This is a genomic window from Sinomonas gamaensis (assembly GCF_005876955.1).
GTDB classification, from domain to species: Bacteria; Actinomycetota; Actinomycetes; order Actinomycetales; family Micrococcaceae; genus Sinomonas; species Sinomonas gamaensis.
Map to the genome: position 1 here is coordinate 111,146 of NZ_SSCL01000006.1, position 112,355 is coordinate 223,500.

The window sequence follows — 112,355 nt, forward strand, 5'->3', positions numbered from 1 at the left end:
GCCCGAACCTGACCTGCGCCGCACCGCCGACCTGGTCTTCACCCGAGCCCGCATCGCCGTCTTCATCGACGGCTGCTACTGGCACGGGTGTCCTGAGCACTACATCGAGCCCAAGCGCAATGTGGACTATTGGCGCCCGAAGATTGCGCGGAACCGTGAGCGCGACGAGGAGACGACGGCGGCGCTCACCGCACGCGGGTGGCGCGTCCTGCGCTTCTGGAGCCACGAGGATCCGCTCGCGGTCGCCGAAGCCATCAGCACGGCGGTCAACGGATCGACGGCCGCCACCGAACGGTGATTGGCGCAGCCGAGGCGGGGTACTGAACGAGCAGTACGCAACCGAGGAGGGGCGCTGCCATGGATGCTGGCCAGATCACGTGGCTGATCATTGCGATCGTCGTGTTCGTTCTGCTGATCGTGCTTGTGCTGTCGCTGGTTCGACGGCGCAGCGAGGGGCGCAGGGAGCACCTGCGCGAGCGGGCCGCCGAGCTCCGCTCCGAGGCGAAGCAGGACGAACTGGAAGTCCGAGAAAGGGAGGCGCGCAGCCTCGAGGCGAAGGCCAAGGCCGAGAGGGCCGAGGTCGAAGCCGCCAAGTTGCGGCGCGAAGCCGAAGAGGCTTCGAGCGTCGCCCGGGAGGGGCGCCAGCGGGTCGACGAGCAGTTGCGCAAGGCTGACGAGCTCGACCCGGACAAGCACGGCTCGGCCCGAGCGGACGACGACAGGCGAGCGGGCGACGACAGGCATGATGACGGATCACCCGCGCGGGAACGCGGGCGTCACAGCAGCGAGGTGGGAACTGAAGATCCCGACGTCGAGGCTGGCCTCGACGACCGGCGCCGCGACCGGCGCGAGCGGGAGCCTGTCAACCAGCCCATCTCGCAGCAGCACGGAAACCGCAGCACCACGGAAACCGCAGCACCACGGAAACCGGAGTGAAGGAAGGCCATGACTGATACCGTCAACCCGATCCAGATCCAGAAGTTCCTGCAGGGCGTCGACTATCCCGCTGACAAGGCCGCCTTGGTCTCGGCAGCGAAGGACAACGGCGCTGACAGCAACGTGGTGCGCGCCGTCGAGGGCATTCCGGAGCGCACGTACGAGAAGCCGACCGAGGTGAGCGAGGCGATCGTCGAGGCGGGCCGGCATCCGGAGAGCCACGGCAAGATCCAGAACAACCACGGCAACAATGTCGAGCCGGACGGCGTCCCCGGAGGCGACACGGACGACGAGGGGGACGGCGAGCGTTTCGACGCGGGGTGAGGGTACCCCAGCACGTCAGGCGACCCGGTACGGCTCCGCATCCGCGCTGCGGAAGGTGAGGCCGTTGCCGGGTCGTTCTGCGCTCGGGACCACGGCGCCACCGTCGGGCTCCAAGGTGCCGTCGAACAGCATGCGTTCGAGGCGGACGTGGTCGTGGAACCACTCAAGGTGGCGTAGGGCTGGTGCAGCGGCCGCGGGGGCGGCGGAGATCGCGGGCGCACAGTGCCCGGAGAAGCCGACGCCGTGGGATGCGGCAACAGTTGCCGCGCGCAGCCAGCCGGTGACGCCGCCGCAGCGCGTGACGTCGGCCTGGAGGCAGTCGACGGCCCCTGAAGCGCACAACCGCTCGAAGTCCACGAGCCGCGTGCCGTACTCGCCTGCAGCGACATCGGCGGCGACGGATTCCCGAACGAAGCGGAGCCCCGTCAGGTTCTCGCTGGAAACCGGCTCCTCGAACCAGGTGAACCCCGCCTCGCGGGCCGCCTGCGCGACCCGCACGGCCTGCTTGGGCGTGTAGGCGCCGTTGGCGTCGACGAACAGCTCGGCGTCCGGGCCGATGGCCTCGCGCGCGATGAGCATACGTTCGATGTCGCGCTCCTCGTCCGTGCCGCGGTCCTGGCCGATCTTGATCTTGGCCCGAGGGATGTGCTCGCCCAGGACCCAGCCCGTGAGCTGCTCGGTGAGCCGCTCGTAGGTGTACGTGGTGAACCCGCCGCTTCCGTAGACCGGCACCTCGTCCCGCGCGGCACCGAGGAGCTGATGGAGCGGGAGGTCCACGAGCCGAGCGGTCAGGTCCCAGAGAGCGCAGTCGACGGCGGACGCGGCGTACGCCCCAGCTCCCGCCTGACCAACGTTCCGGAGGGCCCGCGCCATCGCCTCGGCGCAGGCGGGCACCGCGAACGCGTCCCGACCGCCCACCGTGGGGGCCAGCAGGTCCGAGATGAGCCCGACCAGTGCGCTGGGGCCGTAGGTGTATCCGAGACCGGTGGTCCCCGCGGCTTCGGCCTGCACGACGACGATGGTCGTCGAGTCCCAGGCGAAGGTGCCGTCTCCCTCGGGTTCATCGGTCGGGATGGTGTACGCGGAGGCAGTGACCGACGCGATGGGTGCAATGGGGGCAGGCTCGCTCACTTCCGGTGCCCCGGGAGGAGCTCCTGGGCCTTCGTCTTGAGGCCCTCCTTGATGAAGTCCCACGCGTTGGGGTCGCCGCGGAGAGCGCTCTTGGCAGCGTTCATCGCCTGCTCCAGCGTCGCGTGCGGGGGAATCGGCGGGACGTTGGGATCCGTGCGGACGTCCAGGACAAACGGTCGGGTGGCAGTGAGCGCTTCGTCCCACGCGGATCCCAGGGCGTCGGGGCGGTCGACCGATACGGCGCCGAGCCCCAAGCCGGCGGCGAACGAGGCGTAGTCCACCTCCGGCAGCTCCTGGGTCATCGGGACGGTCGGCGAGCCGCTGAACGCCCGGAGCTCCCACGTGACCTGGTTGAGGTCGTTGTTGTGGAGCACCACGACGACCAGCCGGGGGTCTTCCCACTCCTGCCAGTAGCGCGCAACGGTGATGAGTTCGGCGAGGCCGTTCATCTGCATCGCCCCGTCGCCCTCAAAGGCGATGACCGGCCGGTCAGGATGCCCGAACTTGGCCCCGATCGCGTACGGGACGCCCGGCCCCATCGTGGCGAGATTGCCGGAGAGACTGCCGCGCACCCCCGAAGGGAACCGGAGCTGCCGCGCGTACCAGTTGGCGGCGCTGCCGGAATCCGCGGCGATGATGGCGCTCGCGGGCAGCCGGTCCGAGCACTCGGCGAAGACCCGCAGCGGGTTCACCGGATCGGCCTCGACCATTGCTTCGGCCCGCATCGTCCCCCACCATCGGGACACCTTGCCCTCGATGTCCTCCCGCCAGCTCCGATCTTCCTTGCGCTCGAGGAGCGGGATGAGCGCACGGAGCGCCGCACCGCCGTCGGCCACGATGTTGACCTCGTAGGGGTAGCGCAGGCCGATCATGGTGGGATCGACGTCGATCTGCACTCCACGCGCCTTGCCGGGCTCCGGGAAGTAGTTCGCGTAGGGGAAGCTCGAGCCGACGGTGAGGAGCGTGTCGCAGTCCCGCATCATCTCGTAGCTGGGGCGCGTGCCGAGCAGCCCGATTGACCCGGTAACGAACGGGAGCGTGTCGGGGAGCGCGTCCTTGCCGAGGAGGGCCTTCGCGACACCGGCGCCGAGCAGCTCCGCGACCTCCTGCACCTCGGCCGGCGCGTGGCGGGCGCCCTGCCCAATCAGCATCGCGACTTTCTTGCCGCTGTTGAGCACGTCGGCCGCGCGCCGAATGGCATCCATGTCCGGCTGCACCTCGGGCCATGCCGCCCCGAGGCTCGAGGGCACCATCTTCATGGCGTGGGTGGGCGCCGAGTATTCGAGCTCCTGGACGTCGGAGGGGATGATGACGGCGGTCGGGGCCCGCCGAGCGTGCGCGATCCGGATGGCGCGATCGAGCACGTTGGGCAGCTGTTCGGGAACCGTGACGAGCTGCACGTAGTCCGAGGCGACGTCCTTGAACAGGGCGGGGAGATCGACTTCCTGCTGGAAGGAGCCCCCGATCGAGGTCCGTGCTGCCTGGCCCACGATGGCGACCACGGGCACGTGATCGAGCTTGGCGTCGTACAGCCCGTTGAGGAGGTGAATCGCGCCGGGCCCTGAGGTCGCCAGACACACACCGACCTGCCCGGTGAACTTCGCGTACCCGACGGCCTCGAAGGCGGCCATCTCCTCGTGCCGGGCCTGCACGAACCGCGGCCCGCCGCCCTTGCCCAGAGCGGTGACGATGCCGTTGATGCCGTCGCCCGGGTAGCCGAACACTGTCTTGACCTCCCACGCCTTGAGGCGCTCGAGGAGGAATTCTGCGACGTTCTGTCCGGCCATGTCAGCTCTCCTTGAGGTTTGAAGGGGTCATTGCTCGCGCCTCAGAACGGAGGCGAGAAGGCCCATCCCGCCCACGAGGGTCACGAGCAGCGGGGCAAAGAGGGGCGGGCCCATCTCGGCGTTGTAGCGGAACTCCTTGAAGCCGCCGGGGCGCTGCGCGATTCCCCGCACGTGCAGATACGTTCCTTGGAGTCCATTCGCGATGATCGCGAGGCTCGCGAGCGGCAACGCAGTGTGCGCCATGCGGGCGCTCGCGACGCCGGCAATCCCCGCCGCTGCCCCGACCGGGCCAAGCGCGACGGGCACCCACATCCAAGGGTTCCCGAAGCTGGCCCGGTCGTGCTCGAGGTAGATCTCCGCGGCAGTGACGAGCGCCCCCGCTGCGGTGAGCCCGGACAGCGTCCGCTCGAACCGCCCCGTCTCCACGTCGCGCACAAGCCGCTGGATGCCCCGCGGGACGGGTGCCTGCTCGGCTGCCTTGCTCAGAGGGCTGCGCAAGGACTTCATGTCTCTCCTCCCAAGGTCAGAAGGGCTTGCCTCCCGTCACCGGGACGACCGCGCCCGAGATGTAGGACCCCTCATCGGATGCGAGCAGAACGTAGGCGGGAGCGAGCTCGGCCGGTTGGGCGGCGCGCCCGAACGGGCTGTCCTTGCCGAACTCGGGGACGTGGTCCGGCCACCCCGTGGACGGAATGAGCGGCGTCCACACGGGCCCGGGGGCCACAGCGTTGATCCGAATGCCCTTCTCACCGAGATCTGGGGCGAGCGCCTTCACGAGAGCGACCTGGGCAGCCTTCGTCATCGCATAGTCGAAGAGGCCCGCCGAGGGCTGGGCCGCCTGGATCGAGCTCGTGATGATGATCGACGCTCCCGGCTTGAGATGCGGGACGGCGGCCCTCAGGATCCAGAACTGGCTGTAGAGATTCGTCTTGAGGACCCGATCGAACTCTTCGGTCGGTACAGAGTCGATGCCGTCGCGCGCCTGCTGGTACGCGGCATTGAGCACGAGGACATCCAGCCGGCCGAACTTGTCGATCACCTGCTGGGGGAGGGAAGCGGCGTAGTCCTCGTCGCGGAGGTCGCCGTTGACCGCCAGGACGTTCCTCCCGGCCTCGCGAAGCACCGCTTCGGTGGCCTCGGCGTCCTCTTGCTCGCGCTCTGTGTAGGTGAAGGCGACATCCGCGCCCTCTCGTGCGAACGCGATCGCCACCGCGCGGCCAATCCCGGAATCCCCGCCCGTGATGAGCGCGGCCCGCCCTTGCAGCCGGTTGTGGCCCTCGTAGGTCTCCTCGCCGTGATCCGGCGTCGGTTCTGTCTCCGTCGTCGTGCCCGGAGCGCCCTGATCCTGCGCCGGCGGCTCCATGCTGGAATGGGCGGTCTGGGGGTTGTCGGGTTCGTTCGTCGGCATGTGCGGCCTCCACAGAAACGGGAGTCGGGATGGGGACCTCGGCTCGATCCACGGCTCACGATACGCGGGCTCGCCGGGCCGCGGAAGGCGTTGCGGGGGGTCCGCGGAAAGTGGTTGAACGGCTCAAAACCGGGGTAATTCCGGCCTCGTGGCGCGCACTCACCGATCTCTCCGCAGCGGCTGGACGCGCCGACGCGCGGGCCGCGGCTTCACGTACCTGAACGAGAACGGGGAGCGTCTGCATCAGCCCGAAGAGCTTGAGCGGATCAAGTCACTGGCGATCCCGCCCGCTTGGCGGAATGTCAAAATTGCCGCCTCCCCGAAGGCGAAGCTTCAGGCAAAAGGCGTCGACGCGGCGGGCCGCCCGCAGTACCTCTACAACCCCGCTTGGCGGGCGCGGCAGGAAGCCCGCAAATTCGACCGGGCCCTCGCCCTCGCCGAGCGGCTCCCCGCCATCCGCCGCGCGGTCACCCGCGATCTCCGCGGCCAGCGGGGGCCGCGGATCCAGGCGCTCGCCGCGGCGATCCGGCTCGTCGACCGATCCGCGGTGCGGGTGGGGAGCCGTCGCTATGCGCGGGAGAACGGCACGTTCGGCGTCACGACGATCCAGCGCCGCCACGTGAAGGTGCTCGACGAGAACCGGGTCTCTTTCGACTTCCCTGGGAAGTCGGGCAGCCAGTGGCGCTTCGAGGTGCGTGACCGGGATCTTGTTCAGTATCTCGAGTCCCTTCCGCGGGGCCGCGCGAGCCGTCACGCGCTGGGGTACGACGACGATGGCACCTTCCAGCCCATCGGCGCCTCCGCGGTGAACGGCTATTTGAAGGACATCGCGGGGATGGAGGCGAGCGCCAAGGATCTGCGCACGTGGCGGGGGACCGCCGTCGCCGCCGCTTCCCTCGCCGCGAGCCAGGCCAAGGGATTGAAGGCGGACGCGGCGTGGAAGCAGGCCATCGAAGACGCCTCGAACTGGCTCAACAACACCCCGGCGGTCGCCCGGAGCTCCTACGTCGACCCGCTGCTGCTCGAGGCCTACCGCGTGGGCAGGACGGCCACGACGGATGCCGCCGTGGTGGAGCTCCTCACCGAAATGCGACAGCGGAGCTCGACGATCGCGCAGCGCGCTTAGGCATACGCGCTTGCGCCTGACCGTCGCTCGGCTTCATAACCGTTGGCGGTGCGGGGCGGTTATGAAGCCAGGGGACGGTCGAAGGCGAGGCGCGGGGCGCGAGCGCACGAAAAGGCGGCGGGACGGAGCCCCAGCCTCCGCCCGCCGCCAGTCTTCGTGCAGGAATGCTCCGGCGAATGCCGGCTAGCTCCTACTGATGGTCGGGAAAGTCATCCGTGGTGCCCTGCCCGGGATCGTCGTCCCGCGGCTCCAGATACCTTTCCCCGTCTTCGGTGGTCACCACCTCGTATTCCTCGGCGACCGCTTCCATGGCCGCCTGGTCTATGGGGCCCGGTTCCCGGACTGGGCCGGGATGGGGCGTCCTTTCGGCATCGCCCCAGACCGCTCCAATACCCTGAGATGAAGGGGTCACTTCGTCGCGGCCGGGCACCTCGTCACCCGCGTTCCGCGGGACGGGCTTGCCGGGTTCCTCCGGCTCAAGCACGTCCTCGCCGCGTTCTTCGGGCTCGGGGATTCTGTCGCGATCGACCACGTTAGGCCCTCCGACGTCCCATGATGGCGCCGTAGATGAGGAGGACGATCACCGATCCGACGATCGCAACAATCCACGTCTGCAGGCTCCAGAAGTTCTGGAGTCCAATTCCGAAGAGGACGCTTCCGAGCCAGCCGCCGAGGATTGCGCCGACGACTCCGAGAAGGAGCGTCACGAGCCATCCGCCGCCCTGCCGGCCAGGAATGATTGCCTTCGCAATGGCACCTGCGATCAAGCCGAGAATAAGAAATGCCAGAATTCCCATTGACCTCACCTTTCCATTGGGGGACCGGACTGGGTTCCGGCCCTGCTGCGGGTTTGTTACCCGAGGGGTGGGGGCCAAAACGCACTCTTCCGGCTCGACCCCGGCATGACAGGCGGACTGCTGGGGGCGGATTGACTGGGGCAGGGTTGGGTAACAGCCATGCGACCGCCACGTGGAGGAGCACTTAATCGCGGCTTGCAAATGATTGAATTGATTGTTCTGTGTTGAGCAGACGACCCTGACCACAGCCTTTTGGCTGCTGACTGACGGAGTTCGTTCGATGTCTGTTGCTGCGCGGCTCGAAGGCCAGCGCGTACTTGTCACGGGGGAGGACCGGGATCTCGGCGAACGGATCGCGAGAGTCCTCCGCCGCAATGGTGCGGTCGTGGATATCGACAGCGCTCCGGACGACGACGGCACGGGAGTCGCACGCAGGGCAGCACGGAAGCTGGGCGGACTCGACGTCCTCATCAACACCGGCCCCACGGCGATCCCGGAGATCGGGGCAAACCTGCGGGCGATCCGCCGGGGGGTGGAGCGAGCTCTCCAACGCTCGATGGCCCTTCTCGTGACCACCACCGAGGCTGCGCTCGATGCGATGCCCAAGGGCGCGAGCATCATCAACACCGTGACCCTCTCGGCGCCCGGCCTCGAGCTGACGCGTGCCCAGGAGGCCCTCGCGACCGCCGTGCTCGAGACCACTCAAGGGTGGGCGCAGACCCTCGCGCCCCGCGGGGTGCGGGTGAACGCCGTCGTCGGCGGTCCCCGCTGGGACCCAGCTCTTGAGGGTCCGACGCTCGAAGCAGTGGACCCGAACCAGGACCTCGGCAAGGGCCTGAGCGACGAGGAAGCGAACGACCTCGAGGAGCTCGACGCCTTCGTCTACCTCGCTTCGGGCGAGTCCCGCCACATCTCGGGCTCGGTCATCGCCGTGGCCCGTCCGCTGCGGCCAGAGGAAGTGGGTTCCCCGGCCGTCCTCTGAGTGCGGAGCGCGTCTGCGACCGCCGCTGCCGTCGCGGCCCAGGTGGGCAGGGCAGGCCGTGCGGCCCGTGCGGCAGCCCGCAGCGTGGCCTGTTCCTCGGGGTCGGTGAGCCAGGCGCGCAGCATTCCCGCGAGCACGCCCGGATCGCGGAGCCTCCCGGCCGCGCCGGCCACCCCGGCTCCGCCCGCGAGGGACAGCCCGAGCGCCTCCTCCGCCCCAGTCCCCGCAGGTACGAACGCGGGGACGCCGTGGGCCAGCGACTCGGCGACGGCCATCCCGAAAGTCTCGTGGGCGCTCGGCAGCACGCTCAGGTCCGCCGCCTCCCAAGCGGAAAGCAGCTCGCCCCCGCTCAGCTCGCCTGTGAGGCGCACTCGATCGGCGAGCCGTGGCGAGGAGCAGGCCTGTCGCACCGCCCGGGCGTACGAGCGGTCGGCCTGGTCCGATCCGACGAGGGCAGCCGTCCAGGGGAGATCGGCGAGGGCGTCGAGCGCCTCGAGGAGCACGAGCTGGCCCTTCGCGGGGAGCAGTGCGGCGACGCACACGAGATGCGGTGGCCTCGATCCCTTGGCTTGAGGCGCGGGGTCGATCCCGGGATGGGCGACGACGGCCTCGACGCCATAGCGTTCGACGAGCGTCCGCGCTGCGAACCGGCTCGGGGCGATGGCGCCCGAACAGGCCTCGAGCGCCGCGCGCTCGAGGCCCGCGAGCCGAGCCGCCTCGGACGCCGGGACGGAGTGGGTGCCGAGGGCGAGGTCGGCGAGGGAGACGTGGACCAGGAGCCAGACCGCGACCCCCGCCCGTCGAGCCTGCGCGATCTCGTCGGGGCATCCGAGGCCCACGAGGCCGTCCACGATGACCGCACGGATCCCGTCGCTCGCGAGGCCGAGCAGGAGGCTCGCTAGCCGCTCGCGGTCCGCGGCGCTGCCCTCCGGCCAGTCGCCGGCGAGGCTGTGCGCGCGGACCGAGACGCCCTTCTGACGGAGGGCCTCGGCGAGCCGTTCGTTGTAGACGCTGCCGCCCGATCGCCACCCGAGAGGAGCGGCCGCAATCAGATCGATCCGTTCCCCAGCGTCAATCCGTTCCCCAGAGGCGGACGCAGTCACGGCAGATCCAGGCTGTATCCCGCCCACGCGTCCGGGTTCTCCCGCAGCACCACGGAGAGCCCCACGAGGCGTTCGTCCTCGGACTGCGACAATCGCGCCGCCACGTCCTCCGCGATGTGACGGGCGAGCGCCTCCGTCGTCGTGAGCCTGCCCTCGAAGGCGGGGTGCTCGTCGAGGTTGCGGTAGCGGAGCTCCTCGAGCGCGCCGCCGAGGACCCCCGAGAGGGCGCCGATGTCCATGACGGTCGCGTTCTCGTCGAGCTCCAGGGCCCGGATGGAGAGCTCGACCACGAACGTGGCCCCGTGCAGACCCTGCGCCGGCCCGAAGGCGGGCCGCGGAAGGCTGTGGGCGATCATGATGTTGTCACGGACGGTCAGCGTGTACATGGGCTCCCTCGGCTGGGCTGATCATCGGGCGGTCACGCGGCGGGAAAGTCCTCGGCACCCGGATACCGGATCACGTGGCATAGGCCTCCCGCCCCTGACGAGGCTAGCGCCTCGACGGCGGCGGGCAGCTGCTCGAAGTCGGTCGGGCCTCCGAGGAACGCGTCGAACGCGGGATCCTCGAGCAGGTCGAGCGCGAGGCGGAGGCGGTCCGTCGTCGTGCGCCGGTGCCTGCGGGCCAAAGCCACCTCGCCCACCTGGCTTGCCCTGATCGAGAGGCGGCGCGCGTGGAAGTCCGCGCCCAGCGGTACGCTCACGGCCTGCTCGCCGTACCAGGACATCTCGATGATCTCGCCGTCGTCGCCGACGAGCTCGAGGCAGCGCGCGAGGCCTTCCGCGGTCGCGGAACAGTGGATCACGACGTCGCAGTCGCCGTGTGCGGCGTCTGGCGTCACAAAGGTGATCCCGAGTGCGTCAGAGAGTCCCGTCCTGCCCGGGTCGCTGTCCACGGCCTCGAGCCGTGACAGCGGGAAGCGCCGCAGGAGCGCGAGCACGGCGCCGCCCACGAGGCCGCAGCCGACGACGGCGACCCGGTCGCCGATCCGGGGCGCGGCGTCCCAGAGGGCGTTGACCGCGGTCTCGACCGCTCCGGCGAGCACGGCGCGCGCCGGCGGAACGGAATCGGGCACCACGACCAGCTCGTCCGCACGGACCACGTAGCGATCCTGGTGCGGGAAGAGGCAGAACACGGTGCGCCCGAGCAGCTCGGCCGGGCCGTCCTCCACGACTCCGACCGACAGGTACCCATATTTCACGGGGCACGGGAAGGAGCCCTGCTGATGGGGGGCCTGCATGAGCGCGGCGACGCGCTCGGGAACGCGGTTGGCGTAGACAAGGCGCTCGGTTCCGCGGCTGAAGCCCGTGTAGAGCGTGCGGACCAGGGCCTCGCCCTCGCCCGGTGCGGTGAGGGCTTCCTGGCGCAGTTCGCCTTGCCGCGGCCCGACCGTCCAGTACGCGGTCGCGGTGATGCTGTTGATGGTCACTGCCTTCCCTCGGTCCCCGCTCAGAAGATCGTCGCCTGCTCGGACGCCGACGACTGCCCTCCCACTTCGAGCCTAGCGACCGCGTCCAGCACATGTCCCGGCCAGACCGCGAGCATCGCCGGATCGGGGGTCGAGGCGAAGGGGTCGCCCCGGCGGACGCTCGCTTCGGTGAGCACGGCGTGCGGGCCGTCGGCCGGCGGTCCCCACTGCTCCGGGGTGGCCGGCCCGAAGATCACGACTGAGGGAGTTCCGTACGCAGTCGCGAGGTGCCCGGCGGACGTGTCCACCGTGACGACGAGCCGCGCCGCCGCGATGCCCGCCGCGAACTCGGCGAGGTTCCAGCGGCCGGCCACGACGGCGGCTTCTGAGAGCCCGGCCGCGCGCGCGACGTCTGCCGCGCGCTCGAAGTCCTCGGGACCCCCCGTCACCAGGATGTCGTGTCCCTGCCGGCTGAGCTCGCGGGCGACGGCGGCAAACCGCTCGGTGGGCCAGCGGCGGCTGCCGTAGGCGGCACCGACGTGGACGAGCGTCGCGCCCTCTGCGGGGGCAGCGACCTCCGGCGGGAGGAGCCGGAAGTCGTCCCGCCGGCCAGGGAGGCCGTGCCAGTTCAGGAGCCGGACCCAGCGCTCCCGTTCGTGGAGTGTGTCATCCCACTCGGGGCCGGGCCACCCGGGGGCGCTATGGCCGATCCGGTGATCGGGCAGAAGCTCCTCGAGCCGGAGCCTGCTCTCGGGCCCCTTGCCATGGAAGTTGACGGCGACGTTGACGTGTCCGTCGAAGGGGATCGGATCGTCCAGCCCCGGCGTCGGCAGGTGCCGGTTGATCCCTCCAATGAGCGGAATGATCGGGGAGAGCCACTTCGGCGCCGCAAGCACCATCTCGTGGTCAGGGAATCCCGAGCGCAGGCCCCGGAGACCGGGGACGGCGACCAGCAGGTCGCCCAGCTTGAGCGCTCGCAGGACCAGCAGGACAGGACGGTCAGAGCCCGCGTTCACGTACAGCCTCCATTTAGTACTGAAGATCCGATGAGTGCTGGAGAGACTCGATCCCCAGAGGAGTGACGGTGCCCATGGCTTGAGCATGGCGGCTTCTCGGCCCTGAGAAGAAGGAGGAGGAGAAGCTGCAGGAAAACAGAAAGTTTATTGTAGCTTCTCGGCGGGCAGTTCCCGGGCATGGAACCCGACCGTCTGGACCAGCAACGGCACGCACCGCCCGCGGCTGTGCTCTTCGACCGCGACGGAACGCTCGTGCATGACGTCCCCTATAACCGCGACCCGCACAAGGTCCGGCCCGTGGACGGCGCGCGCGAAGCGCTCGACAGCCTGCGCGCGGCCGGGGTGCGGATCGGCGTGGTCACGAACCAGTCGGGCGTAGGCCGGGGAACGATGGGCTCGGTGGACGTCTACCGCGTCAACCGCCGCGTCGAAGAGCTCTTGGGACCGTTCGACGTGTGGCGGGTCTGCCCGCACCATCCCGATCAGGGTTGCCGCTGCCGCAAGCCCAAGCCCGGACTCATCCTCTCCGCGTGCCGGGCCCTGGGCGTGCCGCCCTCGAGCGTCGTCGTCATCGGCGACATCGGCTCGGACATGGAGGCGGCCCAGCGCGCTGGCGCCCGCGGCATCCTCGTGCCCACCGAAGTGACGCTGCCGGAGGAGGTCGAGGCGGCGCCCGCCGTCGCGCGCGACCTGCGCTCCGCCGTCGCCCTCGCCCTCGGCGAGCTTGCGCCTGAGGATCTGCCGGCCGTCGCGGGGAGCAGGACGTGAGGCGAGTCCTCGTCGCCCGGCTGGACAGCCTCGGCGACGTCGTCTTGGCTGGGCCCGCCATCAGGGCGGTCGCGGCGCACGCCGAAGTCGTCCTGCTGACGGGGCCGCGCGGCGCCGGGGTCGCCGGGATGCTCCCGGGCGTCACCGACCGGATGGTGTGGGACGCGCCGTGGATCGCGAACCCCGCCCCCGAGGCCACCCCGCGCCACGTCCGACGCCTCGAGCGGCTCCTGGACCATGCCGCCGTGGACGAGGCGGTCATCCTGACGTCCTTCCATCAGTCGTCGCTTCCGCTCGCCGTCGAGCTCCGCCTGTGCGGGGTCTCCCGCATTACCGCGCTCTCCGAGGACTACCCTGGGAGCCTCCTCGACGTCCGGCTCACGAGCCGCGACCTCCCGTGGGAGCTGCACGAGGTCGAGCGGGCGCTCGGCATCGTGGCCGCCGCCGGCTTCGCGCTTCCTGCGGACGACGACGGACTGCCGGCCCTCCTGCCGCAGGCGCGGTCGTCGCTGCGCCCGGCTGGCGAGTACGTGGTGGTCCACCCGGGTGCCGACGCTCCGGCCCGCATGTGGCCGGCCGAGCATTCGGCGCGGCTCGTGACCATGCTCGCCTCGGCGGGCTTCGGTGTGCTCGTGACGGGCACCGCCGCCGAGCGGGAGCTCACCGCGGCCGTCGCGGGGGACCGCGGGATCGACCTCGGCGGAGCGACCGACCTGCGCGGACTGGTGGACCTGCTCTCGGGGGCGAGCGCCGTCGTCGCCGGCAACACAGGACCCGCGCACATAACCGCTGCGGTCCGGACCCCGGTGGTGAGCCTTTTCTCGCCCGTCGTCTCGCCCGGGACCTGGGCGCCGCGGGGTGCACCCGTCGTCGTCCTCGGGGACCAGGCCGCAGCGTGCGCCGGCAGCCGCGCCCGGACGTGTCCGGTGCCGGGGCACCCATGCCTCGCGCAGGTCACGCCCGAGGCGGCGTTCCACGCCGTGGAACAGCTGCTCGGCGTCCACCCGAAGGCGGTGGCCTGATGCGCGTCCTCCTCTGGCACGTCCACGGCGGCTGGACCGATGCGTTCGTCCGCGGCAATCACGAATACCTCCTGCCCGTGGACGAGGGCCGCACCGGATGGGGCCTCGGCACGGGCGGGCGCGACTGGCCGTCCGCCGTCGAAGTCCCCGTCGAGGAGCTCGCGGGGCTAGCGGGGACCATCGACGCCGTCGTGCTCCAGCGCACCGACGAGGTGGACCGGGTCGCCGAGCTCACCGGGCTGAGGCCCGGACAGGACGTTCCCGCAGTATTCGTGGAGCACAACACGCCCAAGGGCAGCGTCCCCGACACGCGGCACCCGCTCGCGGACCAGACCCAGATCCCGATCGTCCATGTGACGCACTTCAACGCCCTCATGTGGGACAGCGGCCAGGCCCCCGTTCACATCGTGGAGCACGGGGTCCGGGACCCGGGGCTCTGCTACACGGGCGAGCTCGAGCGGTTCGCCGTGGTGGTCAACGAGCCGGTGCGCCGGGGGAGGACTGCGGGGACGGATCTCCTCCCGCGGTTCGCCGACGTGGCGCCGCTCGACGTGTTCGGCATGGGCGGCAGCGGTCTGCACGAGGCCACCGGAATCGGGCCGGACCGGCTCGAGTGGGTGGGCGACATCCCCACCGCCCGGCTCCACGCCGAGCTCGCCCGCCGTCGCGCCTATCTGCACCCCTTCCGGTGGACCTCGCTGGGTCTTGCGCTCATCGAGGCAATGCACGCGGGGCTCCCGGTGCTGGCGCTCGGCTCAACCGAGGCCTGGCGAGCGGTCCCGCAGGACGCCGGATGCGTGAGCACGAACCTCGACGATCTCATCGCGGCCGCCCGGCGGTTCGCCCGGAGCCCCGAGGCGGCCCGCGAGGCCGGGCTTGCCGCCCGCGAGGCGGCCTTGGCCCGCTACAGCCTGGGGCGCTTCCTCAGGGATTGGGACGACGTCCTGTCCGACGTCCGCGGGGGAGTGGTCTCCGCGGAGGTCTCCGGACACACATGACACCCAGCCGCTAGCCCGCCCGACTCGACCTGAGGCTCCGACCTTCCGTGAGGAGAAAGAACGCAATGAAGATCTCGATGGTGTCCGAACACGCGAGTCCGCTCGCCGCGGTCGGCGGAGTGGACGCAGGCGGGCAGAACGTCCACGTTGCCGAGCTCTCCGCCGCGCTCGTGCGCCGCGGCCACGACGTCACGGTGTTCACGCGGCGCGACAGCGAGCGCCTCCATTGGGAGCAAGAGCTCCCCACCGGTGTCCGGCTCGTCAACGTCGACGCAGGCCCCGCCCATGCCGTGCCCAAGGACAAGCTCCTGCCCTACATGCCAGCCTTCGCCGAGCAGCTCGCAGGCTACTGGCGGGAGGAGCCGCCGCAGGTGGTGCACGGGCACTTCTGGATGTCCGGCATCGCCTGCATCGAGGCCGTCGGGAAGCTCCAGAAGGAGCTCCTGCCGCCTCCCGTCGTCGCCCAGACGTTCCACGCCCTCGGCGTCGTGAAGCGGCGCCACCAGGGGACCGACGATACGAGCCCGTCGGAGCGCGAGTTCCTCGAGCCGTGGGTGGCCCGCAGCGTGGACCGCGTGATCGCGACGTGCCCGGACGAGGCCTTCGAGCTCCGCCAGCTGGGCGTGAACCGCCGCCGCATCTCGATCGCTCCGTGCGGCGTGGACGTCGAAAAGTTCACCCCTGACGGCCCCGCTCGCCCACGCGGGCAGCGCCTGCGGCTCGCGGTGATCGGGCGGCTTGTTCCGCGCAAGGGAGTGGACGTCGTCGTCTCCGCGCTCGCGCTCCTCGCCGCCGCCGGCCACCGCGACATCGAACTGCTCGTCGCGGGCGGCACCACGGGCAAGGACCGCATTGCCGCCGACCCCGAGGTCCGCCGCCTCCGCGACCTCGCCGACTCCCTCGGCGTGGGCGGGCAGGTGATCTTCACCGGCCAGGTGCCGCGTGCCGAGATGCCGGAGCTGTTCCGGAGCGTCGACGTGGTGGTCTGCACTCCCTGGTACGAGCCGTTCGGGATCGTTCCGCTCGAGGCCATGGCATGCGGGGTGCCCGTGATCGTTTCGGCCGTGGGCGGCCTCCAGGAGTCGGTCGTCGACGGCGTCACGGGGCTCCACGTTCCGCCCAAGCATCCCGCCGCGCTCGCCGACGCGATTGCGGCGTTGGCCGACGACCCTGCGCTGCGGGAGAAGTTCGGCGCCGCAGGCGTCGAACGGACCCGCACCCGCTACACCTGGGACCGGGTGGCGGCCGAGACCGAACGCATCTACCGGGCCATGAGGGACCACTGGGAACAGCCCGAGGCGGACGTGGCGGCATCCCGGAGCCGTCTTCGCCGCGTCGGAGAGGGGGCACGATGAATGCTCTGAACACCACGAAGACTTCCCGCCCTTTCCGGGAAACGGCAGCCCAGGCTGCCGTACCCGACGGAGGACTCGCCACTATCCGCTCCGGAGGACCCCTCGCCCCAAGCGGGGTCCGCATGCTCCCGGACGATCTGCTCTCGCACGAGATATCCGCCCACATTGACGCGGCAGCGCAAGCCCTCGACTCGCTGCGCCGGCAGGCGGTCGTCCTCGCCCGCTGGGGGCGTGACCTGGCCCAGCACCTCGCCGCAGGCGGTCGCCTCCTGGCGGCGGGCAACGGCGGCTCCGCGGCCGAGGCGCAGCACCTCACCGCCGAGCTCGTGGGCCGGTACGACGGCGAACGCCGCCCGTTCTCGGCCATCGCCCTGCATGGCGATACCTCCGCGCTGACCGCGATCGGCAACGACTACGGCTACGACGAGGTGTACGCGCGGCAGGTCCGCGCCCACGCCAGGCACGGCGACATCGTGCTGCTCCTCTCGACGAGCGGCAAGAGCCCCAATCTGGTGGCCGCGGCCCAGGCCGCCCACGAGGTGGGCGCGATCAGCTGGGCTCTGACCGGCCCCGGCCCGAATCCGCTCGCCGCCGCCGTCGATGACGCCGTGACGCTCGACGCGCGCAGCTGCCACGTCCAAGAGGCGCAGCTGATCGCCATCCACGCCCTGTGCGAGTGCTTCGACGCGTGCGTGAAGAACGACGAATCCATGCAGGGGGAGGACTGAGTTGAAGATTGCCGTGGTCGGGGACACCCTCCTCGACATCGACCTCACGGGCCACGCCGACAGGCTGTGCCCGGACGCCCCCGCGCCGGTCCTCGAGGTGGACCGCCGGCTTGAGCGGGCCGGGGGGGCCGGCCTCGTCGCGACGCTCCTCGCCGACGACGGGCATGAGGTGGAGCTCATCACCGCCCTCTCGGACGACGACGCCTCCGCCCGCCTCCGCGCGCTCCTCGGGCCGGTCCGCGTGCACGCCGCAGAGCTCGGCGGCCCCACGCCGGTCAAGATGCGCCTCACCGCGAGCGGCCAGCGGATCGCGCGCGTAGACGAGGGCTGCGCCATGCCGCCCTTCCCCGTAGTCGAGCCAGGGCTCCTGGCCGCGCTCGAATCGGCGGACGCCATCGTTGTCGCTGATTACGGCCGGCGCTTCACGAGCGTCGCGACCGTCCGCGCGGCCCTCGAGAGGGCTGCCAAGCGGGTGCCGGTCGTGTGGGACCCCCACCCCCGCGGCACCCGGCCGACCGCGGGGGCGGCCGCAGTGACCCCGAATCTTTCCGAGCTGCTCACGTTCTCCGGCCGCGAGGTCGACGAGCCCGGAGCCGTGGCCGTCGCGGGAGATCGGCTCCGCCAGCGCTGGGGTGCCCAGGCCGTCGTCGTCACCCTCGGCGAACGCGGCGCTCTCGTGTGCGGCCCCGACGGGGACACCCATGTTGCCGTGCCGTCCGCTGGGCTCCGGATCGAGGACCCCTGCGGCGCCGGCGATCGCTTTGCGTCCTCGCTCGCCGTCGCGCTCGCGCAGGGCGAACCGCTGCGCTCGGCGACCGAGGCCGCCGTCGCGACCTCTGCGGCGTTCCTGGCAGCGGGCGGGGTCTCGGCGCTGCGTGTGGGCGGCGGGGCTGGCTTCGGGACTGCCGCCGACGCGGCCAGCTCCGACTCGCCGGCTGTCGCACTCGCCCGTCGGATCCGCGCGACGGGCGGGACAGTGGTCGCAGCCGGGGGATGCTTCGACCTGCTCCACGCCGGTCACCTGCACCTCCTCGAGGCGGCGCGGGCCCTCGGCGATTGCCTCATTGTGTGCCTCAACTCCGATGACTCCATCCGACGCCTCAAAGGGCCGCAGCGTCCCGTCATGAACGAGCACGACCGCGCTGAGCTGCTCATGGGCCTCAGCTGCGTGGACGCCGTGGAGATCTTCACCGAGGACACACCGGAGGAAGTGCTCAAGGCGCTGCGGCCCCACGTGTGGGTCAAGGGCGCAGACTACCGGCCCGACGAGCTCCCCGAGACCAAGCACTTGCGGTCCTGGGGCGGCGAAGTGGTCACCGTGCCGCTGCAGCCCGGGCGCTCGACGACGGGACTCGCCGCGGCGATAGCAAGCCTGGGCTGACAGAACCACGCTTGGGCAGAGAGAACCAGACAGCCCACAAACCACCAGAAACAACGGGAGGACTACCGAATGACGCAGAGCATCGACACGCGAGAGAACGTCGAGCAGAGGCTCGGACAGGACGCGAGCCACCCCCTCAAAGGGGCCCGAGTCCTGGTGACCGGAGGGGCTTCCGGTCTCGGCGCTGCCGTCGTCGAGGCCCTGACCGCTGAGGGCGCGCTGCCGATCGTCCTGGACCGCCAGTCCGTCGAGGCCCCGGCTCGGGGCTGGGTCGTGGACCTCTCGGAGCGCGAGGCGGCGGAGGCCGCCATCGCCCAGGCCGCAGAGGAGGCGGGCGGGATCGACGCGATCGTGTGCGCGGCGGGCATCGACCGCTGCGGCGAGCTCGACGAGGTCCCCGCCGAGGAATGGGAGAAGGTCATCGCGGTGAACCTCATCGGCACCGCGGCCGTGGTGCGCGCGGCGCTCCCGCACCTCCTGCGGAGCCACGGCCGAGTGGTGACGGTCGCCTCGACGCTGGGCCTCCGCGGCGCTGGCGGGGCCACCGCCTACTGCGCCTCCAAGTTCGGCGTCATCGGCTTCAGCCGGGCGCTGGCCGCTGAGCTCAAGGGGCGCGTCGGCGTCACAACCCTCATCCCGGGCGGGATGGACACCGCCTTCTTCGACGACCGCCCCGAGCAGTACAAGCCGCACGACCGCACGAATCTCAACCGGCCCTCCGACACCGCGCGCTCCGTCATCTTCGCGCTCTCCCAGCCGCGCGGCTGCGAGGTCCGCGAGCTGCTCGTGATGGGCTCGATGGAGGACTCCTGGCCGTAACCAAGCCCATCCACTGCTCCGTAACTGTCGTTTTGGGCCCCCAAAACGACAGTTACGGAGCAATCGATGCTTAAGGGAGGGGTGTCAGTGACCCGCCAGGAGGTCGCGCGCGTCCGCGAGGACTGCCTCCGCGGGCACGGAGTCGACCCACGAGACCGAGTGGTCGCAGTGGCGCCCGAAGGGATTCGTGCCGTCCGCGCCGCACACGGGGCAGTCGGGTCGCCACGCGATCTGCACGCGATGCAGACGGCGCCCTTGCGGGCCCGCGTTGATGAGGTTGCCCACCCAGTACACGGATGCCGTCGGGGTGCCGAGGGCCTGCGCGAGGTGACGCGGACCGCTGTCGTTGGCGACGACGAGGTTCGCGGCGGCGAGCAGCCCCACGAGCCCGTTCACGCTGGTCCGGCCCGCTGCCGAGCTGATGAGCGCCTCAGGGTTCCCGGGGAGATTTCCCGCGAGCTGCACCGCCTTCTCGGCGATACCGTCCCCGAGTTCGCGCTCGCTCGGGTCGCCGACCACGAGGACCTGCCAGCCGTCCGCCGCGAGCTCGGCGGCGACGGCGGCGAAACGCTCGGCCGGCCAGCGGCGCCTGGGGTCCGTGGCACCGGCGTGGACGACGACGAGCCCGCGGGCCCCGTCCAGGATCCACGGCCGCGCCGCCTCGGCGTCCGCGGCGATGGTCTCGACGCGCGGTTCAGTGACGACCGCGGGCGCGCCCGCCAGCTCGACAACCTCGAGCCAGCGGCTCGCCTCGCGCTGATAGTAGAGGTGGGGGAGCATGCGCTCGAGCGGCTCGGCGTCCGGTGTCGCGCAGCCCACCGTATGCCTCGCCTCGAGGGCGTTGACGAAACGATTCGAGTTCCGGCCCCCGCCGTGGAGCTGGAGGCCGAGGTCCACGCCGTCGGCCCGGAGCTTCTCGATGACCTCCATCGTCTCCTCGTGCTCGCGCCAGCCGCGCCCGTCGGGAGCCTTCGCGTCCGGGAACACCGGGACCACCACGAGCCGGTCCACCGGGCCGGGACGGCCCTCGAGCAGCGAGGCGAGCAGCGGCGTCGTCATCAGGACCTGCTCGGCGTCCGGGTAGGCGGCATCGAGTGCCTCGAGGGCGGGAAGGATGGACAGCAGGTCGCCGATGCCTCCTCCCCGCAGCACGGCGATCCGCCGGATGTCCTCGAATCTGTGGTTCGGCCTGCCGGCATCGGTCACCGTGAAACCCCCTCCGGGTCGAAGCGCTCGTCAGGGAAGCGCTACCCCTCGCGCGACGGCGCGAAACCCCGCGCGAGCCCATGGTTGGCGCGGGTGCGCGTGGGTAACCCCACCTCGAACCCCGGGTCCCAGCGAGAACTGCCGGAACGTCGTCCAGAACTTCTAAAGCAAGGAGACACTGAGTATGGCAGCGGAGTCACGCCTGATCGATGCGCTGCGCCGTGAGCGCCCGACCGTCCTCGTGGTGGGAGACGTGCTGCTCGACCGGCGCTGGGAGGGGCGTGCTGAGCGGCTGTGCCGCGAAGGCCCGGTCCCGGTCCTCGATGTCAACCGAACCCTCGACGCCCCCGGTGGCGGGGGCAATACTGCCATGAACCTCGCGGCGCTCGGGGCGCGCGTGAGGCTCATCGGCGTTGCGGGCGATGACGAGCCGGGCGAAGCGCTCGCGCACCGCCTGACCGAGTACGGGATCGACACCCAAGGCCTCGTCCGCCTCCCGGATCGCACTACCCCGGTCAAGGCGCGCCTCGTCGCCGATGGGCAGCTCCTCCTCCGCTCGGACTTCTGCAGGGCCGCCGACGACGACGAAGCCCGCCTCGTCGCGGACCGCACCATGGCTGCGCTTGAGGAGGCGGACGCCGTCGTCCTCTGCGACTACGGCCTCGGCGCGCTCGCCGCCCTCGACCACCTCGCCGTTCGGGAAGGGGCCCGCGCCCTCGTCGTCGACGCCCGCCGACCGGGCGCGTGGGCGGACATTCACGCCGACGTCGTGACGCCCAATGCGAGCGAGGCCGCCGAGCTCCTCGGCTCCCCGGCGCCGCACGGGGACAGGTTCGAGTGGGCGGCCGAGCACGCCGAGGAGCTCACCCGCGCCACGGGCGCCCGCCACACCCTGGTGACCCTGGACAGGGACGGCACCATCCTTCTGGACCACGGCCGTGCGCGGCACATGACGCACGCGCGTCCTGCGCCCGAGCAGAATGCCGTCGGCGCCGGGGACACGTTCGTGGCGGGACTCACGCTCGGCCTCGCCGCCGGGCTGGCGATGGACGACGCGGCGGACGTCGCGCAGGCGGCCGCGGACGTCGTCGTCGAATCGCCCGGCACTTCGGTCTGCACCGCCGAGCAGCTCGTGGGCGAGCTCCGCGGAGAGCGCTCGGGGGCGGGCAGCGCCGTGAGCTCGTGGGAGGCGGCGCGGCAGGCGGTCGCATCGGCGCGGCGCGCGGGCCGCGCGATCGTGCTCACGAACGGCGTCTTCGACGAGCTGCACCGCGGCCACACCGCGTTCCTGGAAGAGGCCGCGCGGCTCGGTGGCCTGCTCGTCGTCGGCGTCAATTCCGACGAATCGGTGCGGCGCCTGCGGGGGTCGTCGCCGGTGATCGCCGAGGAGGATCGCGCCGCCGTCGTCGCGGCGCTCGCGTCGGTGGACTGCGCCGTCGTCTTCGACTCCGAAACCGCCGTCCCGCTCATCCGGGAGCTCCGCCCGGACGTGTACGTCAAGGGCGGCGACTACCTGCCGGGGATGCTCGCCGAGCAGTCGGCGGTCCACGAGGTCGGGGGGCGCCTCGAGATGCTGGGCTACGTCCAGCGGCGCGGGGGCGTCCAGATTGGCGCGCGCACCGAGGAGCCCATCGCGGACGAGTCGGAGCGGCTCTCATGACCCTCCGCGGGCCCGAAGCCTGGGGTGCGCCTCCCAGCCTGCCCGGCTCGAAGCACGACGGCGGTGCACCGCCTCTCGACGTCCTCGTCCCCACGCGGAACAGGCCTGCCGAGCTCGCGGCGACACTCGCGGGGCTCGCGGCTCAGGACGCGGAGGACTTCGGTGTCATCGTGAGCGACCAGAGCGATGGCAGGCCGGGTTGGAAGGACCCCGCCGCGGCGGCGATGCTGCGGGTGCTCGAGGCGCAAGGTCGGCGCGTTGCGCTCCATCAGCACCTGCCGCGACGCGGGCTGGCCGAGCACCGGCAGTTCCTCCTCGAGCAGTCGTCGGCGGACCGCGTGCTCTACCTCGACGACGACGTGTGGCTCGCGCCGCAGGCGGTGCGGACTCTCCAGGAGGCCCTCGACGCGTTGGGCTGCGGCTTCGTGGGCATGGCCGTTCAGGGACTCTCCTTCCTCGATGACCGCCGGCCGCACGAGCTCGAGCCCTTCGAGGCCTGGGACGGGCCGGTCGAACCCGAACGCCTCGACCGGGGCTCGCCGGGCTTCCGCCGCTGGATGCTGCACAACGCCGCCAATCCCACCCATCTGGCGGCCGACCTCGTCCGGGACGGCGGGCTCGCGCCGGGGGAGTGGCTCGCGTACCGCGTCGCGTGGGTGGGCGGGTGCGCCCTGTACCGTCGAGAGGCCCTCGTCGAGTGCGGCGGCTTCGAGTTCTGGCGGCATCTGCCGGCCGCCCACGCGGGCGAGGACGTGGTGGCCCAGTGGCGGGTCATGGAGCGTTACGGCGGGGCGGGCATCCTCCCTTCGCAGGCCGTCCATTTGGAGAGCCCGACGACGGTCGTCGACCGCGAAGCGGAGGCCGCCGAGGTGCTGCGGGGTGTAACTGCGGGGTAAGCGGGCAACAAGAGTGCATCCAGTTCTGCCCGGCGTTCGTAAGGAGGACCGATGTCTGAGCGACTGAATGCTGAAACCGAGACGACGCTGCCTCCCGAGGAGCGGCCAGAGCCGTCGCCCGATCCTGTCCCCGGTCTGCCCCCGGAGCAGCCGGACCCCGGCCGCGGTCCCGACACCCCGCCCCGGGACCCGGATCCGGACAAGCAGTATCCGGACCCGACCAGTCCTCCGGAACCGTGGGGGATCGATGTCGCATGAGATCAACGGGGAGCGTGCCTACGCTGAGCCGAGCGACGACGAACGCCAGAACGGCCATCGTGGGGAGGCGCCCCGCGCCGTGCTCTACCACCGCCGCGAAACGTACGCGGAGAAGCTCGACCGGAACTGGGCCGAGATCCTGCAGGAGCTCCGCATCCTGCAGACCGGTCTTCAGCTGATCGCGGGCTTCCTGCTGACACTTCCGTTCCAGAACCGCTTCTCGTCGCTCGACGAATACCAGAGGGTGCTCTACCTGGTCATGGTGATCACGGCCTCGACCGCGCTTTCGGTGGTGCTCATGCCGCTGAGCGTGCATCGGCGGCTGTTCCGCCGGCAGGTCAAGAACAGGCTCGTCGCGAGCGGCGCATGGGCTGCCAAGGCAGGGTTGGGTCTGGCTGCCCTGCTCATCGTGGGCACCGCGTCCCTCATCTTCGACGTGGTCCTCGGCCGTTGGGAGGGCTGGGTGGTCGGCGGATGCCTTGCCGTCCTGTGCTCCGTGATGTTCCTTGTGGTCCCCGCGATCGTGGTGCGGACCCCGGAACCCGCGCTCCTTCCCGAGCCGGAATCCGTGCGGCGCGGACCGGACCAGCCGGAGGACGGCGTCGTCATCGAGGCGGGCACGAGCCCGCAGGACGACTGACCGGGCCGGGAGAACGGGATGGACCAGCGCGAGGCGCCGCTTCTCTCGGCCCTCGACGAGGACAAGGCGGGGGGCCGCTACGGCTTCACTCAGCCGGGCCACCGCTCGGGCCGCGGCATTGACGCCGAGACCCTCCGGATTGTCGGGGCCGAGGCGTTCCGCTCTGACGTGCTGGTGACCGGTGGCCTGGACGATCGCAAGTCCTCGCGTGGGCTCCTGTCGCGGGCGGAAGCGCTCATGGCCGAGGCAGTCGGCGCGGAGCAGGCCTTCTTTTCAACGGGTGGGAGCTCTCTCTCGGTCAAGGCCGCCATGCTGGCCGTCGCGGGAGGCAAGGGGCAGCTCCTGGTGAGCCGCGACGTCCACAAGTCGGTCGTTGCTGGGCTTGTCTTCGCCGGGCTCATGCCGAGGTGGGTGACGCCAATCTGGGACCCGAAGCGCCATCTGGCCCACCCGCCGTCGTCCGACGCCGTCGACGAGGCCTTCGCGCACTATCCTCGCGCGGCGGGCTGCCTCATCACGAGCCCGACTCCCTACGGGACGTGCGCGGACGTGGCCGCCATCGCGGAGGTGTGCCACCGCCACGGGAAGCCGTTGATCGTCGACGAGGCGTGGGGTGCCCACCTGCCGTTCCACGATGCCTTGCCCGGGAGTGCAATGCAGGCCGGGGCGGACGTCGCTGTGGTCAGCATCCACAAGATGGGCGCCGGCTTCGAGCAGGGCTCGGTGCTCCACCTGCAGGGTCAGCTCGTGGACAGACACCGGCTCGCAGCGTGCGCCGGCCTCCTGGGAACCACGAGCGTCAACGCGCTCATCCTCACGGCCATCGACGGGTGGCGGCGCACCATGGCCCTCGAGGGCAGACGCATCCTCGGAGGGGCCATTGATCTGGCCCGGAGGGTGCGCGAATCCATCGATGCGCTGGATGGCTTCGACGTCGTGGAGGACGAACTGCTGACGGTCGAGTCGTCCTCTGGGCTGGACCCACTGCAAGTCCTCGTGGACATCAGCGAGCTCGGCGTGAGCGGCTACGACGCGGGGGCTTGGCTGCGGGCCCATGAGGGCGTCGACCTGAACCTCTATGATCACCGCCACCTTCAGGCGAGCCTGTCCCCCGCGGACGACGACTCGACCACCGAGCGGCTCATCCGCTCGCTTGAGCGGCTCCGCGCGGCAGCCCCTCAGCTCCCTCGGCCCACGCCGATTCTGTTCCCCACCCCCGAGGAGCTCGAGCCGGAGCCGGCCATGCCGCCGCGGGAGGCATTCTTCTCCGAGGCGGAGGTCGTGGAGGCGAAGAATGCGGTGGGCCGAATCGCGGCCGAGCCCCTCACGCCCTGGCCGCCCGGGATGCCGATCGTGGTCCCCGGCGAGAACATCAATGAGGCAGTCGTGGACTACCTGCGCAGCGGCGTCGCCGCCGGGATGGTGGTCCCCGGCGCTGCCGACCACACCCTTGAACACATCCGTGTTGTTGCTCACACTCGCCTGCCGTGGGCCGATCAGAGGGCTCCGAGGATCTAAACCCGTGCTTCATAAGCGGCTTTTCCGGGTACCTCATAGATATGCAGGAGATCACGAGCCGCACCAGCCGCGGAGAGTCCGGGGCAGAGGCTCGGAGCGAGGCAGTGCCGAAGCTCGCCGAACTGTATCGCCTGCTCCTCGACCACCGATCGCTCGACGACGTGGCCCACGGCCTCGTCCGCTGGGCCTCGGACTTCCTCGCCGAGCATGAGCTCTCCTGCGGGATCGCGGTCCAGCGGCCGCGCCGGCCGATCCTGACGGCGGCCAGCGACGGCGCGACCGAGCAGCTCATGTCCGCTTGGCTTTCGCGCGAGGGGAGCCCCCTCCGGTCCGTCCTGTCCGAGTCCGTCTCGGTGATCGGGCCCGACGGCGATGGGCATCACTCGGGCGATGGGCACCACTCGGGCGATGGGCACCGCGAGACAGGGAGTCCCGGCGAACTTCTGATGGCTTTGCCGATTCGACTGGAGGACGAGGGCTCGGCGGCCCTCGTCCTTCTCGGCCAGGCCCCAGGCCCGGACACGCATTCCATCCTCGGCGCGGTGGGGGAGTGCCGGCGGGGCGTGGCATGGACGCTCCGCCTTGCCGCTCGCTACGCGCATCAGGCTGAGCTCGCCGAACACCGGGCGGCGGCGATGGAGAACCGGACCATCATCGACCTCGCCATCGGCGTGGTCATGGGACAGAACCGCTGCTCGCCCGAAGAGGCCTTCGAGATCCTCAAGCGCGCCTCCAACGCGCGGAACCGCAAACTCTCGGAAGTGGCCAAAGGCGTCGTCTCCAGCGTGACCTCCTCTGAGGTCGAGACCAAGTTCGACGTCTAACCCCTCCTCCGTTTCGGGTACACCAACTGACCTTCACCACCGTTTCGGGTGCACCAACTGACCCCCCCACCACCGTTTCGGGTACACCAACTGACCCCCACCCCCGTTTCGGGTACACCAACTGACACGCGCAGTGCAGGGAAGGGCGCCACGAGGCGTTAGGGTGCGCCGTTCGCGTACCCGAGACGGCCGGGGACGGCGGTTGGCGTACCCGAGACGGAGGGGGAAGCAGGGGGAATTCTGTGCCGATTCCGTGACTTTATGTGCCCTTTACAGCATGCGTTCTGCGGCGTCTACTGGAAGAGGCCAGCGGCTTCGGGCGCTCGGCGCGGAAGCACCGACCACCACCACTGACCGGCTCCCCCGGGAGTCCGGGGGCGGATAGATGGGAGGGAGTAACCCAATATGAAGAAGTGGATGCGCTGGGAAGACTACGTCGCAGGCATCTGCGGTCTCTACGCCGCACTGTCGGTCTTCTGGACCCGTCAGTCGTCTGCGTCGATGACTCTCATGCTCGTCTTCGGCATCCTGTTGATCGTCAGTGGCGTGCTGAATCTCGCGATGCCCGGTACTCCGTGGCTCGAGTATGTGCAGTGCGCACTGGGTGTCCTGCTGTTCATCTCGCCGTGGATCGGTGCCTACACCGACCATACGGGCGCAGCCTGGACCTCCTGGATCACAGGAATCATCGCCGCGGGTGTTACTGCTGCGGCCATCAAGCCGGCTATGGATGCGCATCACAGGATGATGCCTTCGCACTGACCGGTAGCGAATCCTCTCATCGGCCGCGGCGCCTCGGGTGCCGCGGCCGTTTCATGTCCAAGGCCCCAATTGTGACCGCGGTTTAAAGGCTCAATGGAGGGAAACGAGCTCAGCCCTTCCGTCGGTGAAGAACTCGTCTCCGCTGCCGTTGTGGCCCATCTGCGGTCCGGTGAGGGCAACGAAGTCATCGGGGTACCCAAGCGAGTTGATGATGAAAGCGCGTTCGGCATCGATATTGGGATCGATGTGATGGGTGGGCAGTTTCGCGGTTCCGGCGAGTTCGATGCCGTCATCGAAGCTGGCAGTGGCTTCCCAGATGGGTCGCCCGTCAAGGGCGGAATAGTCTGAGCGCCAAATCCGGATGTGTGCACTACGGCGGCGACAGCCACCACGAGAATCAGGATCTGGGCGTTCGCGAGCACGGTCACAGACGAGAAGAAGGAGGTTTCGCCGGCCGTGCGGACCGTTGGCATGAGGTTCGCGATGCGCCGGTCTACCTCGGTCAGCGGTCCGTGGGCGGCCACATTGATGGCGAGGCTGATGAAGTTCACGAGGGGAATGGCCGCAACAACCACCGTCCCGGTCAACCAGAGCCCGTCCGGGATGTCGGTTCGCAGGCGGTTCCTGAGCCATCGCACCCAGGGCGAGTCGCTGGTCCTGAATCGGACGACATACTCGTTCGACTCGAGGCCTGTCCACGCCGAGACGCCCAACGAGCGGAGCATCACCGACGGCTTCGACAGAGCGCGCGCGACGGCGTAGACGAACACCGCGAGGAACACGACTTCGAGGAAGATCGCGGCGAGGAACAGCATGGGTGAAACGAACAGCGAGAGCGTCTTGACCGCGTAGAAGCAGGCCACGATGAGCACGAGGGCCACCACCGCGAGCAGCAGATGCGCGCCCGCCCCCCGCCCTCGGGGGCGCGAGTTCTGGGGGTGCTGGCTGCCTCTCAGCCGCGGTACTTCGTCCGCAGCCACACGAACTCCTGCGGACCCAGCGTGAGCCCGTCGGCGAGTTCCACCGGGCGCTCGCTGAGGAGGTCGACGGCGTCACCTGCCAACCCGCTCAACGTCGCCGAGGCGACGTGCTGGGGAGCGTCGGAGAAGTTCGCGAGAACGAGGACGAGGCCGCCGTCGTCGTCCGGGTCACCCAGTCGCTGGTAGCCGAGCACGTGCGCGTTGTTCGTGTGGAAGCCGACGAGCCGGTTGCCCTCGAATTCGGGCGTCTGGGCGCGCGCGGAGAGCAGTCGCCGCAGGCCCTCGTAGATCTGCCCCTCCGGCGTTTCGGGGTCGTGCCGCCTCGCGTAGCGTTCCGCGGGGTAGTGCGGGCGGTGCACCCATCGGCTGTCAGCCTCGTGGCCGGGCTCGTCTGCGTAGCCGTAGTCGTTGAGCTGCCCGACTTCGTCCCCGAGATAGATGAGCGGAATGCCTCCCGTGCTGATGGCTATCGAGTGCACCAGCAGGATGCGCCGAATCGCCTCGGGGGAGCCATCCTCGAGGCCGCACAGGGACGCCGTCGTGCCGGAGATCCGGCAGTCGCCGGTGCGGGGGTTGTCCTGGAAGGCGACTCCGCGCGCGAAGCTCCCTGGGAAGCGGTTCACGTAGAACGAGTTGAGGAATCGGCGGTGGTCAAAGCCGTTGATGCCGAATTCGGCGGCGTCCTCGTCGGCGAACGTCCACCCGATGTCGTCGTGGCTGCGGACGTAATTGACCCATGCGGTCCCCGGCGGGAGGTTGTGGCGACGCTCGAGGGCCTGCGAGAGCAGGCGTGCGTCGCGCGTAGCGAGCGCCTCCCATGTGAGCGCCATCTCGAGCGGGTTGTAGGAGAGCTGGCATTCGGCCGGATTGATGTACTGCACCACCTCGTCGGGGTGCACGATCGCCTCGGACTTGAACAGGAGCGACGGCGCCGCGATGCGGCAGACCGCATTGAAGGCGCGCAGGAGCTCGTGGGCTTGGGGGAGGCTCTCACAGGACGTGCCCAATTGCTTCCAAATGAAGGCGACGGCGTCCATGCGGAGGATCTCGACGCCTTGGTTCGCGAGGAACAGCATTTCGCGGGCCATCGCCCGGAAGACCGCGGGGTTCGAATAGTTGAGGTCCCATTGGAAGGTATGGAACGTGGCCCATACCCAGCGCCCGTCGGGGATTTGCACAAATGAGCCCGGGTGGTCCTCAGGGAAGATCTCGCGGACCGTCTTCTCGTAGGCATCCGGCATGGTCCGGTCGGGGAAGATCCAGTAGTAGTCCGAGAATTCGGGGTCACCGGCGGCGGCCTTCTGGGCCCATTCGTGTTCGTTCGACGTGTGATTGAAGATGAAGTCGACCACAAGGCTGATTCCGCGCTCGCGGAGCTCTGACGCGACCTCCCGCAGCTGCTCCATGGTGCCGAGCCGCGGATTGACTTCCCGATAGCTTGACACCGCATAGCCCCCGTCCGAATTGGGCTCGGGCGCGAGGAAAAGCGGCATGAGGTGCAGGTAGGTCAGGCCGAGTTCCTCGAAGGAGGGGAATCGCTCGCGCAGGCCTTCGAGATCGCCGGCGTACCGATCCACGTAGCAGACTCCGCCCAGCATGGTGCCGGCTTGGAACCAGTCGGGGTCGGCAAGCCGTCGCGCATCCAGGGCCTTGAGTTCCGCTGGCCGATCCTGCCACGAGCGCGCGCATTCCACGACGAGCGCGCCGAGCTGGTCGAGCCAATCCTCGCGGTCGCGGTAGAGCGAGTGGAAGAGCCGCGCAAGATCGGGGAAATGCAGGTCGAAACGCAGCCCGAAGTCTTCCCACGCTGTTCCCTCGCGATCAAGCCCCGCCTCGGCATCAAGCGCCGCGAGGACGTGTCGCCGAGCTGCTTCCTCGGGGCTGGCCTTATCCTGCACGTGACTCCCCTCATCTGGACTGTCGCCCCCACGGTAGTGGGCTTCCGACGCGGAAGGGAGATGTTAACTCAGAACGTCGTGTTCAATAACGATTTCCCTTCAGGTCTTTCTTCTGGTTGTCAAGAAGCCGGTAACATTGACGGAGACTGTGTCAACTTCGAGAGGACCTGGATATGCGGAAGTCGTCATCTGGGAGTGCCGTGCGACGAGCGCGCGGGGGTGTCATTTCCGTGCTCGCCGCCGCGGTAGTCGCCGCCGCTCCGACGACGACGGCGATCGCCGCTCCCGCAAGCGTCACCGCTCCCGCCGTGGTCCAGCCGGCGATGGGGCTGGGCCAGCGGACCGCGCAGATCGGGGTCACCCTGGTGACCGTCAAGACGACCGATCAGCCGAACGCGACGTACGATGTGACGGGCCTTCAGAACAACCTCCAGTCGGCGAACAGCTATTGGCAGACTGTCTCCGCCAATCACATTTCGCTCGCCTTGGACCGCACGGTGGACGGGATGTCGATCAACCTGTCCTCGACTGCAGATTTCTCGTCGATCGTGAATGCGGTCGCGACGAACCTGAAGTGGGTCGACCAGGCCAACAAGGTGCTGATGGTCGTCATCCCGAATGCGAACGTCTCGGTGAGCGGCTTTTCTGGGGCGCTGGGGGTTACTTGGATGCTGGGCAGCGAGAACGGGCGGATCGTTCTGGCTCAGCCGTCCAATTTCACCGGTCCCGTGATGACGCACGAACTCGGCCACGTCCAAGGCCTCGGCCACGCCAACACCCTCCAATGCACGGACGGGGCGATGGATTCCCAAATCGTGGGGAGCGGATTCGCCGACGGCGCGTGCTCGTCCCGCGAATACGGCGACAACAACAGCATCATGGGCATTTCCCAGTGGAATCAGCCCTATCTCGACGCGTATCAGTTCGACTACGGCGGATACGGCAACCTGAACGAGATCCGCAATGTGGGCGCCGCGGGAGGGGCCGCGACGTACACGCTCTCTCCCTGGGCGGGCAGCGGAGCCAGCCGCGCGGTGAAATTCACCGATCCCTCGACTGGCGAGGTCTATTACCTCCAGCTCAAGTCCCCGGTCGGCTATGACGCCCCGACAGCCGTCAACGGCAATCTGGGAGTCCAGATCATCAAGAGCGACATCAATGTGTCGGAGTCGCTTCTGATCCCGCCGAGCACTGTCCCCTATTCGGGCTATTACTCATCGAATCTCTCCTGGCAGGCAGGCCAGACGTTTACGACCGATGGCGGCACCCAGATCAAGGTCAATTCCGTCTCGTCGTCCTCTGCGAGTGTGACGGTGACCGCTATTTCAGCGGTGATCGGCCCGCAGATGGACTCGAAGGCCCAGCAGTGGGGTCTGGGCTCGGCAACGAGCGCGATTACCGCGATCCGCAACGGCGGCTACTACCGGAATTACCAGGGCGGCGCGGTGATCTGGACCCCGGCGAACGGCGCCATGGTCTCGCGCGGTGCGATCCGCTCCCGCTGGGCGACGCTCGGATTCGAGAACGGCGTGCTCGGTTATCCGACGACCGACGAGGTCGGAGGCCTTCGCAACGGCGGCGTCTACCAGAACTACGAGGGCGGGGCCATCATCTGGTCGCCGGACACGGGGGCGCATTCCTCCACCGGAGCGATCAGGCAGCGCTGGCAGCAGCTCGGCTTCGAGGCCGGCGTCCTCGGCTACCCGACGACCGAGACCATCGGCGGCCTCCGCAACGGGGGCTCGTACCAGAACTACGAGAACGGGGCGATCATCTCCTCGCCCACAGCCGGGACGCACGAGTCCTACGGGGCGATGCGCGCGCGTTGGCAGCAGCTCGGCTTTGAGACGGGTGTCCTCGGCTACCCGACCACCAACGTGGTGAGTGGCATCAAGAACGGCGGTTCGTACCAGAACTACGAGGGCGGGGCGATCGTTTCGTCGCCGACGGCGGGCACGTTCGAATCGTACGGCGCGATCCGGCAGGAGTGGCAGCTGCTCGGCTTCGAAGCAGGGGTGCTGGGCTACCCGACGTCGCCCATCGTGGGCGGCATCAAGAACGGCGGCTCGTACCAGAACTACGAGAACGGTGCGATCGTCTCCTCGCCCACCGCAGGCACCCACGAATCCTTCGGTCCGATGCGGCAGGTCTGGAAGTCGATGGGCTTCGAGACCGGGGTTCTTGGCTACCCGACCACGGACATCGTCACCGGCATCAAGAACGGCGGCAGCTACCAGAATTACGAGGGCGGAGCCATCATCTGGTCCTCGGCGACTGGCGCGCATTCCTCCTACGGTCCGATCCGTCAGGCGTGGCAGTCCACGGGTTTCGAGTCCGGCAGGCTCGGCTACCCGACGAGCGAGGTGTACACGGTCCCGAATGGCACCGCGCAGGATTTCCAGGGCGGCAAGATCGTCTACAGCAATGGCACGGCCACGATCACTTACTCCTCCTGATTCCTCCCTTTCCAAACGGGGTCCCGGCCAGAAGGCCGGGGCCCCGTTTTCTTGCTGGCATGACGCTTTCTTGTTGACTTGACAAATTCCTTCCTCATAGGATCGGCATAATGTTTCTGGTCGGAAACAGCATGGGGGACGGCGCGCGGAGGCTCGCGTCAGGAAGGCTTCGACTTGACACATAATGTGAAGCGGCGTGCTCGAATGGCCGCACTATGGGGGGTATTTGCTTCGCTGGTCCTGGCCGGGTCCATGAGTCCCGCCGTGGCCGCATTTACGGCGTCGATTACGAACTCGGCGAACACCGCCGGATCGGGCACCATCTCATTGCGGGAGTCCTCGGGGAGTTCGGTCTGCAGTTCCACGGATGGCGGCGGCATTTCGACAAACAGCGCCACGTGTTCCACGATCAACAAATACGGCGGCGACCTTGCAATGCTGCCGGGAGACTCCACCTCCACTACGGTGACGCTCACGAACACGGGATCCGCATTGATCTCAGCGTTCACGCTGACTCCCGGAACCTGCACTCAATCCGCGAATGGCTCAGTGAGCGGGTCGGCGACCGATTTCTGCTCGAAACTTCAACTGCAGATTGTCTCGGGCGCCACGACGGTCTTTTCGGGAACCGCTGATTCCTTCTCGTCGGCATCAGCGATTTCGCTCGTGCCGCTGAACGCGGGCGATTCCCAGAGCTACACCTTCACGGTGACCCTGAATTCCACCGCGGACAACACCTATCAGGGCCTTAAAGCGTCACAGCCCATCACTTGGTCGGCCTCAAGCTGATTCGTCTGCTGAGCGCCGCCGCGGCCTTTCTTCTCCTGAGCGGCGCTGTCCTGTTCTCCTTTTCGGGCGGCCGGTGGTTCGATATCCGCACGCCCTCCATGGGGGAGGCGGCACCCGTCGGATCGCTGGTCCTGACGAGCCGCGTCCAGAGTCTCGACGACGTCCGCGCGGGAGACATCATCGCGTACGACGACGGCGGCACCGGACGGGTCGTGACCCACCGGGTCGTCGCCGTCGGCTCAGGCTCCGTCACCACGCGGGGCGACATCAACGGAGCAGACGACCCGCACCCGGTGGCGCCTGAGCAGATCCTCGGGAAGGCGACCGCCGTCGTCGTCGGCGCCGGGTGGCTCCTGCGCGCCGCTCCGCTCCTCGCCTGCGCCAGCATTGGGCTCGCGCTCTTGGCCGCCCGCGTGAAGGACTGGCTCCACCGGCGCGCGGTGTGGGTCGTCGGCGAGAGCCTCGCGGCGGCCGTCGTCATCCTCGTGCTGCGGCCGCTTGTGGGTGTCCAGGAGGTGACCCGGAGCCCGGGTGCGGGCGGCGTCACCATGACCTTCGTGTCCACCGGGTTGCTGCCCGTCCGCATCTCGGCGGACTCGGGGGCCCACGCCGACCTCGTCGCGGGGCAGCTCGGCACCGTGGAGTCGACGGCGGCGCGTTCCGACGGGCGTTTCTGGTTTGTGCCTGCGCTCCACCTGGACTGGGGCGGGTGGACCCTGATACTGCTCGCGGCCTCGATGCCCACGCTCCTCCTGCTGTGGTGGGGCCGGGCCTACGCGGCGAGGGCTGCGGACGCGGGTCCGCGGAGCAACTCCCGCACGCTGCTCGGCGCGCTGGTCGTCGTGCTCGTGGCGGTCGGCACGGGGATGGGGCTCGGTTCCGGGGCTTCCTTCGCCGCGCAGGTGACGACGACGGCGAACACCGCCGGGGCGCGCACCTTCTTCAGCTGCCGGGCGGCAGAAAGCGGTACGGCCGGGGTGTTCGTTGCCTACGCGATGGGCACCTCGAGTTCCAGCGAAGCCGACCTCTCCGGCCATGGGTTCACGGGCTCCTACTCCCTCGCTCCCACGACGTCGGCGAGCAAGGGCTGCCTGCGGGACCAGCCACCGGCGTCGGTTCGCTTCGACGGGCTCACCACCTGCCTCAACACCCCGGACGCCGCCCTCCAGACCAGCCCCAACGTGTTCACCCTCGAAGCCTGGTTCGCCACCACCTCCGCAGGGAACGGGAAGATCATCGGCTTCTCGAACGCCCACGGCGTGCTCGGCCTGTCCTACGATCGCCACCTCTACCTCGATCCAGCGGGTCGGATAGTCTTCGGCGTCAATGCCGGCGGCCCGAAGATCGCGGCGTCACCCGCCGGCACGTCGTTCGCCGACGGCGCCTGGCACCACGCCGTCGCGACGCTCTCGCCCAACGGAATGCGGCTCTATGCCGACGGCGTGCTCGTCGCCTCGAACCCGGCCGTCACTGCGGGGCAGAGCTACTCCGGCTACTGGCAGATGGGGTGCGGCGCCCTCGGAGGTTGGGTGACGGGATCGGGCTCGCCCTACCTGTTGCCGCCGAGCTTCTTCAACGGCCTGATCCAGTACGCCGCGGTCTACTCCACGGCACTCACACCGGCGCAGGTGGCTGAGCACTATCTGGCCGGAGCCCCCTGAGTGGGGCGGGCTAGTGCGGGAGCGGGCGCGGCGGCCTACGGCGCCGGGCGGGCGGGCGGACCGCGGGCTCCTCGGTGGCCGTCGCCACCGGCTCCCGTTCGCGCCGTTCCTTTTCGCGCTGGCGTGCCTGCCGGGCGCGCCGAACAGCAGCGGCAAGGAGAGCGACGAGTGCGTAGGGAATCGACAGCACACCGCCGGTGAGGAAGACGGCCGCGATGACGACAAGGCCGACCGCCAGCAACCCAAGAATCAAGGTCCCGAACAGGACCCCCGCGTCGATGATCTCCGACGCTGACATGGCTGCCTCCGTGCTCCCCGCACACGCTCAAATTGTCCGACGACCACCGCGAACGGGGCCGTCGCCTCCATGATGCCCCGGCAGAGGGGCGTTGGGGAGAGGTGACGCGCCGATCGATGTCGCCTTGTTATCGAGCGCGTGCTCGTTGCGCCGTCACCTTTGCAAGGTGCGGGCGACGGCGGGCGGCTGGAACCCGGCGGACGTGACGGCGCAAACGGGGGGGGCCGACCGCTCAGCCGGACGAGGACGCCGTCCCCCCGAGCCTTTGCGTCACCTCGGCCGCGGCCTCCGCACAGGATTTGCCGAGGAACGCGACGTCCTCCGTGGAGACGCGGAAGCGGGGCGCCGAGATGAGCACGGCGGCGACGACGTCGCCCCTGTGGTCGTGCACGGGCGCCGCCACCCCGACTTCCTCGGGCGACGTCTCGCCGTAGTTCACGGCGTATCCGCGTTCGCGCGCCTCGGCGAGTCGGCCCGCGTAAGCCGCGGTTCCGCCGTCGACCTTTGAACCGTCCGGAGCGGCTGCGAGCACTTCGCGCAGGCGCTCGGATTCCTCGGACGCGAGGAAAACCTGCACGGACGCGGACAGCGCCGTCCCGTATCGGGTCCCGAGCGTCGAGGTGTGCTTGACCTGGTGGCGGCTCGGGATCTGTTCGACGGAAACGGCCTCGCTCCCGTTCCACACGAGGAGCGCGCTGGTTTCCCCGGTGCGCTCGGCGAGGTCGCGCAGCACGGGGTAGGCGACGCGTCGAACGTCGAGTTCCGCGAGCAGCGGGCCGGCGATCCCGATGATGCCGAGACCGAGCCGGAACCGCCGCGTCGGCTCGTCCCGCTCCACCAAGCCCTCGGTCTCGAGGATCGCGAGGATCCTCGAGACCGAGCTCTTGTGCAGGCCCACGCGGGCGGCGATGTCCGTGACGCCGAGCAGCGGCTCGTCCACGCTGAAGCAGCGCAGGACTGCTACGGCGTTCGAGATCGGAGAAGGGGCGCTCATGGACTCCACCCTAGAGGGCTAGCGGTATGACCCGGGGCGATCAGGCCTCGATGATGTTGTGCTCCGGGCCGAAGCCGAACTTCGTGATGTTCTCGGCACCGTCCTCGCCGACCACGAGGATGTCGTGCTCGCGGTAGCCGCCCGCGCCCGGCTGACCCTCGGCCACCGTGATCATCGGCTCCATGGAGACGACCATGCCCGGCTCGAGCACCGTCTCGATGTCCTCGCGCAGCTCGAGGCCGGCTTCGCGCCCGTAGTAGTGCGAGAGGACGCCGAACGAGTGGCCGTAACCGAAGGTGCGGTTCGGAAGCAGGCCGTAGCCGACGTAGATCTCGTTGAGCTCGGCCGCGATGTCCTTGCAGACCGCACCGGGCTTGATGAGCTCGAGCCCGCGGCGGTGCACCTCCACGTTGATCTCCCAGAGCTCGAGCGAGCGGGCGTCGGGCTGGCCCAGGAACATCGTGCGCTCGAGGGCGGTGTAGTAGCCCGAGGTCATGGGGAAGCAGTTGAGCGAGAGGATGTCGCCCTTCTGCAGTTTCCGGGTCGTGGCCCAGTTGTGCGCGCCGTCGGTGTTGATGCCGGACTGGAACCAGACCCACGTGTCGCGGATCTCGGAGTCGGGGAACGTGCGGGCGATCTCGTGGACCATCGCCTCAGTGCCGATGAGCGCGACCTCGTACTCGGAGATGCCCTCGCGGATCGCCGCCTTGATGGCCTCGCCGCCGAGGTCGCCGATGCGCGCACCGTGCTTGATGACCTCGATTTCCTCCGCCGACTTGATCATGCGCTGGCGCATGGCCGCCTGCGAGACGTCGATGAGGGCGGCACCCGGGAACGCCGCGGCGATCCGCTCGCGCTGGAGCTGTGGGACGGTGTCGTCCTCGATGCCGAGGCGCTTAGCGGTGATGCCACGCTGGCGCAGCGCTTCCTGCAGCCCGAAGAAGAAGTTGTCCCGCCGCCAGTCCGTGTAGACGATGTTCTCGCCGTAGCTGCGGCGCCAGGGCATGCCGGCGTCGATGTTCGCCGTGATCGTGACCTGGTCGTCGGGAGTGACGACGAGGGCGTACGAGCGGCCGAAGTACGTGAAGAGGAAGTCGGAGTAGTACTTGATGCTCTGGTATGAGGTGAGGACGACGGCGTCCAGTTCCTTCTCCACCATGATCTGGCGGAGCCCCGCGAGGCGTCGCTCGAACTCGGCGTCCGAGAATGTGAGCGGCTGCTTCTCGCCGTTGTGCAGGACCTTGAGGCGCTCGAGCTCGGCGACGGATGTCACGGCGGGGGTGATGTCGATGGACATGGTTCTCCTTAATAAGGGGGTTGTGATTGCGTGAGGGAAAGCTAGATGGCCAGGGGCTTTATTTGGCCAGGGGCTCTATTTGGCCAGAGGTGTCCGATACGTCTCCTTCGCGCACAGCACCGCGATGAGGGAGACGATCGACGCGGCCACGAGGTACCAAGCAGGAGCGAGCTTCGTGTGCAGGACCCCGATGAGCAGCGTGGCCACGAACGGGGCGGTGCCGCCGAAGATCGCGTTCGCGAGGTTGAAGCTCACCGCGAACCCCGAGTAGCGGATCCGCGTGGGGAAGAGCTCGGCCAGGAAGCTCGGCAGCGTCCCGTCGTTGAGGGTCAGCATTCCGCCGAGGAAGATCTCGACGAGCAGGATCACGGCGAAGTTGCCGGTGTCGAGGAGCATGAACGCCGGGACGGTGAGCGCGATGAACAGCACCGAGGCGGTGATGAGCACGCGCTTGCGGCCGAAGCGGTCTGAGGCAAGGCCCGTGAGGAAGATGAACCCGATGTACGTCACGAGCGCGATCGTCGTGGCGATGAACGATTCGGTGGCGCCGAACCCGAGCTCGGTGGAGAGGTACGTGGGCATGTACGAGAGGATCACGTAGAACCCGACGGCGTTCAGCAGCACCGCGCCGACGGCAAGCACGAGCGAGCGCCAGTGCCGCGCGAACATGTCCTTGACCGGTGCGTGGTCCACCTTGTCTTCCTTGGCGAGTTCCCGGAACGCGGGCGTGTCCTCGAGCCTGGTCCGGATGTACCGGCCGATGAGTCCCATCGGTGCCGCGAGCAGGAACGGGAGGCGCCAGCCCCAGTCGGCCATCTGCTGGTCGTTGAGGACCAGCGACAGCACCGCCGCGAGCAGCGACCCGAGGAGGAGCCCCGCCGCCGTCGACGCGGGGACGACGGCGGCATACATGCCGCGGCGATTCGCCGGCGCGTATTCGACGAGGAACGCCGAGGCGCCGGCGTATTCGCCTGCGGCCGAGAAGCCCTGGATGACGCGGATGACGAGCAGGATGATCGGAGCCCCGACGCCGATGAGGCTGTACGACGGGATGAGCGCGATGCAGAACGTCGCGCCGCTCATGATCAGGATCGACAGGGAGAGGGCCGTTCGCCGCCCCAGCCGATCGCCGATGTGCCCCCAGACGAAGCCGCCGAGCGGGCGGACGAAGAACGAGATCGCGAAGACCGCGAACGTCGCGAGCAGCGCCGTCTGCTTGTCGGACTCGGGGAAGAAGGCCGCCGCGATCGTCGAGGCGAGGTACCCGTAGACGGCGTAGTCGAACCACTCGACGAAGTTTCCGATGAAGCTGCCCCACAGCACGCGGCGGCGGGCGTCCTTGCCGAGGCCGCTGGGGGTGCTGGAGGAGGAGTCGGGTGTCACGGGGGCCAGAGAAGAGTTGTCAGTGCTCATGGGAACCACCAGGGGAATTTGGGGTTGCAGTTACCGCAACGCTGTTGCACCAGAATAGGAGTGGGCTGGGTCACGGTCAAGAACTTGTCGCGATCAATGCAACATTGTTGCGTTCAAGTGCAAAGGCCTCCTCCACCGCTTGGGCAAGGGCCGCCGTCGTCCGCTCCATCAGGAGCTGCCCAGCGCCCTCGGAAGCTCGCGCTGCCGAGGAGAGGCAGCCCGAAGCGGGAGTGAGCTCGGACCGGACGGGCAGGAGGTCGTAACGCGGCAGGTCGGCCGGCGGGAGGTCCATGACGCGGGAGAGATCCACGAGTTCCGGGTGGAGGTGGAGCATGAGCGACGTCTCGAGGACCCCGCCGTGCTCCACGTCCCAGCCCGGGAACGAGCCCTCGTAGATCTCGTCGATCGTCCCCTGATCCACGAAGTCCCAATACGAGAGCAGCATCGCTTCGAGCCTCTGGCTCGTGGAGGATCTGCCGCGGAAGGAGAGCTCCGCCGTCGCCAGCTCTACCCCCTCGTAGAGGAACTGGTAGTTCTCGAAGTGGCCGTTCACGAACACGAGGCGCTCGGCGCCGTGCCGTGCGAACTCGTGGGTGAGGGTGCGGGCGATCGAGATCATCGTCGTCGCATCCAGACTCGTCGTCCCGCCGAGATGGTTGCCGCCGCCGGAGCGCTGCTGGGACTTGTAGCCGTAGAGGATCGGGGCCGCCACGAGGCCGCCGACCGCCTCGGCCAGCCGGGCGCTCATCGCCCGGGCGAGCATGACGTCTGTAGTGAGCGGGAGGTGTGGGCCGTGCTGCTCGACCGAGCCGACGGGCACGATGACCAGCCGGTTCCCGGAGGCCAGACGCTCGCGATAGGTGAAGGCGTCGAGGTCTTCCATGAACACGCTCATGACGCGCTCTGTGCCGAAGAGGCTGCGGGGGCTGCAGTGGCCGAGGGTGCCGAGGACACCATGAGCGGGGTGTCGTGTTCCGTCCGGGAACGGAACCGGCGGTAGCCGAGGCCGAAGTAGACCGCGGCCGAGGTGAGGGTCCCCGCGAGCCACGAGAGGTCCACGCCGCCCATCGCCGTGGCGACCGGGCCCTGGAAGACCGGCAGTGTGCCGTACATGAACATCCAGGTCATGACCAGGCCGGCGCCGAAAGCGATGAGGGCCGAGGAGTTGATCGCCTTGAGCCGCGTATCGCGGGGACTGAGGAAGAGGTAGGCGTAGTCGCTGTGCTTGCGCTCGAAGACGAAGTAGTGGACCGCCATGATGCCGCCCCAGGTGGCGACCCAGGCCACGATGGTGCCGAGCCAGTTGTCGAGGAGCGTCGCGAAGTCCTCGGCGAAGAGGAAGAGGACGACGGCGGCCATCGAGAGGCAGCCGACCAGCACCGAGAGCTTCTTCCGGGAGATCCGGATGTCCAGCGCCTGGGTGGCCACGCCGAAGGTGTACAGGTTGATGATGTTGGTTGCGATGGGGCCGTGGATGACGAGCAGGATGACCGGGACCGCGAGGACGCCGAAGCTCTTGACCACGAGCTCGCCCGGGTCCGCTGTGCCGTTCATCGTGGCGAGGCTTGCGCCGAGGAGGCCGAGCCACACCACGGGAAGGAACTGGCCGAGCACGGAGGCGAGGTAGAGCTTCGCCTTCGGGATGCTCTTCGAGACGAAGCGGGAGTAGTCGGGGGCGTAGGTGAACCAGCCGATGCCCCAGCCGATGCCGATCACGGTCATGATGCCGGACATCGCGGCGATGCGGTCTTCGCCCGTGAGGATGTGGCCCGGCGCGCCCTGATAGCCCCAGTCGATGGGGAGCTGCGTCCATGCGATGACAGACATCGCCACGAGGACGAGGAGGGTGGGCGGCATGGTGATCCGCTCGAACTTCGCGATCGCGCCGTAGCCCCGATAGCAGATGGCCACCTGGATGCTCATGATGACGGCGGCCACGATGACACGCCAGACGAGGTTCTGCTGGGTGGGGTCCACCCAGCCGAGCTGGCCGAACAGCGCCATGACGAGGTCGAGAATGACCCACGTGTTGACGGCCGACCAGCCGACGGCGACGATCGCCTGGATCGCGGCGGGGAGGTACGCGCCGCGACGGCCGAAGGCGCCGCGGGCGAGGAGCATGCCGGTCGCGCCGGTCTTCTGTCCGAGGAGGACGAAGAAGCCGAAGCCGAGCATGCCGATCACGTTGCCGATGACGAGCACGGTCATGGTGTCGCCGAGGCCGAGGCCGAGTTGGATGCCGAGGGCCCCGAGGATCCAGTTGATCGGGGCGACGTTCGCGCCGGCCCAGATCCAGAACTGCCCCGACACCTTCGTCGTGCGGGCGGATTCCGGGATGGGCTGCAGGACATCTTCGACGCTGTGCGTTGCGCTCTCGGAGCGCTGCGGGTCGAGGCTCATGATTGCTGCTTTCTCGAGGGCGGGAGGGTGGGACATGGTGGGGAGGTCAGCCGGCTCATTCCAGAGTAGATGTGGTGCCGGGCACACCCTAGACTCGATCCGTCACCCCTCGGCCAACTGTGGGGCGACAGTCTGTCACTCGAATCAACGGAGGCTCCCATGTCCCTCCCCCTCGACGAAGTCCTCGCGAGTGAGCCGCTGAGCTTCGGCGACCCGGTCGTCGTCGCGGGTTCCGCCTCCGTGCCGGGCCGCGCCGTGCGCTGGGTCCATTCGAGCGAGGTCGTGCAGATCGCGCCGCTGCTGCGAGGCGGCGAGCTCCTGCTCTCGGGCGGCCAGGCTTTCCTCGGGCTCCGCCCGGGAGCCCAGCTCGAGTACGTGCGAAGCCTGGCGGAACGGGCGGTCGCAGGAGTGGCGATCGAGACGGCGGGGGGCCGCCTGCTCTCGGCCGAGGTCGTGGCCGCCGCGGACGAGATCGGGCTCCCGCTCGTCGAGCTGCGCAGGGTCGTGCCGTTCGTGGAGGTCGCGGAGGCCGTGAACCGCCGCATCGTGTCCCGCCAAGTCGAGGCGCTGCAGGCCGCCGACGCGCTGTCCCAACGGCTTGCCGAGCGGATGGCCATCTCGGGCTCCGCGCTGCGGCCCATCCTCGAGCTCACCGCGGAATCCTTCGGGGACGCCGTGGTCGCCGTCGCCGTCGTCGACCCAGAGCTGGGCGTCGTGGAGGCGGTGGGCGAGCCGTTGGCCGTCGACGGCGGTGCGGCCAGCGCTGCAGTGGCGAGCGTGGGCCTGAGCGTGGGCGGCATCGACGTCGCCCGCCTCGAGCTGCACGGAGCGCCCGACGCCGACGTGTCGCTGCTCGAGACGGTCGCCCAGCGAATCCGGGGCATCGTGGCGCTTGCCCTCGCGCAACGCCACAGGCCAAGCCTGACGCGGATGGCGGACGAGGCCCTCATGCGCATGGTGGTTGCCGGGGGCGGGGGCGACCAGCTGCTCGAGCTCGCGGAAGCGTCGGGCCTCACGCCCGACTCCCCGGTCGCCGTCGCCCTCTTTCGCGCCTCGGGCGCCCAGCCTCAGGCGGGCATCGAGCGCGCGCTGCGAGCTCGCGCCAGTGCCGCCGCGCCGAGGGTGCGCCTCCACACAGAGGGGGATTCCGTCGTCGCGCTCGTCGAGTTCGCCGCCGGGCGCTGCGCCGCCCAGCGGGCCGAACTTGTCGCGGCTCTCCGCGGCGACTTCGCGCGGACTGGGACGGTCGGAGCGATCGGCCCGACGGCGACGTCCATCCGCGGCGCGTCGCGCTCGCTCGCCGAGGCGCGGACCACCCTGCGCCTGGGGCGCGCCTCGAAATGGGACTACTCGGTCTACGACAGCGCCGATTTCGTGGTGGAACGGTTCGCCGAACGGGAGCTGAGCCGCGACGCGTCGGAGGCGTTCGTGCAGGAGGCGCTCGGGCCGCTCCTCGACCTCGAACAGCGTCGCGGCGGGGAACTCGTCCGAACGCTCGACGTCTGGATCACCGCCGGCTGCAACACCGCCGAGGCAGCGCGAGTGCTCTTCCTCGAGCGGCAAAGCCTCCACAAGCGGCTCGCCCGCATCTTCGACGCCCTCGGCGGCGACCCGCGCGGGACGGGGCAACTCGGCGCACTTGCCTTCGCGGTCAAACTCGCGCGGGGCAACGCGCAGCTGCAGGAAAGGACCTGACCATGGAGCCTCAGCTCATCCAGTTGCTGGCCGCCTTGGCGAACGGGCGCTCGCGGGCCCGCTTCGCCCAGATTTCACTGGGAGGGCACGACGGCGTTCCCTCCGATGAGCGGCTGGATCGCCTCCTGCTCACGGCCGGCGTGCTCAGGCAGCCCTCCGAGGGGCGCGTAGCGGTCGACGACGGCGCCATCCGCTCGCTGCTCGACGCGGTCCGCGCCGCCCGGCCGCCGAAGCCGGAGGGCAAGCTCGATCTGCTGCCCCGTCAGCGGCGGCCGCTCCTCGACGTGCTGCGGTCCCTCGGGACCGAGCTGCTCGAGCCCGGCGAGGAGGTCGCCGAGAAGGAGGTCAACGCGCGGTTGGCCGATCGGGTCGAGGATGTCCCGCGCGTCCGGCGCGCGCTGGTCGACGAGGGGATTCTCGGCCGGGAGCGGGACGGCAGCCGCTACTGGCTCGCGTGAGCTCGCGTTCCTTCCGGACCCGGGCCCGGGCCCCGGAATTGTCGGTTTTTTGCGGGTCGGTGACGCCTTCACCCGCAGAAGACCAACAATTGCGCGACGGGAGGGGCCCGGCTACAGGACCGAGCGGACCGCCTTCTCGAAGCCGGACACGTGCTCAAGGGCCAGCTGCGCGGCCTTCTCGGCATCGCCATCGGCAATCGCCTCGAGCAGCGAAGTGTGCTCGGAGATGTGGCTGACCACGGGAGGAAGCCGGTCCAGAACGAGGCACCAGATGCGGGTGGCGAGGTTGTCGTAGCGGATCAGGACGTCCTCGAGGTGGGCGTTCCCACAGGCACGGTAGATGAGCTTGTGCACGGAGAGGTCGAGGCGCATGAGCTCGGTCTGGTCGCTGGTGTCGGCGTCGAGGACGCTGATCTCCTTGGCCTTCTGGCGAATCTCGGCGCGCAGCTGAGCGCTCGCGTTCTCCGCGGCGCGGCGCGCGGCCAGCGGTTCGAGGAGCTCGCGGATCTCGGAGATCGCGGCGAGTTCGGTGATGTCGACGACGGTCGCAAACGTCCCGCGGCGCGGGTAGGAGACCACGAGATGGTCCGTCTCGAGGCGCTTGAGGGCCTCGCGGACCGGGGTGCGTCCCACGCCGAGGTCTTGGGCGAGCTGGCCGTCGTTGATGGGCTCGCCCGGTCGGATCTCGAGCATGATGAGCCGATCCTTGAGCAGCTGATAGGCCTGCTCGGCCAGCGAGACGGCTCCGCCCGGCTCCGCCGTAGCGAGTGTTCCGTTCACTGTCATCTGCCGAATCCCTTCTCCCGCCAGCACGGTTGACTTGCACTGTGGCTTCAATCATACTCGTGATCAGGCTTTGATATATCAGTCTCATACTAGTTCCCTCATCCAAACCCCTGAACGTAGAGGAGGACGGCGTGATTGACGTCCTGACCCGCTCGCTCGCCGAGACAGATCCGGCCGTGAAGGCCGCCATCGACGAGGAGCTCAAGCGCCAGCAGAGCACGCTCGAGATGATCGCGTCCGAGAACTTCGCCCCGACCGCCGTCATGGAGGCGCAGGGCTCGGTTCTCACGAACAAGTACGCGGAGGGCTACCCCGGCAAGCGCTACTACGGGGGCTGCGAGAACGTCGACGTCATCGAGCAGCTCGCGATCGATCGTGTGAAGTCGCTGTTCGGTGCCGAGTTCGCGAACGTCCAGCCCCACTCGGGCGCGCAGGCGAACGCCGCGGCGATGTTCGCGCTGCTCCAGCCTGGCGACACCATCCTCGGCCTCTCGCTCGCCCACGGCGGCCACCTGACCCACGGCATGAAGATCAACTTCTCGGGCCGGCTGTACAAGGTCGTGCCCTACGAGGTGAGCCGGGAGAGCCTGCTCATCGACATGGCCGAGGTGGAGCGCCTCGCGCTCGAGCACCAGCCGAAGCTCATCGTGGCCGGCTGGTCCGCCTACTCCCGTCAGCTCGACTTCGCCGAATTCCGCCGGATCGCGGACCTCGTGGGCGCGTACCTCATGGTGGACATGGCCCACTTCGCCGGCCTGGTCGCCGCCGGCCTCCACCCGAACCCGGTGCCGCATGCGGACATCGTGACGACGACGACGCACAAGACCCTGGGCGGTCCGCGCGGCGGGGTGATCCTCACCAACAGCCCCGAGATCGCCAAGAAGGTCAACTCCTCGGTCTTCCCTGGCCAGCAGGGCGGCCCGCTCGAGCACGTGATCGCGGGCAAGGCCGTCGCGTTCAAGCTGGCGGGCGAGCCGGCGTTCCGCGAGCGGCAGGAGCGCACGCTCCAGGGCGCGCGCATCATCGCCGAGCGGCTGCTCCAGGACGACGTCGCGGCCGGCGGCGTCTCCGTGGTCAACGGCGGGACGGACGTGCACCTCGTGCTCGTGGACCTGCGCAATTCCAATCTCGACGGCCAGCAGGGTGAGGACCGCCTCCACCGGATGGGGATCACCGTGAACCGGAACGCGGTGCCGTTCGACCCGCGCCCGCCGATGGTCTCCTCGGGCCTGCGAATCGGAACGCCGGCCCTCGCGACCCGCGGCTTCGGCGAGACCGAGTTCCGTGAGGTCGCGGACATCATCGCCACCGCGCTGAAGCCCGGCTTCGACGACGAGGTCGCCAACTCGCTCCGCGCACGGGTCCAGCTCCTGGCGGACAAGCACCCCCTGTACCCCAACCTGACACCGTCTCTTACCGACTCGAACGGAGCCCAGTGATGGCGGACCTTCTCCCCGAACACCCGGACTTCCTCTGGCGCAACCCGGACCCGAAGCCCTCCTATGACGCCGTGATCGTCGGCGGCGGCGGCCACGGCCTCGCTACTGCGTACTACCTCGCCAAGAACCACGGCATGACCAACATCGCGGTGCTCGAGCGCGGCTGGCTCGCGGGCGGCAACATGGCCCGCAACACCACCATCATTCGCTCCAATTACCTGTGGGACGAGTCGGCTGCGATCTACGAGCACTCCCTCAAGCTCTGGGAGGAGCTCCCCGAGGAGCTCGAGTACGACTTCCTGTTCAGCCAGCGCGGCGTGCTCAACCTCGCGCACACGCTCCAGGACGTGCGCGAATCTGTTCGCCGTGTGAGCGCGAACAAGCTCAACGGCGTCGACGCGGAATGGCTCGACGTGGACCAGGTCAAGGAAGTCTGCCCGATCCTGAACACGAGCGACAAGATCCGCTACCCCGTTCTCGGCGGCACGTTCCAACCGCGCGCGGGCATCGCGAAGCACGATCACGTCGCGTGGGCCTTCGCCCGCAAGGCTGACGAGCTCGGCGTGGACCTCATCCAGAACTGCGAGGTCACCGGCTTCGTCAAGGACGGCAACCGCGTGGTCGGAGTCCAGACGAACCGCGGCACCATCAATGCCGGGAAGGTCGCGCTCTGCGCGGCCGGCCACTCGAGCGTCCTTGCGAAGATGGCCGGCTTCGACCTGCCGATCCAGTCGCACCCGCTCCAGGCGCTCGTCTCCGAGCTCCACGAAATCGTCCACCCGACGGTCGTGATGTCCAATCACGTGCACGTGTACGTCTCCCAGGCGCACAAGGGCGAGCTCGTGATGGGCGCAGGCATCGACTCGTACAACGGCTATGGCCAGCGCGGCGCGTTCCACGTGATCGAGGAGCAGATGGCCGCGGCCGTGGAGCTCTTCCCGATCTTCGCCCGGGCGCACCTGCTGCGCACCTGGGGCGGCATCGTCGACGTCACCATGGACGCCTCTCCCGTGGTGGGCAAGGCGCCGGTCGAGAACATGTACGTCAACTGCGGTTGGGGCACAGGCGGGTTCAAGGGAACCCCGGGCGCCGGCTGGACGATGGCGCACACGATCGCCAACGACGAGCCGCATCCGCTCAACGCCCCCTTCGCCCTCGAGCGCTTCGTCACGGGAGCCCTCATCGACGAGCACGGCGCTGCCGCCGTCGCCCACTGAGCCTAGAGATACAGAAGGAGCCAGCGATGCTTCTCATCAGCTGCCCGAACTGCGGGCCCCGCGACGAGACCGAGTTCCACTACGGCGGGCAGGCCCACGTGGCGTACCCGGAGGACCCCAACGCCCTCACCGACGAGGAGTGGGGCCGGTACCTCTTCTACCGCGAGAACCCCAAGGGCCTCTTCGCCGAGCGGTGGGTCCACTCCGGCGGATGCCGGAAGTGGTTCAACGCCGTCCGTGACACCGCGACCTACCGCATCGCCGCCGTCTACCGGATGGGCGAGACCCAGCCATCCCTCGCCACCGGCGAGAGGGCGGCAGGCGACAAGATTTCAGGAGGAGTCAAATGAGCCGCCAACCGTTCCGGCTGCGTGAGGGCGGACGCATCGACCGCTCGAAGGAGCTCTCGTTCACCGTCGATGGACGCGCCTACACGGGTCACCCGGGCGACACGATCGCGTCAGCCCTCCTGGCCGCGGGCGTCGTCGAGACGGCCCCTTCGATCTACCTCAAGCGCCCGCGCGGCATCCTTGCCGCTGGCCTTGAGGAGCCCAACGCGCTCGTCAAGGTCCGCCGCCCCGGCCAGTCGGTGACGGAGTCCATGCTGCCGGCCACCGCCGTCGAACTCGTCGAGGGGATCGAGGCGCAGTACCTGTCCGGCCTCGGCCAACTCGACCCGGCCGAGGACACCTCGGTCTACGACAAGAAGCACGTCCACGCCGATGTCCTCGTTGTCGGCGCCGGCCCGGCCGGCCTCGCCGCGGCCCGCGAGGCGGCCTCGACCGGCGCCCGCGTGATCCTCGTCGACGACCAGCCCGAGCTCGGCGGCTCGCTGCTCTCGAACCCGCACGCGAGCATCGCCGGCGTCCCGGCCCTCGAGTGGGTGGCGGGGGTTCGCGCCGAGCTCGAAGCGGCCGACGAAGTGACCGTGCTGACCCGCGCCAACGCCTTCGGCAGCTACGACGCGAACTACATCATCGCCGTCGAGAACCGCACCGATCACCTCGGCGCGTTCGCCTCGGAGCTCCCGGGCGTCTCGCGGCAGCGCCTGTGGCACATCCGTGCGCAGCAGGTGATCCTCGCGACCGGCGCGCACGAGCGCCCGATCGTCTTCCGCAACAACGACCGCCCCGGCGTCATGCTCGCCTCCGCAATGCGGACGTACCTCAACCGGTACGGCGTCACGGCGGGTTCCCGCGTGGTCGTCTCGACCACCAACGACAGCGTCTACGACCTCGTCGCCGAACTCATCGAAGCTGGGCTTCAGGTCGCCGCCGTCGCGGACGCCCGCCCGGAGCTCTCCCCCGCCGCCAAGGCGGCGGTGGCTGCCGGCGTCGTCGTCCTTCCTGCGGCGACGGTTGTAGACACAGCCGCAGGCACCGTGGGGAGCCCTCGCGTCACCAGTGCAACGATCCGGGAGATCGACGCTGACGGCACGCCGACGGGCAGCCGCCAGGACATCGCCTGCGACCTCGTCGCCGTCTCGGGCGGCTGGAGCCCGCTGGTTCACCTGCACAGCCAGCGCCAGGGCAAGATCCGCTGGGACGACGACCTCGCGGCGTTCGTGCCATCGGGTGCGGTCGAGGGCCAGCAGGTCGTCGGGGCGGCGCGTGGCAGCTTCGTCCTCGAGGACGGCATCGCCGAGGGCACCAACGCTGGCGCGGTCGCCGCGTTCAACGCAGGCTTCGTCAACGAGGGCGGCGCCCACGCGATCGCCGTCTCCTACAACGCCCTCCATGTAGCCGGCACCACGCGCCCGCTCTGGGTGGTCCGGGGCGAGGACGGCACCCTCGACGGGCTCGACGAGCACTTCGTGGACTTCCAGCGCGACCAGACCGTCAACGATGTCCTCCGCGCCACCGGGGCGGGCATGCGCAGCGTCGAGCACGTCAAGCGCTACACCTCCATCAGCACGGCCAACGACCAGGGCAAGACCTCCGGCGTGAACGCGATCGGTGTCATCGCCGCCGCGCTCAACAACGGCCTGACGCCCGGCGAGATCGGCACGACGACGTACCGGGCCCCCTACGCGCCGGTCGCCTTCGCGGCGCTCGCCGGCCGGGAGCGCGGGGAGCTGTTCGACCCCGAGCGCCTCACCTCGATCCATCCGTGGCACGTGGCGCACGGCGCGGAGTTCGAGCTCGTGGGCCAGTGGCTGCGGCCCTGGTACTACCCGCAGCCGGGCGAGTCCATGGACGACGCGGTGTACCGCGAGTGCGCCGCCGTCCGGAACTCGGTGGGCATGATGGACGCGACGACGCTCGGCAAGATCGAGATCTGGGGCAAGGATGCGGGCGAGTTCCTCAACCGCATCTACACCAACGCCTTCAAGAAGCTCGCCCCCGGCTCGGCCCGCTATGGCGTCATGTGCACCCCGGACGGCATGATCTTCGACGACGGCGTCACCCTGCGAGTCGACGAGAACCGCTACTTCATGACGACGACGACGGGCGGCGCCGCGCGCGTCCTGGACTGGCTCGAGGAGTGGCACCAGACCGAGTGGCCCACGCTCGACGTGAACTTCACGTCGGTGACGGAGCAGTGGACGACGGTCGCAGTTGTCGGCCCCAAGTCTCGCGCGGTGATCTCCAAGGTCGCGCCGGAGCTCGATGTCAGCAACGAGGCGTTCCCGTTCATGACGTTCCGCGAGACCACGCTCGCCTCGGGCATCCCCGCCCGCGTGTGCCGGATCTCGTTCTCCGGCGAGCTCGCGTTCGAGGTCAACGTCTCAGGCTGGTACGGGCAGCAGGTCTGGGAGGACATCTTCGAGGCCGGCGCCGAGTTCGACATCACGCCGTACGGCACGGAGACCATGCACGTGCTCCGCGCCGAGAAGGGCTACCCGATCGTCGGCCAGGACACCGACGGCACGGTGACGCCGCAGGATGCTGGCATGGAGTGGATCGTCTCGAAGGCGAAGGACTTCATCGGCAAGCGCTCGTACTCGCGCGAGGACTCGGCCCGCACGGACCGCAAGCACCTCGTCTCGCTCCTGCCGGTGGACCCGACGTTCCGCCTCCCGGAGGGCGCACAGCTCGTCGAGTCCGGCATCTCGGTCAACCCGGCCTACGGCCCCGTGCCGATGCTCGGCCACGTGACTTCGAGCTACCACTCCGCCGCGCTCGGGCGCTCGTTCGCCCTGGCGCTCATCAAGAACGGCCGGAACCGCATCGGCCAGACCCTGGTGGCCCCGGTGGGCAACCAGCTCGTCGACGTCATCGTCGGCGACACCGTCCTCTACGATCCGGAAGGGAAGCGCCGCGATGGCTGAGACTCTCACCCCCACCCCGAAGCACCTCAGCACGGCCGACCTGCGCCGCAGCCCGGCGGGCCACCTCGCCGCCAGATTCAAGGCAGCCGAGGTGGCGGGCCCCTACAGCGTCGCGCTGCGCGAGGTGCTGTTCCTGACCCAGGTCGGCCTCCGCATCGTCCCGGGCACGGACGCGGCCCGCCGGGTCGAGGCCCGGCTCGGGACGCAGCTGCCGACGCGCGTCGGCGAGGTCGCCATCGGCACCGGCCTCTCGGTCCTGTGGCTGAGTCCCGACGAGTTCCTGGTCGTCTCGGCCGCGGACCCCGCCGAGCTCACCGCTCGCCTCGCCGGGGCCATCGGAACCGAGCCGGGCTCCGCCGTCGACCTCTCCGCGAACCGCACGACCTTCGAGCTCAGCGGGAAGGCCGCGCGCGAGGTCCTCGAGAAGGGGTGCCCGCTCGACCTGCACCCTCGGGTGTTCGCCGTCGGCTCGGCGTACGTGACCTCGCTCGGGCCGGTCCCCATCCTCCTCTGGAAGACGGGCAGCGAGACCTACGAGATCTACCCGCGGGCGTCATTCGCTGATTACCTCGGCCGCTGGCTGCTCGACGCCATGGCGGAGTTCAAGGCGCTGGAGCTGCTCTGATGGCGCTCAGCGCGCTGGACATGTTCTCGGTGGGCATTGGCCCTTCGTCGTCGCACACTGTCGGGCCGATGCGCGCGGCCGTCCTGTTCACGGACGGCCTGCGAGCGGCCGGGCTGCTGGGCGCCGTCGAACGGGTCCAGGCCGAGCTGTTCGGCTCGCTCGGGGCGACCGGGCACGGGCACGGCTCGGACAAGGCCGTGATCCTGGGGCTGCAGGGAGAGCGGCCCGAGACCGTGGACACGGACACGGCCGACGCTCGGGTCGCCGCGGCCGGGGCTGAGGGCAAGCTGCTGCTCGCGGGGGAGCGCTACATCGCGTTCTCCCGTGAGCGGGACGTCGTGATGCACCGCCGCCGATCGCTGCCGGCCCACCCCAACGGGATGGTCTTCAGGGCGTACGACGGCGGAGGCTCGCTTGTCCGCGAGGGCACCTTCTACTCGGTGGGGGGCGGGTTCGTCGTGGACGAGGACGCGGTCGGCGCGGACCGCATCGTGGAGGACTCCACGGAGCTGCCGTACCCGTTCACCACGGGCGCCCAGCTTCTGGAGCACTGCCGCCGCGAGGGCAAGCGGGTGAGCGACATCATGCTCGCCAACGAGCTCGCGTGGCGGAGCGAGGAGGATCTGCGGGCGGAGCTGCTTCACATCTGGGAGGTCATGAAGGAGTGCGTGCGCAACGGGTGCACGCGCACGGAGAAGCTCCTCCCGGGTGGGCTGAAGGTTCCGCGGCGGGCGCCGAAGCTGCTCGCGGACCTCGAGGCCGCCAACGACCAGACGGACCCGATCCGAGCCATGGACTGGGTGAACCTGTTCGCGCTGGCGGTGAACGAGGAGAACGCCTCGGGCGGTCGGATCGTCACGGCGCCCACGAATGGGGCGGCGGGGATTGTGCCGGCCGTGCTGCACTACTACACGACGTTCGTTCCCCGGGCCGACGACGACGGGGTCGTGCGCTTCCTCCTCACCGCCGCGGCGGTGGGGATCCTGTTCAAGGAGAACGCCTCGATCTCCGGTGCCGAGGTCGGGTGCCAGGGCGAGGTCGGCTCGGCGTGCGCGATGGCGGCCGGTGGGCTGTGCGAGGTCCTGGGCGGAACGCCGGAGCAGGTGGAGAACGCGGCCGAGATCGGCATCGAGCACAATCTGGGTCTCACGTGCGACCCGGTGGGCGGGCTCGTGCAGATCCCGTGCATCGAGCGGAACGCGGTGGCGAGCAACAAGGCCATCAACGCCGCGCGCATCGCGCTGCGCGGGGACGGCAGCCACAAGGTCTCTCTCGACAAGGCCATCAAGACCATGCGCGAGACGGGGGCCGACATGAAGGTCAAGTACAAGGAGACCTCCCGCGGCGGACTCGCCGTGAACGTCATCGAGTGCTGATACGTGGAGAACGGGTGATTGTGCATGTTGTTGCAGGCAAGCGCCATCAAGAGCCCAACGGGCCGGGGGCGTCGTGAGGACTGGTCGCAGCTCGTGGGGCGCACCGTGGAGGTGTGGCTCGGGGCCAACCTCGTGAGTACAGGCATCGTGGACCAGGCGACGTCCGACGACATGGTCGTGTGGATCGCTGCGCAGGGCATCCAGCGTCGGAAGCTCTACGACAAGCTCACCGGCTACGAAGTCTGGGCCTGAACCCCACCGCACACACAGGGGCGGCCTCCGCGAGGAGGCCGCCCTTGTTCTTTCAGTCGACTCAGTCGATCAGGGTCGCGCTGAAGCGCGATTGGGCTACATCGAACTCGACGACACGGACCCGTACCGTGGCGCCGACCGCGGCACTGCCTCCGCGGACGAGCCCGTGCACGCCGGATTCGGACTCGACGAAGAATCCGAACGGCTTGGCGGACGTGACGACGACGTCGATCTCATCACCAGGCTTCAGGAGGATTCCGGCCATATGGCTCACCCCCTTCCCATCTCGGGCGCGCCCGGGCTCTGCCGGGACCGCACGCATCACCGATTCTATGCCCACCAGATAGTACCTATGTTCGTCAAGATGTCTATTCTATGATAAATTGAGAACATACTTTCTATCTGATGTTGGGGGCATCGATGGTGGGGGCTGGGTTTTCGGAAGGGCCGGAGGGTTCGGGCGCTGTGCTGCTCGAGCCGGCGCCGGGGTCATTGCTCGTCGGCGAGCTGTGGCATCCCGACCCGTCCACGCTCACGGGGGAGCAGGCCCGGCAGGTGCTCACTGACATCGTGGCGATGCGCTCGTTCCTGGCCGCGGTCGAGGCGCTCGCGGTGGAGCGCGTGCGTCTGGCGTGTGTGGAGGAGGCCCGGCGCGCCGCCGAGCCTGGCGCCGGATCGCGGGCGCAACGGTTCGGCGGAGATGTGGGGCGGGCACTGGCGGTGTCCGAGGTCGCGGTTGCGGAAGGCATCGGAGAGCGCGCTGCGGCCAAGCTGCTCGACGCGGCAGAATCGTTGTGCGGAGTTCAGCTCATGGTCCTGGACCGGCTCGAGGCCGGGATGCTCACCGAAGCGCATGCCCGCGTGATCACCGAGGAGACCGCGACCCTGCCCGAGTCGACGGCGGGGGAGTTCGGCATCGAGTGCCTGCGCCGGCTTCACACCCGCACCGGGAGGCGACGTACCCCGGCGGAGTTCCGTGCTGCGGTGCGGTCCCTGCGCGAGCGAATGCACCCTGATTCGATCCGTGCGCGTCGTTCTCGGGCGGAGAAGGACCGGGGCGTGTGGGTGAAGCCTGAGCCGGATGGGATGTGTACCCTGACGGCGTACCTGCCGGCCGAGGTCGGGCTCGCGGCGTTCAACCGTGTCGACGCCCTCGCGAGATCCCAGCGGGAGGCCGACCCCGACGAGGCCAGGACCCTGCCGCAGTTGCGCGCCGACGCCCTCGCCGCAACCCTGCTCGGGAGCGCGCAGGACGGCTCAGAGAGAAGCTTCGAGGAGGTTCCGGCGCCGGCCGCGGAGGTCGTGGTGCACATTCCGGTGGGGACGCTGCTGGGGGCCGAGGAGGAGCCGGGCGTCCTGGAGGGTTACGGTCCGATCGAGGCGGCAACGGCCCGCGCGCTGGCGGTCGCGGCCCCTACGTGGCAGCGGCTCTTCGACTCGGATGACGGGGTGCCGCTGTCGCTGGGGCGGGTTGCATATCGACCGTCGAAGGGGCTGCGACGCTTTATCGAGTACCGCGACGGGATCTGCCAGTTCCCCTCCTGCACCCGCCCCGTGCGCCGAGCTGAGGCCGACCACATCGTGGAGTGGCAGCACGGGGGCACCACGGACGCAGCGAATCTGCAGCTTCTGTGCCGCAAGCACCACGCGCTCAAGAGTCTCGGCCTCTGGCAGGCCGAGCGCCTCGAGGCCAACCCAGACGGCAGTGCCGGGGACCTTCGCTGGACCTCGCCCCTCGGTGGCCGCGCCGTCGCCGGCCCCGCCGGCCGCGGCCCCGCCGGCCGCGGACTCGACCCCACCGCGGAATCGCCGCCATCGCAGAGCGACCCGGACCCGCCGCCCTTCTAGGCGTTGCCACGTACGCTGGGTGAATGGCCGAAGAGATCTCCAATTGGCATCAGCAGCACAAGGAGTAGCTCAGTTCTGGCCAGCGCGCCGCTGACATCATGCGAAACGGCATGGGCAGTTGGTGGTTTGTCGCCGGCTTTGTCGTCTTCATGATGCTCTGGGCTGCGCTGAATTCGGTGCTCCTCGTCAACGCTGGCTGGGATCCCTACCCGTACATTCTGCTGAACCTCTTCCTGTCGATGCTCGCTGGCCTTCAGGGCGCCATCCTGCTGATTGCCGCAAAACGGCAGGACGCGATCGCTGCTGCCATGGCGCAACACGACTATGAGACCAACGTCCGTGCCAAGGCGGAGATCGAACAGCTGATGGCGGTCAACCGCGAGCAGCTGGAGATGCTTCAGGAGCTTCGCGTCCTTCTGCATCGCGGGGACGCTCGACCCGATTCCCCCTCCAAGCCTCGACCGTATGGAGCAGCAGGAGAGCGGTCGTAACTGACCCGACGCCGCCTGGGACTGGAGAGAACGCGGAGGCGACTTCTGAGATTGAAGCCTCGTCGGCGTCCCCCGCGAGCCTGCCGTCGGGGAGGACGTGGGTGCCGACGTCGACCACAACTGCGCCGGGCGAGATGTGCTCCGAGCTCAGCAGCCGCGCTTTGCCGGCGGCCACCACCACGATGTCGGCTGGCTGAGTGAACCGTGCCAACGGAACCGACCGGGAATGGCACACGGTCACGGTTGCGTCGCGCTGCAGGAGCAGGTGGGCGAGCGGTTTGCCGACGACGGTCGAGCGCCCGACGACTGCGACGTGACGACCGCTCACGGGGATACCGTGGTGATCGAGCAGTTCGATGACTGAGCGGGCGGTTGCGGGGGCAAAGGCGCACTCGCCCACGGCAAGGCGGCCGAGGCTCACGGGATTGGCGCCGTCGACATCCTTCTCCGGCGGAATGAGCCCCACGAGCTGTGCGGGCGATACACCAGGCGGAAGCGGGGTCTGCAGGATGAGGCCATGCACGCCGGGGTCTTCGGCGAGGGACACGATTTCTGCCTCCAGCTTCGCCTGAGACGCCCCCGCCCCGAGGTCGATGACGCGGCAGTCGACCCCTGCCTTCCCGGCGGCGCTGGCGATGGAGCGGACGTACCAGTGGGTGGCGTCGTCCTCAGTCGCGACGACAACCGCGAGAGTGGGGCGGCCGCCGTCGAGACTCTGGATGTCCGCCGTGACCTGGGCCTTGATCTTCCGGGCGAGTTCCTTGCCGCCGAGCAGTTGCGCGGTCACCGGAGGATCTGCTTCCTGACCCGCTGTGAGAGCGAGTCGGCCTCCTCGATGACCACATCTGCCGTCTCGATGGCAGCGACGAGCGCGGAAAGGACGTCGCTGTCCTTGATCCCGGAGAGATTGATCTCGAGGTTCACTCGCGCGGTGGCGGCGGCGGCGCGGGCGGCCTCGGCGGCGGCCGCGACGTCACTGATGACATTCGGATTGCTGAAGTCCACGAGCCGCTGGCCGAGCTGCACGAGAGCGTCCGCAACAGTGACGAGCTCACGCGGCGGAACCGCGGCGGCGACCAGAGACGACTGGATGGCGTGGGTTCGCGCTGCCTTCTCGTCGTCGGTGCTGCGCGGCAGCCCGTAGGCGGCGATGACGGATCCGAAGGCCTCCTCGTCCGCGTCGGCAAGGGCAATGGCGATGTGCCGGAGCTCCTCGGCGCGCTCGAGGACGTCCTGCACCTCAGCCGCGTGCTCGGCAAACTTCGGACCTGTGCTGAACCTGGCCACCATGCTCAGGAGGGCCGCGGCCTGAGCCGCGTGCAGTGCGCCGGCTGCCCCGCCCCCTGGGGTCGGCTCGCCGGATGCAAGCCGGCAGAGGTAGTCCTCGATCGTCTCGGAACTGCTCACGGGATCTCCAATTGCTCTCATATGCATCTGATACGCCATTGATATATCAACGCACCTTAGGGCAGCTGTAAAGCCTCGGTCAACGCACCTTCTTCTCTTCCGCGCAATCTCTTGACATGCGCCTGTGACGTGGCCCACTGTTGTGCATAGCGAATCAAGTTGCAATTGCTGCAATTGGTGTAAGGGGAGCGTTCATGAAGACTCTTGCCATCGTGGGATCGTCCCTCGCGGGGCTTTCCGCGGCCCGGGCGGCCCGCGCCGAAGGCTTCGATGGCCGGCTGCTGATGATCGGCGACGAGGTGCATCGCCCCTATGACCGACCACCGCTCAGCAAGGATTTCCTCGCGGGAAAAGTGGGCCAGGAGACACTGAGCCTTGAAGACCCTACCGAAGATCTGTCAGCCGAGTGGATGCTCGGGGAGCGGGCCGTCGCGCTCGACGCCGGGGAGCGCGCCGTCGTCCTTGCCAACGGCCAGCGGGTGGCGGCCGACGGCGTGGTGATCGCCACCGGGTCGACCGCTCGGACGCTTCCACAGTTCGAAGGCCTTGAGAACGTCTACACCCTCCGTACGCTGGACGACGCTGTTGCACTCCGCGAGGAACTCCGGCCCGGGGCGCGGCTGCTCGTCCTCGGGGCTGGCCTCATTGGTGCCGAGGTGGCGTCGACGGCGCTGGCCGCGGGAGTCGAGGTCACGTTGCTGGGCGGTCCGAGAGTGCCGCTCACCAGGAGCGTCGGCGCCCACATGGGTGCAGTGCTCGCAGGTCTCCACGCCGCCCATGGCGTCACGTTCATCCAGAACGCAGTCCTCGAATCCGTGCGCTCAGAGGGAGCGCGCCTGCTGTCTGTGGGGCTGAGCGATGGCCGGGTCGTCGAGGCCGACGCCGTCCTGGTCGCCGTGGGCGGCGAAGCCGCCACGGCGTGGCTCGAAGGATCCGGGGTGGCGACGGCCGACGGCGTGATCTGCGACGACCATGGTCGGACGCGCGTCCCCGGCGTGGTCGCCGTGGGCGACTGCGCGGCATGGGAGGACCAGCACCTCGGGCGGCACCACCGCCACGGACATTGGAACTCCGCGTTGACGCAGCCTGCCCGTGCGATCAAGGCGCTCCTTGGAACCCCGGACCCTCAGCCTGTCGCTACCCTTCCCTACTTCTGGTCCGACCAGTACGGCATCCGGATCCAGTTCAGTGGCCATGCCGAACTCGCCGACCGGGTGGAAATCGAGGAGGGCGACCTCTCGACCCACACCTTCCTCGCGGCGTACTACCGGGGCGAGCAGCCGATTGGCCTGCTCAGCAGCGGCCAACCGCGGCTCTTCGGCAAGCGCCGCCGCCAGCTCGAGCGCTCGCTCGCCGCCCAGACCTTCACTTTTTCCTGATTTATCGCTGTTCAGAAGACTTTTCGCTACTCAGCACATTTTTGCTATTCAGAAGGAGACGAGATGACCACTGCACCGGAGAAGCTTGCCGCCCAGGGCACGCACGAGAAGATCTCGGAGAGCCTGATCTCCACGCTTCCTGGCTACACCTATGTGGACGAGGGCGTCTTCGAGGCTGAGCAGGAGCGCATCTTCGAGCAGATGTGGTTCTGCGCCGTGCGCTCGGCCGATCTTGAGAAGCCGGGCTCGTTCAAGACGGTCCAGATCGGCCGCGAGAGCGTTATCGTCAGCTGCAACCGCAAGGGCGAGATCCGCGCGTTCTTCAACATCTGCCGCCACCGTGGCGTCAAGCTGTGCATGGAGGAGTCGGGTCAGGCCGAGCGCTCCTTCCAGTGCCCGTACCACGCATGGACCTATGACCTCGACGGCAAGCTCATCGCTGCACCGAACCTGACCAAGATGCCGGACATCGACCGGCACGAGCACGGCCTCGTGAAGGTCCACATCCGCGAGTACCTCGGCTACGTCTGGCTCTGCCTCGCAGAGGAGCCGCCCTCCTTCGAAGAGGACGTCATGGGCGCCATCGAGGAGCGCCTCGGCGACGTGCATAAGATCGACGGCTACGACGTCGCGAACCTGAGCCTCGGCCGCCGGATCACGTACGACGTCAAGGCCAACTGGAAGCTCATCATCGAGAACTTCATGGAGTGCTACCACTGCGCCACGATCCACCCGGAACTCACGGAGGTCCTCCCCGAATTCGCCGACGGTCTGGCCGCGCAGTACTTCGTGGGCCACGGCGCCGAGTTCGGCGAGAACATCAAGGGCTTCACGGTCGACGGTTCCGAGGGCCTCGACGTGATCCCCGGTGTCGCCGAGGATCAGGACCGCCGGTACTACGCCATCACCATCAAGCCGACCGTGTTCGTGAACCTCGTCCCCGACCACGTGATCATCCACCGTATGTTCCCGATGGCGGCGGACCGGACCATCGTCGAGTGCGACTGGCTCTACCTTCCGTCGGTGGTCGAGAGCGGCAAGGACGTCTCGGCCTCTGTCGAGCTCTTCCACCGCGTGAACCAGCAGGACTTCGACGCGTGCGAGCGCTGCCAGCCGGCGATGTCTTCGCGGATCTACGCCAAGGGCGGTGTGCTCGTGCCGAGCGAGCACCACATCGGGGCGTTCCACGACTGGGTCATGGACCAGGTCGGAGACGTCGTGCCGGAGAGCAGCCACGGGGTGCGGAAGGAAGTTCGATGAGCAGCGAGACCGACCAGATGATGCGCGTCTGCCCCCTGTCGCAGCTCGCGCGCGGGGACGCGATGCGACTCGAGACGCGGCCCCCGATCGCCCTCTTTCATACGGAGGAAGGCGAACTGTTCGCCATCGACGACACCTGTACCCATCAGGATGCGTCCCTAGCCGATGGCTACGTCGAGGGCTGCGAGGTGGAGTGCCCGCTCCACGCCTCCAAGTTCGATCTGCGCACGGGGAAGGTCGACGCCCCGCCGGCCAAGCTGCCCGTCCGCGTTCACACCGTCGAGGTCCTCGACGGCGACATCTACCTCAAGGAGTCCGAGGAGGAGCCCAATCTGCCGCCGGGCATCACCGTCGACGGCCACGTCTGAGCCGTCGACCATGTTCAGCGAAAGGAGCTCTTCATGACAGCAAAAGGTGATGTCACCATCGGTGAGGTGGAGAGTGTTCAGCCCAACCGACGTCGGCGTCTTGCGGTCTCCGACATCAACGTCGTAGACCATCCCACGCTCAAGAAGGCCATCGGCGGCATGATCGTCGGGAACACCATGGAGTGGTACGACGTCGGCGTTTTCGGCTACCTCATCACCACGATGGGTCCGGTGTTCCTTCCGGAGGCGGACAAGACGGTCCAGACGCTCTTCCTGCTCGGGACGTTCGCGGCCACGTTCATTGCGCGCCCGCTCGGCGGCGTAGTGTTCGGCTGGCTGGGGGACAGGGTGGGTCGCCAGAAGGTCCTCGCGGCCACCTTGATCCTCATGTCGGCCAGCACGCTGGCCGTTGGCCTCCTGCCGGGCTACGCACAGATCGGCGTGTGGGCCGCCGTGCTTCTGGTGATCCTGAAGCTGGTCCAGGGCTTCTCCACGGGCGGCGAGTACGCGGGGGCAACGACGTTCGTGTGCGAGTACGCACCGGACAAGCGCCGCGGCTTTTTCGCGAGCTTCTTGGACATGGGCTCGTACCTCGGCTTCGCCCTCGGGGCCGCGCTCGTCTCTGTGCTGCAGTTGGCCCTCGGGCAGAGCGCGATGGAACAGTGGGGCTGGAGGCTTCCGTTCCTCCTAGCCGGCCCGTTGGGGATCGTGGCCATCTTCTTCCGGAACAGGATCGAGGAATCGCCCCAGTTCCAGGCAACGCTGGACGCGCAGGAGGCGGCGGCCTCTCACGCGGTTGCCGCCGACAGCGCCTTCGCCAAGGGGCCGCTCGGTGTGGTGAGGGCCTACTGGCGGCAGATCCTGCTGGCCATGATCCTCGCGGCCGCCGCGAACACCGTTGGCTACGCCCTGACGTCGTACATGCCGACTTACCTGACGGAGTCGAAGGGCTACGATCCGGTGCACGGCACGCTGCTGACGATCCCCGTGCTGGTGGTGATGTCCCTCTGCATTCCCCTCACGGGCCGGCTGTCGGATCGGATTGGCCGTCGCCCCGTGCTCTGGATCGGCGCCGGAAGCACCGTGGTGCTCGCGGTTCCCGCGTTCCTGCTCATCTCGGTCGGCGCCATCTGGTCCACGCTGATGGGGCTTGCCCTGATCGCCTTCCCCGTCACGTTCTACGTGGCCAATCTGGCCTCGGCCCTTCCGGCGCAGTTCCCCACGTCGAGCCGCTACAGCGGCATGGGGATCGCGTACAACTTCGCCGTGGCCATCTTCGGCGGGACAACGCCGTTCATTGTCCAGGGGCTGATTCAGATCACCCGCAACGACATGGCCCCGGCGTACTACCTCATGGCGACGTCGGCGATCGGCGCCATTGCCGTCTATTTCCTGCGCGAGGCTGCGCAGCGCCCGCTGCCCGGCTCAATGCCGAGCGTGGACACGCGGGCCGAGGCGGACGAGCTGGTTGCCACGCAGGACTGGAACCCCCTCATCGATCTCGATGACATGCCGTTCGACCTCATGCGGTCTCGGCACTGAGTTCGGCGCCGGGAGGCCCACAGCCTCCCGGCCCCGGCTCGCATTCTGTGAACGGTGCTTCGGCGACTGATGCCTGGGGAGGTAGGAGTCGAAGCATCGCTCTCGGGAAACGAGCGCTCAGTCCTTCTCGCTGACACCCGCGAGTTCCACCAGGGTCTCCGGGGGCCCTGGCGGAGTCACGAGCATTTCACCCTGGAGCGGTTCGGGATGATGTCGCGGCATGCGGACGAGGGCGATCACAGAGATCAAGCCCCACGCGATATTCGTCACGACCGAGGGCCACGCACCGTGGAATGCTCCATTGACGATGAATGCGCAGGAGCCGATCAAATTCGCGATCTGAAAGCGGCGAGTTGGGCGCAACCAGCCCATCGAGACCGAGAGGTACGCAACGAGGACCGCAACGGCCCCGAACCACCCGACGATTTCGAACACTACATCCACGGTTTCCCCCTCATGCCGATGCCGTTTTCCGGCCAATGTGCAAGCGCCACGGGACGGCCAGCAGCGCAATTCCTTCGTCCTCTTGGCCCTCGGGCGAGAAGATTCCCCCGATCAGGCTTCCGGAATTCGTCGCAATGACGACGTTGTTCTGATCCACCACGCATGAGCCCGTGGGCAGGGGTTCCAGGAGCGGCGCGAATTGCGCCCGGAGTGGCCCGATCAGGACGTCGGCTGCGGCAGCCCCGATCATTCTGCCATCCTTCAGGGCAGCCTCGCCGAAGAACGACGATTCGCCGAGGGATCCCACCCCGTAGAGCACAGGCGCCCCTGTGCGCAGTGTGCGCTGGGCGTCCTCGTAGACGTCGGCGAGCTCGCCCGGGGTGCGATCCTCGGCAAGGGCGGCCTGGACTGCCTCGTCGGCGCGGGCCGCGGCGGCCGTGGTCTCCTCGATCTGCATCACGAGGGCTTTGAGGTCGCGGACGATGGCGCCGTCGTCGACTGTTCGCTGGGAGGCTGGGAGGCGAGCCTCCATCGCCGTCCGCGCATGAGGGGGCGGACGAGGATCGCTGACTGAGGCCCAGGCGAATCACAAGGCCCAAGCGAATCGTGTCGCCGAACTGCTTCTCCGCAGCCTCGACGTCGCCGTGATCCTCGTGGACGTCGAGGAACGGGCCCGCTCTTCTGATATGTGGGTTTGGGAGAGTCTGATATATCAATCAGGCTAGCCATCTCTGCGCCCCCGCGTCAACGGCCAATTTCCCCGCATTTCCCGCACCTGTTTCAGGTGCGTGACATTTTTCCCTCATGGCCCCAAAGTGCTTGACACTGCCTGTGACCTGACTCACTGTTGTGTATGCCGAACCCAGTTGCATGTGACGCAATTCGCTGGTCAACACCCCCAGAAGGGCCAAGGAGCAAGCAGCATGACAGCCAAACACTATGACTACATCATCGTCGGCGGGGGCAGCGCCGGCGCCGTGCTGGCCGATCGCCTCAGCGTCGAGGGGAATCAGTCAGTTCTCGTTCTCGAGGCCGGTCGAAGCGACTACCCGTGGGACCTGTTCATCCAGATGCCCGCAGCGCTGACGTTCCCCAGCGGCAATCGCTTCTATGACTGGCGGTACGAGTCGGATCCCGAGCCCTTCATGGGCGGACGGCGCGTAGCCCACGCCCGCGGCAAGGTGCTCGGCGGGTCGAGCTCGATCAACGGCATGATCTTCCAGCGCGGCAACCCCCTCGACTATGAACGCTGGGGAGCGGACGCAGGCATGGAGTCCTGGGACTTCGCTCACTGCCTCCCATACTTCAAGCGCATGGAGAACGCCCTGGCAGCCGCGCCCGATGACCCCTACCGCGGCCACGACGGTCCCCTGATCCTTGAGCGCGGCCCGGCGACGAACCCGCTGTTCCAGGCCTTCTTCGATGCCGCCGTCGAGGCTGGCTACCCCCGGACGGACGACGTCAACGGCTACCGGCAGGAGGGCTTCGGGCCGTTCGACCGGAACGTGCACAAGGGCGAGCGCTACTCGGCGTCGCGCGGCTACCTGCGCCCCGCCCGCAAGCGGCCCAACGTCACCGTCCAGACCCTCGCGTACGTCACGGGGATCGAGTTCCAAGGCAATCGCGCGACTGGCGTGACCTATCGCCACGCGGGCCAGACCCACACGGTGGGCGGTGGAGAGGTCATCCTCTGTGGCGGTGCATTCAACACGCCCCAGCTGCTCCAGCTCGCGGGTATCGGCGACCCGAAGCACCTCCGCTCCGTGGGTGTCACCCCGCGCGTCGAGCTTCCGGGCGTGGGAGAGAACCTCCAAGACCACCTCGAGGTCTACATCCAGCACGCGTGCCTTCAGCCGGTCTCGCAGCAGCCTTCGCTCGAGCTGTGGCGCATGCCGTTCATCGGCCTCGAGTGGCTCCTTGGCCGGAAGGGCCCGGCGGCCACGAACCACTTCGAGGGCGGCGGCTTTGTCCGCTCCAACGACGACGTCGAATACCCGAACCTCATGTACCACTTCCTCCCGGTCGCCGTCCGCTACGACGGCAAGAAGGCCGACGTCGAACACGGCTACCAGGTGCACGTGGGCCCCATGTACTCCGATGCCCGCGGCCAGCTCAAGATCCGCTCGACGGATCCCACGGCCCGTCCGTCGATCCTGTTCAACTACCTCTCCACCGAGCAGGACCGCCGCGAGTGGATCGAGGCGATCCGCGTGTCCCGCGAGATCCTCCGCCAGCCGGCCATGGCACCCTTCAACGGCGGTGAGATCTCGCCTGGCGCGGCGGTTCAGACGGATCAGGAGATCCTGGACTGGGTCGCCCGGGACGCCGAGACCGCCCTCCACCCGTCCTGCACGGCCAAGATGGGGCCCGCCTCGGACCCCCTGGCGGTCGTTGACCCGCTCACCATGCAGGTCCATGGCACGGAGGGCCTGCGCGTCGCGGACGCTTCCGCGATGCCGTACGTGACCAACGGCAACATCTTCGCCCCCGTCATGATGCTCGCGGAGAAGGCCGCGGACCTCATCCTCGGCCGCCAGCTCCCCGCGGAGCCCGAGCCGTTCTACCGCCATTCCACGGTCAGCGAGCTTGAGGAGGCATCATGACCGCACCGACACTGGACCCCGAAACTAGCCGCCGCGCGGCACGCCGCGCGGACTCCATCGAACCGGCCCTGAAGGTCGAAGGGCTGTGGAAGATCTTCGGCGCCAAGGCTGACCGGATCATCGGCACTCCGGACGAGCACCTCTCCAGGAAGGAGCTCCAGAGCAGGACCGGCTGCCTCGCTGCCGTGAAGGACGTCTCGTTCGAGGTGGCCCAGGGCGAGGTGTTCGTGGTGATGGGCCTGTCCGGCTCGGGCAAGTCCACGCTCGTGCGGCTGCTGACCCGGCTGATCGAGCCGACGGCGGGAACCGTGAGGATCGACGGGGAGGACGTGACCCAGGCGGGCAAGGCCCAGCTGCGGGCCCTGCGCAGGAACCACATGGCCATGGTCTTCCAGCAGTTCGGCCTCCTGCCGCACCGGAAGGTGATCGACAACGTTGCCTACGGCCTGGAGGTCCGCGGCGAGCCGAAGGCCAAGCGGCTGGCGCGCGCCCAGGAGATGGTGGACCTGGTGGGTTTGTCGGGGTACGAGGGGTCCTTCCCCGATCAGCTCTCGGGCGGCATGCAGCAGCGCGTGGGCCTGGCCCGCGCGCTGGCGGTGGACCCGCAGGTGCTGCTGTTCGACGAGCCGTTCTCCGCGCTGGACCCGCTGATTCGCCGCGACATGCAGAACGAGGTGTGCCGGCTCCACGAGGAGGTCGGCAAGACGATGGTCTTCATCACCCATGACCTGCAGGAGGCCCTGCGGCTGGGGGACCGGATCCTGATCATGCGCGACGGCGAGATCGTCCAGATCGGCACCCCCGCCGAGGTCGTGGCGAACCCCGCCGACGACTACGTGCGGGACTTCGTCTCCGATGTGCCGCGCTCGCACGTGCTCACCCTGCGCTACGTGGTCCGCCCCGCCCACGACGGCGAGTCCCTGGACGGGCCCGTGATGCAGGCGAACCAGATCGTCCGCGACGCGGCCCGCCAGGTCCTCGCGTCCTCCCTCCCGGTCCGGGTGTACGACGACGACCGCTTCCTCGGCGTGGTCGACGACGAGGACATCCTGCGCGTCGTCGTCGCCGAGGAGGGCGCATGAGCGCGACGGCGGTGCGCGAGCGCCCCACCGGGCCTGCCGCGCGCCCGCCGGCCACTACCCGAGCCAGCAGGCCGCGCATCTCGGTCCGGCGCCACTGGCGGCCGTTCCTGCTGGGCGCCGTCGTCGTCCTCTGGCTTGTCCTGTGGGCCGTCCTGAAGGGGACCCAGACGCTCGAGCTGGGCGGGGCCGAGAAGACGGACTTCCACCTCTGGCTCAACAGTGTCCGTGACAGCTTCGATGCCGCCCGCAGCAACTCGGCGGTCTTCGAGTACGTCGTCCAGCCGCTCACCGACGGGCTCAACGGGCTCGTGGCGTTCCTGCAGAGCCTCTTCAGCCAGCCCTCGGCCCTGCGGCCGGTGCCCCAGGTCGGCTGGCTCGGCGTCGTGGTGCTGCTGGCATGGCTGGCCTTCGCGCTCGCCGGGGTCCGCTCGATGCTCCTGGTCGGGGCGTGCGTGCTGCTGTTCGGCTTCTTCGGCTACTGGCAGCAGAGCATCGACACCCTCGTCGTCACGTTCGTTGCCGTGGGCCTGTGCGCAATCCTGGGGCCCCCGCTGGGGATCTGGATGGCCCGCAGCCGCCGCGTCTCGGCGATCATCTCGCCGGTGCTGGATCTGATGCAGACCCTGCCGTCGTTCGCGTACCTGGCCCCGCTCGCTCTTGTGTTCGGCATCGGCCCGGCCGCGGCGATCGTCACCACGATCATCTACTCGCTGCCGCCGCTGGTGCGCATCACCGAGCATGGCATCCGGAACGTCTCGCCCACCACGCTCGAGGCGGTGACCTCGATGGGCGGCACCGCCTGGCAGACCCTGACCAAGGTCCAGCTGCCCATGGCCCGCCGCACGATCGTCGTCGGGATCAACCAGTGCACGATGGCGGCCCTGTCGATGGCCACCATCGCCGCCCTCATCAACGGCCCGGGCCTGGGCCAGCCCGTCCTTCAGTCGCTGCAGTCCCTGGACGTCGGCTCGGCCTTCGTCTCGGGCCTGGCCATCGTCCTCATGGCGATCATGCTCGACCGCACGACGACGGCCGCCTCCGAGCGCTCCGGGATCGAAGCGCGCGTGGCGCGCGGGACAAGCGCGGGCGGCTTCCGCGGGCCGCGCGCCCGGCGTGTCGGCGTCATCGCCGGGGCGGTGATCGCCGCCGTCGCCATCTACCTCTCGCACAACTACCTCGCCCTGGCGAAGTTCCCGGCCTCCCCGGATCTGGGCGGGCCGCTGGGCAAGGCCGTCTCGGCCGCGACCAACTGGACCGTGGGCACGTTCTCCGGCTTCACCGGCTGGCTCAAGGACACCATCACCACCCTGCTGGTGAACCCGCTCGAGTCGCTGCTGGCACAGTCCCCGTGGTGGGTCATGGCGCTCGTGCTGCTCGGGATCGCCCTGGCCCTGGGCGGGCGGCGGGCCGCCGTCGCCGCGGCTGCCTGCGAGGCGGTAATCCTGGGAACGGGGCTGTGGAACGAGAGCATGAAGACCCTCGCCACAACCCTGGTGGCGACCCTCCTGGTCGTCGTGGCGGCCGTCGTCGTCGGCGTCTGGATGGGGCGCAGCAGGCTTGCCGATGCGATCATCCGGCCGGTGCTGGACGCGTTCCAGACCATCCCGTCTTTCGTCTACCTCGTCCCGGCACTGGCACTGTTCGGGCCCACCCGCTTCACCGCCATCGTCGCAGCCCTCGCCTACGGCGTGCCGATCGCGACCAAGCTCGTCGCGGACGGCATCCGCGGAGTCTCCCCGACCACGGTCGAGGCCGCGGAGTCGATGGGCACCACCGGCTGGCAGATGGTGTCCAAGGTCCAGGTGCCCATGTCCCGCGCCGCCGTCGTGCTGGCTGCGAACCAGGGCCTGCTGTACGTGCTCTCCATGGTCGTCGTCGGCGGGCTCGTCGGCGGCGGGGGGCTCGGCTACCTCGTGGTCTCCGGCTTCTCGCAGGGCCAGCTCTTCGGCAAGGGCCTGGCCGCCGGCATCGCCATCACCGCGCTCGGCATCATGCTCGACCGCATCACCCAGCACGCCGCTGCCCGCCTGGGCAGGGCTTAGAACCTCCAGCTGAACTTCCACCGACTGAACCTCACAGAAGGAAACAGCCATGAAGAAATGGATCAAACCCGCGGCCGTCGCGGCCTCCGTCCTCTCTGCGGCCCTGGGTCTGACGGCCTGCGGCGGCGGGGACATCTCCGCCACGTCCAACGCCGCCGGCGGCGCGTCCAAGTGCGGGGCGTTCAACGTCGCCGTCAACCCGTGGGTGGGCTACGAGGCGGACGCCTACGTGGTCGGCACGGTGGCAAAGGAAAAGCTCGGCTGCACCGTGAACTACAAGACCCTCAAGGAAGAGGTCGCGTGGCAGGGCTTCGGCAGCGGCGAGGTGGACACCGTCCTGGAGAACTGGGGCCATCCCGATCTCACCGACAAGTACATCAAGCAGCAGAAGACCGCCCAGGACGCCGGGCCCACCGGCAACACCGGAGTGATCGGGTGGTACGTTCCGCCGTGGATGGCCAAGCAGTACCCGGACATCACCGACTCGAAGAACCTGAACAAGTACGCGGACATGTTCAAGACCTCCGAGTCCGGCGGCCAAGGCCAGCTTCTCGACGGCGACCCGTCCTACGTCACCAATGACGAGGCGCTCGTGAAGAACCTCGGGCTGAACTTCAAGGTGGTCTACGCAGGCTCCGAGCCAGCGCTGATCCAGGCCTTCCGGCAGGCCGAGCAGAACCACACCCCCCTCATCGGCTACTTCTACGAGCCCCAGTGGTTCCTGAACGAGGTGCCGCTGGTCAAGGTGAACCTGCCGGCCTACACCGACGGGTGCGACGCCGACCCCGCCAAGGTCGCCTGCGACTACCCCAAGTACGACCTGAACAAGATCGTCTCCACCAAGTTCGCCAACTCCGGCAGCCCGGCCTACAACCTGGTCAAGAACTTCAAGTGGACCAACCAGGACCAGAACATGGTCGCCGGCTACATCGCGAAGGACGGCATGAGCCCCGACGCGGCGGCCCAGAAGTGGATCGACGCCAACCCGGACAAGGTGGCGGCATGGCTGAAGTAGCAACGCTCAGCCCCGAGCTAGCGGCCCGGACGATCAAGGGCCTCTATGTCGGAGGTTCTTGGGAGCGGGCGGCCGACGGCGGGACCTCCACCGTGCGCTGCCCGGCGGATGGGCGGGAGGTCGCCGTCGTCGTCTCCTCGACGGCGGAGGACGCCGAGCGCGCGATCGCGAGCGCGCGTGCCGCGTTCGACGGCGGCCCTTGGCGACGGATGACAGACCTCGAGCGGGGCGCGGTCATGCTCCGGGTTGCCGAGCTCCTCGAGCGCGACAAGGCCGTGTACGCGCGGGCCGAAGCGCTCGACACGGGCAAGCGGCTCGTCGAGGCCGAGTACGACATGGACGACATCGCCGCCTGCTTCCGCTACTACGGCAAGGTTGCCGGCCTCGACGCCGGCCGGGTGATCGACACGGGACGGCCGAACGCCATCAGCCGCGTGGTCTACGAGCCGCTCGGCGTCTGCGCCCTCATCGCCCCGTGGAACTACCCGCTCCTGCAGGCGGCGTGGAAGGTCGCCCCAGCCCTCGTCGCGGGGAACTCGTTCGTGCTCAAGCCCAGCGAGCTGACGCCGTCGACCTCCATCCTGCTCATGGACACGCTCGCCGAAGCCGGCGTCCCGGCCGGCGTGGCGAACCTCGTGACGGGGACTGGGTCGAAGGTGGGCGGCCCGCTGAGCGCGGACCCGCGCGTCGACCTTGTCTCGCTCACGGGAGGCCTCTCCACGGGGCAGACCATCATGGCCGCGGCCGCCCAGACGGTGAAGCGCGTGGCGTTCGAGCTCGGCGGGAAGAACCCGAACGTGGTCTTCGCGGACGCGGACTGGGACGCGGCCGTGGACAACGCGCTCACGGCGGTATTCCTGCACTCTGGTCAGGTGTGCTCGGCGGGCGCGCGGCTCGTGGTCGAGGAGTCGATTGCGGGGCAGTTCGTGGCCGAGGTGGTCGAACGGGCCCAGAAGATCCGGATGGGCGGCCCGTTCGACCCCGACGCCCAGACTGGGCCACTCATCTCCGCCAAACACCGCGACCAGGTGCACGCGTACGTCCAGGCCGGGATCGCCGAGGGTGCCGAGCTCCTGTGCGGCGGCTACATCCCTCAGGACGGGCCACTCGCCGACGGGTTCTTCTACCCGCCCACCGTGCTGGGGAACTGCCGGTCGGGGATGAGCGTGGTGCGGGAGGAGTCCTTCGGCCCGGTCCTCACCGTCGAGACGTTCCGGGACGAGGCCGAGGCGATCTCGATCGCGAACGACACCGAGTACGGTCTGGCCGGGGCGGTATGGACCTCGGACGCGTCCAAGGCCCAACGCGTGGCCGGCGCCCTGCGGCACGGGACGGTGTGGATCAACGACTACCACCCGTACGTCCCCCAGGCGGAGTGGGGCGGGTTCGGGAAGTCCGGGATCGGCCGCGAGCTCGGGCACGCGGGGCTCGACGAATATCGCGAGGCCAAGCACATCTGGCAGAACATCGCCCCCGCGCCGAGCGGCTGGTTCGACTAGCCCCCACCCCCCGCGCCACCACGCCGACTTCGGCGGCTAGGCGTCGAGCAACCGAAAATTTAGGCGGCCCGGCCTCTCACGAGCGATCGTGAGAGGCCGGGCCGCCCATGCGTTCGGTGATCTCCTCGCCGGCCGAGACGACTGCCTTGACGACGACGTCGTCCTCGGGCTCGAAGCGGAAGGCGGGCCCGGAGAGGCTCACCGCGCCGATCACGTCGCCCATGTGCCCGAAGACCGGGGCCGCGATCGCGTTGAGCCCGTCCTCGAGCTCGCCGTGAGTCGTGGCGAAGCCCTTCTGGACGATGTCGGGCAACTCCTTCTCGAGCTGCTGCCGACTGTGCGTGTGCGGAGTCAGGGACTTGAGCTCGATCTGGTGGAACAGCTCCTCGCGGTCCGACGAATGCAGATACGCGAGGAAGACTTTGCCGCTCGAGGTGGCATACAGCGGTGTGAGGTTGCCGATCCAGTCATATGTCGCGAGGTTCGCGGAGCCCATAGCCTGGTCCACATTGACGGCGTAGACGTCCCGCCGCACGGCGAGGTTGACGGTCTCCCCGAACTGCTGCGCCAGATCCTCAAGGACGGGCCGCGCGGTGTGGACGAGGCTGAGCCTGCGGGGAATGGAGCTCGCGACGCGGAGGAGGCCGACGCCGAGCTGGTACTTGCCTCGGCGGCTGCTCTGCTGGACGAAGCCGTGGGTCTCGAGCGCGCCCAGGATGCGTGACGCCGTCGACTTGTGAACGCCCATCCATTCGGCCATATCGCCGACGGCCGCGCTGCCTTCCTTGGCGAGGATTTCGAGGGCGCGTACCACCCGCTCGACTGCTTGGACGCCGTTCCCGGAACGCGTCTCGTCGGGTTCGTTCGGGTCCTCGGACACAAAAGTGTTCCCCATGTGGTGATTCTGCCAGAGCGATGGTGTAAATGAGGGCAGGATCACACTCAGTTCGCCACAAGGGGAACGGCCCGGTCCCCTGATCGGGACCGGGCCGTTCACATTCCGGGGAAGGATCCGGAGATCAGCCGCGCAGGCGCTTCATCTCCGGGTCGTACAAGGGCTCGGGTGTGACAGTGGCCCTGATCCGATTGCCGAAGTACTCGATCTCCACGGCGTCGCCCTCGGCGACTCCGCCCGGGAGGTACGCGTACGCGATAGGCTTTCCGATCGTGTAGCCGAAGGCGGCGCTCGTCACGTAGCCCACCGGCTCGTCCTTGTAGAACACCGGCTCCTTGCCCAGCACCATTGAGCGCCCGTCGTCGACCGTCAGGCACCGCAGCCTGCGTGCCGAAGAGTCCTCGCTGAGGCCCTCGAGAGCGGCCTTGCCCACGAAGCCGCCTTCCTTGGAGAGTTTCACGGAGAAGGCGAGTCCGGCCTCGAACGGGTTGTGCTCGGTGGTCATGTCGGTGCCCCACGAGCGGTAGCCCTTCTCGAGCCGGAGCGCGCTGAATGCGGCGCGGCCGGCGGCGATGATGCCGTGCGGCTGCCCGGCCTCCCAGAGCACGTCCCACAGCCGCTGGCCGTTGTCCGCACTGGTGTAGATCTCCCAGCCGAGCTCACCCACGTAGGAGAGCCGCATGACGGTGACGGGCACGCCGCCGATCGTGGCCTTCTTCGCGCGGAAGTAGCGCAGGCCGTCGTTCGAGAAGTCGTCGCTGCTGATGGCCGAGACCACCTCGCGGGCCAGCGGGCCCCACAGGCCGATGCAGCACGTCCCGCCCGTGATGTCGCGGACCTGCGCCCACTGCGTCGGGTCCTCGGCGCGCTGGCGGCGCGCTTCGCGGGTGAAGTAGGCGAGATCGATGTTGCCGTTGGCTCCGACCTGGAACGTCTCCTCGTCGAGCCGTGCGACGGTGATGTCGCTGCGGATCCCGCCTTGCTCGTCGAGGAGCAGGCAGTAGGTCACGGCTCCGGGCTTCTTGGCGACGTCGCCTGTCGTAAGGCGCTGGAGGAGCGTGACGGCGCCTGGTCCCGAGATCTCGAGGCGCTTGAGCGGCGTCATGTCGTACATGGCGACGGCGGTGCGCGTCTTCCACGCCTCGGCTGCGGCGATAGGGGAGCTGAAGCGCGCGGACCAGTCATCGCGGGCCGGTGGCTGCCACTCGGCGGGGAGCTCGTCCAGCAGGTGAGCGTTCGCCTCGAACCAGTACGGCCGCTCCCAGCCGCCGCCCTCGAGGAAGTACGCGCCGAGTTCGCGGTGACGGGCATTGAACGGGCTCACGCGCAGGTTGCGCGGGGATTCCTTGGGCTGAAGGGGGTGCAGGACGTCGTAGATCTCAACGAAGTTCTGCTGCGACGTCTCGCTCACATAGGAGCGGGAGAGCTGGACGTCTTCAAAGCGGGCGACGTCGCATTCGCCGAGGTCGATCTCGGAGCTCCCCGCGGTGAGCAGCTGCGCGACGGCGCGGGCGACGCCGGCCGAGTGGGTCACCCAGACGGCCTCGGCCACGTAGAAGCCCTCGAGATCCCGGTGCTGGCCCACGATCGGGCCGCCATCCGGGGTGAACGAGAAGATGCCGTTGAAGCCGTCCTCGATCTCCGTGTCACGCAGGGCGGGCAGGATCTCCTTCGAGTCTTCCCAGGACGGAGCGAAGTCCTCGGGCGTGAACTCGAGCCGCGAGGGCATGCTGTGCTCGTCGACGTGCTGTGGAGTCAGGCCGAGATCGGCGGCGACGACCGGCATGGGCCGGTGCGCGTAGGAGCCGATGCCGTAGCGTTCGCCGTGCTCGCGGTAGTAGAGGTCGCGGTCCTGGTGGCGCAGGATCGGCAGGCTCGCGCCGTTGGGCTGCTCGTTGCGGCCCGCGAGAGCGGGAACGGGGCCAGTCTTGACGTACTGATGCGCGAGGGGGAGCAGCGGGATGGACATGCCGACCATTGCACCGACCTCGACGCCCCAGAAGCCCGCGCAGGAGACCACGATGTCGGCAGGGATCACGCCGTCGGGGGTCTCGACGCCGGTGACGCGGCCGCCGGACCGCTCTGTACTTTCGACGGCGATGCCGGTGACCGGCGTCGAGCCCTTGAAGACAACCCCGGCTTCGCGCGTCCGCTCGATGAGGATCTGGACGGACTTCGCGGCGAGGGCCAGGCCGTCGCTCGGGATGTGCAGACCGCCGAGGACGATCTCCTCGTTCAGGAAGGGGTAGATGCGCTTGCATTCCGCTGCGTCCACGAGCCGGGCGTCGACGCCCCAGGACTGGGCGTAGCCGAGCTTCCGCTTGAGGTCCTCGTACCGGGCTTCCGTTGTAGCGACCTCAAGGCCGCCGACTTGGTTGAAGCAGTCGATCGAGAGGAGCTTCTCCACCGTGTACTTGGCGAAGAGCGTCATCGTCTTCGAGGCATTGGTCTGGAATACCAAGCCCGGGGCGTGAGAGGTGGAGCCGCCCGGCATCTCGAGCGGGCCCTGGTCGAGGACGGTGATATCCGTCCAGCCGCGCTGGACAAGCTCGTCTGCGAGGTTCGTGCCGACGATGCCGGCGCCGATGATGACGACGCGAGGGGGAGTGGTCATTGATCTTCCTTGGCTCGTGGAGGGTCAGTGGTCAGCGGAAGACGACGGTGCTCGCGCCGTCGAGGAGGATGCGGTGCTCGCAGTGCCAGCGGACTGCGCGGGAGAGGGCGAGGCATTCGGCGTCCTGCCCCACGGTGGCGAGATCGTGGGGGTGGTACGTGTGGTCCACCCGGATGACCTCCTGCTCGATGATCGGTCCTTCGTCGAGGTCCGCCGTGACATAGTGCGCCGTTGCGCCGACGAGCTTGACGCCGCGCTCGTACGCCTGGTGGTACGGCTTCGCGCCCTTGAAGCCCGGGAGGAACGAGTGGTGGATGTTGATCGCGCGGCCCTCGAGGGACCGGCACAGGTCGTCGGAGAGGATCTGCATGTAGCGGGCCAGGACGACGAGGTCGATGCCGTGCTCGTCGACGAGCGCGAGCAGCCGGGACTCGGCTTCCTCCTTCGTGGCGGCCGTGACCGGGACGTGCACGAACGGAAGGCCTGCCGCCTCCGCCATGGGCCGGAGGTCCTCGTGGTTCGAGACGACGAGTGCGATCTCGCCGCCGAGCGTGCCGGCACGCCAGCGGAAGATGAGATCGTTGAGGCAGTGCCCGAACTTCGAGACCATGACGAGGAGCCGGAGCTTCGAGTCGTCCTGGAACGAGAAGCTCATCCCGAACTCGTCCGCGGTCGCCTGGAACTCGTCGGTGAGTTCCTGGGCGTCCACGGGAGATTCGGTCGAGAAGGCCGTCCGGAGGAAGAGGGTTCCGCGCTCGCGGTCATCGAACTGCTGGTGCTCGACGATGTCGAAGCCGTGCTGGTACAGGAAGCTCGTGACAGCCTGCACGATTCCCGGCCGTTCGGGGCACGAGAGGGTCAGCACGGAGGTGCGCCCGGGTCCCCGGCCCTTCCCTTGGAGGGTCGACGAGGCAGCGGGCTCAGCCAGCGGGGTGGCGGTCTCACTAGTGGTCATCGGATCTCCTGGTAGGAGAGTCGTATGCATCTGATACAACTCTGATATATTAGCGATGTGACTCAGGTTATACTGCTCAACGCGAGCGGGTCAATAACGAAGGAGCATGCCGTGGCTCAAGTGGTCGGCCTTGATCCCCAGGAGCGTCCATCTCTGGCGGAGGTGGCGTACCGTGTCGTGCGCGATCGCCTGCTCACCCTCGAGATTCGCCCGGGAGACCCCATCACCGACGACGCCCTCGCGAAGGAGCTCGGCTTCGGCCGCACCCCGGTCCGCGAGGCGCTCAAGCGGCTCGAGCTCGACCGCCTTGTGGTCACGTATCCGCGCCGCGGCACCTTTGCCATGCCCGTCGAAGTGACCGATCTCGCCTACATCTCCGAGATCAGGACCCAGCTTGAGCCGCTCGCCGCTGCAAGGGCGGCCCGGCTCGCCACGCCGGCCGCCCGCCGTCGTCTGCTGTCCCTGATCGAGAAAGTGAGGGCGTTCGACGTCCCGTCTGCCAGCGTCGGCGAGACCCTCGCGTGCGACGCCGAGATGCACCGCGCCATCTATGCCGCCGCCGGCAACCCCCACCTCGAGGACGCCCTGGTGCGGTACGACAACCTCGCGACCCGCATCTGGTGCCTCGTCATGGATCGCCTGCCCGGGCTCGGCGGTCACCTCCACGAGCACATCGCACTGCTGCAGGCAGTGGTCGACGGCGACGAGGAGCGCGCCGCTGAACTCTCCCGTCAGCATGTGGAAGGCTTTGAGGTCGCCGTGCGCGGCGCCCTGTTCGCCGCCTAGATTGAACTATCCCTGCTCTATGAAAGGAGTCGCCTGTGTTCGCGCAGAAGCCGCAGGTTGAGGACATCGATGAGGATGCCCTTGAGGTCCACGCCCCTAAGAAGGCCGCGGCGGGGGTGAAGGCTGTCACGGTCGCGCTCGAGCGCGGCCTGGCGCAGGCCGGAGTTGCCCGGACGGTGCGGGGGATGCTGCGGATCAACCAGCGGGGCGGGTTCGACTGCCCGGGGTGCGCGTGGCCGGAGTCGATCACGGGGGCGCGGAAGCCGGCGGAGTTCTGCGAGAACGGGGCGAAGGCGATCGCGGAGGAGTCCACGCTGCGGACGGTGACGCCGGAGTTCTGGGCGCAGCACTCGATCGCGGAGCTGGAGGGCAGGAGCGAGTTCTGGCTCGGGTCCCGGGGGCGGATCACGGAGCCGGTGGTGATCCGGCCGGGGGAGACGCACTACAGCCCGATCTCCTGGGGCGAGGCGTTCGAGCTGATCGGGGAGCACATCCGTGCCACGACCCCTGACCGGTGCGTGTTCTACACCTCGGGACGGACGGCGAACGAGACCGCGTTCCTGTACCAGCTCTTCGCCCGCTCGCTGGGGACGAACAACCTCCCGGACTGCTCGAACATGTGCCACGAGTCCTCGGGGTTCGCCCTGAACCCGACCATCGGGGTCGGGAAGGGCACGGTGTCGCTGGAGGACCTGCACCACTCCGAGCTGGTGCTGGTGGTGGGGCAGAACCCGGGGACGAACCACCCGCGCATGCTTTCGGCGCTGGTGGAGGCGAGGAAGAACGGCGGGAAGGTCGTGGCGGTGAACCCGTTGCCGGAGGCCGGGCTCATGGGCTTCAAGGACCCCCAGTCGGTCGCCGGCGTGGTCGGGGGCGGGGAGAAGGTCGCGGACGAGTTCCTGCAGATCAGGGTCGGCGGGGACCTGGCCCTGTTCCAGGCCCTCGGCCACCTGCTCCTGGCGGAGGAGGAGCGCAACCCGGGCACCGTCGTCGACCGCTCGTTCGTTCAGGCGCAGACCGAAGGGTTCGAGGCGTATCGCGAGGCGCGCCGCACCCTGGACTGGGAGGAGACCGAGGCCGCGACGGGGCTGTCCCGGGGCCAGATCGAGAAGGTCGCGCAGATGCTGATCGCGTCGAAGTCGACGATCATCTGCTGGGCGCTGGGCCTGACGCAGCAGCCGCACTCGGTGAATACGCTGAAGGAGATCGTGAACCTGCTCCTGCTGCAGGGGAACTTCGGCAAGCCCGGCGCCGGGGCGTGCCCGGTGCGCGGGCACTCCAACGTCCAGGGCGACCGGACGATGGGGATCTGGGAGAAGCCGTCCGAGAGGTTCATCGCCGCCCTGGAGGCCGAGTTCGGGCTCCCGTTCCCCCGGGAGTACGGGTACGAGTCGGTGGAGACCCAGCACGCCCTGGAGGCCGGGGAGGTGGACGTGTTCGTCTCGATGGGCGGGAACTTCCTCTCCGCTGCCTCGGACACCGAGCACACCCGGGCCGGGCTGAAGCGGACCGGGCTGACGGTTCACGTGTCCACCAAGCCGAACCTCTCCCACATCGCCCACGGGCGCACGTCCCTGATCCTGCCCACCTTGGGGCGGACGGACGTGGACGACAAGCACCCGGGCGGGCGGCAGTTCGTCTCGATCGAGGACTCGATGTCCGTGGTGCACTCCTCCCAGGGCCGGCTGCGCCCTGTCTCGGAGCACCTGCTCGCCGAGCCGGTGATCGTGGCACGCATGGCCCAGGCGGCTCTCGGGGAGGACCACCCGATCGACTGGCGGGCCATGGCCGAGGACTACGACGTGATCCGGGACCACATCTCCCGGGTGATCCCCGGCTTCGAGGACTACAACACGCGCGTGCGGACCAAGAACGGCTTCGTGCTGCCCTCCCCGCCGAGGGACACCCGCACGTTCGCCACCGCCATCGGCAAGGCCAGCTTCACGGTCTCCCCGCTGGAGTACCTCACCGCCCCAGCCGGGCACCTGATCCTGCAGACCCTGCGCTCCCACGATCAGTACAACACCACCATCTACGGCCTCGACGACCGCTACCGCGGCATCTCCAACGCCCGCCGCGTCGTGCTGGTGAACCCCGAGGACCTGGCCGAGCTGGGCTTCGAGGACCGCGAGCTCGTCGACGTCGTCTCCGTCTTCAAGGGGGAGGAGCGGCGCGCCCAGTCGTTCCGCCTCGTGGCGTACCCCACCGCGAGGGGCTGCGCCGCCGCGTACTACCCCGAGGCCAACGTCCTGGTCCACAAGGACCTCGTCGCCCGCGAATCCAACACCCCCGGCTACAAGGCCGTCACCATCAGATTCGAAAGACGCGCCGGGGGCGCAACGACTCGCGGCGCGGCTGGAGGGAAGCAGCCTCTCAGTTTCGCTGGGGTTCCGAAAGGGTAGTAGGCCGGGGTGACCCTTCACCTCGGCTGCCTGGGCGGCAGGTACCGGCTTCTGGAGAAGATCGGCCTGGGCTCGATGGCCGTCGTCTACCGGGCCATCGATGAGCTGCTTGAACGCGAAGTCGCCGTCAAAGTCATGCAGTCGGCGGCGACCAACGATGCAGAGCTCCGACGCAGCGACGCCGAGGTCAAGCTGCTCGCGCGGCTGAACCACTACGGCCTCGTCACCCTCCTGGACGCGGGGACCGAGCGCAGCGCGCTCGGGACGCCGTGCATCTTCCTCGTGATGGAGCTGGTCGAGGGGCCCGATCTGCGGAACCGGCTCATGGCCGGGCCCCTCGCGCACTCCCGAACCGTTCAGGTGGGGCATGACGTCACGCAGGCCCTCGAGTACATCCACCGCAAGGGCGTGGTGCATCGGGACATCAAGCCGGCGAACATCCTCCTGTTCGACGACGGAGCCACGAGGACGCGCGCGAAGCTCACAGATTTCGGGATCGCCCGGATGGCGGAGTCGGCGCTCACCCTCGAGGATGCCGTGTCTGGGACTCCGGCCTATCTGAGCCCCGAGCAGGTGCGGGGGGAACCGGTGGGGCCCGAGAGCGATGTGTATTCGTTCGGGCTGGTCCTCCTGCAGTGCCTGACCGGCGAGCTCGCGTTTCCGGGGCCGCCGCTCGAGAGCGCGGTCCGGCGCCTCACTCAGGCCCCGCCGATTCCCGAGGGCATTGGGGGCGCATGGCGCGAGCTCATCTCGGGGATGACGGCCATGGACCCGGCCGAGCGGCCCCCTGCCGCTGCGGCCGCGGTGGCACTCCAGCGGATGATGGCGCTCGAGGTCGTGGCCGACGTGAGCGTGGCGGCGGTCTAGGCCGCGAGCTTTCCGAGTGCGCTCTCAGAGAGGGCGTTCAGCAGCGCGCGCGGATTCTCGTAGGCCTCCGCGGCACCGGCTTCCCGCAGCTCCGCCTCGCTGGTGCCGCCGCACGTCACCGCTATGGTCGGAATGCCGAGCTTGGCGGACGCGTAGACGTCCCAGACGGAGTCACCCACGAACACGACGTCCTCTGCGTGGAGGCCCCCCGCCTCGAGCGCGGCAAGGAGGATGTCCGGCGCCGGCTTGCTTTCGTTCGCGTCGGAGGAGCTGGTCGCGGCGGTGATCGCGTCGTCGGCGTCGAGCGCCGTGCGCAGGACCTGAAGGTCGCGCTCCTTGGCTGAGGACGCCAGCACAGCCGTCAGCCCCCGGTCGGCACAGGCCCGCACAAGGTCGCGGGCGCCGTCGAACGCTATGAGCGAAGGCCAGCAGGTGGAGAAGATGGCGCCGTGCGAGGCCTTGAGCTCCGCGTCCTGCTCGGTATTGCGGTCGTCGCCGAGGAGGTGGGCCACGAGCTTGTCGCCGCCCATGCCGACCGCGCGGTGAATGGCCGACATAGGCACCGTGTGGTCGAATTGGCGGAACGCATGCCACCACGAGAGCGCGTGGAAGTAATTGGAATCGATGAGCGTACCGTCGACGTCGAAGAGCACCCCTGGCTTGCGCGAATTCATGTCACCGGAGTCTAGCCCGGCCCTGAAGCCGATGGTCCCGGAGGTGATTGCGCGGGCCATGCGGGGTAATGCACGAGTGGCCAAGCCAATTCGCGAAAAGGAGTATGTCATGGCAGACAAGCCGGGAAACCAGACTCCGAACACCCCGGACGTCAAGGAGAGCGAACTGCGCGATATGAAGGTGGACGAGCTGCGCGACATGGCGAAGTCCGCCGGCGTAGGCAGCACTTCGGACCTGCGCAAGGAGGAGTTGGTCGACGCGATCCTTGAGGCGCGCCGCGGCGCGGGGACGGCCAACGACGGCGGCGATTCTGCCGGAGACGACGGCGACGTCGGTGCGGGACCCGACGGGGGCCGTATCCGCAAGGGCAGCGGTAGCTCCGATTCCCTCAAGTACTCCCAGGAGATCACCTCTCCGGAGGACGAGCCGGAACGCGAGGGCCGAAGCCTCGTCACCACGAACCACGAGGTCATCAAGCAGTGGGCCGAGGCTCGCGACGGGGTGCCCGCGACCGTCCCCGACACAGAGCACGGTGATCATCTCGGGGTGCTCCGGATCGACTTCGGGGGCGACAGCGATCGGCTCCGGCATGTGAGCTGGGAAGAATGGTTCAAGTCCTTTGACGACCGGCGCTTGAACTTCATCTATCAGGAGCAGCGCAGCGACGGGAGCCAGTCCAATTTCTTCCAGTTGGAGAATCCCGACAGGGAGGATGCTTAGCAGAGGACGCCCAGCAGGGGCTGTTTCCCTGCGTGCCATTTCCCAAACAGATCGGGACGTCTAGCATGACGCCATGACTGCCACGGATTTGGCGTCGGCCCCGTCGCCCGGTGATGCGCGGGAGCGAATTCTCGCTGCCTCCTACAAACTGTTCGCGGAGCGGGGGATCCGGGACGCCGGGGTCGATGAGCTCATCGCCCGGTCCGGGGTGGCCAAGGCGACGTTCTACAAGTACTTCAAGTCCAAGGACGACGTGGCCTTGGCCTACCTCGAGCGGTGGTACGAGAACCGCGGCAGCGCCATCGAGGCTGCCGTGGCTCGCTACGGCACCGAGGGCGAGAGAGCGCTCCTGGTGATCTTCGATGTGTTCGACGAGTGGTTCCGCCAGGGGGCGGTCGAGGTCACGTCGTTCTTGCACGTCATGCTCGAAATGGGTCCCAACCATCCGCTCGGTCGCGCGAGCATCGAGTATCTCGGGAAGACGCGGGACCAACTGGCCGAGCTGGCGCGGCGGGCCGGATTGCGGGACGTCGACGATTTCGCATGGTCGTGCCACATCCTGATCAAGGGCGCCATCGTGGCGGCAGCCGAGGGCGACCTGCGGGCCGCAGAGCGGGCCCGCGAGATGGCCTCCATGCTCGTCGAGCGATACCGGGCTCCGGAGCCTAGCCGACCTGAATCGTGAGGTGGGCGAAGCCGCTGAGGTCGAGGATGAGGCGCCCGCCGCGCTCGTCGAGCCGCAGGAGGACCCCGCCGCACGAGGGGCAGCGGAGGATCTTGGCGGGCGCGTCCACGTACAGGTGAGCCTGGGCCAGAGCCCTCACCGCGCCGCACCCTCCGCATTTGCCCAGGGCAGCTGTGATGTCGATGGAGAAGACCTCGGACAGGGGTCCGGCGAGGGCGTTGCCGTCGAGGTAGTCGCTCATGATGCACCTCCGACGCCGCCGTAGCGCTCGGTTTTGATCCGATCGGGGGAGTGCCCCAACTCCACGAGCCACCCGGAGACGGCCTCAACGAAGCCCGTTGCTCCGCAGACGTACACCGCCGGATCCGACCCGCTGTTGAGGACGTTTGCTGCGAGGGTCGCGGCGTCGAGCCTTCCCACTGGCTCGCCGTCCGGCGCGCGCCGCGTGTAAACGTACGTCACGTCGAACGTGTCGTCCCGGGCAAGGGTCTCGAGCTCGCTGCGGAAGAAGACGGATTCGGGGGCCCTGACCGAGTAGAGCAGTCGGAAGGGCGCGGGATGCCCGGCCATCGCGTGGGCGCGCACCATCGCCATGAGCGGCACCACGCCGGACCCGCCGCCGACCAGCTGAACCGGTGATGTCTCCTCGGGGCGCCAGACGAACCATCCCCCGACCGGACCGCGGACTTCCAGCTGGTCGCCAACAGCGAGGTCGCGGACCAGGTAGGGGGAGACCTCCCCATCCGGAAGCTCGTCGACGGTGATCTCCAAGCTGTCCGGCGGCGTCGCGCCCGCCACCGAATAGGACCGCACGGCTTGGTACCCGTCGGGCGCGGTGAGCCGCACGTCCACATGCTGGCCGGCGAGGAAACGGACCGGCTCGGGGAGGCGCAGGCGGATGGTGCGCGCCGTCGTCGTCTCCTCGTGGACTCCCACCACGTCGGCGACCCTCCACATGCCGCTCACCCGTACCGTTCCTCGCGCCAAGGGTCCCCGTGCAGGTGGTAGCCTCTGCTCTCCCAGAACCCCGGACGGTCCTCCGGGATCAGCTCGAGGCCCTGGACCCATTTGGCGCTTTTCCAGAGGTACAGATGTGGCACGAGGAGGCGTGCGGGCCCGCCGTGCTCGGGCTCGAGGTCCTCGCCGTCGAACTGATGGGCGATCCAGGCCTTGCCGCCCAGGACATCGCGCAGGGGCAAGTTGGTGGTGTAGCCCCCGTAGCAATGGAAGAGCGCGAATTGGGCGTCGGTCTCGACGTGCGTGAAAAGGGCATCCACCGGGACCCCGCGCCAATGGGTCCCGAGCTTCGACCAGCTCGTGACGCAGTGCAGGTCAACGTCGATGTCCTCCTGCGGCAGGGACATGAAGCCGTTCCAGTTCCAATGGCGGCTATTCCCGTTGTCCGAGGTGAAGGTGAAGACCCACTCGTCCCGGTCGATCTTTGGTGTCGGGCCGGCCGACAGGACAGGGAAGCCCTCCGTCACATACTGTCCCGGAGGCAGCCCCGGGACCTCTCTCTTCCTGCGGCCCATGAAGCCGGACGACACGATGCCCATTGCTGCTCCTCGCTGCGGACATAGCACTCGCTGGGATGTAGCACGGACCATACGCCGAGACGGCCGGAGGAGCCAGAGGGCAGGACGCCGTAGTCCTACCCCAGGGTGGCGGGCGGCGGGCCGACGATCCGCCCTCGCAGCGGGTCTGCCTCGTCAAGGCGCGCCAGGAAGTCGCGGAGCCGGAGCGCGAAGGCGATCTCGGCACCGGGGTCGGTCGCGCTCGGGGTATCGATCGGTTCGCCGTGGAGGGCAACGATGCTGCCCATCCGCTCGGTCCGCAGCTCAATGGTGTCGATCGGCGTGATGGTGCGGGCGAGGGCCGCAGCGCGCGCGACGCGGCCGGGGATGTGCTCTGCCACGAGGGCCACGCGGTGCTCGCTCGGCATCCGGTGGCGTTCCGTGGCCCAGAAGTCGAGGGCGCGGATGACCTGGTCCTCATTGGCTTCGCCGAGCTGAACGTCGACGATGTGCCGGACCCCATCGGTCGGGTCGAAGAGGAGGACCGCAAGGCCGTCGCCTGCGTGGTCGGGGATGGCGCGTTCGAAGACGGGCATTCCCGTGGTGATGCCGAGGAGGATCGGGTTCTCCTCGATGCGCTGGGCGAGCCACGCGGCGTCGAGGCCGGACTCGCGGAGGGCCGAGCTGTGCGGCGGAGTGATGTCCACGCCGCGCATCATACGTGCCCGTAGGGCGGTAACGCTTGTCACGTCGCGTGACTGGCGCTTGACCCATTGTGTTGCGCCGTCAGCTCCGCAGGGTGCCTCTGGCCCGAGCGCAAAAGAAACCCCTCTCCGATCCGCGTTTCCGCGGGTTGGAGAGGGGTTTCAGTGGAGCCTCCTAGCAGGATCGAACTGCTGACCTTCTCATTACGAGGGAGAGGTTAAATCCTTGTAATCGCTGGGGAGTCTCGGGGTCCAGTGACGGGATAGTGACGAAGAGCTCTTCAGTGTCGCAGACATCGCCGCATCGAGGCGGGCAGCGCTGTCGTGCAGGTCGTCCGTGAAGAGGCCGGCGTATGTGTCCAGAGTGAGGGTTGCCGACGAGTGGCCGGCGATCTGCTGAACTACCTTCACGTTCGCGCCGGATCGGATCGCGAGCGACACGGCAGTATGTCTCAGATCGTGCATCGTTGGACGAGGGAAGCCAGAGGCGGCTGCCGCCGCCTCCTCGATCGCCGGTGCGTAGAAGCGCCTTGTGAACGTGCTGTTCCTCAAAACGGCACCGCGAGCGCCCGTGAACACTCGTGCGTCTGAGGGCTTGTCTCTGAGCCTCCCAGCGAGCCGCATGGCAAGCGTGCGCGGCATGGGCACCATGCGCTCCTCGCCATTCTTAGTGGACTTCTCGACCAGCCCGCCCTGGGCCCTCGGAAGCTCGCTCATGGAGCGGCGCACGAGGACGTGGGGCTGGCCGCCAAGAGTGACATCTTCCACGCGGAGGGCTGCGAGTTCCCCCCATCGAAGGCCGCACAGCCCAGCGAGCAGGATCAAGTCCTCGAACTCACCCGCCTTCGATGCGAGCAGAAGGAGCTGCGGCATGGACAGGTAGACGTGTTTCCGCTGTGGCTTCGCGGACGGCACATAGTCCGTCGCCCCCGTGGCGTCTTTGGTCGGATTCGACGGAAGGTACTTTAACTTCACGGCGTAGTTCATGAGCCGGCTGAAGGCGCCGGCGACCGCATGGCGAGTGGCTTGACCGGCAGGTCCGACGGTGCCATCTCGCTTGGGCTTCCCCTGCAACTCAGCGATCCAGCTTGCGGTGGCATCGTATGTGACACCCGCGAGAGGAGTCATGCCCCATCGAGGCTCGATGTAGCCCTCATAGTTCCGCCGGTAATTGTCGAGAGTGCGAGGGCTCGCGGGGCGGTTGCCCCGCACTCCATGCTTCTCCATGCGCTCGATGAACTCTACGTGCAGCTGAGCAACCGTCCGCTTCTGGCCCGCCCGGAGGTCCACGTGAACCCCCCGCCGCGCCTGGCGGACCATCTCCGCCTCATATTCTTGGGCTTCTTGCTTCGTCGCGAAGTCCTTCCGCCGCCGTTTCCCCTCGGCGTCAGTCCAGTCGGCGCGCCAGCGGAGACCCTTCTGCTCGGATTTGGGCAGGAGGCGCAGTACGCCGTCCTCACCCTTTGCTTTCCACTTGTCAATCACCGCCATGAAGCGATCTTATATGTCACTTTTTGAGAAGGTCTCCGAGGCTCGTGTGGCAAAGATCACTGGTTGTGGATTTGCGTTCGTCAGGAACGATCAGTAATGATCAAAGCCTCCCTCGCACAGACGGGGGGTGCTATGCGAGCAGGCATGAGTCCTCCCCTCATTACGGGAGGGCGTCCGAAGAGCGGCCAGATTCCGGTTACCGGAAGTCAGGTCGCTTTTTTTGTTGTCCATTTTTGTTGTGATGAAGGGAGAATCTTTGACCATCGAGCCCGCGTACGTCAGTCGGAAAGAGGCTGCTGTATACCTAGGGGTCACCGTCAGGTGGCTGGCTAATGAAGGCAGGCGGGTCGTCCCGGCGCACCGCTTCGGCGGCCAAATCCGCTACGCCTTGGAGGAGCTCAAGGCATGGGCGAAGCAGCAGCGAGTCTGTTTTGCCTGAGCACCATTTGAGCCGCGCGGTTTGAATCCGGCATGGCTCGGGGCCATGCCGCTACAACTGAATACGGAAGGAAGACCCTTGAATACTACGGAGCAGATCGTCCTCAACGCTCTGGCTTCTATGGCCGACGCCTCTGGAGAGATAAAGATCTCCCAACTCAAGCTGTCGGAGGTGACTGGCCGAGGCCAGTCGGCCATCAGCTGTGCTGTCCGCTCGCTTGAGGCGAAAGGCCACCTCGGGATTGCACGAGGAGCCAATCGTCTTCAGCCTGCAACCTACGCTGTCCACACGCTGTCCACAGCCAAAGCCGTTAAGACAAATGGGGGAGCGGTAGACAGCTTGTCCACAACGTCGGAGGGGCTCCCGGACTTCCTGAGGGCTCGAGACCTGACGGGTCCTGGCTGGCTCTGGATGCGGGCGCCGAAAGGGGCCGCCCTGCCCCTGCTGGACGTGGCGGAGTTTGCCGTGGTTCGGACCCTTGCCAGCGTGCGGCGCCACCTGGCCAAGCTGGAGGAGCTTGGACTTGTGTCGGTGATGCTGGACCCTAACCTGAAGTCCAGGAATCTCTATGTGTTCCGGGAGCCGAGTGACGAGGAGCAACTGTCCATAATCGCTGCCGTGAACGAGAGGGCCGACGGCTATCGGATCAAGACCAGGGCGGAGCGAGAAGAGGAGAACCAACGTCGCCGCGACGCTCTCTACCACCTGCGCACCTCGACCCAGCTCAGCTACGTTGAGCTTGTCCCGTCGCTCTGGGAGAACTGTATCCCGGACCCCGGCGGCTGTCTGATCTATGCCGGCGAACTGGATCGCGGGTATGCCGTCGTGCCCGGTGTGACGTGGAAGGGCATCAAAGGCCATCGTGTCGTCTACATCGCCACGTATGGCGCGGTACTCGACGGTTACCAAGTGCACCACGTCTGCGAGCGTAGGAACTGCCTCAACGTTCATCACTTGGTGGCCGTCACCGGCGAGCAGCACAACTGGATCACCCGGCACCAAGGCAGGCGAGGAGGATTCAGGATGGTCTGCGAGTGCGAACACGGTGTTCGAGTGCCGGTAGGGCCGGTGCCCCTGCCCCCAGATCTATTCCCACATGGGGAATGCGAGCTAGCGCTAACGTCGTACGTGCTAGCGTCCTAAGTTTGAAGACCAGCTTCTTGGAGCGGGGCCGTTTGGCCCCGCTTTGAGGTCCCGTCTGGAGATCGCTGCTTCAAACTTGGAAGAACTCGACCGAGCGGCTCAGCCCAAGATCACGTTCAATGCCTCATCGAGCGTTGTGCAGATTTCGGGGAGTACGTGTCCATTGAGATTGGCTGCAACTGCCCCAGATTCGTTCTCCGAGTAGTCAGTGATGTACCCCAGGACTTCGTCCCCATCGAGCACCGCAACATTGGTAGCGTGATTGCCCCTCAGGCAGAGGAGTCGCGCATTCCTTTGAATGTAGAGCGGCTCTTTGGCGACGCGATCCAGAAATGCCTTTCCAAGGGCGTAGCTAGTCATAGGCAGATCGTACACCACCGCTTCACGCACAACGGTTTGTGAGCAGAATGGGATGCGGTTGTTTTGAACGGCGCTTCTTTAGGGGTTCAGATAGCTCGACGGGGTTCTATCCAAGCCAAGTCCCTCAAGTATGGCGTCGCGGTATACGTCAGGGTTCGTCAACGTTACACTATTGAACGCCCTCTGCAAGCTTTCGATAATGGTATGTCGCTTGCCCGCGAGGCGAAGGGAAACCGGAACTCCGTCTTTCACGTCCTCAAGATCGTGATCATAAACGTAGAAGGAAATGGAGGCAGGCTGCAGGTTCGCGAACTCGGGCAGGGCAGCCTCCCCGCCGATCCTATTAAGGATGTTTTCGTAGACCGGTTGAGGGCAGACGAAGTACAAGCCCTTCTTGCAGAATCTTTCACGTTGAAGGAGCTGGCCCTTGTAAATGAGTTGGGGGAGAATGCGCTTGTTAACGTTCTCCCAGTTGAAACCAGCAGTGGTGGGAACGATCCTTCGTTGCGGCGAGCGCAGCGCGTCTCGTCCTTCTCCATATCTGCCGGTGGTGTCGATGCTCTGAACTTCCACGGCGACGAACTCGGCGAGGCGGCCCTGTTCGTCTAGTAGGGCGAGTATCCAGTCCATCCAGTAGAAGCCACTACCGTCCTTTTTCGGAACACGAAGTTCGCCGCCCCACTTCTTGCCAAAGACTGCCACTGTCTTCAGCCCAGTGTGCCGCGCCTTGGCGGCAGCCGCTGGTCCAGCCTCAAGCGGGTACTCTGCTCCAAAAGCGTCGATTGAGATGTCTCTCAGTATTCGGTAATCATCCGCGTAGAGCCGGATGGGACAACAAATAACAGCACGGCTACGTGCAGGTTTGATGGAGCAAACGCCGGAGATAGATCCGTCTCGTAACGTCTTTATGCACTTACTACCGAGAAAGGGGCAGCGCTCCTCGGAGGCCGCCTCGCGGGCGGCCTCGGTTGAGTCGGTTGCCCGGTATCCGAAGAGCTCCCAAATCGTCGTCGCCACTGTCGCCTACACGACTCGCTGCAGGGCTGATCGTTCGCTGCCCAACACTGCCGCGATCGACTGGCCGACTGCCGCCGCCAGTAAGGGCGGAACCGCGTTTCCAACCTGTTCATACTGGTCGGCTTTGCTACCCGTGAAGATGTAAGTGTCGGGGAACGACTGGATTCGCGCTGCTTCACGAACTGTGAACGAGCGGTCCTGGTTGTAGTGGAAATAGGCTCCCCAATGAGGATCGCACTTTGTGAGGATTGTCGAAGCCAGTCCATCGGGTGAGACGCGTCCGTACCGCTTCGTGTGGTCCGATCGCCGCGCTGCCTGCATTCCTTTCGGTAGCAACTCGAATGGGATGTCCGTCCAGTTGCCGCCCGGTCGGATGTGCTTAAGCCGTTCCATGTTTATCTTGCTCAGACGGGGGGCCTCATGGTTGAGGACACCCACGGAACCGGCGCGAAGCGCTTCTTGATATGAGTTCTGCGGAGACGTGCGGTAGGCCTTAACCTCGTCACCGGATTCTCCGTTGCAGAGTACGGGAAGGTCACTGATTGCCTCGGCAACAGTTGTGTGCGGTGGAAGTTCGACACTCCTCGGAAGCGCTACAATGGGCCGCCCGCCAAACTCCGAGGTGAAGTTAATCCTCATAGGAGCATGCCTCTTCGCATCCGGGAATGCGGACATCGGATCACCGCCATCCCTGAGCCCGATGATGATAGTCCTCCAGCGAGTCTGAGGCACACCGTGGTGAGGGGCATAAAGGATCTGAACGTCGGAGCTATATCCGAGGTTTCGCAGCGCCTGAAGGATGGCCTCAAGAGTCGCCCCATTTGAAAATGAAACCAAGCCTGGGACGTTCTCGATTAGGACAGCTCTGGGCTCGAACTCCTCCACGAATCGGAGGTACTCGCGAAACAGGTGGTTTCTTTTGTCGTCTTCCGACCGGCGAGGCGCGTTGATTGAAAAGCCTTGGCAAGGGGGACCGCCGGCGAGAAGGTCTAGGTCCCGTTTGGCGAGGCCAAGGTTCTCACGGACCTCGCGCGCGGAAACCTCCCGGATGTCCCTGCTCTCCACGATCGTGGAAGCGTGGTTCTTTGCATAGGTCGCTGCGTACGTGGGTACGACTTCGTTCGCGTAGAGACTCGTAAACCCGGCCTCCCTCAGGCCCTCCGATAGGCCCCCAGCGCCGGAGAACAGATCGATCGCAGTGAGAGCCGTGCCCATCAAACCCCTCGTCGTCAATGCTGGTTGGACCGCCGGTGCCAAGCAACCGAGCGTTTTGTTCACCTTATCGGAGGGGGAGGACAAGTCTCGGCACCGCCTCACTTGTAGACGGGGAGGCCACCTCAAAAACTCCCCAACCCGTACGTAACAGCGTCTGCTAACCACTACCGGGCAAACAGCTCGCCGTCGTGGGTACTCCCCCACCCCTCAGCGGTTGGCCCCCAGCCGGCAGCCGCACGCTCGACCGTGCATGGAGGCAGGGCACAGCGCAGCGGAGAAGCCACGGGCGCCAGCCTCCGGGCCTGCCTAGCCCGGACGCACCACGAGCCAGCTCAGTCTCGCCCCAGCCAGCGAGCGCGGCGCGCAGCGCCACGCCTGTCCGATAATCGCCCGAGGCTAACCGAGCCGCACGACGACGTGCCACTCGGCTGGCCTCCCGGCCAGCCAGACAGCAGGCCAGTCCTCTCGGAAACGGCCTATCAGAAAACATTCGGTTGACGAGAAGCGCGTCAACCTGCGGAGAGGCCTATCAGATTTGTCGCGCGGTCTCGGTTGTTGATAGGTTATCGGTAACCCAATCACCTTCCTGAGTATTTGCGAAAAAGGGGGACTGCAGATGGCAACCTACGGATACGCCCGAGTCAGCACGGCAGAGCAGGACACCGCGCTTCAGATCGACGCCCTCGCGAAGGCTGGCGTGAACGTCACGGGCAAGCGGCCCAAGCGCCTGTTCACTGACCACGGTGTGAGCGGGACCGTCCCGGCTCTCGAGCGGCCCGAGCTGTCGGCCCTGCTGGACCGCGTCGAGGCCGGGGACAAGCTCGTCGTGTGGAAGCTCGACCGGCTGGGGCGCAACACGCTGGACGTGCTCAACGTGCTCCAGGAACTCCGCGAGCGCGGCGTCGAGTTCGAGAGCGTCACGGACAAGCTCGACACCACGAGCCCCATGGGTGAGGCCATGATCACGATGCTGGCCGCGTTCGCTCAGCTTGAGCGCGACCTTATCCGCGAGCGCTCGATTGCTGGTCTTGAAGCTGCACGGGCGAACGGGAAGATGGGCGGGCGCCCGAAGATCACCGCCGATGATCCCCGCGTGAAGCGAGCCGCCGACTTCCGCGAGCGCGGCTTCACTGTCGAGGAGACGGCGCACCAGATGGGCGTCGGTGTCGCGACGATCTACCGTCTGCTGAAGATCGCTCGCGAAGCTGAGGCCGCCGCTGGCGCGGTGGCCTAGTCCCCACCCTCCGAACGCAAACTACTAGGACGCCACTGGCTCAACATGTCCGGCATCGCTGTCCGTGGTGGGACTTGGCAGAGCGCCGCAGGTGGCTGACAGAGGTGGTCCCTGCCAGAGATCCGTCGCTGCTCTCAATGTCAACTCGTGCATTAGGGGGCTCTGCAAGAGGCCCTGCATACTGGCCGAATGTATCAGCGTGTGAGCAACTGGACCGACGTGCCGTCACTCAGGCTAAGCCTGCAAATCAGTGGAGAGATCTCGTTGGGAGAGCTGCAGACATTCTGCCGGGCGGCAGAGTTGAGCGGCGTTGAACCCGACCACACGTTCATCCAGACACACGCGGGGGAGGGCGACCTGATGAGTCTGGAGGGTCTGGGCTTCTACATCGACGCCAGCCTCCTCGAGCGCGGCCTAGTGGCGGCGCGCGGCGACGAGGAGGCCGCGGGTCCCCAACCTGAGACGTCCGAGCGGTGATTAGCCCCGGCCCTCAGGGCCGGGGCTTTGTCGTCGCTGTGCCAGACGAGGCGCCGGGCGATGCTACCTCTGCTTCTTGACTTTCGTGCTCGCCGTACTAGCGCTGGGGGCCGTCTTCAGGATTCGCCCCAGGTCGCGCGGGGCCAGTGCGGCCTGTCCCTTGTCCACCACAGTCGATCCGGAGGAGCGTCGAGACGTGCCGGCAGCATCGCCAGTCGCACCTGACCGGTAGACGTTCGCACCCGGGTAGTTCTGCATGATCATATTGTCTCCAACGCTGGATTGAGCCTTGCCTGGAAGTAGTGCTTTCGTGCTACCCACTTGAATCCTTCATGCTTCGTGATCGTAGCAATCTCAATCGGCCCGCCTACCGTCGGACCGCCGGGAGAGAACCGGACGTATTGGATAGTCGCGTGCACGAGGAACTCTGCGAGATCGATGGCGTCCTGTATCGGCATTGCCGATACGACCAGTTGCGTCTGCACCTGCTGCTGGATGGCGGCGACCGCCAGCGGAGCCTGATCTGCCGGCACTCCCATATTCGTCAAGGCGGCGGCGGTGTCGAGGCTCAAACCGTTGAGGATGCGCGCGATGGCCTCAGGTTGTCCCCACCACACTGCGCCCGTGCTGCCGGCAAGCACCTCTACGGGCTTTCCAGCATATGGGCCGGTCGTGTTGATGGTGAACACGAGGATCATCGGACCTGCTTGAGTACCCCCCGACGAGGTACCCGAGATCTTGCTTGTGCTCCTCGTCTATCTCTTCATACAGCGGGACGTAATGGTCATCGTGGAAGAACGTCGCGGCCTTCGAAGCTACCTCCTCGATGTCGTACGCCGAGGGGTCCAACCTCCAAGGATCGTCGTCACCTCCATGAAACTTTGCGCGAAGATCCTTGCTCAGCGTGGAGATCGAGGCTGGACCAATGTTGCCGAGGCCCCAGGTCATGGCGCCGATGGGAAGCTTCTTGTGGAGGTTAAACACCTTGTTGGCGTTGTTGTAAATGTTCACGATGGTGGCTGAGCCGTCTGGCTGGGCGGCGGCGAACGTCGTCGCGCTGTCAGCCGCAAGAACCAGTCCGTCATGCACCTTGATGAGGAGCGCAATTGTCACGGTACAACACTTGCACGCAGAGGCGCCGAATGCGAGAGATGACCGGGCACAGGAGGGGGGAGGGGAGTGACGAAAAAGTGACGAACATACCTGTAACGATTCGGAAAATCCAGGAATGCACAGAGTGGCGCTGGCGTCAAGCGAGTGACCCCGCGGGCGCGTAACAAAGCCCCGCTTCCCAGTGCTTGCAAGGGAAGCGGGGCTTGTAATATTTGAGCCTCCTAGCAGGATCGAACTGCTGACCTTCTCATTACGAGTGAGACGCTCTACCGTCTGAGCTAAGGAGGCACTCAGGCTGTCCGTTGGACGGAACCACCGAGTGAATACTCTACTGGAGGCGCCGCGGCCGGGTCAAAACGCGCTAGGCCATCCGGCCCAGGTAGCTAGGCCATCCGGCCTAGGTACTCGACTGCGCACGCCACCGCTGCGGAGAACAGCCGCCAGGAGCGGTAGTGCGCCGAGTCGACGTAGGCGCTGCCGCCGATCCCCCGGAGACAGGCCAGCGTACTCTGGCGACCGCCGGGACGCTCCGGGTAGACCACGATGTCCACAGTTCCGATCGTTCCCAGTGCAAGCCTGGCGCCGTCGCCCCGCAACGCAGCCCGAAGCTGCCTGCTGACTTGCAGTCTTTCCAGTGCGGATGTCCCCGTCACCCTCAGCTCCCCATATCGTCTGGCCGCCCCCGTGGTAGCCGCCACCCTCAGCGTGGGGGCGGCGAGGTAGGGAAACAAGCGCATTCCGCCATATGACACGAATTGCCCCAAGAGTTTTTCTCACCTTCCCGCGGAGCGCCGTTCACTCCCCGTACTCGGCGAATTCAGAGCGACGTCGGGACGCCGTGCCAGCGTGGGAATCCAGGCGCCGGAATGTCCGGTGCCTGAGAGACCCCGGGGAGTCGTCCGTGAGTGTGCCGAACCTGCCGCCCGTCGTTGCGAGCAGCGTCCGCCTTGCTGTGCTGGACATGAACGGCACCACCGTGGTCGACGGAGGGGCCGCTGAGCGGGCGGTGGCCGAGACGCTCGTCTCCTTTGGGATGGCGGGCGATCGGCTCGAAGCCGCTTTGGAGGTTTCGCGCCAGAGCGCGGGGCTGGACCGCACCCGGGTCTTCGAGCAGCTTTTCCCGGACGACGCCGTCACCGCGCGAGCTGCCTCGCGCGCCTTCGCCACGGCGTACGACCGCATGATCGCCGGCGGCTGCATAGAGCCCGTGCCTGGGGCCGAGGAAACGGTCCGCGAGTTGCGTGAGCGGGGGATTCTGGTGTGCTTGGCGACCGGCTTCGGGCGCCACACCCAGAACAGCGTCCTTGAGGCCCTCGGTTGGATGGGGCTGGCCGATCTGTCACTCTGCTCCGAGGACGCCGGCCGTGGGCGCCCGTTCCCCGACATGGTCCTGACCGCCGTGCTCGCACTGGACGTCGACGACGTCCGCCACGTTCTCGTCGCGGGTGACACTACGGTGGACATCACTTCGGCGCTCCGAGCGGGCGCCGGAAGCGCCGTCGGCGTGCTCACCGGTGCTCAGACGGCGGGTGAGCTCCGTGCGGCGGGAGCGACCGCCGTCGTGCGCTCGGTCGCGGAGCTGCCGGGCCTGCTGCCGATCTAGCAGCGCATCCCGTCCTTCGGGACCTTGCCGTCAACGAGGAAACCGTCAACGGCCCCGTCGATGCACGATGAGCCGCGCCCGTAGGCCGTGTGGCCCTCGCCGTTCCACGTCAGCAGTGAGGCGTTGCCGAGTTCGCTGCGGAGCGACTGCGCCCACGGGTACGGGGTGGCGGGGTCCCCGGTGGTCCCCACGACGAGGATCGTGCTCCCACCGGTGTAATGCGCCGGCGAGGGCGTCCGCACCGGCTTGGCCGGCCAGTCTCGGCAGTTGACCCCGCCGAACGCGAAGAAGTCACCGAAGGTGGGGGAGGCCTGCCTCAGCTGGTCGGCCTCGTTGCGCATGCTCGTCGTGTCGCTGGCAGTGTTGTAGTCGAGGCAGTTGTAGGCCATGAAGGCGTACGTGCTGTTCGACGAATAGGTGCCGTTCGAATCGCGGTCGGCGGCGAGGTCGGCGAGCCGCAGCATCGCGGTCCCGTCCCCGCGGAAGGCGCTGGTGAGGGCCTGCGTCAGCACGGGCCAGTTCGTGTTGTTGTAGAGCGGGAGGATGAAGCCGTTCACGAAATCGGTGCCGGGCAGGACTCGGCCTTGCGTGGTCGGCATCGGCTGCTCCTTGACCGACTGGAGGAGCGCCTGGATCTGGGTCACCGCGTCGTTCTCGTTGCCGCCCATGGGACAGCCAGACTTCGAGATGCAGGAACGGACGTAGGCGTGGAGTGCGTCCTCGAAGCCCTTTGCCTGGCCGATCGTGACCTGGGTGGAATCCATCGCGGGGTCAAGGGCGCCGTCCAGCGCGAACCGCCCCACGCGATCCGGGAAGAGGCCTGCGTAGGTCGAGCCGAGCAGGGTCCCATAGGAGAAGCCGGCGTAGTTGAGCTTGGACTGCCCCATGGCCACGGCTCGGATGACGTCCATGTCCTTGGCCGAGCTGATGGTGTCCGTGTGGGCGAGGATCGGGCCCGTGTTGGCTTTGCAGGCGTCGATGAGCTTCAGCTGCTCCGCGAAGGCCTGCTCGAGACCCGCATCGGTCGAATAGTCGGGGTTCTGCTGGCGTCGGGCGTCCTCTTGGGGCCCGTCGAAGCACGTGACGGGAGCGGACCGCTTGACACCGCGGGGATCCCAGCCGACCAGGTTGTACGCGCTCCGAAGCTTGTCCGAGAACATGGTGGTGCCGGCGTCACGGACAAGGTCGATCGCCGAGACGCCCGGACCGCCCGGATTCACGAGCAGGTTCGAGGAAGCGTTCTTGCCCTTGAGTCGCGCGACGGCGAGCTGGATCGTGTCGCCCCCGGGCTTCGAGTAGTCGACCGGGACGGTGACCTTGGTGCATTCGAGGTTGTTCTCGCAGGAGGACCACTCGACCTTCTGCTGGTAGAACTTCTCGAGCTCAGGGGGCGCGCCAGCGGTGGCCGACGTGTCGGTGCCCGGCGTTGGGCCTGAGCCCGGACTCAGGAACGGCGTGCAGCCCGTGAGCACTAGGGCGAGAGCGGCTAGTCCGGAGACGACGGCGACGACGGCGGCACGCAGCCGCGCGGTGCCTGCGGCAGGCAGGGGGGAGCCCTGTCTCGGGGCGGGCATCGTCAAAGGGCTCTTCTCCTCAGATCAGGCTTGCTGCCATGGCCTCGACCGCGAGGAGCGGGGCCACATTGGTCGTCGTGATGCGTTCTCTGGTCGTGTTAACCGCGTCCATCCGGGCCAAAGTTACGTCCGGCGTCGACTTCGCCGCGAAGTCGGCGATCTCGTTGGCGAGCTCGGTGTTCACGAGCTCCACGCTCCCCCCGAGCTGGATCATGAGCACGTCGCGGTAGAACGAGAGCAGATCCGTGAGGGTGCGATCGAGCGAGTCAGTCACCGAGCGCTTGGCGCGCCGCTTCTGGTCTTCCTCGAGCTGCCTGACTTGCGCGCGGAGGCTCGGCGGCAGCTTGTCGTCGGGCGAGAGGCCCAGCGTCTCGAAGAGTCGCGAGCGCTCTTCGGCGTCGCGTTCCTCGTTCGAGCTGGCCGCCTCATCGGTTGCGATCTTCACGATCTGCTCCGCGAGGTTCACGGCCTGCGAGACGGTGGACAGCGTGAGCGGGAGGCGGACGGTCGCCGAACGCCGCTCGCGGGCCGCGGCGTCGTGGACCAGTCTGCGGGCGATGCCGATATGGCTCTGCGCCGACCGCGCGGCCTGCAGCGCGAGCTCGGGATCCGCGCCATCGCGCTCCACGAGGAGCGCAGCGACGTCCGCGACCGGCGGGAGCCGCAGGCTCACCGGCCGACATCTGGAACGGATGGTCACGAGGACGTCGGCAGGCGAGGGCGCGCAGAGCATCCAGATCGTCCGGGGAGTGGGCTCCTCGATGGCCTTGAGCAGCACGTTGGTGGTGCGCTCAGCCATGCGGTCGGCATCCTCGACGACGACGATGCGCCACCGGCCGGTCGAGGGCCGGTCGCCGGACTTCGCCACGAGCTCGCGGGCCTCGTCGATGGTGATGGTGATCTTTTCCGTGCGGACGAACGTGACATCGCTGTGCGTTTCCGCGAGGACGGTGCGACACCCGCTGCACACTCCGCAGCCCCGGGCTGTCACGTCGTCGACCTCACAGTTGAGCGCCGCGGCGAACGCCTTGGCCGCCGTCGACCGCCCGGATCCGGGCGGGCCGGTGAAGAGCCAGGCGTGGGTGAGCCCCTCTCCGGCGGCGGCGCGACGCAACTGTTCGACGACAGGCGACTGCCCGACGAGCTGCTCCCAGACGCTCATCCGCGCTCGCCGGCGGTGGGAGGAACGGCGGCCCGAGGAACGGCAGCGGGAGGAACTGCGGCGGTTCGCGCCTCGAGCGCGCCGAGTACCGCGGTCAGGATCTCCTCGGCGAGCCACGCAGGATCCCGGCGGCCGTCAAGGACCAGATAGGCGTCCGGCTGCGCCGCGGCAAGATCGAGGAAGGCTTCGCGCACGTCGCGGTGGAACGCATCCGGCTCCGATTCGAGCCGATCCTCGCTCGTCTCCTGCGCCGTGCGCCGGGCGCGGCCCTCGGATTCGTCGACGTCGAGGAGGACTGTGAGATCGGGCCAGAGACCTCCTGTGGCCCATTCGTTGAGCCCACGGACCGCGTCTGGACCGAGTCCCCGCCCCACCCCCTGATAGACGATCGAGGACCCGATGTACCGGTCGGTCACCACGACCTCCCCGCGCGCGAGGGCGGGCTCGATGGCCTGAGCGACGTGGGCCGCTCGCGCCGCCGCGAAGATGAGCGCCTCGGTCCTCGCATCGATCACCCCGTGGCCATGATCGAGCACGAGCGAGCGGAGCTTCTCACCCACCGGGGTGCCGCCTGGCTCGCGCGTGAGCAGCACTTCGTGACCCGCCGAGCGCAGAGACGCCGCAAGAAGCCGCGCCTGCGTCGACTTGCCGGCGCCGTCGCCTCCTTCGAACGCGACGAAGAGACCCCGTGCCGGGGTAACGGGGGAGAAGGTCACCTACCCAGCGTACCGATACGGGGTCGATTCCCGCTCAAGAGAGCCTGCGTATGTGGATAACGGTTGGCCCGACCGCTCCGGGGTAAGCAGGACTGAGTGCGTCCGTGGTCAGGCATCGGCAGGGTCGTTTCGAATTGGCAGGGTCGTTTCGAAGAGGCAGTGACGTTTCGTGAGCAAAGATCCGGAGGAACGCGCTTGAGCACGATGCGGCAGCAGCAGCCGGTCAGGGACGCGCCGGGGTGGCGCACGTGGCTGAGGGCTCTCGGCCCTGGGGTGATCACCGGATCGGCCAACGATGACCCGTCCGCCGTCGCAACTTTCGTCCAAGCCGGGGCGCTGTACGGGTACGGCATGGTCTGGACGGCGCCGGTGGTGCTGCCGCTCATGATCACCGTCCAGGAGATGAGCGACCGCACGGCGACCGCCACCGGCGAGAGCCTTGGCGCGCTGGTCCGACGGCGCTTCGGGCCCGTGGGGCGCTTCCTGGCGGCGGTGCTCCTTGCCTGCCTCCTCGTGGCCAATGTGGTCAATGTCGCTGCGGACCTGATGGCGGTGGGTCAGGGGATGCAGCTCCTGGGGCTCGGGCTTCCGCAGGTGTGGGCTCCGATCGCGGGCATCGCCGTGGGCATCCTGCTCGTCACGGGGTCCTACCGCACGGTGGCGCGCGTCTTCACGTGGCTCTGCCTGGCACTGCTCGCCTACGTCGCCGTCGTGTTCATCGCCGGAGTCCACTGGAACGAGGTGCTCGCGGGCCTCACCTTCCAGCGGCTCGCGCCCGAGCCTCAATTCTGGGGGCTCCTCGCTGCCGTGTTCGGCACCTCAGTCTCGCCGTACCTGTTCTTCTGGGAGAGCGGACAGCGCATCGAGGAGCTCCGCATGATGCCTGAAGGCGGCGAGAACCCGCTCGCCGACCCCGATCTGCCGGACGGGCTTGCGCAGCGGCGCCGCCGCCAGCAGAAGATCGACGTCGTGGCTGGGATGACCGTCTCCACTCTCGTGATGTTCGCGGTCATCGTTGCCACCGGCGCTACCCTGGGGCAGCACCATCAGGACGTCAACACGGCGGCCGAGGCGGCGAAGGCCCTCCAACCGCTGGCCGGGCCGCTCGCGGGGGTGATCTTCGCCCTGGGGTTCATCGGAGCGGGCCTGCTCGGCGTGCCGGTGCTGGCCTCGTCTGCATGCATCGGCCTCACCGGGCTCACGGGCAGGGACTGGGGCTTCGATCGCAGCCCCCGGAAGGCGCCCCTGTTCTACGCACTGCTGATCGTTGGCCTCGTGGTCGCCACCGTCGTGTCCATGATCTCGACCGACGCGATCGGCATGCTCGTCCTGTCCGCGACGCTCAACGCCATCGCGGCGGCCCCGTTCCTCGTTGTCCTCCTGCTCATCGCGGGCAGCAAGCACATCATGGGCGAGCGCCGCAACAGCCCGCTCTCCAACGTTGTCGGCTGGCTTACCGCCGTGATCATGGCGGTCGCGGGCGCTTTCGCCATCTGGTCCCAGTTCGCGCATTAACCTAGGGGGATGACCGACCCTAGGGGAATGACCGGCGCCTCCCAGACCGACTCCTCCACGCCCGAGTTCAGCTTTCCGCACCTCGACGCGGAGGCCCTTTCGGCGCTTTCGCCAGAGACGCTCGCGGTCGCCGCGGGGCGGCCCGAGCGCGATCACGACAGTCCGGTGAACCCGAGTGTCGTCTTCTCCTCCACGTTCGTGGGTCTCGGCGCCGTGGGGGAAGGTGCCCGCGGTTACGCCCGGTACTCCAACCCCACCTGGGAGCCGTTCGAGGAGGCGGTTGCGCGTCTCGAGGGGACGGACGTCCCCGCCCTGCTCTTCTCGTCGGGCATGGGCGCCGTCGCAGCGGCGCTCAGCCTCGTCCCGGTCGGCGGCGTGCTCGTGGCCCCGGCCCATTCCTATTCCGGAACCCTCGGACTCGCGCAGAGCAAGGGGGAGCGCGGCGAGCTTGAGCTCCGCTCCGTCGACATCGCCGACACGGACGCCGTGATCGCCGCGCTCGACGGCGCCGATCTCCTGTGGGTCGAGAGCCCGACCAATCCGATGATGGAGGTCGCCGACCTGCCCGCGCTGGTGGCGGCGGCCCGAGCGGCCGGCGCCCTCGTCGTCGTCGACAATACGTTCAGCACGCCCCTCGGCCAGCGGCCGCTCGCCGTGGGGGCCGACGTGGTCGTCCATTCCGCCACGAAGTACCTCGCGGGGCACTCGGACGTCCTCCTCGGCCTCGCGGTGACGGACGACGACGAGCTGCGCGCGCTGCTCCTCGCCCACCGCACGCTTCACGGCGCCATCGCCGGGCCCATGGAGGCTTGGCTCGGCCTTCGCGGCCTCCGCACCCTTGCCCTGCGCGTCGAGCGTTCGCAGGCGACGGCCGGCGAACTCGCCCGCCGGCTCGAGGGGCACCCCGCCGTCCGCCGCACCCGCTATCCCGGCCTCGTCTCCGACCCAGGCCACGCCCGCGCGGCCGCCCAGTTCGACGGGTTCGGCTCGATCATCAGCCTCGAGCTCGACGACGCCGCAGCCGCCGACGCGTTCGTCGCCTCCCTCGCGCTGTGGCTTCCCGCGACGTCGCTCGGCGGGGTCGAGTCGACGATCGAGCGTCGACGCCGGCACACTGCCGAGCCGCTGACCGTGCCCGAGGGGCTGGTCCGGCTGAGCGTCGGGATCGAGAATGTCGAGGACCTGTGGGCCGACCTCGCGCAGGGACTCGACGCGCTTCTGTAGGCTGGAGCTGTGAGCGGCCGATTTCTCATTGCCTACATCGACATCATCGTCGGGTACATCATCTCTTTCCTGTGCCTGGCGATCTCGCTGTGGGCCTTCATCGACTGCACCACGCGCAAGGGCCCGGCGTTCGAGGCCGGCTTCAAGCGCACCAAGGGCTTCTGGCTCGGTGTGACCGGCGCAGCCGTGTTCGTCGGCCTCCTCTCCATCATCAGCCCTATTAGCCCCATGTTCGGGCCGAGCCTCTTCAACCTCGCCGCCGTGACCGCGGCGGGGGTGTACCTGGCCGACGTGCGGCCCTCCGTCTCGTCCCGCTGAGCGGGTGGTCCAGAAGGCGAGCCCCATCCGGGCCACCCGTGGCGGCCCCGTAGGGAACGTCACGCGGGGGACCACTAACCCCAACCGGATGCGCCGCGTGGACCGCTGGATCATTGGGGCGCAGGCCCGCAGGCTCCGATCATTCCCCGCCTCGCCGCTCGCCGTCGACCTCGGCTACGGCGCCTCGCCGGCCACCGCCGTCGAGCTCTTCGAGCGCCTGCGCACCGCTCGGGCTGACTTCCGCCTCGTGGGCGTCGAGATCGAGCCGGGCCGGGTCGAGGCCGCGAAGCCCCTTGAGCGCGAGGGCCTCGAGTTCCGCCTCGGCGGCTTCGAGCTGCCGGTCGACGGCGCCCCCGCCCTGGTCCGTGCGTTCAACGTCCTGCGACAGTACGAGGAGGACGACGTCCCCGCCATCTGGGACCTCGTCCGCTCCCGGCTTGCGCCGGGCGGCCTGTTCGTCGAGGGGACGTGCGATGAGATCGGCCGCCGCGCCGCTTGGGTGGCGCTCGACGGCGACGGGCCCCAGACGCTCTCCGTGGCCCTGCGCTTCGGCTCGTTCGAGCGCCCCTCGGACGTCGCCGAGCGCCTCCCGAAAGCGCTCATCCACCGGAACGTCCCGGGCGAGCCGGTTCATGAGTTCCTCCGCGCGCTCGACGCCGCGTGGCTGTCCGCGGCGCCGCTTGCCTCCTTCGGCAACCGGCAACGCTGGATCGCGATGGCGCGGACGCTTCGCAGCGACGGGTGGCCCGTCCGGCACGGCCCGGCTCGGTGGCGGCTCGGGGAGCTGACCGTGGGGTGGGAGTCGGTCGCGCCCCGCGTCATGGACTGAGTCGCGCCCGATTCCGCCCGATAGCATGAGTCCATGACTTACACCCTGATCCTGCTGCGCCATGGGCACAGCGAATGGAACGCCAAGAACCTCTTCACGGGCTGGGTCGATGTTGATCTCAACGACCAGGGGCGCGAAGAGGCTCGGCGCGGCGGCGAGCTGCTCGCCGAGAAGGGGCTGCTGCCGGACATCCTCTACACGTCCCGTCTCAAGCGCGCGATCAACACCGCGAACATCGCGCTCGACGAGGCCGACCGCGGATGGATCGACGTCAAGCGCTCCTGGCGCCTCAACGAGCGCCACTACGGCGCGCTGCAGGGCAAGGACAAGGCCCAGACCCTCGCGGAGTTCGGCGAGGAGCAGTTCATGGAGTGGCGCCGCTCGTACGACGTCCCGCCGCCCCCTCTCGCTGACGACTCCGAGTTCTCGCAGGTCGGAGACCCCCGTTACGCCGACCTCGGCGACGACATTCCGCGGACCGAGTGCCTCAAGGACGTCCTCGAGCGTCTCCTCCCGTACTGGGAGTCGGAGATCAAGGGCGATCTCACGGCGGGCAAGGTCGTTCTCGTCACCGCGCATGGCAACTCGCTCCGGGCGCTCGTGAAGCACCTCGACGGCATCAGCGACGAGGACATCGCGGGCCTCAACATCCCCACCGGCATCCCGCTCGTCTACGAGCTCGACGAGGACTTCAAGCCGACGAACCCGGGCGGCACGTACCTCGACCCGGATGCGGCAGCTGCCTCGATCGAGGCCGTCAAGAACCAAGGCAAGAAGTAGAAAACAGTTGCGCCGTCACCTCCGCAGGGTGTGCACCCTGCGGACGTGACGGCGCAACGTGAGGTTGGGGCGTCAGTTGGACGTCATATCCCCGTCCCACTCGCCCGTGACGAGATAGGACACCTTGCGGGCAACCGACACGCCGTGGTCGGCGAAACGCTCGAAGTAGCGGCTCGCGAGCGCGGCATCCACGGCAAGGGCGGGGGAGCCGGTCCACGATGGGTCCGCGATCGTGCGGAAGACGCTCGCGTGGAGGTCGTCGATGTCCGCGTTGTCGCCCTGGATCTTCGCGACAAGGGAGAGGTCGTGGGTAGCGAGCAGTTCCGCGACGTGGGCGATGATCTGCTTGTCGAGCTCCGCCATCCGCTGGAAGGTGCGCGCGAGGGGCGCGGGCACGGCGCTCTCCGGGTAGCGGAGGCGCGCGAGCTGGGCGATGTGGCGCGCAAGGTCGCCCATCCGCTCGAGGGACGCGCTCATCCGCAGGGAGCCCACTAGCGTGCGGAGGTCGCTCGCGACCGGGCCCTGCAGGGCGAGGATGTCGATCGCCCGCTCGTCGAGCGCGGTCTGACGGAAGTCGATGCGCGCGTCCTCGGCGATGACCTCCTGCGCGAGGTCGACGTCCGCGTTCTCGAAGGACTCCACGGCCTTGTCCAACGCGGCCGCGACGAGCTGTGCGATCTCGACCAGCTCGTCGTGGACAGACTTGAGTTCTTCTTGGAATACCTTGCGCACGGCGGTGTCCTCCCATTCCGTCAGGCTCTGTGGGCGCTCCGACTCGTCACACTCTCAGCGGCAGATGAATAGTTGACCGCCCTTGGGTGAACGATACGTGAACCGGCCCCTCATGGCGGCAAACTACGGCAGCTGGCCCAGTCCCGAGCCCTAAGCTAAAGGAGTGGATCCTCTCGTCGTCGGCATCGTGGCGGGTCTTCTCGGCCTGTCCTTCGGGGCATTCGGCGTCCTCGCGTTCCGGGCGAGCGAGAGGCAGCGCGCCCTCCTGGAGGGCTCCCCGGGGGAAGTCTCCTTCCCGGAGGGGGCGGCCGACGTCCTCGCGGTCCTCGGCAAGGCGTTCGTCGTCGTCGACGCGATCGACAGCGTGGTGCGCGCCAGCCCCGCAGCCTACGCGTACGGCCTCGTCCGCGGGCACACGGTTGTCCACCGCGAGCTTCTCCAGATGACGGCGAAGGTGCGGGGGAACGGAGTGGTGATCGAGCAGCAGCTCGAGCTCCCCCGCGGTCCGATCGGCCAGGGCTCCATCATCGTCCAGGTCCGGGCGGCGATGCTCGGCGAGGAATACATCCTGCTCCTCGCGGACGACCGCACGGAGATCACGCGGACAGAACGGATCCGCAACGACTTCGTGGCGAACGTCTCCCACGAGCTCAAGACGCCTGTCGGCGCAATCTCACTCCTCGCAGAGGCGCTCGAGGCGAGTCCCGACGACGAGGACGCGGTGCGCCGATTCGCCCAGCGCATGCGCAAGGAGTCGAGCCGTCTGGCAGCCCTCGTCCAGGACATCATCGAGCTCTCCCGGCTCCAAGGCGCGGACATCGTGCACCAGGGCAAGGACGTCGACGTCAACGAGGTCGTGGCGGAAGCCGTGGACCGCTCGCGGCTCGCGGCCGAGGCGAAGGGGATTTCCGTCGTCGTCGGCGGTTCGAGCCAGCACAAGGTCTTCGGCGACCCGGACTTGCTGGTGAACGCCTTCCGCAATCTCATCGACAACGCGATCCGCTACTCGCCGTCGAACACCAAGGTGGGGATCGGGATCAAGGACAAGGACGGCCTCGTCTCGGTGTCCGTCGCGGATCAGGGCGAGGGTCTCAAGCCCGAGGATCAGGATCGGGTGTTCGAGCGCTTCTACCGCGTGGACGCCGCGCGGTCCCGACAGACGGGCGGCACGGGCCTGGGCCTGAGCATCGTCAAGCACGTGGTGGAGAACCACGGCGGCGAGGTCACCGTGTGGTCGCAGCTCGGCAAGGGGTCGACTTTCACGGTGCGGCTGCCCGAGATGGAGCAGGACCAAGAACGGCAAAACGGGGCCGCGCGGCCCCCCGAGCAAGGAGCAATGGCTTGAGCAGGATCCTGATCGTGGAGGACGAAGAGTCGTTCAGCGACCCCCTCTCATTCCTCCTCGGCAAGGAGGGCTACGAGGTGGAGGTCGTGGACAACGGCACCGAGGCGCTCGTGGAGTTCGACCGGAACGGCGCGGACCTCGTGCTTCTGGACCTGCAGCTTCCCGGCACCCCGGGGACCGAGGTCTGCCGCCAGCTGCGCCAGCGCTCCAACGTCCCCGTGATCATGCTCACCGCCAAGGACTCGGAGATCGACAAGGTCGTGGGCCTCGAGCTCGGCGCCGACGACTACGTCACCAAGCCGTACTCCTCCCGCGAACTCGTGGCCCGCGTGCGCGCGGTGCTGCGGCGGCACGGCGAGCCCGAGGAGCTCATCTCCTCGACCGTCCAGGCCGGCCCAGTGCGCATGGACGTCGAACGGCACGTGGTGAGCGTCGACGGCGAGCAGGTGGCGCTCCCGCTCAAGGAATTCGAGCTCCTCGAGATGCTGCTTCGCAACTCCGGACGCGTGCTCACCCGTGGCCAGCTCATCGATCGCGTGTGGGGCTCGGACTACGTGGGCGACACCAAGACGCTCGACGTCCACGTCAAGCGGCTGCGGAGCAAGATCGAGCCTGACCCCTCGAACCCGCGCTACCTCGTGACCGTCCGCGGGCTCGGCTACAAATTCGAGCCCTGAGCCCCCATCGACTGCCAGAACGACGACGGCCGCTCGCCCCGGGAGGGGCGAGCGGCCGGCACGGTGGCGTGAACCCCAGTGGGTCGCCGAAGCAGAGGGGGTTGCCGACGCGCTCGAGGACGAAGAGGCGCTCGACGATGCCGATGCGCTGGAGGATCCCGAAGCGCTCGACGATGCAGATGCGCTCGAGGACGACGAAGCGCTGGCCGAGGACGTCGGCAGGAACTGCCGGTACTCCTCGAGCGTGCCGTCGAGGACGGGGATCTTCACGGTCTGGTTCGACGAGCCCGCCGAGACCTGGACGTCCACGAGTGAACCGGGGACGCCGCCGACGTGGGAGAAGGTGACCGGGGTGGACCCTTCGAGGTGGACGTTGCCGTTCTTGGGAACGGTCACCGTGACCGGGCTCGAGTTCGCGGTCGACAGCGAGACGGTGAGGTCCTGGGACGACGTGTTGTACAGGGAGCCGATGAGGCGGCCAGCGGCGTCAGGGCCCGGCGTCGTCGCCGAACCGCTCTTGCCGGAGGAGACGATGAGCACGTTGCGCAGCTGCAGGGAACCGACGTCGGCGCGGACGCCGTCGGAGGCCGAGTACTGGATGGACGTCTGCTGCGGGTTGATATATCCGCAGCCGGTGGCCGTCAGCAGGCCCACGCCGAGAGCGGCTGCGAGGGCAACGCGCGCGGCGGGGGTCGAAGCAGTGAAACGCACAGCTCGCTCCTGTAGATGGGTGGAAGAGGTCTGGTCGCCCCTAGCGTAGCCCGAATTTCGACAGATCGTAGATTCCGCGACACCCGTGAGGGTGACGTGAAGCACTTTCTTGATGGTTCGTCAAGCCCTGCCGAGGCCACCGAGAAACCGCTCTCCCGCGTCATTCCGCCGATCGCGGGGCCTCCCTCGGCCGGGCTGCAGCGGCAACCGTGATAGACTGATCAGCGGGAAAGGGGAATGTCCACATGGTTTTTGAGGTTGGCGAGACGGTTGTTTACCCCCACCACGGTGCAGCCAAGATCGAAGAGATCAAAATGCGCACTATCAAGGGCGAAGAGAAGATGTATCTCAAGCTCAAAGTGGCCCAGGGTGATCTGACGATTGAAGTACCAGCTGAAAACGTGGACCTCGTTGGCGTCCGTGACGTTGTGGGCAAGGAAGGCCTCGAGCATGTGTTCGATGTCCTCCGTGCCGAATTCACGGAAGAGCCCACGAACTGGTCCCGCCGCTACAAGGCCAACCTCGAGAAGCTCGCCTCCGGCGATGTGATCAAGGTTGCCGAGGTCGTCCGCGACCTGTGGCGTCGCGATCAGGACCGCGGCCTGTCCGCGGGTGAGAAGCGCATGCTGGCCAAGGCTCGGCAGATCCTCATCTCCGAGCTGGCTTTGGCGGAGAAGACGGATGAGGAGCAGGCAGCGAGCGTCCTCGACGAGGTTCTCGCGTCCTGAACCCAGGCTCTACGAAGCCCCCGCAGCGTCGCTGCGGGGGCTTTTTGGTGCCCTGCCGGGGCCCCTCGGGCGATCTCCCCAGCTTCATGACCGTCCTCCCCAGCTCTTCTGCCTCCTTCCCCGACTCCTGCCAACCGGCCTCAGTGATCTCGCGGCAAGGCAAGGAAGCTGCGACGCCGTGGCCCGTAAACGTGGGGAGGGCGGCGCAGAACCTGGGGAGGACGGCAGGAAGCCACGGAAGGACGCGCGCCTGACGTTAGGCTTGACGCCGTGACTTCCCCCAGCGAACCGGCAGCGCTGCCGCCTGAGCCGCCGGCCGCCGTCGTCATCGTCGCTGCGGGTGCAGGCACCCGCCTCGGGTACGGAATGCCGAAGGCGCTCGTGCCGGTAGGCGGCGAACCGATGCTCCTGCACGCGCTCCGCGGCGTCGTGGACGCGGGCATCGCGCGGCAGGTCTGCGTCGCGGTTCCCGCGGACGACGACGGGCTCGCAGCCGTGTGCCGCGCCTTCACCGAGGAGCGTGCGAACCTGGGGCGAGAGATTCCCGAGGTGACCGTGGTCCGCGGCGGAGCGAGCCGAGCCGATTCGGTCCGCGCGGCGCTCGAAGCCCTTCGGCCCGGCATCGCCCACGTCCTCGTCCACGATGCGGCTCGACCGTTCACACCCGCGGAGGTCTTCCTCCGGGTCGCCGGAGCCCTGCGCCGCGGAGCCGCCGCGGTGATCCCGGTTCTGCCCGTGGTGGACACCGTGAAGAGCGTCGCCCCGACGAGCGGCAACGAGGCGGCCCTCGCGGCCGAGGTGGTCACCGGAACCCCGGCCCGCGAACAGCTTCGAGCGGTCCAGACGCCCCAGGGGTTCGACGCCGAGACCCTCCTCCGGGCCCATCTTGCCGCCCAGACGTGGCCGGCGGAGCGGGCCGCGGCCATCACCGACGACGCGATGCTCGTCGAGTCCATCGGCCTGCCGGTGTACGTGGTCCCGGGGGACCCGAGGTCGCTGAAGATCACTACTCCGCTGGACCTCCACGTCGCCGAGGCGCTCGTGGATCGGGAAGAACAGGACCTTTCGATGATGATCGTGCCCCGCACCGGCGTAGGCGTGGACGTCCACGCCTACGCCCCCGACGACGCTCCTCAGCCCCTGTGGCTCGGCGGTCTCCTGTGGGAGGGAGAGCGCGGGCTCGCGGGGCACTCCGACGGCGATGCGGTGGCGCATGCCGCCGCCGACGCGCTGTTCTCAGCTGCGGGCGTGGGTGACCTCGGGACGCATTTCGGTACGTCGCGGCCCGAATATGCGGGCGCCTCGGGGGTGATGCTTCTCGCGGAGGCAGCAAGGATCGTCCGCTCCGCCGGGTTCGAGATCGGCAATATCTCCGTGCAGTTCGTCGCCCAGAGGCCGGTCTTCTCGCCCCGGCGCGAGGAGTCGGAGCGGGTCCTTTCGGAAGCCGCCGGGGCACCGGTGAGCGTCTCCGCCACCACGAGCGACCACCTCGGATTCACTGGCCGCCGGGAGGGTGTTGCTGCCGTCGCGACGGCCCTCGTGTACCCGATCCAGTAGAGTAGTTCGCCGTGAAGAAGACCCTGACCTCCACCGCCCTCGCCCTGACCCTGCTCCTCACGGCCTGCGGGGGAGACGGGCGGATGAGCATCCAGGACAGCTGCAAGTACCTCCAGAGCGACAACTTCCAGCCGACCGGGACGCAGGTCGAGCAGGCGAAGCAGAGCGCCGAGCACTTCGCGGACGTTGCCAAGAAGGTCGACCCCTCGATCGGCGTCCTCATCCAGAACATGGCGGATGTCCAGAAGAAGATGGCCGACTCCTCGGCGGGCGTCCTCAGTGGCGATCAGAAGAAGCAGCTCACCGACGCCTACAACAGCGTCGGCAAGATCTGCGGTGGCTAGACTTCTCAGGTGACCCTCCGCTTCTACGACTCCGCCGCTCAGGAAGTCCGCGACTTCGTCCCGCTCGTGCCCGGTCAGGCGACCGTGTACTACTGCGGCGCGACGGTGCAGGGTTCCCCTCACGTGGGGCACGTCCGGTCCGCGATCGTCTTCGACCAGCTGACCCGGTGGCTCCAGTACCGCGGATTCGAGACGACGGTGGTCCGGAACGTGACGGACATCGACGACAAGATCCTGGCCAAGAGCGAGGCCTCTTTCGCACCGGACTTCGTCCCTGAGGGCACCTACCGGCCGCGCGAGCAGTGGTTCGCGCTCGCCTACCGCTACGAGCAGGAGTTCGAGGACGCGTACGAGACGCTCGGGGTCCAGCGCCCCACGTACGAGCCCCGTGCGACGGGCCACATGACCGAGATGCACGAGCTCATCGCGCGGCTCATCGAGCGCGGCCACGCGTATCCCGCTCAGGACGGCTCCGGCGACGTCTACTTCGACGTCCGCTCCTGGCCCGAGTACGGGGCTCTCACTCACCAGAGCATCGACGACATGCAGGCGGCGACGGACGCCGATCCCCGGGGGAAGAGGGATCCGCGCGACTTTGCGCTCTGGAAGGGCTACAAGACCGGCGAGCCCGAGACTGCGAGCTGGCCTTCCCCGTGGGGCCGCGGGCGGCCCGGCTGGCACCTCGAGTGCTCGGCCATGGCGACGAAGTACCTCGGCCCCCGATTCGACATCCATGGCGGCGGCCTCGACCTGCGCTTCCCGCACCACGAGAACGAGCTTGCGCAATCCACGGCGGCCGGAGACGGCTTTGCGAACTTCTGGATGCACAACGGCATGGTCACCTACGAGGGCGAGAAGATGTCCAAGTCGATCGGCAACGTGATCTCGCCCGCCGAGATGCTCGCCGTCGCGAGCCCTCGTGTGGTGCGGTACTACCTCGGCCAGGCCCACTACCGCTCGGTCCTCGACTACCGGCCGACGTCCCTGCAGGAGGCCGCGGCCGCCGTCGAACGCATCGATGGCTTCATCGCGAAGGCGGGCGCCAAGACCGAGACCGTCGCGACTGGGCGCGTTCCGGCGGCTTTCGGCCTCGCGATGGACGACGACCTCAACGTCCCGCAGGCCCTCGCCGTGCTCCACGAGACGGTCCGCCGCGGGAACACGGCGCTGGCCGAGGGCGACGTCGACGTGGTCACCGAAGCGCTCGGCGAGGTCCTCGCCATGACCGAGGTGCTCGGGCTCGATGCCGCGGGCCGCGGGGCGGGAGCGGCCGACGACGGCGAGCAGCGCCTGGCGTTCGACGCGCTGGCCGCGTTGGTCGCCGACCAGCTCGAGGCCCGAGCTGCGGCCCGCGCGGCCAAGGACTGGTCTACCGCCGATTCCATCCGAGCACGCCTCTCGACGGCGGGGATCGCCGTCGAGGATTCCGCAGACGGGGCCACCTGGAGCCTCGCGCAACCCCAGATCACCACCACCGGAATGGGAGCATGATGGCCGTCAACGGGCGCCCCGGGGCGCGCAAGAGCAAGAAGGGCGCGACCGTAGGCACGGGAGGCCACGGGCGCAAGGCCCTCGAGGGCAAGGGCCCCACGCCGAAGGCAGAGGACCGCGTCTACCACAAGGCCCACCGGGCCAAGCAGCTCGCGGAGCGATCGGCTGCCAAGCGCCAGGGCAGCGCTGGCCGCCTCGCGGAAGGTCGCGGCAGCGGGCGCCCCAAGGGCATGGAGGAGATGGTCACGGGCCGCAATTCCGTGGTCGAGGCGCTCCGTGCGGGCGTGCCCGCGAAGACCCTCTACGTCGCGGTGCGGATCGAGATGGACGACCGCGTGCGCGAGTCCATGAAGCTCGCCGCCGAGGCCGGGATCCCGCTGCTCGAGGTGCAGAAGCCCGAGCTGGACCGTATGACCGGTGACGCCATCCACCAGGGACTGGCGCTGCAGATCCCGCAGTACGAGTACCCCGACGCCTTCGAGCTGATCGAGGACACGATGGAGAAGTGGCGCAAGGGGCATGTCGCTTCCACGCCCCTCTTCGTCGCGCTCGACGGGATCACCGACCCGCGCAACCTCGGCGCCATCATCCGCTCGGCGTCCGCCTTTTCCGGTCAGGGCGTGATCGTTCCGGAGCGCCGCAGCGTCGGGATGACGGCTGCGGCCTGGAAGACGAGCGCCGGGGCCGCCGTCCGCGTTCCGGTCGCGAAGGCGGCCAACCTCAACACCGTCCTGCGGCAGGCCAAGGAGACCGGGTACTTCGTCCTCGGTCTCGACGGCGGGGGAGAGGTCCAGCTCCCGGGCCTCGAGCTCGCGACCGAGCCCGTGGTCCTTGTGGTCGGCTCGGAGGGCAAGGGCCTCTCGCGCCTCACGCGCGAGCTGTGCGACCAGATCGTCTCGATCCCCATCGATTCGCACATGGAGTCCCTCAACGCCGGGATGGCGGTGGCCATCTCGCTCTACGAGATCTCCACCCGCCGCGCGGAGGCGAAGTGACCGTCATGCGAGTGGCCCTCGTCCAGCTGACGAGCGGCCGCGACCTCGACTCGAACCTCGAGCTGCTTCGTGCTCGGCTGCGGGAGGCGGCGGCGCGGCGGGCCGCCGTCGTCGTCTTCCCCGAGGCCATGATGCGCGCGTTCGGCAACTCCCTCGTGGACATCGCGGAGCCGCTGGACGGTCCGTGGGCGACGGCGGTGCGCGCCGCCGCCGATGAGGCCGGTGTGGTGGTGGTCGCCGGAATGTTCACCCCCGGGAAGCCGGGCACGGTGCGGAACACGCTGCTGGTCCACGGACGCGGGATCGACGCGCATTACGACAAGATCCACCTGTATGACGCGTTCGGCTTCAAGGAGTCGGAGACCGTCACCCCCGGGACCCAGCCGGTCCAGTTCACGCTCGACGGCGTGACCTTCGGGCTCGCCACCTGCTACGACGTGCGCTTCCCCGCGTTGTTCACGGCGAACGCGAGCGCCGGCGCCCACGTCCAGCTCGTCTGCGCCTCGTGGGGGGCGGGCCCGGGCAAGGCAGCCCAATGGGACCTTCTGGTGCGCTCACGGGCCGTCGACACCACGAGCTATGTGCTGGCCTGTGGGCAGTCGGACCCAGCAGCCGCGGGAGTCGAGGCGCGCCATGGTGCGCCAACGGGCATCGGCCGCAGCGCCGTCGTCGGGCCTTTCGGGAATCTCATCGAACGCGCCGGCGACGCGCCCGAGATCCTGTACGCGGATATCGACACCGAGGCCGTGGAAGAGGCCCGGCGGACGCTCCCAGTCCTCGCAAACCGGGTCCCGCTCTAAGTAGTCACCGCGGAGGGTCCACCCGCGCCTCAGTAGGATATGGCGTGATGAGCAGCAACATGACGATGCCGCTGGCCTTCGTGGTCACCCCATCGCAGCCGTTCCCGCTCGGGCTCACGCCCGCACGCAGCGCAGAGCAGCAGGCGACCCACACGGTGAACCTTGCCGTCTACGCACCGGGACTAGAGGCCGTGGACGTGCACTTCCTCGACGAGAGCGGCACGTGGCATCGTGAGCCCCTTCCCGAGCTCACGGACGGGGTGCACCACGGGCTCGTAGCCGGGATGCCTGAGGGCACGCGGTACGCCTTCGCGGCGCGGACCAAGCCGAACGGCAGGGTGCCCATGGTCGCGGAGGCCCAGCTGCTGCTCGACCCCTACGCCCGGGCCGTCGACGTCGTGGAACTCCCGGATGCCGACGGCGACTTCACGCGAGATCAGCTGGTGGCGGTCCGCGTCCACGACCACTTCGACTGGGGCGGCGTGGGGAAGCCTGGAATTCCGTGGCGCGATTCGATCATCTACGAGGCCCACGTCCGCGGCCAGAGCATGCGCCATCCGGACATCCCGGAGGAGCTCCGCGGCACCTACGCAGGCATGGCCCACCCGGTGATGATCGCCCACCTGCAGTCGCTCGGCATCACTGCGATCGAGCTGCTGCCCATCCACTTCCACCTCGACGAGACCCACCTCCAAGACCTCGCCCTGCCCAACTATTGGGGCTACAACACCGCCGCGTTCTTCGCGCCGCATACCGAGTACGCCACCCAGGCGGCGCAGAAGGCCGGCCCTCAGGCCGTGCTCGACGAGCTCAAGGGGATGGTGAAGCTGCTCCATGCGGCCGGCATCGAAGTGATCCTCGACGTCGTCTACAACCACACAGCGGAGGAAGGCCCGGATGGCCCGGTCATCAGCTTCCGGGGCCTCGGCGATCGCTATTACTACCGGACTGACCCCGAAGGCCGCTACATCGACACCACCGGGTGCGGCAATACCTTGGACTTCGGGAACCCGCGCGTGGTTCAGCTGGCGCTGGACTCCCTGAGGTACTGGGTCGAGGAATTCCAGATCGACGGCTTCCGGTTCGATCTGGCCGTGACGCTGTGCCGGGACTCACAGCACTCGTTCACGCCCCTGCATCCGTTCCTCGTCGCGGCCGCCGCCGACCCCGTGGTGGCGCGGACCAAGCTCATCGCCGAACCTTGGGATATCGGCGTGGGCGGATGGCAGACGGGGCGTTTCCCCCAGGGCTGGGCCGACTGGAACGATCACTACCGGGACACAGTGCGGGAATTCTGGCTTTCGGATCGCGGCGCGATCGAGGGCGGGGGCATGGGAGGGCCGACGGCGCGGCTCGCCGACGTGGTGTCCGGTTCCCACGGGCTGTTCGCGGCATCGGGGCGCACCGCGCTCGCCTCCGTCAACTTCGTCACGGCACACGACGGCTTCACGTTGGCGGATCTCTGCGCCTACCACCGCAAGCACAACGAGGCGAACGGCGAGCAGAACCGCGACGGCGCCGTCCACAACCGCAGCTTCAACCACGGGTTCGAGGGACGGACCGAGGTGGAATCGATCATCGCGAAACGGACCCAGTCGGCCAAGAACATGATGGCCACCCTCATGGTCTCGCTCGGCGTTCCCATGATCACCGCGGGGGACGAATTCGGCCGGACCCAGCAGGGCAACAACAACGCCTACTGCCAGGACAACGAGACCACGTGGCTCAACTGGAATCTCGACAGCGCGGGTCGCGAGCTGCTCGACCACACCAGGTGGCTCATCCGCATCCGGCGCGACTTCCTCGAGCGCCAGCCGGCCAGCTATCCCGCACGGGAGGAGAGCAACTACTTCCACTGGTTCGGCGCCGATGGCCTGCCCATGGACCCCGATCGGTGGCAGGATCCGCAGGAGCGGGTCCTCCAGTTCCTCCTCGGGTCACGCGAGGGCTATCTGGACGGACTCGTGGTCATCAACGGCTCACCCGACGTGACCGACCTCGTGTTCCCGGAGCCGTTCGGGAACGAGTACGCGTTCGAACTGCGGTATTCGACGGCACAGAGGGGCGAGCAACGGATCGGAACGGTGTTCGCGAGCGGTCAGGCGGACGTGGCCGAGCCCTGGTCCCTGACCATCTACCGCGCCCGAGAGGGCGGGCCGAAGGCCGGGGTCTCGCACCCCAGGGCGGTGTACGGCAAGACCCCGTGACCTCCGGACGTCAGCCCGCGTTCACCACGAGACCGAGCTCCGCCTTCGAGGCGAGTCCCTCGTGCTGCGGCATGACCCGCACTGTGTAGCCGAACGCGCCCGAGTGGTCCACGCTCACGGTTCCGTCGAAGAGATACCGGCCGTTGCCGAGGTTCTCCACAGCCTCGAGTTCGGCGATGTGCGTATCAGTGAGCTCGTCGCTCTCGTCCACGCGGCCGTAGGCCAGCTCGACCCGCACATCAGCAGGGTTGAGCACGCCCAGATTGAGGTACGCGTTGACGTGCAGCCGATCGCCGATCTGGGGGACCTCGGACAGGCCGCTCGAATCGATGTGCTCTACATGCACCTGCGACCAGTTGGTCCGCACGTGCTTGGTCCACGCTGCGAGCTCGCGGGCCTGCCGGAAGTCGTCCGTGCGGACGGCGCGGCCCGAGAGCGCGGCAGGGGTGTAGAGCTCGCGGACGTAGTCGCCGAGCATCCGGTCTGCGGACACCGCGGGGCCAAGATGCGAGAGGGTGTGCTTGATCATGGAGATCCAGTGCTTCGGCACGCCCTTCGTCCCGGCGGTCGACGACGGCCCAGCGGCTCCCGCCGAGTCTGCACCCC

General features: G+C 68.2%; 113 protein-coding genes and 1 tRNA gene (2 of these 114 running past the window's edge). 67 read left to right on the forward strand and 47 right to left on the reverse strand.

Going from position 1 to position 112,355, the window contains the following annotated elements; all coding sequences use genetic code 11:
* The 3 genes in view from E5679_RS10230 to E5679_RS10240 are tightly spaced (at most 59 nt apart) and all read left to right on the forward strand, a layout consistent with a single transcriptional unit that may run on beyond the window.
* On the forward strand, positions 1–298 hold the 3' portion of the coding sequence (locus E5679_RS10230) for a very short patch repair endonuclease (RefSeq protein ID WP_249336062.1). Its footprint begins 152 nt before the window's first position; only the last 298 of its 450 coding nucleotides appear in the window; its start codon lies off the left edge, out of view; the stop codon is at positions 296–298.
* Positions 299–357: 59 nt separating this feature from the next.
* A complete protein-coding gene (locus E5679_RS10235) occupies positions 358–936 on the forward strand; it encodes a hypothetical protein (protein ID WP_138415423.1) in 579 nt (192 codons plus the stop codon).
* Between the two features lie 9 nt (positions 937–945).
* Positions 946–1,260 (forward strand): DUF2795 domain-containing protein, encoded by a 315-nt coding sequence (locus tag E5679_RS10240; RefSeq protein ID WP_138415425.1) that lies wholly within the window; start codon positions 946–948, stop codon positions 1,258–1,260.
* A 15-nt stretch (positions 1,261–1,275) separates the two neighbouring features.
* Here the strand turns inward: E5679_RS10240 and E5679_RS10245 are convergent, their stop codons facing one another.
* From E5679_RS10245 to E5679_RS10260, 4 genes are read right to left on the reverse strand one after another with little or no spacing between them, the layout of a single operon-like run.
* On the reverse strand, positions 1,276–2,391 hold the full coding sequence (locus E5679_RS10245) for an enolase C-terminal domain-like protein (RefSeq protein ID WP_249336063.1): 1,116 nt from the start codon (positions 2,389–2,391) through the stop codon (positions 1,276–1,278).
* Entirely contained in the window at positions 2,388–4,178 is a 1,791-nt protein-coding gene (locus E5679_RS10250; protein WP_138415427.1) for a thiamine pyrophosphate-requiring protein, read from the reverse strand. The genes E5679_RS10245 and E5679_RS10250 overlap by 4 nt, the downstream gene beginning before the upstream one ends.
* Before the next feature lie 27 nt (positions 4,179–4,205).
* Positions 4,206–4,685, reverse strand: coding sequence for a hypothetical protein (locus E5679_RS10255; protein WP_138415429.1), 480 nt, complete (start codon positions 4,683–4,685; stop codon positions 4,206–4,208).
* A 16-nt stretch (positions 4,686–4,701) separates the two neighbouring features.
* On the reverse strand, positions 4,702–5,586 hold the full coding sequence (locus E5679_RS10260; protein ID WP_138415431.1) for an SDR family oxidoreductase: 885 nt from the start codon (positions 5,584–5,586) through the stop codon (positions 4,702–4,704).
* Between the two features lie 148 nt (positions 5,587–5,734).
* Here E5679_RS10260 and E5679_RS10265 point away from each other — a divergent pair, with 148 nt between their 5' ends.
* Positions 5,735–6,712 (forward strand): DNA topoisomerase IB, encoded by a 978-nt coding sequence (locus E5679_RS10265; protein WP_138415433.1) that lies wholly within the window; start codon positions 5,735–5,737, stop codon positions 6,710–6,712.
* A gap of 190 nt (positions 6,713–6,902) precedes the next feature.
* Here the strand turns inward: E5679_RS10265 and E5679_RS10270 are convergent, their stop codons facing one another.
* Both E5679_RS10270 and E5679_RS10275 read right to left on the reverse strand, forming a co-directional pair.
* A complete protein-coding gene (locus E5679_RS10270) occupies positions 6,903–7,244 on the reverse strand; it encodes a hypothetical protein (protein ID WP_138415435.1) in 342 nt (113 codons plus the stop codon).
* Position 7,245: 1 nt separating this feature from the next.
* Complete coding sequence (locus E5679_RS10275; RefSeq protein ID WP_138415437.1) at positions 7,246–7,509, reverse strand: GlsB/YeaQ/YmgE family stress response membrane protein; 264 nt, start codon at positions 7,507–7,509, stop codon at positions 7,246–7,248.
* A 280-nt stretch (positions 7,510–7,789) separates the two neighbouring features.
* On the opposite strand from E5679_RS10275, the gene E5679_RS10280 reads away from it, so the two are divergent.
* Positions 7,790–8,491: an SDR family oxidoreductase gene (locus E5679_RS10280; RefSeq protein WP_138415439.1), complete on the forward strand. Its 702-nt coding sequence runs from the start codon at positions 7,790–7,792 to the stop codon at positions 8,489–8,491.
* Here E5679_RS10280 and E5679_RS10285 read toward each other — a convergent pair.
* The 4 genes from E5679_RS10285 to E5679_RS10300 are packed head-to-tail and all read right to left on the reverse strand — an operon-like array spanning position 8,392 to position 12,015.
* Entirely contained in the window at positions 8,392–9,594 is a 1,203-nt protein-coding gene (locus E5679_RS10285) for a glycosyltransferase family 4 protein (protein WP_249336064.1), read from the reverse strand. The two genes, E5679_RS10280 and E5679_RS10285, sit on opposite strands and share 100 nt — an antisense overlap.
* A complete protein-coding gene (locus tag E5679_RS10290; protein WP_138415441.1) occupies positions 9,591–9,980 on the reverse strand; it encodes a 6-pyruvoyl trahydropterin synthase family protein in 390 nt (129 codons plus the stop codon). The genes E5679_RS10285 and E5679_RS10290 overlap by 4 nt, the downstream gene beginning before the upstream one ends.
* A 32-nt stretch (positions 9,981–10,012) precedes the next feature.
* A complete protein-coding gene (locus tag E5679_RS10295; protein ID WP_138415443.1) occupies positions 10,013–11,020 on the reverse strand; it encodes a zinc-dependent alcohol dehydrogenase in 1,008 nt (335 codons plus the stop codon).
* Between the two features lie 20 nt (positions 11,021–11,040).
* Positions 11,041–12,015 carry a glycosyltransferase family 9 protein gene (locus E5679_RS10300; protein ID WP_249336065.1) on the reverse strand — a complete coding sequence of 325 codons (975 nt, stop codon included), beginning with the start codon at positions 12,013–12,015 and terminating at the stop codon, positions 11,041–11,043.
* Between the two features lie 177 nt (positions 12,016–12,192).
* On the opposite strand from E5679_RS10300, the gene E5679_RS10305 reads away from it, so the two are divergent.
* The 7 genes from E5679_RS10305 (at position 12,193) to E5679_RS10335 (ending at position 19,086) form a co-directional block, all read left to right on the forward strand.
* Positions 12,193–12,783, forward strand: a complete 591-nt coding sequence (locus E5679_RS10305) for a D-glycero-alpha-D-manno-heptose-1,7-bisphosphate 7-phosphatase (protein ID WP_138415447.1) — start codon at positions 12,193–12,195, stop codon at positions 12,781–12,783.
* Entirely contained in the window at positions 12,780–13,805 is a 1,026-nt protein-coding gene (locus tag E5679_RS10310; RefSeq protein ID WP_138415449.1) for a glycosyltransferase family 9 protein, read from the forward strand. The genes E5679_RS10305 and E5679_RS10310 overlap by 4 nt, the downstream gene beginning before the upstream one ends.
* Positions 13,805–14,803, forward strand: a complete 999-nt coding sequence (locus E5679_RS10315) for a glycosyltransferase (RefSeq protein WP_138415451.1) — start codon at positions 13,805–13,807, stop codon at positions 14,801–14,803. The genes E5679_RS10310 and E5679_RS10315 overlap by 1 nt, the downstream gene beginning before the upstream one ends.
* A 65-nt stretch (positions 14,804–14,868) precedes the next feature.
* Positions 14,869–16,158 (forward strand): glycosyltransferase, encoded by a 1,290-nt coding sequence (locus tag E5679_RS10320; RefSeq protein ID WP_138415453.1) that lies wholly within the window; start codon positions 14,869–14,871, stop codon positions 16,156–16,158.
* On the forward strand, positions 16,155–16,886 hold the full coding sequence (locus E5679_RS10325; protein ID WP_420821068.1) for a D-sedoheptulose-7-phosphate isomerase: 732 nt from the start codon (positions 16,155–16,157) through the stop codon (positions 16,884–16,886). The genes E5679_RS10320 and E5679_RS10325 overlap by 4 nt, the downstream gene beginning before the upstream one ends.
* 1 nt (position 16,887) lies before the next feature.
* Entirely contained in the window at positions 16,888–18,267 is a 1,380-nt protein-coding gene (locus E5679_RS10330; RefSeq protein ID WP_138415455.1) for a PfkB family carbohydrate kinase, read from the forward strand.
* 69 nt (positions 18,268–18,336) lie between these two features.
* Complete coding sequence (locus E5679_RS10335; RefSeq protein ID WP_138415457.1) at positions 18,337–19,086, forward strand: SDR family oxidoreductase; 750 nt, start codon at positions 18,337–18,339, stop codon at positions 19,084–19,086.
* Between the two features lie 84 nt (positions 19,087–19,170).
* On the opposite strand, the gene E5679_RS10340 is transcribed toward E5679_RS10335, so the two are convergent.
* Positions 19,171–20,292, reverse strand: a complete 1,122-nt coding sequence (locus E5679_RS10340) for a glycosyltransferase family 9 protein (protein ID WP_138415459.1) — start codon at positions 20,290–20,292, stop codon at positions 19,171–19,173.
* Positions 20,293–20,476: 184 nt separating this feature from the next.
* On the opposite strand from E5679_RS10340, the gene E5679_RS10345 reads away from it, so the two are divergent.
* The 7 genes from E5679_RS10345 (at position 20,477) to E5679_RS10375 (ending at position 26,850) form a co-directional block, all read left to right on the forward strand.
* Positions 20,477–21,952 (forward strand): PfkB family carbohydrate kinase, encoded by a 1,476-nt coding sequence (locus E5679_RS10345; RefSeq protein WP_138415461.1) that lies wholly within the window; start codon positions 20,477–20,479, stop codon positions 21,950–21,952.
* Positions 21,949–22,848 (forward strand): glycosyltransferase family 2 protein, encoded by a 900-nt coding sequence (locus tag E5679_RS10350; protein WP_138415464.1) that lies wholly within the window; start codon positions 21,949–21,951, stop codon positions 22,846–22,848. The genes E5679_RS10345 and E5679_RS10350 overlap by 4 nt, the downstream gene beginning before the upstream one ends.
* Positions 22,849–22,899: 51 nt before the next feature.
* Entirely contained in the window at positions 22,900–23,106 is a 207-nt protein-coding gene (locus E5679_RS20825) for a hypothetical protein (protein ID WP_171042325.1), read from the forward strand.
* The gene (locus tag E5679_RS10360) at positions 23,096–23,746 is read left to right on the forward strand and encodes a DUF6328 family protein (protein WP_212746924.1); all 651 of its coding nucleotides are present in this window, start codon (positions 23,096–23,098) and stop codon (positions 23,744–23,746) included. Before E5679_RS20825 ends, E5679_RS10360 begins: the two co-directional genes overlap by 11 nt.
* Before the next feature lie 18 nt (positions 23,747–23,764).
* The gene (locus tag E5679_RS10365) at positions 23,765–25,264 is read left to right on the forward strand and encodes an aminotransferase class I/II-fold pyridoxal phosphate-dependent enzyme (RefSeq protein ID WP_138415468.1); all 1,500 of its coding nucleotides are present in this window, start codon (positions 23,765–23,767) and stop codon (positions 25,262–25,264) included.
* 41 nt (positions 25,265–25,305) lie between these two features.
* Positions 25,306–26,088: an ANTAR domain-containing protein gene (locus E5679_RS10370; RefSeq protein WP_138415470.1), complete on the forward strand. Its 783-nt coding sequence runs from the start codon at positions 25,306–25,308 to the stop codon at positions 26,086–26,088.
* A gap of 405 nt (positions 26,089–26,493) precedes the next feature.
* Positions 26,494–26,850, forward strand: a complete 357-nt coding sequence (locus E5679_RS10375; protein ID WP_138415472.1) for an SPW repeat protein — start codon at positions 26,494–26,496, stop codon at positions 26,848–26,850.
* Positions 26,851–26,940: 90 nt separating this feature from the next.
* On the opposite strand, the gene E5679_RS21585 is transcribed toward E5679_RS10375, so the two are convergent.
* Together E5679_RS21585 and E5679_RS10385 are read right to left on the reverse strand one after the other, a co-directional pair.
* Positions 26,941–27,483: an LssY C-terminal domain-containing protein gene (locus tag E5679_RS21585; protein WP_138415474.1), complete on the reverse strand. Its 543-nt coding sequence runs from the start codon at positions 27,481–27,483 to the stop codon at positions 26,941–26,943.
* Between the two features lie 319 nt (positions 27,484–27,802).
* Positions 27,803–29,728: an alpha-amylase family glycosyl hydrolase gene (locus E5679_RS10385; protein ID WP_138415476.1), complete on the reverse strand. Its 1,926-nt coding sequence runs from the start codon at positions 29,726–29,728 to the stop codon at positions 27,803–27,805.
* 200 nt (positions 29,729–29,928) lie between these two features.
* Between E5679_RS10385 and E5679_RS10390 the strand changes: the two genes are divergently transcribed.
* Positions 29,929–32,184 (forward strand): LGFP repeat-containing protein, encoded by a 2,256-nt coding sequence (locus E5679_RS10390; RefSeq protein ID WP_171042326.1) that lies wholly within the window; start codon positions 29,929–29,931, stop codon positions 32,182–32,184.
* A 158-nt stretch (positions 32,185–32,342) separates the two neighbouring features.
* Here the strand turns inward: E5679_RS10390 and E5679_RS21240 are convergent, their stop codons facing one another.
* Positions 32,343–32,693, reverse strand: coding sequence for a hypothetical protein (locus E5679_RS21240; protein ID WP_249336067.1), 351 nt, complete (start codon positions 32,691–32,693; stop codon positions 32,343–32,345).
* Between the two features lie 40 nt (positions 32,694–32,733).
* Here E5679_RS21240 and E5679_RS21245 point away from each other — a divergent pair, with 40 nt between their 5' ends.
* Both E5679_RS21245 and E5679_RS10400 read left to right on the forward strand, forming a co-directional pair.
* On the forward strand, positions 32,734–32,973 hold the full coding sequence (locus E5679_RS21245; protein WP_249336068.1) for a hypothetical protein: 240 nt from the start codon (positions 32,734–32,736) through the stop codon (positions 32,971–32,973).
* Positions 32,955–34,634: a LamG-like jellyroll fold domain-containing protein gene (locus E5679_RS10400; protein ID WP_138415480.1), complete on the forward strand. Its 1,680-nt coding sequence runs from the start codon at positions 32,955–32,957 to the stop codon at positions 34,632–34,634. Before E5679_RS21245 ends, E5679_RS10400 begins: the two co-directional genes overlap by 19 nt.
* Before the next feature lie 10 nt (positions 34,635–34,644).
* Here the strand turns inward: E5679_RS10400 and E5679_RS10405 are convergent, their stop codons facing one another.
* The 6 genes from E5679_RS10405 to E5679_RS10430 all read right to left on the reverse strand — a co-directional run bounded on the left by E5679_RS10405 (position 34,645) and on the right by E5679_RS10430 (position 41,036).
* Positions 34,645–34,932: a hypothetical protein gene (locus tag E5679_RS10405; RefSeq protein ID WP_138415482.1), complete on the reverse strand. Its 288-nt coding sequence runs from the start codon at positions 34,930–34,932 to the stop codon at positions 34,645–34,647.
* A 232-nt stretch (positions 34,933–35,164) separates the two neighbouring features.
* Positions 35,165–35,926 (reverse strand): IclR family transcriptional regulator, encoded by a 762-nt coding sequence (locus E5679_RS10410; protein ID WP_138415484.1) that lies wholly within the window; start codon positions 35,924–35,926, stop codon positions 35,165–35,167.
* 40 nt (positions 35,927–35,966) lie between these two features.
* Positions 35,967–37,223, reverse strand: coding sequence for a M24 family metallopeptidase (locus E5679_RS10415; RefSeq protein ID WP_138415486.1), 1,257 nt, complete (start codon positions 37,221–37,223; stop codon positions 35,967–35,969).
* 75 nt (positions 37,224–37,298) lie between these two features.
* Positions 37,299–38,636, reverse strand: a complete 1,338-nt coding sequence (locus E5679_RS10420; protein WP_138415488.1) for an MFS transporter — start codon at positions 38,634–38,636, stop codon at positions 37,299–37,301.
* A 76-nt stretch (positions 38,637–38,712) separates the two neighbouring features.
* Positions 38,713–39,531, reverse strand: a complete 819-nt coding sequence (locus tag E5679_RS10425) for a creatininase (RefSeq protein WP_138415490.1) — start codon at positions 39,529–39,531, stop codon at positions 38,713–38,715.
* Positions 39,528–41,036 carry a purine-cytosine permease family protein gene (locus tag E5679_RS10430; RefSeq protein ID WP_138415643.1) on the reverse strand — a complete coding sequence of 503 codons (1,509 nt, stop codon included), beginning with the start codon at positions 41,034–41,036 and terminating at the stop codon, positions 39,528–39,530. Before E5679_RS10430 ends, E5679_RS10425 begins: the two co-directional genes overlap by 4 nt.
* Positions 41,037–41,195: 159 nt before the next feature.
* Between E5679_RS10430 and E5679_RS10435 the strand changes: the two genes are divergently transcribed.
* Both E5679_RS10435 and E5679_RS10440 read left to right on the forward strand, forming a co-directional pair.
* Positions 41,196–42,731: a PucR family transcriptional regulator gene (locus tag E5679_RS10435; protein ID WP_171042327.1), complete on the forward strand. Its 1,536-nt coding sequence runs from the start codon at positions 41,196–41,198 to the stop codon at positions 42,729–42,731.
* A gap of 2 nt (positions 42,732–42,733) precedes the next feature.
* On the forward strand, positions 42,734–43,189 hold the full coding sequence (locus E5679_RS10440) for a DUF2087 domain-containing protein (RefSeq protein WP_138415494.1): 456 nt from the start codon (positions 42,734–42,736) through the stop codon (positions 43,187–43,189).
* A gap of 111 nt (positions 43,190–43,300) precedes the next feature.
* Here the strand turns inward: E5679_RS10440 and E5679_RS10445 are convergent, their stop codons facing one another.
* A complete protein-coding gene (locus E5679_RS10445) occupies positions 43,301–43,975 on the reverse strand; it encodes a GntR family transcriptional regulator (RefSeq protein ID WP_138415496.1) in 675 nt (224 codons plus the stop codon).
* A gap of 131 nt (positions 43,976–44,106) precedes the next feature.
* Here E5679_RS10445 and glyA point away from each other — a divergent pair, with 131 nt between their 5' ends.
* Genes glyA through E5679_RS10480 form a run of 7 tightly spaced genes read left to right on the forward strand, consistent with a single transcriptional unit; the run spans position 44,107 to position 52,155 of the window.
* On the forward strand, positions 44,107–45,414 hold the full coding sequence (glyA, locus tag E5679_RS10450) for a serine hydroxymethyltransferase (protein WP_138415498.1): 1,308 nt from the start codon (positions 44,107–44,109) through the stop codon (positions 45,412–45,414).
* Positions 45,414–46,631, forward strand: a complete 1,218-nt coding sequence (locus E5679_RS10455; protein ID WP_138415500.1) for a sarcosine oxidase subunit beta family protein — start codon at positions 45,414–45,416, stop codon at positions 46,629–46,631. The genes glyA and E5679_RS10455 overlap by 1 nt, the downstream gene beginning before the upstream one ends.
* A 26-nt stretch (positions 46,632–46,657) precedes the next feature.
* A complete protein-coding gene (locus E5679_RS10460) occupies positions 46,658–46,981 on the forward strand; it encodes a sarcosine oxidase subunit delta (RefSeq protein WP_138415502.1) in 324 nt (107 codons plus the stop codon).
* A complete protein-coding gene (locus E5679_RS10465; RefSeq protein ID WP_138415504.1) occupies positions 46,978–49,902 on the forward strand; it encodes a sarcosine oxidase subunit alpha family protein in 2,925 nt (974 codons plus the stop codon). Before E5679_RS10460 ends, E5679_RS10465 begins: the two co-directional genes overlap by 4 nt.
* Complete coding sequence (locus tag E5679_RS10470; RefSeq protein ID WP_138415506.1) at positions 49,895–50,527, forward strand: sarcosine oxidase subunit gamma; 633 nt, start codon at positions 49,895–49,897, stop codon at positions 50,525–50,527. Before E5679_RS10465 ends, E5679_RS10470 begins: the two co-directional genes overlap by 8 nt.
* Positions 50,527–51,903, forward strand: coding sequence for an L-serine ammonia-lyase (locus tag E5679_RS10475; protein ID WP_138415508.1), 1,377 nt, complete (start codon positions 50,527–50,529; stop codon positions 51,901–51,903). Before E5679_RS10470 ends, E5679_RS10475 begins: the two co-directional genes overlap by 1 nt.
* A 24-nt stretch (positions 51,904–51,927) precedes the next feature.
* Positions 51,928–52,155 carry a hypothetical protein gene (locus E5679_RS10480; RefSeq protein WP_249336069.1) on the forward strand — a complete coding sequence of 76 codons (228 nt, stop codon included), beginning with the start codon at positions 51,928–51,930 and terminating at the stop codon, positions 52,153–52,155.
* Positions 52,156–52,216: 61 nt separating this feature from the next.
* Here E5679_RS10480 and E5679_RS10485 read toward each other — a convergent pair whose 3' ends face one another.
* Entirely contained in the window at positions 52,217–52,420 is a 204-nt protein-coding gene (locus E5679_RS10485) for a hypothetical protein (RefSeq protein WP_138415510.1), read from the reverse strand.
* Between the two features lie 200 nt (positions 52,421–52,620).
* Here E5679_RS10485 and E5679_RS10490 point away from each other — a divergent pair, with 200 nt between their 5' ends.
* On the forward strand, positions 52,621–54,003 hold the full coding sequence (locus E5679_RS10490) for an HNH endonuclease signature motif containing protein (RefSeq protein WP_171042328.1): 1,383 nt from the start codon (positions 52,621–52,623) through the stop codon (positions 54,001–54,003).
* Between the two features lie 152 nt (positions 54,004–54,155).
* Positions 54,156–54,494: a DUF1003 domain-containing protein gene (locus tag E5679_RS10495; protein ID WP_249336076.1), complete on the forward strand. Its 339-nt coding sequence runs from the start codon at positions 54,156–54,158 to the stop codon at positions 54,492–54,494.
* Here E5679_RS10495 and E5679_RS10500 read toward each other — a convergent pair.
* Together E5679_RS10500 and E5679_RS10505 are read right to left on the reverse strand one after the other, a co-directional pair.
* Entirely contained in the window at positions 54,376–55,281 is a 906-nt protein-coding gene (locus E5679_RS10500; RefSeq protein ID WP_138415514.1) for a bifunctional 5,10-methylenetetrahydrofolate dehydrogenase/5,10-methenyltetrahydrofolate cyclohydrolase, read from the reverse strand. The two genes, E5679_RS10495 and E5679_RS10500, sit on opposite strands and share 119 nt — an antisense overlap.
* Positions 55,278–55,901 carry a cyclodeaminase/cyclohydrolase family protein gene (locus E5679_RS10505; protein WP_138415516.1) on the reverse strand — a complete coding sequence of 208 codons (624 nt, stop codon included), beginning with the start codon at positions 55,899–55,901 and terminating at the stop codon, positions 55,278–55,280. Before E5679_RS10505 ends, E5679_RS10500 begins: the two co-directional genes overlap by 4 nt.
* Before the next feature lie 194 nt (positions 55,902–56,095).
* Between E5679_RS10505 and E5679_RS10510 the strand changes: the two genes are divergently transcribed.
* The 4 genes from E5679_RS10510 to E5679_RS10525 all read left to right on the forward strand — a co-directional run bounded on the left by E5679_RS10510 (position 56,096) and on the right by E5679_RS10525 (position 60,450).
* Positions 56,096–57,280, forward strand: coding sequence for an NAD(P)/FAD-dependent oxidoreductase (locus E5679_RS10510; RefSeq protein ID WP_138415518.1), 1,185 nt, complete (start codon positions 56,096–56,098; stop codon positions 57,278–57,280).
* Positions 57,281–57,343: 63 nt separating this feature from the next.
* Positions 57,344–58,540 (forward strand): aromatic ring-hydroxylating oxygenase subunit alpha, encoded by a 1,197-nt coding sequence (locus E5679_RS10515; RefSeq protein ID WP_138415520.1) that lies wholly within the window; start codon positions 57,344–57,346, stop codon positions 58,538–58,540.
* Between the two features lie 17 nt (positions 58,541–58,557).
* The gene (locus E5679_RS10520; protein WP_138415648.1) at positions 58,558–58,908 is read left to right on the forward strand and encodes a bifunctional 3-phenylpropionate/cinnamic acid dioxygenase ferredoxin subunit; all 351 of its coding nucleotides are present in this window, start codon (positions 58,558–58,560) and stop codon (positions 58,906–58,908) included.
* Between the two features lie 33 nt (positions 58,909–58,941).
* Complete coding sequence (locus tag E5679_RS10525) at positions 58,942–60,450, forward strand: MFS transporter (protein ID WP_138415522.1); 1,509 nt, start codon at positions 58,942–58,944, stop codon at positions 60,448–60,450.
* Between the two features lie 117 nt (positions 60,451–60,567).
* On the opposite strand, the gene E5679_RS10530 is transcribed toward E5679_RS10525, so the two are convergent.
* Together E5679_RS10530 and E5679_RS10535 are read right to left on the reverse strand one after the other, a co-directional pair.
* Complete coding sequence (locus E5679_RS10530) at positions 60,568–60,894, reverse strand: CBU_0592 family membrane protein (protein WP_212746925.1); 327 nt, start codon at positions 60,892–60,894, stop codon at positions 60,568–60,570.
* Positions 60,895–60,904: 10 nt separating this feature from the next.
* Entirely contained in the window at positions 60,905–61,426 is a 522-nt protein-coding gene (locus tag E5679_RS10535; protein ID WP_138415524.1) for a hypothetical protein, read from the reverse strand.
* 391 nt (positions 61,427–61,817) lie between these two features.
* Here E5679_RS10535 and betA point away from each other — a divergent pair, with 391 nt between their 5' ends.
* Genes betA through E5679_RS10560 form a run of 5 tightly spaced genes read left to right on the forward strand, consistent with a single transcriptional unit; the run spans position 61,818 to position 69,135 of the window.
* Positions 61,818–63,497: a choline dehydrogenase gene (gene betA, locus E5679_RS10540; RefSeq protein WP_138415526.1), complete on the forward strand. Its 1,680-nt coding sequence runs from the start codon at positions 61,818–61,820 to the stop codon at positions 63,495–63,497.
* The gene (locus tag E5679_RS10545) at positions 63,494–64,579 is read left to right on the forward strand and encodes a quaternary amine ABC transporter ATP-binding protein (RefSeq protein ID WP_138415528.1); all 1,086 of its coding nucleotides are present in this window, start codon (positions 63,494–63,496) and stop codon (positions 64,577–64,579) included. The genes betA and E5679_RS10545 overlap by 4 nt, the downstream gene beginning before the upstream one ends.
* A complete protein-coding gene (locus E5679_RS10550; protein WP_138415530.1) occupies positions 64,576–66,621 on the forward strand; it encodes an ABC transporter permease in 2,046 nt (681 codons plus the stop codon). Before E5679_RS10545 ends, E5679_RS10550 begins: the two co-directional genes overlap by 4 nt.
* A 49-nt stretch (positions 66,622–66,670) precedes the next feature.
* On the forward strand, positions 66,671–67,636 hold the full coding sequence (locus tag E5679_RS10555; protein ID WP_138415532.1) for an ABC transporter substrate-binding protein: 966 nt from the start codon (positions 66,671–66,673) through the stop codon (positions 67,634–67,636).
* Positions 67,624–69,135, forward strand: coding sequence for an aldehyde dehydrogenase family protein (locus E5679_RS10560; protein ID WP_212746926.1), 1,512 nt, complete (start codon positions 67,624–67,626; stop codon positions 69,133–69,135). Before E5679_RS10555 ends, E5679_RS10560 begins: the two co-directional genes overlap by 13 nt.
* Positions 69,136–69,211: 76 nt before the next feature.
* Here E5679_RS10560 and E5679_RS10565 read toward each other — a convergent pair whose 3' ends face one another.
* The 3 genes from E5679_RS10565 to purU form a co-directional block, all read right to left on the reverse strand.
* On the reverse strand, positions 69,212–70,030 hold the full coding sequence (locus E5679_RS10565) for an IclR family transcriptional regulator (protein WP_138415535.1): 819 nt from the start codon (positions 70,028–70,030) through the stop codon (positions 69,212–69,214).
* Positions 70,031–70,154: 124 nt separating this feature from the next.
* Positions 70,155–72,644 (reverse strand): GcvT family protein, encoded by a 2,490-nt coding sequence (locus tag E5679_RS10570; protein ID WP_138415537.1) that lies wholly within the window; start codon positions 72,642–72,644, stop codon positions 70,155–70,157.
* A 31-nt stretch (positions 72,645–72,675) separates the two neighbouring features.
* The gene (gene purU / locus E5679_RS10575; RefSeq protein WP_138415539.1) at positions 72,676–73,599 is read right to left on the reverse strand and encodes a formyltetrahydrofolate deformylase; all 924 of its coding nucleotides are present in this window, start codon (positions 73,597–73,599) and stop codon (positions 72,676–72,678) included.
* 111 nt (positions 73,600–73,710) lie between these two features.
* Between purU and E5679_RS10580 the strand changes: the two genes are divergently transcribed.
* The 3 genes from E5679_RS10580 to E5679_RS10590 are packed head-to-tail and all read left to right on the forward strand — an operon-like array spanning position 73,711 to position 77,654.
* The gene (locus E5679_RS10580) at positions 73,711–74,385 is read left to right on the forward strand and encodes a GntR family transcriptional regulator (RefSeq protein ID WP_249336070.1); all 675 of its coding nucleotides are present in this window, start codon (positions 73,711–73,713) and stop codon (positions 74,383–74,385) included.
* Positions 74,386–74,420: 35 nt separating this feature from the next.
* Positions 74,421–76,787, forward strand: a complete 2,367-nt coding sequence (locus E5679_RS10585) for an FdhF/YdeP family oxidoreductase (protein ID WP_138415541.1) — start codon at positions 74,421–74,423, stop codon at positions 76,785–76,787.
* 9 nt (positions 76,788–76,796) lie between these two features.
* Positions 76,797–77,654, forward strand: a complete 858-nt coding sequence (locus E5679_RS10590) for a serine/threonine-protein kinase (RefSeq protein WP_138415543.1) — start codon at positions 76,797–76,799, stop codon at positions 77,652–77,654.
* On the opposite strand, the gene E5679_RS10595 is transcribed toward E5679_RS10590, so the two are convergent.
* The gene (locus E5679_RS10595; RefSeq protein ID WP_138415545.1) at positions 77,651–78,328 is read right to left on the reverse strand and encodes an HAD family hydrolase; all 678 of its coding nucleotides are present in this window, start codon (positions 78,326–78,328) and stop codon (positions 77,651–77,653) included. The two genes, E5679_RS10590 and E5679_RS10595, sit on opposite strands and share 4 nt — an antisense overlap.
* 109 nt (positions 78,329–78,437) lie before the next feature.
* Between E5679_RS10595 and E5679_RS10600 the strand changes: the two genes are divergently transcribed.
* Both E5679_RS10600 and E5679_RS10605 read left to right on the forward strand, forming a co-directional pair.
* Positions 78,438–79,049, forward strand: a complete 612-nt coding sequence (locus tag E5679_RS10600) for a Rho termination factor N-terminal domain-containing protein (protein WP_138415547.1) — start codon at positions 78,438–78,440, stop codon at positions 79,047–79,049.
* Positions 79,050–79,122: 73 nt separating this feature from the next.
* Entirely contained in the window at positions 79,123–79,734 is a 612-nt protein-coding gene (locus tag E5679_RS10605; protein ID WP_138415549.1) for a TetR/AcrR family transcriptional regulator, read from the forward strand.
* On the opposite strand, the gene E5679_RS10610 is transcribed toward E5679_RS10605, so the two are convergent.
* The 5 genes from E5679_RS10610 to E5679_RS10630 all read right to left on the reverse strand — a co-directional run bounded on the left by E5679_RS10610 (position 79,715) and on the right by E5679_RS10630 (position 83,443).
* Entirely contained in the window at positions 79,715–79,975 is a 261-nt protein-coding gene (locus E5679_RS10610; RefSeq protein ID WP_138415551.1) for a DUF6510 family protein, read from the reverse strand. The two genes, E5679_RS10605 and E5679_RS10610, sit on opposite strands and share 20 nt — an antisense overlap.
* Positions 79,972–80,691 carry a ferredoxin reductase gene (locus E5679_RS10615; RefSeq protein WP_138415654.1) on the reverse strand — a complete coding sequence of 240 codons (720 nt, stop codon included), beginning with the start codon at positions 80,689–80,691 and terminating at the stop codon, positions 79,972–79,974. Before E5679_RS10615 ends, E5679_RS10610 begins: the two co-directional genes overlap by 4 nt.
* 5 nt (positions 80,692–80,696) lie before the next feature.
* Positions 80,697–81,290, reverse strand: coding sequence for a molybdopterin-dependent oxidoreductase (locus E5679_RS10620; RefSeq protein WP_138415553.1), 594 nt, complete (start codon positions 81,288–81,290; stop codon positions 80,697–80,699).
* A gap of 95 nt (positions 81,291–81,385) precedes the next feature.
* The gene (locus E5679_RS10625) at positions 81,386–81,955 is read right to left on the reverse strand and encodes a hypothetical protein (protein WP_138415555.1); all 570 of its coding nucleotides are present in this window, start codon (positions 81,953–81,955) and stop codon (positions 81,386–81,388) included.
* Positions 81,956–82,156: 201 nt separating this feature from the next.
* Positions 82,157–83,443, reverse strand: a complete 1,287-nt coding sequence (locus tag E5679_RS10630) for a site-specific integrase (protein ID WP_138415557.1) — start codon at positions 83,441–83,443, stop codon at positions 82,157–82,159.
* A 256-nt stretch (positions 83,444–83,699) separates the two neighbouring features.
* On the opposite strand from E5679_RS10630, the gene E5679_RS10635 reads away from it, so the two are divergent.
* Positions 83,700–83,882, forward strand: a complete 183-nt coding sequence (locus E5679_RS10635; protein WP_212746927.1) for a helix-turn-helix domain-containing protein — start codon at positions 83,700–83,702, stop codon at positions 83,880–83,882.
* Positions 83,883–83,960: 78 nt separating this feature from the next.
* Positions 83,961–85,025 (forward strand): HNH endonuclease, encoded by a 1,065-nt coding sequence (locus E5679_RS10640; protein ID WP_171042329.1) that lies wholly within the window; start codon positions 83,961–83,963, stop codon positions 85,023–85,025.
* A 99-nt stretch (positions 85,026–85,124) separates the two neighbouring features.
* Here E5679_RS10640 and E5679_RS10645 read toward each other — a convergent pair whose 3' ends face one another.
* The 3 genes from E5679_RS10645 to E5679_RS10655 form a co-directional block, all read right to left on the reverse strand.
* Positions 85,125–85,385, reverse strand: coding sequence for a hypothetical protein (locus E5679_RS10645; RefSeq protein WP_138415563.1), 261 nt, complete (start codon positions 85,383–85,385; stop codon positions 85,125–85,127).
* 78 nt (positions 85,386–85,463) lie between these two features.
* Positions 85,464–86,402 carry a NotI family restriction endonuclease gene (locus E5679_RS10650; RefSeq protein WP_138415565.1) on the reverse strand — a complete coding sequence of 313 codons (939 nt, stop codon included), beginning with the start codon at positions 86,400–86,402 and terminating at the stop codon, positions 85,464–85,466.
* A 6-nt stretch (positions 86,403–86,408) separates the two neighbouring features.
* On the reverse strand, positions 86,409–87,617 hold the full coding sequence (locus E5679_RS10655; RefSeq protein ID WP_138415567.1) for a DNA cytosine methyltransferase: 1,209 nt from the start codon (positions 87,615–87,617) through the stop codon (positions 86,409–86,411).
* A gap of 616 nt (positions 87,618–88,233) precedes the next feature.
* On the opposite strand from E5679_RS10655, the gene E5679_RS10660 reads away from it, so the two are divergent.
* Positions 88,234–88,851, forward strand: a complete 618-nt coding sequence (locus tag E5679_RS10660; protein ID WP_138415569.1) for a recombinase family protein — start codon at positions 88,234–88,236, stop codon at positions 88,849–88,851.
* Between the two features lie 201 nt (positions 88,852–89,052).
* Positions 89,053–89,328: a hypothetical protein gene (locus E5679_RS10665; RefSeq protein WP_171042330.1), complete on the forward strand. Its 276-nt coding sequence runs from the start codon at positions 89,053–89,055 to the stop codon at positions 89,326–89,328.
* Between the two features lie 260 nt (positions 89,329–89,588).
* Here the strand turns inward: E5679_RS10665 and E5679_RS10670 are convergent, their stop codons facing one another.
* The 4 genes from E5679_RS10670 to E5679_RS20830 all read right to left on the reverse strand — a co-directional run bounded on the left by E5679_RS10670 (position 89,589) and on the right by E5679_RS20830 (position 90,992).
* The gene (locus E5679_RS10670) at positions 89,589–90,026 is read right to left on the reverse strand and encodes a hypothetical protein (protein ID WP_138415573.1); all 438 of its coding nucleotides are present in this window, start codon (positions 90,024–90,026) and stop codon (positions 89,589–89,591) included.
* Positions 89,926–90,441: a hypothetical protein gene (locus E5679_RS10675; RefSeq protein ID WP_138415575.1), complete on the reverse strand. Its 516-nt coding sequence runs from the start codon at positions 90,439–90,441 to the stop codon at positions 89,926–89,928. The genes E5679_RS10670 and E5679_RS10675 overlap by 101 nt, the downstream gene beginning before the upstream one ends.
* A 215-nt stretch (positions 90,442–90,656) precedes the next feature.
* Positions 90,657–90,729 (reverse strand) — tRNA-Thr (locus tag E5679_RS10680).
* Positions 90,730–90,824: 95 nt separating this feature from the next.
* A complete protein-coding gene (locus tag E5679_RS20830) occupies positions 90,825–90,992 on the reverse strand; it encodes a hypothetical protein (RefSeq protein ID WP_171042331.1) in 168 nt (55 codons plus the stop codon).
* 350 nt (positions 90,993–91,342) lie between these two features.
* Between E5679_RS20830 and E5679_RS10685 the strand changes: the two genes are divergently transcribed.
* A complete protein-coding gene (locus E5679_RS10685) occupies positions 91,343–92,044 on the forward strand; it encodes an HAD-IA family hydrolase (protein WP_249336071.1) in 702 nt (233 codons plus the stop codon).
* Here the strand turns inward: E5679_RS10685 and E5679_RS10690 are convergent.
* The 3 genes from E5679_RS10690 to tmk are packed head-to-tail and all read right to left on the reverse strand — an operon-like array spanning position 92,041 to position 95,496.
* Entirely contained in the window at positions 92,041–93,618 is a 1,578-nt protein-coding gene (locus E5679_RS10690; RefSeq protein ID WP_138415658.1) for an alpha/beta hydrolase, read from the reverse strand. The two genes, E5679_RS10685 and E5679_RS10690, sit on opposite strands and share 4 nt — an antisense overlap.
* 19 nt (positions 93,619–93,637) lie before the next feature.
* Positions 93,638–94,780, reverse strand: coding sequence for a DNA polymerase III subunit delta' (locus E5679_RS10695; protein WP_138415577.1), 1,143 nt, complete (start codon positions 94,778–94,780; stop codon positions 93,638–93,640).
* Entirely contained in the window at positions 94,777–95,496 is a 720-nt protein-coding gene (gene tmk, locus E5679_RS10700) for a dTMP kinase (RefSeq protein ID WP_138415579.1), read from the reverse strand. The genes E5679_RS10695 and tmk overlap by 4 nt, the downstream gene beginning before the upstream one ends.
* 204 nt (positions 95,497–95,700) lie before the next feature.
* On the opposite strand from tmk, the gene E5679_RS10705 reads away from it, so the two are divergent.
* From E5679_RS10705 to E5679_RS10725, 5 genes are all read left to right on the forward strand, one after another.
* Positions 95,701–97,011, forward strand: a complete 1,311-nt coding sequence (locus tag E5679_RS10705; RefSeq protein ID WP_249336077.1) for an Nramp family divalent metal transporter — start codon at positions 95,701–95,703, stop codon at positions 97,009–97,011.
* A gap of 27 nt (positions 97,012–97,038) precedes the next feature.
* Positions 97,039–98,235: a trans-sulfuration enzyme family protein gene (locus tag E5679_RS10710; RefSeq protein WP_138415660.1), complete on the forward strand. Its 1,197-nt coding sequence runs from the start codon at positions 97,039–97,041 to the stop codon at positions 98,233–98,235.
* A gap of 9 nt (positions 98,236–98,244) precedes the next feature.
* The gene (locus E5679_RS10715) at positions 98,245–98,553 is read left to right on the forward strand and encodes a DUF2516 family protein (protein WP_138415583.1); all 309 of its coding nucleotides are present in this window, start codon (positions 98,245–98,247) and stop codon (positions 98,551–98,553) included.
* Positions 98,554–98,641: 88 nt separating this feature from the next.
* The gene (locus E5679_RS10720; protein WP_249336078.1) at positions 98,642–99,382 is read left to right on the forward strand and encodes a class I SAM-dependent methyltransferase; all 741 of its coding nucleotides are present in this window, start codon (positions 98,642–98,644) and stop codon (positions 99,380–99,382) included.
* A 33-nt stretch (positions 99,383–99,415) separates the two neighbouring features.
* Entirely contained in the window at positions 99,416–100,162 is a 747-nt protein-coding gene (locus tag E5679_RS10725; RefSeq protein ID WP_138415586.1) for a phosphoglyceromutase, read from the forward strand.
* 72 nt (positions 100,163–100,234) lie between these two features.
* Here the strand turns inward: E5679_RS10725 and phoU are convergent, their stop codons facing one another.
* Entirely contained in the window at positions 100,235–100,894 is a 660-nt protein-coding gene (gene phoU, locus E5679_RS10730; RefSeq protein WP_138415588.1) for a phosphate signaling complex protein PhoU, read from the reverse strand.
* 163 nt (positions 100,895–101,057) lie between these two features.
* On the opposite strand from phoU, the gene E5679_RS10735 reads away from it, so the two are divergent.
* From E5679_RS10735 to glgX, 10 genes are all read left to right on the forward strand, one after another.
* A complete protein-coding gene (locus E5679_RS10735; protein WP_138415590.1) occupies positions 101,058–102,239 on the forward strand; it encodes a sensor histidine kinase in 1,182 nt (393 codons plus the stop codon).
* Positions 102,236–102,916 (forward strand): response regulator transcription factor, encoded by a 681-nt coding sequence (locus E5679_RS10740; RefSeq protein WP_138415592.1) that lies wholly within the window; start codon positions 102,236–102,238, stop codon positions 102,914–102,916. Before E5679_RS10735 ends, E5679_RS10740 begins: the two co-directional genes overlap by 4 nt.
* Positions 102,917–103,160: 244 nt before the next feature.
* Positions 103,161–103,676: a hypothetical protein gene (locus E5679_RS20835; RefSeq protein WP_171042332.1), complete on the forward strand. Its 516-nt coding sequence runs from the start codon at positions 103,161–103,163 to the stop codon at positions 103,674–103,676.
* A 196-nt stretch (positions 103,677–103,872) separates the two neighbouring features.
* On the forward strand, positions 103,873–104,355 hold the full coding sequence (locus E5679_RS10750; protein WP_043124850.1) for a CarD family transcriptional regulator: 483 nt from the start codon (positions 103,873–103,875) through the stop codon (positions 104,353–104,355).
* 270 nt (positions 104,356–104,625) lie between these two features.
* Positions 104,626–105,912 carry a 2-C-methyl-D-erythritol 4-phosphate cytidylyltransferase gene (gene ispD / locus E5679_RS10755; RefSeq protein WP_249336073.1) on the forward strand — a complete coding sequence of 429 codons (1,287 nt, stop codon included), beginning with the start codon at positions 104,626–104,628 and terminating at the stop codon, positions 105,910–105,912.
* A gap of 11 nt (positions 105,913–105,923) precedes the next feature.
* Positions 105,924–106,256, forward strand: a complete 333-nt coding sequence (locus E5679_RS10760) for a hypothetical protein (RefSeq protein WP_138415594.1) — start codon at positions 105,924–105,926, stop codon at positions 106,254–106,256.
* 9 nt (positions 106,257–106,265) lie between these two features.
* Complete coding sequence (gene cysS, locus E5679_RS10765; protein ID WP_138415596.1) at positions 106,266–107,747, forward strand: cysteine--tRNA ligase; 1,482 nt, start codon at positions 106,266–106,268, stop codon at positions 107,745–107,747.
* On the forward strand, positions 107,747–108,742 hold the full coding sequence (gene rlmB / locus E5679_RS10770) for a 23S rRNA (guanosine(2251)-2'-O)-methyltransferase RlmB (RefSeq protein WP_138415662.1): 996 nt from the start codon (positions 107,747–107,749) through the stop codon (positions 108,740–108,742). The genes cysS and rlmB overlap by 1 nt, the downstream gene beginning before the upstream one ends.
* 5 nt (positions 108,743–108,747) lie before the next feature.
* On the forward strand, positions 108,748–109,542 hold the full coding sequence (locus E5679_RS10775) for a carbon-nitrogen hydrolase family protein (RefSeq protein ID WP_138415664.1): 795 nt from the start codon (positions 108,748–108,750) through the stop codon (positions 109,540–109,542).
* 59 nt (positions 109,543–109,601) lie between these two features.
* Complete coding sequence (gene glgX, locus E5679_RS10780; RefSeq protein WP_138415666.1) at positions 109,602–111,749, forward strand: glycogen debranching protein GlgX; 2,148 nt, start codon at positions 109,602–109,604, stop codon at positions 111,747–111,749.
* A gap of 10 nt (positions 111,750–111,759) precedes the next feature.
* On the opposite strand, the gene glgP is transcribed toward glgX, so the two are convergent.
* Positions 111,760–112,355, reverse strand: the final stretch of a protein-coding gene (glgP, locus tag E5679_RS10785) for an alpha-glucan family phosphorylase (RefSeq protein ID WP_212746928.1). Its footprint extends 2,026 nt past the window's final position; only the last 596 of its 2,622 coding nucleotides appear in the window; its start codon lies beyond the right edge, outside the window; the stop codon is at positions 111,760–111,762.

What these genes read in the sequence shown, in the direction of transcription:
- E5679_RS10235 (WP_138415423.1), top strand. Translation starts at nt 358, where the DNA reads ATGGATGCTGGCCAGATCACGTGGCTGATCATTGCGATCGTCGTGTTC.
- E5679_RS10240 (WP_138415425.1), top strand. Translation starts at nt 946, where the DNA reads ATGACTGATACCGTCAACCCGATCCAGATCCAGAAGTTCCTGCAGGGC.
- E5679_RS10250 (WP_138415427.1), bottom strand. Translation starts at nt 4,178, where the DNA reads ATGGCCGGACAGAACGTCGCAGAATTCCTCCTCGAGCGCCTCAAGGCG.
- E5679_RS10255 (WP_138415429.1), bottom strand. Translation starts at nt 4,685, where the DNA reads ATGAAGTCCTTGCGCAGCCCTCTGAGCAAGGCAGCCGAGCAGGCACCC.
- E5679_RS10260 (WP_138415431.1), bottom strand. Translation starts at nt 5,586, where the DNA reads ATGCCGACGAACGAACCCGACAACCCCCAGACCGCCCATTCCAGCATG.
- E5679_RS10275 (WP_138415437.1), bottom strand. Translation starts at nt 7,509, where the DNA reads ATGGGAATTCTGGCATTTCTTATTCTCGGCTTGATCGCAGGTGCCATT.
- E5679_RS10280 (WP_138415439.1), top strand. Translation starts at nt 7,790, where the DNA reads ATGTCTGTTGCTGCGCGGCTCGAAGGCCAGCGCGTACTTGTCACGGGG.
- E5679_RS10290 (WP_138415441.1), bottom strand. Translation starts at nt 9,980, where the DNA reads ATGTACACGCTGACCGTCCGTGACAACATCATGATCGCCCACAGCCTT.
- E5679_RS10305 (WP_138415447.1), top strand. Translation starts at nt 12,193, where the DNA reads ATGGAACCCGACCGTCTGGACCAGCAACGGCACGCACCGCCCGCGGCT.
- E5679_RS10315 (WP_138415451.1), top strand. Translation starts at nt 13,805, where the DNA reads ATGCGCGTCCTCCTCTGGCACGTCCACGGCGGCTGGACCGATGCGTTC.
- E5679_RS10320 (WP_138415453.1), top strand. Translation starts at nt 14,869, where the DNA reads ATGAAGATCTCGATGGTGTCCGAACACGCGAGTCCGCTCGCCGCGGTC.
- E5679_RS10325 (WP_420821068.1), top strand. Translation starts at nt 16,155, where the DNA reads ATGAATGCTCTGAACACCACGAAGACTTCCCGCCCTTTCCGGGAAACG.
- E5679_RS10335 (WP_138415457.1), top strand. Translation starts at nt 18,337, where the DNA reads ATGACGCAGAGCATCGACACGCGAGAGAACGTCGAGCAGAGGCTCGGA.
- E5679_RS10345 (WP_138415461.1), top strand. Translation starts at nt 20,477, where the DNA reads ATGGCAGCGGAGTCACGCCTGATCGATGCGCTGCGCCGTGAGCGCCCG.
- E5679_RS10350 (WP_138415464.1), top strand. Translation starts at nt 21,949, where the DNA reads ATGACCCTCCGCGGGCCCGAAGCCTGGGGTGCGCCTCCCAGCCTGCCC.
- E5679_RS20825 (WP_171042325.1), top strand. Translation starts at nt 22,900, where the DNA reads ATGTCTGAGCGACTGAATGCTGAAACCGAGACGACGCTGCCTCCCGAG.
- E5679_RS10360 (WP_212746924.1), top strand. Translation starts at nt 23,096, where the DNA reads ATGTCGCATGAGATCAACGGGGAGCGTGCCTACGCTGAGCCGAGCGAC.
- E5679_RS10365 (WP_138415468.1), top strand. Translation starts at nt 23,765, where the DNA reads ATGGACCAGCGCGAGGCGCCGCTTCTCTCGGCCCTCGACGAGGACAAG.
- E5679_RS10370 (WP_138415470.1), top strand. Translation starts at nt 25,306, where the DNA reads ATGCAGGAGATCACGAGCCGCACCAGCCGCGGAGAGTCCGGGGCAGAG.
- E5679_RS10375 (WP_138415472.1), top strand. Translation starts at nt 26,494, where the DNA reads ATGAAGAAGTGGATGCGCTGGGAAGACTACGTCGCAGGCATCTGCGGT.
- E5679_RS21585 (WP_138415474.1), bottom strand. Translation starts at nt 27,483, where the DNA reads ATGGCTCAGGAACCGCCTGCGAACCGACATCCCGGACGGGCTCTGGTT.
- E5679_RS10405 (WP_138415482.1), bottom strand. Translation starts at nt 34,932, where the DNA reads ATGTCAGCGTCGGAGATCATCGACGCGGGGGTCCTGTTCGGGACCTTG.
- E5679_RS10410 (WP_138415484.1), bottom strand. Translation starts at nt 35,926, where the DNA reads ATGAGCGCCCCTTCTCCGATCTCGAACGCCGTAGCAGTCCTGCGCTGC.
- E5679_RS10415 (WP_138415486.1), bottom strand. Translation starts at nt 37,223, where the DNA reads ATGTCCATCGACATCACCCCCGCCGTGACATCCGTCGCCGAGCTCGAG.
- E5679_RS10420 (WP_138415488.1), bottom strand. Translation starts at nt 38,636, where the DNA reads ATGAGCACTGACAACTCTTCTCTGGCCCCCGTGACACCCGACTCCTCC.
- E5679_RS10425 (WP_138415490.1), bottom strand. Translation starts at nt 39,531, where the DNA reads ATGAGCGTGTTCATGGAAGACCTCGACGCCTTCACCTATCGCGAGCGT.
- E5679_RS10430 (WP_138415643.1), bottom strand. Translation starts at nt 41,036, where the DNA reads ATGAGCCTCGACCCGCAGCGCTCCGAGAGCGCAACGCACAGCGTCGAA.
- E5679_RS10435 (WP_171042327.1), top strand. Translation starts at nt 41,196, where the DNA reads ATGTCCCTCCCCCTCGACGAAGTCCTCGCGAGTGAGCCGCTGAGCTTC.
- E5679_RS10440 (WP_138415494.1), top strand. Translation starts at nt 42,734, where the DNA reads ATGGAGCCTCAGCTCATCCAGTTGCTGGCCGCCTTGGCGAACGGGCGC.
- E5679_RS10445 (WP_138415496.1), bottom strand. Translation starts at nt 43,975, where the DNA reads ATGACAGTGAACGGAACACTCGCTACGGCGGAGCCGGGCGGAGCCGTC.
- E5679_RS10455 (WP_138415500.1), top strand. Translation starts at nt 45,414, where the DNA reads ATGGCGGACCTTCTCCCCGAACACCCGGACTTCCTCTGGCGCAACCCG.
- E5679_RS10460 (WP_138415502.1), top strand. Translation starts at nt 46,658, where the DNA reads ATGCTTCTCATCAGCTGCCCGAACTGCGGGCCCCGCGACGAGACCGAG.
- E5679_RS10465 (WP_138415504.1), top strand. Translation starts at nt 46,978, where the DNA reads ATGAGCCGCCAACCGTTCCGGCTGCGTGAGGGCGGACGCATCGACCGC.
- E5679_RS10470 (WP_138415506.1), top strand. Translation starts at nt 49,895, where the DNA reads ATGGCTGAGACTCTCACCCCCACCCCGAAGCACCTCAGCACGGCCGAC.
- E5679_RS10475 (WP_138415508.1), top strand. Translation starts at nt 50,527, where the DNA reads ATGGCGCTCAGCGCGCTGGACATGTTCTCGGTGGGCATTGGCCCTTCG.
- E5679_RS10480 (WP_249336069.1), top strand. Translation starts at nt 51,928, where the DNA reads ATGTTGTTGCAGGCAAGCGCCATCAAGAGCCCAACGGGCCGGGGGCGT.
- E5679_RS10485 (WP_138415510.1), bottom strand. Translation starts at nt 52,420, where the DNA reads ATGGCCGGAATCCTCCTGAAGCCTGGTGATGAGATCGACGTCGTCGTC.
- E5679_RS10495 (WP_249336076.1), top strand. Translation starts at nt 54,156, where the DNA reads ATGCTCTGGGCTGCGCTGAATTCGGTGCTCCTCGTCAACGCTGGCTGG.
- E5679_RS10510 (WP_138415518.1), top strand. Translation starts at nt 56,096, where the DNA reads ATGAAGACTCTTGCCATCGTGGGATCGTCCCTCGCGGGGCTTTCCGCG.
- E5679_RS10515 (WP_138415520.1), top strand. Translation starts at nt 57,344, where the DNA reads ATGACCACTGCACCGGAGAAGCTTGCCGCCCAGGGCACGCACGAGAAG.
- E5679_RS10520 (WP_138415648.1), top strand. Translation starts at nt 58,558, where the DNA reads ATGATGCGCGTCTGCCCCCTGTCGCAGCTCGCGCGCGGGGACGCGATG.
- E5679_RS10525 (WP_138415522.1), top strand. Translation starts at nt 58,942, where the DNA reads ATGACAGCAAAAGGTGATGTCACCATCGGTGAGGTGGAGAGTGTTCAG.
- E5679_RS10535 (WP_138415524.1), bottom strand. Translation starts at nt 61,426, where the DNA reads ATGGAGGCTCGCCTCCCAGCCTCCCAGCGAACAGTCGACGACGGCGCC.
- betA (WP_138415526.1), top strand. Translation starts at nt 61,818, where the DNA reads ATGACAGCCAAACACTATGACTACATCATCGTCGGCGGGGGCAGCGCC.
- E5679_RS10545 (WP_138415528.1), top strand. Translation starts at nt 63,494, where the DNA reads ATGACCGCACCGACACTGGACCCCGAAACTAGCCGCCGCGCGGCACGC.
- E5679_RS10550 (WP_138415530.1), top strand. Translation starts at nt 64,576, where the DNA reads ATGAGCGCGACGGCGGTGCGCGAGCGCCCCACCGGGCCTGCCGCGCGC.
- E5679_RS10555 (WP_138415532.1), top strand. Translation starts at nt 66,671, where the DNA reads ATGAAGAAATGGATCAAACCCGCGGCCGTCGCGGCCTCCGTCCTCTCT.
- E5679_RS10560 (WP_212746926.1), top strand. Translation starts at nt 67,624, where the DNA reads ATGGCTGAAGTAGCAACGCTCAGCCCCGAGCTAGCGGCCCGGACGATC.
- E5679_RS10565 (WP_138415535.1), bottom strand. Translation starts at nt 70,030, where the DNA reads ATGGGGAACACTTTTGTGTCCGAGGACCCGAACGAACCCGACGAGACG.
- E5679_RS10570 (WP_138415537.1), bottom strand. Translation starts at nt 72,644, where the DNA reads ATGACCACTCCCCCTCGCGTCGTCATCATCGGCGCCGGCATCGTCGGC.
- purU (WP_138415539.1), bottom strand. Translation starts at nt 73,599, where the DNA reads ATGACCACTAGTGAGACCGCCACCCCGCTGGCTGAGCCCGCTGCCTCG.
- E5679_RS10595 (WP_138415545.1), bottom strand. Translation starts at nt 78,328, where the DNA reads ATGAATTCGCGCAAGCCAGGGGTGCTCTTCGACGTCGACGGTACGCTC.
- E5679_RS10600 (WP_138415547.1), top strand. Translation starts at nt 78,438, where the DNA reads ATGGCAGACAAGCCGGGAAACCAGACTCCGAACACCCCGGACGTCAAG.
- E5679_RS10605 (WP_138415549.1), top strand. Translation starts at nt 79,123, where the DNA reads ATGACTGCCACGGATTTGGCGTCGGCCCCGTCGCCCGGTGATGCGCGG.
- E5679_RS10610 (WP_138415551.1), bottom strand. Translation starts at nt 79,975, where the DNA reads ATGAGCGACTACCTCGACGGCAACGCCCTCGCCGGACCCCTGTCCGAG.
- E5679_RS10615 (WP_138415654.1), bottom strand. Translation starts at nt 80,691, where the DNA reads ATGTGGAGGGTCGCCGACGTGGTGGGAGTCCACGAGGAGACGACGACG.
- E5679_RS10620 (WP_138415553.1), bottom strand. Translation starts at nt 81,290, where the DNA reads ATGGGCATCGTGTCGTCCGGCTTCATGGGCCGCAGGAAGAGAGAGGTC.
- E5679_RS10630 (WP_138415557.1), bottom strand. Translation starts at nt 83,443, where the DNA reads ATGGCGGTGATTGACAAGTGGAAAGCAAAGGGTGAGGACGGCGTACTG.
- E5679_RS10645 (WP_138415563.1), bottom strand. Translation starts at nt 85,385, where the DNA reads ATGACTAGCTACGCCCTTGGAAAGGCATTTCTGGATCGCGTCGCCAAA.
- E5679_RS10655 (WP_138415567.1), bottom strand. Translation starts at nt 87,617, where the DNA reads ATGGGCACGGCTCTCACTGCGATCGATCTGTTCTCCGGCGCTGGGGGC.
- E5679_RS10660 (WP_138415569.1), top strand. Translation starts at nt 88,234, where the DNA reads ATGGCAACCTACGGATACGCCCGAGTCAGCACGGCAGAGCAGGACACC.
- E5679_RS10670 (WP_138415573.1), bottom strand. Translation starts at nt 90,026, where the DNA reads ATGATCCTCGTGTTCACCATCAACACGACCGGCCCATATGCTGGAAAG.
- E5679_RS10690 (WP_138415658.1), bottom strand. Translation starts at nt 93,618, where the DNA reads ATGCCCGCCCCGAGACAGGGCTCCCCCCTGCCTGCCGCAGGCACCGCG.
- E5679_RS10695 (WP_138415577.1), bottom strand. Translation starts at nt 94,780, where the DNA reads ATGAGCGTCTGGGAGCAGCTCGTCGGGCAGTCGCCTGTCGTCGAACAG.
- E5679_RS10705 (WP_249336077.1), top strand. Translation starts at nt 95,701, where the DNA reads ATGCGGCAGCAGCAGCCGGTCAGGGACGCGCCGGGGTGGCGCACGTGG.
- E5679_RS10710 (WP_138415660.1), top strand. Translation starts at nt 97,039, where the DNA reads ATGACCGGCGCCTCCCAGACCGACTCCTCCACGCCCGAGTTCAGCTTT.
- E5679_RS10720 (WP_249336078.1), top strand. Translation starts at nt 98,642, where the DNA reads ATGCGCCGCGTGGACCGCTGGATCATTGGGGCGCAGGCCCGCAGGCTC.
- E5679_RS10725 (WP_138415586.1), top strand. Translation starts at nt 99,416, where the DNA reads ATGACTTACACCCTGATCCTGCTGCGCCATGGGCACAGCGAATGGAAC.
- E5679_RS10750 (WP_043124850.1), top strand. Translation starts at nt 103,873, where the DNA reads ATGGTTTTTGAGGTTGGCGAGACGGTTGTTTACCCCCACCACGGTGCA.
- rlmB (WP_138415662.1), top strand. Translation starts at nt 107,747, where the DNA reads ATGGCCGTCAACGGGCGCCCCGGGGCGCGCAAGAGCAAGAAGGGCGCG.
- E5679_RS10775 (WP_138415664.1), top strand. Translation starts at nt 108,748, where the DNA reads ATGCGAGTGGCCCTCGTCCAGCTGACGAGCGGCCGCGACCTCGACTCG.
- glgX (WP_138415666.1), top strand. Translation starts at nt 109,602, where the DNA reads ATGACGATGCCGCTGGCCTTCGTGGTCACCCCATCGCAGCCGTTCCCG.